General features: G+C 66.2%; 88 protein-coding genes (1 of these 88 only partly in view). 31 read left to right on the top strand and 57 right to left on the bottom strand.

The window, feature by feature from the left end; genetic code table 11:
- Nucleotides 1-243, top strand: the 3' portion of a protein-coding gene (locus tag EGT50_RS03920) for a lipase family protein (protein WP_127951397.1). The gene continues 912 nt to the left of window position 1, outside the view; the window shows 243 of its 1,155 coding nt (coding positions 913-1,155); its start codon lies beyond the left edge, outside the window; its stop codon occupies nucleotides 241-243.
- A gap of 20 nt (nucleotides 244-263) precedes the next feature.
- On the opposite strand, the gene EGT50_RS03915 is transcribed toward EGT50_RS03920, so the two are convergent.
- From EGT50_RS03915 to EGT50_RS03865, 10 genes are all read right to left on the bottom strand, one after another.
- Nucleotides 264-1,010, bottom strand: a complete 747-nt coding sequence (locus EGT50_RS03915; protein ID WP_127951223.1) for a Mut7-C RNAse domain-containing protein — start codon at nucleotides 1,008-1,010, stop codon at nucleotides 264-266.
- A gap of 83 nt (nucleotides 1,011-1,093) precedes the next feature.
- Nucleotides 1,094-1,462, bottom strand: coding sequence for a VOC family protein (locus tag EGT50_RS03910; RefSeq protein ID WP_127951222.1), 369 nt, complete (start codon nucleotides 1,460-1,462; stop codon nucleotides 1,094-1,096).
- Nucleotides 1,463-1,477: 15 nt separating this feature from the next.
- Nucleotides 1,478-13,375 (bottom strand): amino acid adenylation domain-containing protein, encoded by an 11,898-nt coding sequence (locus EGT50_RS03905; RefSeq protein ID WP_164873333.1) that lies wholly within the window; start codon nucleotides 13,373-13,375, stop codon nucleotides 1,478-1,480.
- 501 nt (nucleotides 13,376-13,876) lie between these two features.
- Entirely contained in the window at nucleotides 13,877-14,632 is a 756-nt protein-coding gene (locus EGT50_RS03895) for a succinate dehydrogenase/fumarate reductase iron-sulfur subunit (RefSeq protein WP_127951221.1), read from the bottom strand.
- A 1-nt stretch (nucleotide 14,633) separates the two neighbouring features.
- Complete coding sequence (locus EGT50_RS03890) at nucleotides 14,634-16,562, bottom strand: fumarate reductase/succinate dehydrogenase flavoprotein subunit (RefSeq protein ID WP_127951220.1); 1,929 nt, start codon at nucleotides 16,560-16,562, stop codon at nucleotides 14,634-14,636.
- A 51-nt stretch (nucleotides 16,563-16,613) separates the two neighbouring features.
- Nucleotides 16,614-17,417: a hypothetical protein gene (locus EGT50_RS03885; RefSeq protein ID WP_235870539.1), complete on the bottom strand. Its 804-nt coding sequence runs from the start codon at nucleotides 17,415-17,417 to the stop codon at nucleotides 16,614-16,616.
- Nucleotides 17,418-17,428: 11 nt separating this feature from the next.
- Nucleotides 17,429-17,713, bottom strand: a complete 285-nt coding sequence (locus tag EGT50_RS03880; RefSeq protein ID WP_127951218.1) for a hypothetical protein — start codon at nucleotides 17,711-17,713, stop codon at nucleotides 17,429-17,431.
- A 135-nt stretch (nucleotides 17,714-17,848) separates the two neighbouring features.
- Entirely contained in the window at nucleotides 17,849-18,538 is a 690-nt protein-coding gene (bioD, locus tag EGT50_RS03875; protein ID WP_127951217.1) for a dethiobiotin synthase, read from the bottom strand.
- Entirely contained in the window at nucleotides 18,535-19,707 is a 1,173-nt protein-coding gene (locus EGT50_RS03870; protein WP_127951216.1) for an 8-amino-7-oxononanoate synthase, read from the bottom strand. Before EGT50_RS03870 ends, bioD begins: the two co-directional genes overlap by 4 nt.
- 31 nt (nucleotides 19,708-19,738) lie before the next feature.
- Nucleotides 19,739-21,034 (bottom strand): adenosylmethionine--8-amino-7-oxononanoate transaminase, encoded by a 1,296-nt coding sequence (locus EGT50_RS03865; RefSeq protein ID WP_127951396.1) that lies wholly within the window; start codon nucleotides 21,032-21,034, stop codon nucleotides 19,739-19,741.
- A 146-nt stretch (nucleotides 21,035-21,180) separates the two neighbouring features.
- Here EGT50_RS03865 and EGT50_RS03860 point away from each other — a divergent pair, with 146 nt between their 5' ends.
- Nucleotides 21,181-23,265, top strand: coding sequence for an acyltransferase family protein (locus EGT50_RS03860; RefSeq protein WP_127951215.1), 2,085 nt, complete (start codon nucleotides 21,181-21,183; stop codon nucleotides 23,263-23,265).
- 31 nt (nucleotides 23,266-23,296) lie between these two features.
- Here the strand turns inward: EGT50_RS03860 and EGT50_RS03855 are convergent, their stop codons facing one another.
- The 4 genes from EGT50_RS03855 to EGT50_RS03840 are packed head-to-tail and all read right to left on the bottom strand — an operon-like array spanning nucleotide 23,297 to nucleotide 28,783.
- Nucleotides 23,297-24,601: an MFS transporter gene (locus EGT50_RS03855; protein ID WP_127951214.1), complete on the bottom strand. Its 1,305-nt coding sequence runs from the start codon at nucleotides 24,599-24,601 to the stop codon at nucleotides 23,297-23,299.
- Nucleotides 24,602-24,646: 45 nt separating this feature from the next.
- A complete protein-coding gene (locus EGT50_RS03850) occupies nucleotides 24,647-25,864 on the bottom strand; it encodes a CaiB/BaiF CoA transferase family protein (RefSeq protein WP_127951213.1) in 1,218 nt (405 codons plus the stop codon).
- Between the two features lie 11 nt (nucleotides 25,865-25,875).
- Nucleotides 25,876-27,336, bottom strand: a complete 1,461-nt coding sequence (locus EGT50_RS03845) for a dihydroorotase (protein ID WP_127951212.1) — start codon at nucleotides 27,334-27,336, stop codon at nucleotides 25,876-25,878.
- A gap of 37 nt (nucleotides 27,337-27,373) precedes the next feature.
- Nucleotides 27,374-28,783, bottom strand: coding sequence for an FAD-dependent oxidoreductase (locus tag EGT50_RS03840; RefSeq protein WP_206615716.1), 1,410 nt, complete (start codon nucleotides 28,781-28,783; stop codon nucleotides 27,374-27,376).
- A 263-nt stretch (nucleotides 28,784-29,046) separates the two neighbouring features.
- Between EGT50_RS03840 and EGT50_RS03835 the strand changes: the two genes are divergently transcribed.
- The 5 genes from EGT50_RS03835 (at nucleotide 29,047) to EGT50_RS03815 (ending at nucleotide 34,478) form a co-directional block, all read left to right on the top strand.
- Nucleotides 29,047-29,841, top strand: a complete 795-nt coding sequence (locus EGT50_RS03835; RefSeq protein WP_127951210.1) for an IclR family transcriptional regulator — start codon at nucleotides 29,047-29,049, stop codon at nucleotides 29,839-29,841.
- The gene (locus EGT50_RS03830) at nucleotides 29,838-30,677 is read left to right on the top strand and encodes an HpcH/HpaI aldolase/citrate lyase family protein (protein WP_127951209.1); all 840 of its coding nucleotides are present in this window, start codon (nucleotides 29,838-29,840) and stop codon (nucleotides 30,675-30,677) included. Before EGT50_RS03835 ends, EGT50_RS03830 begins: the two co-directional genes overlap by 4 nt.
- The gene (locus tag EGT50_RS03825; protein ID WP_127951208.1) at nucleotides 30,674-31,516 is read left to right on the top strand and encodes a cyclase family protein; all 843 of its coding nucleotides are present in this window, start codon (nucleotides 30,674-30,676) and stop codon (nucleotides 31,514-31,516) included. Before EGT50_RS03830 ends, EGT50_RS03825 begins: the two co-directional genes overlap by 4 nt.
- Entirely contained in the window at nucleotides 31,513-32,943 is a 1,431-nt protein-coding gene (locus tag EGT50_RS03820) for an MmgE/PrpD family protein (RefSeq protein WP_127951207.1), read from the top strand. The genes EGT50_RS03825 and EGT50_RS03820 overlap by 4 nt, the downstream gene beginning before the upstream one ends.
- A 173-nt stretch (nucleotides 32,944-33,116) precedes the next feature.
- A complete protein-coding gene (locus EGT50_RS03815) occupies nucleotides 33,117-34,478 on the top strand; it encodes a beta-1,3-glucanase family protein (RefSeq protein WP_206615715.1) in 1,362 nt (453 codons plus the stop codon).
- 95 nt (nucleotides 34,479-34,573) lie between these two features.
- Here EGT50_RS03815 and EGT50_RS03810 read toward each other — a convergent pair whose 3' ends face one another.
- Nucleotides 34,574-35,317 (bottom strand): MBL fold metallo-hydrolase, encoded by a 744-nt coding sequence (locus EGT50_RS03810; protein WP_127951206.1) that lies wholly within the window; start codon nucleotides 35,315-35,317, stop codon nucleotides 34,574-34,576.
- A gap of 169 nt (nucleotides 35,318-35,486) precedes the next feature.
- Here EGT50_RS03810 and zapE point away from each other — a divergent pair, with 169 nt between their 5' ends.
- The gene (gene zapE, locus EGT50_RS03800) at nucleotides 35,487-36,539 is read left to right on the top strand and encodes a cell division protein ZapE (protein ID WP_127951205.1); all 1,053 of its coding nucleotides are present in this window, start codon (nucleotides 35,487-35,489) and stop codon (nucleotides 36,537-36,539) included.
- 95 nt (nucleotides 36,540-36,634) lie between these two features.
- On the opposite strand, the gene EGT50_RS03795 is transcribed toward zapE, so the two are convergent.
- A complete protein-coding gene (locus EGT50_RS03795) occupies nucleotides 36,635-37,873 on the bottom strand; it encodes a dienelactone hydrolase family protein (RefSeq protein ID WP_127951204.1) in 1,239 nt (412 codons plus the stop codon).
- Between the two features lie 376 nt (nucleotides 37,874-38,249).
- Complete coding sequence (locus tag EGT50_RS03790) at nucleotides 38,250-39,050, bottom strand: helix-turn-helix domain-containing protein (RefSeq protein ID WP_127951203.1); 801 nt, start codon at nucleotides 39,048-39,050, stop codon at nucleotides 38,250-38,252.
- 86 nt (nucleotides 39,051-39,136) lie between these two features.
- Between EGT50_RS03790 and EGT50_RS03785 the strand changes: the two genes are divergently transcribed.
- The 3 genes from EGT50_RS03785 to EGT50_RS03775 all read left to right on the top strand — a co-directional run bounded on the left by EGT50_RS03785 (nucleotide 39,137) and on the right by EGT50_RS03775 (nucleotide 41,596).
- A complete protein-coding gene (locus EGT50_RS03785) occupies nucleotides 39,137-39,676 on the top strand; it encodes an SRPBCC family protein (protein ID WP_164873332.1) in 540 nt (179 codons plus the stop codon).
- Between the two features lie 188 nt (nucleotides 39,677-39,864).
- Entirely contained in the window at nucleotides 39,865-40,518 is a 654-nt protein-coding gene (locus EGT50_RS03780) for a MerR family transcriptional regulator (RefSeq protein WP_235870536.1), read from the top strand.
- Nucleotides 40,519-40,672: 154 nt separating this feature from the next.
- Complete coding sequence (locus EGT50_RS03775) at nucleotides 40,673-41,596, top strand: hypothetical protein (RefSeq protein ID WP_206615714.1); 924 nt, start codon at nucleotides 40,673-40,675, stop codon at nucleotides 41,594-41,596.
- Between the two features lie 948 nt (nucleotides 41,597-42,544).
- Here the strand turns inward: EGT50_RS03775 and EGT50_RS03765 are convergent.
- Together EGT50_RS03765 and EGT50_RS03760 are read right to left on the bottom strand one after the other, a co-directional pair.
- Entirely contained in the window at nucleotides 42,545-45,466 is a 2,922-nt protein-coding gene (locus tag EGT50_RS03765; protein ID WP_127951395.1) for a UPF0182 family protein, read from the bottom strand.
- Between the two features lie 248 nt (nucleotides 45,467-45,714).
- Complete coding sequence (locus tag EGT50_RS03760) at nucleotides 45,715-45,978, bottom strand: PepSY domain-containing protein (RefSeq protein WP_127951201.1); 264 nt, start codon at nucleotides 45,976-45,978, stop codon at nucleotides 45,715-45,717.
- A 115-nt stretch (nucleotides 45,979-46,093) separates the two neighbouring features.
- Between EGT50_RS03760 and glgX the strand changes: the two genes are divergently transcribed.
- Together glgX and treY are read left to right on the top strand one after the other, a co-directional pair.
- A complete protein-coding gene (gene glgX, locus EGT50_RS03755) occupies nucleotides 46,094-48,211 on the top strand; it encodes a glycogen debranching protein GlgX (RefSeq protein WP_127951200.1) in 2,118 nt (705 codons plus the stop codon).
- The gene (gene treY / locus EGT50_RS03750; RefSeq protein WP_127951199.1) at nucleotides 48,208-50,589 is read left to right on the top strand and encodes a malto-oligosyltrehalose synthase; all 2,382 of its coding nucleotides are present in this window, start codon (nucleotides 48,208-48,210) and stop codon (nucleotides 50,587-50,589) included. Before glgX ends, treY begins: the two co-directional genes overlap by 4 nt.
- Before the next feature lie 36 nt (nucleotides 50,590-50,625).
- Here the strand turns inward: treY and EGT50_RS03745 are convergent, their stop codons facing one another.
- Nucleotides 50,626-51,477, bottom strand: coding sequence for an SAM-dependent methyltransferase (locus tag EGT50_RS03745; protein WP_127951198.1), 852 nt, complete (start codon nucleotides 51,475-51,477; stop codon nucleotides 50,626-50,628).
- A gap of 176 nt (nucleotides 51,478-51,653) precedes the next feature.
- On the opposite strand from EGT50_RS03745, the gene treZ reads away from it, so the two are divergent.
- On the top strand, nucleotides 51,654-53,411 hold the full coding sequence (treZ, locus tag EGT50_RS03740) for a malto-oligosyltrehalose trehalohydrolase (protein ID WP_127951197.1): 1,758 nt from the start codon (nucleotides 51,654-51,656) through the stop codon (nucleotides 53,409-53,411).
- 100 nt (nucleotides 53,412-53,511) lie between these two features.
- On the opposite strand, the gene EGT50_RS03735 is transcribed toward treZ, so the two are convergent.
- On the bottom strand, nucleotides 53,512-55,026 hold the full coding sequence (locus EGT50_RS03735; RefSeq protein WP_127951196.1) for an MFS transporter: 1,515 nt from the start codon (nucleotides 55,024-55,026) through the stop codon (nucleotides 53,512-53,514).
- 117 nt (nucleotides 55,027-55,143) lie between these two features.
- On the opposite strand from EGT50_RS03735, the gene EGT50_RS03730 reads away from it, so the two are divergent.
- On the top strand, nucleotides 55,144-55,698 hold the full coding sequence (locus EGT50_RS03730) for a TetR/AcrR family transcriptional regulator (protein ID WP_127951195.1): 555 nt from the start codon (nucleotides 55,144-55,146) through the stop codon (nucleotides 55,696-55,698).
- On the opposite strand, the gene ilvA is transcribed toward EGT50_RS03730, so the two are convergent.
- Both ilvA and EGT50_RS03720 read right to left on the bottom strand, forming a co-directional pair.
- Nucleotides 55,691-57,055: a threonine ammonia-lyase IlvA gene (gene ilvA, locus EGT50_RS03725; RefSeq protein ID WP_127951194.1), complete on the bottom strand. Its 1,365-nt coding sequence runs from the start codon at nucleotides 57,053-57,055 to the stop codon at nucleotides 55,691-55,693. The two genes, EGT50_RS03730 and ilvA, sit on opposite strands and share 8 nt — an antisense overlap.
- A 71-nt stretch (nucleotides 57,056-57,126) precedes the next feature.
- The gene (locus EGT50_RS03720; RefSeq protein ID WP_127951193.1) at nucleotides 57,127-57,564 is read right to left on the bottom strand and encodes a nitroreductase family deazaflavin-dependent oxidoreductase; all 438 of its coding nucleotides are present in this window, start codon (nucleotides 57,562-57,564) and stop codon (nucleotides 57,127-57,129) included.
- A 164-nt stretch (nucleotides 57,565-57,728) separates the two neighbouring features.
- On the opposite strand from EGT50_RS03720, the gene EGT50_RS03715 reads away from it, so the two are divergent.
- Genes EGT50_RS03715 through EGT50_RS03700 form a run of 4 tightly spaced genes read left to right on the top strand, consistent with a single transcriptional unit; the run spans nucleotide 57,729 to nucleotide 60,877 of the window.
- A complete protein-coding gene (locus EGT50_RS03715) occupies nucleotides 57,729-57,983 on the top strand; it encodes a hypothetical protein (protein WP_127951192.1) in 255 nt (84 codons plus the stop codon).
- A 28-nt stretch (nucleotides 57,984-58,011) separates the two neighbouring features.
- The gene (locus EGT50_RS03710; RefSeq protein ID WP_235870535.1) at nucleotides 58,012-58,950 is read left to right on the top strand and encodes an ABC transporter ATP-binding protein; all 939 of its coding nucleotides are present in this window, start codon (nucleotides 58,012-58,014) and stop codon (nucleotides 58,948-58,950) included.
- Nucleotides 58,947-59,975, top strand: coding sequence for an ABC transporter permease (locus EGT50_RS03705; RefSeq protein ID WP_127951191.1), 1,029 nt, complete (start codon nucleotides 58,947-58,949; stop codon nucleotides 59,973-59,975). Before EGT50_RS03710 ends, EGT50_RS03705 begins: the two co-directional genes overlap by 4 nt.
- The gene (locus EGT50_RS03700; RefSeq protein WP_235870534.1) at nucleotides 59,972-60,877 is read left to right on the top strand and encodes a DUF5995 family protein; all 906 of its coding nucleotides are present in this window, start codon (nucleotides 59,972-59,974) and stop codon (nucleotides 60,875-60,877) included. Before EGT50_RS03705 ends, EGT50_RS03700 begins: the two co-directional genes overlap by 4 nt.
- Before the next feature lie 15 nt (nucleotides 60,878-60,892).
- Here EGT50_RS03700 and dnaE read toward each other — a convergent pair whose 3' ends face one another.
- The 5 genes from dnaE to lspA form a co-directional block, all read right to left on the bottom strand.
- Complete coding sequence (dnaE, locus tag EGT50_RS03695; protein ID WP_127951190.1) at nucleotides 60,893-64,426, bottom strand: DNA polymerase III subunit alpha; 3,534 nt, start codon at nucleotides 64,424-64,426, stop codon at nucleotides 60,893-60,895.
- 74 nt (nucleotides 64,427-64,500) lie between these two features.
- On the bottom strand, nucleotides 64,501-65,397 hold the full coding sequence (gene rarD, locus EGT50_RS03690) for an EamA family transporter RarD (protein WP_127951189.1): 897 nt from the start codon (nucleotides 65,395-65,397) through the stop codon (nucleotides 64,501-64,503).
- A gap of 108 nt (nucleotides 65,398-65,505) precedes the next feature.
- On the bottom strand, nucleotides 65,506-66,174 hold the full coding sequence (locus EGT50_RS03685; RefSeq protein WP_127951188.1) for a hypothetical protein: 669 nt from the start codon (nucleotides 66,172-66,174) through the stop codon (nucleotides 65,506-65,508).
- Nucleotide 66,175: 1 nt separating this feature from the next.
- Nucleotides 66,176-67,102 (bottom strand): RluA family pseudouridine synthase, encoded by a 927-nt coding sequence (locus EGT50_RS03680; RefSeq protein WP_127951187.1) that lies wholly within the window; start codon nucleotides 67,100-67,102, stop codon nucleotides 66,176-66,178.
- Nucleotides 67,099-67,608, bottom strand: coding sequence for a signal peptidase II (lspA, locus tag EGT50_RS03675; RefSeq protein WP_235870576.1), 510 nt, complete (start codon nucleotides 67,606-67,608; stop codon nucleotides 67,099-67,101). Before lspA ends, EGT50_RS03680 begins: the two co-directional genes overlap by 4 nt.
- Nucleotides 67,609-67,818: 210 nt before the next feature.
- On the opposite strand from lspA, the gene EGT50_RS03670 reads away from it, so the two are divergent.
- On the top strand, nucleotides 67,819-68,763 hold the full coding sequence (locus EGT50_RS03670) for a hypothetical protein (RefSeq protein WP_127951186.1): 945 nt from the start codon (nucleotides 67,819-67,821) through the stop codon (nucleotides 68,761-68,763).
- Nucleotides 68,764-68,933: 170 nt separating this feature from the next.
- Here EGT50_RS03670 and EGT50_RS03665 read toward each other — a convergent pair whose 3' ends face one another.
- From EGT50_RS03665 to EGT50_RS16955, 24 genes are all read right to left on the bottom strand, one after another.
- A complete protein-coding gene (locus EGT50_RS03665) occupies nucleotides 68,934-69,494 on the bottom strand; it encodes a hypothetical protein (RefSeq protein ID WP_408014587.1) in 561 nt (186 codons plus the stop codon).
- A gap of 50 nt (nucleotides 69,495-69,544) precedes the next feature.
- Entirely contained in the window at nucleotides 69,545-70,897 is a 1,353-nt protein-coding gene (locus tag EGT50_RS03660; protein WP_268960651.1) for a DNA polymerase IV, read from the bottom strand.
- 66 nt (nucleotides 70,898-70,963) lie between these two features.
- Nucleotides 70,964-74,239, bottom strand: a complete 3,276-nt coding sequence (gene ileS / locus EGT50_RS03655) for an isoleucine--tRNA ligase (protein ID WP_206615713.1) — start codon at nucleotides 74,237-74,239, stop codon at nucleotides 70,964-70,966.
- Between the two features lie 278 nt (nucleotides 74,240-74,517).
- The gene (locus tag EGT50_RS03650) at nucleotides 74,518-74,736 is read right to left on the bottom strand and encodes a hypothetical protein (protein WP_127951184.1); all 219 of its coding nucleotides are present in this window, start codon (nucleotides 74,734-74,736) and stop codon (nucleotides 74,518-74,520) included.
- A 39-nt stretch (nucleotides 74,737-74,775) separates the two neighbouring features.
- On the bottom strand, nucleotides 74,776-75,597 hold the full coding sequence (gene wag31 / locus EGT50_RS03645; RefSeq protein WP_127951183.1) for a DivIVA-like cell division protein Wag31: 822 nt from the start codon (nucleotides 75,595-75,597) through the stop codon (nucleotides 74,776-74,778).
- A 116-nt stretch (nucleotides 75,598-75,713) separates the two neighbouring features.
- The gene (locus tag EGT50_RS03640) at nucleotides 75,714-76,016 is read right to left on the bottom strand and encodes a YggT family protein (RefSeq protein ID WP_127951182.1); all 303 of its coding nucleotides are present in this window, start codon (nucleotides 76,014-76,016) and stop codon (nucleotides 75,714-75,716) included.
- A 104-nt stretch (nucleotides 76,017-76,120) separates the two neighbouring features.
- On the bottom strand, nucleotides 76,121-76,726 hold the full coding sequence (locus tag EGT50_RS03635; RefSeq protein WP_127951181.1) for a cell division protein SepF: 606 nt from the start codon (nucleotides 76,724-76,726) through the stop codon (nucleotides 76,121-76,123).
- A gap of 160 nt (nucleotides 76,727-76,886) precedes the next feature.
- The gene (locus EGT50_RS03630) at nucleotides 76,887-77,633 is read right to left on the bottom strand and encodes a YggS family pyridoxal phosphate-dependent enzyme (protein ID WP_127951389.1); all 747 of its coding nucleotides are present in this window, start codon (nucleotides 77,631-77,633) and stop codon (nucleotides 76,887-76,889) included.
- 22 nt (nucleotides 77,634-77,655) lie between these two features.
- On the bottom strand, nucleotides 77,656-78,405 hold the full coding sequence (pgeF, locus tag EGT50_RS03625; protein ID WP_408014586.1) for a peptidoglycan editing factor PgeF: 750 nt from the start codon (nucleotides 78,403-78,405) through the stop codon (nucleotides 77,656-77,658).
- Complete coding sequence (gene ftsZ, locus EGT50_RS03620) at nucleotides 78,402-79,619, bottom strand: cell division protein FtsZ (protein ID WP_127951179.1); 1,218 nt, start codon at nucleotides 79,617-79,619, stop codon at nucleotides 78,402-78,404. The genes pgeF and ftsZ overlap by 4 nt, the downstream gene beginning before the upstream one ends.
- A 216-nt stretch (nucleotides 79,620-79,835) precedes the next feature.
- Nucleotides 79,836-80,495, bottom strand: coding sequence for a cell division protein FtsQ/DivIB (locus tag EGT50_RS03615; RefSeq protein ID WP_235870533.1), 660 nt, complete (start codon nucleotides 80,493-80,495; stop codon nucleotides 79,836-79,838).
- A gap of 146 nt (nucleotides 80,496-80,641) precedes the next feature.
- Entirely contained in the window at nucleotides 80,642-82,138 is a 1,497-nt protein-coding gene (murC, locus tag EGT50_RS03610) for a UDP-N-acetylmuramate--L-alanine ligase (RefSeq protein WP_127951177.1), read from the bottom strand.
- Nucleotides 82,135-83,283, bottom strand: a complete 1,149-nt coding sequence (murG, locus tag EGT50_RS03605) for an undecaprenyldiphospho-muramoylpentapeptide beta-N-acetylglucosaminyltransferase (RefSeq protein WP_408014585.1) — start codon at nucleotides 83,281-83,283, stop codon at nucleotides 82,135-82,137. The genes murC and murG overlap by 4 nt, the downstream gene beginning before the upstream one ends.
- Nucleotides 83,280-84,776, bottom strand: coding sequence for a putative lipid II flippase FtsW (ftsW, locus tag EGT50_RS03600; RefSeq protein ID WP_127951176.1), 1,497 nt, complete (start codon nucleotides 84,774-84,776; stop codon nucleotides 83,280-83,282). Before ftsW ends, murG begins: the two co-directional genes overlap by 4 nt.
- Nucleotides 84,776-86,344: a UDP-N-acetylmuramoyl-L-alanine--D-glutamate ligase gene (gene murD / locus EGT50_RS03595; RefSeq protein WP_127951175.1), complete on the bottom strand. Its 1,569-nt coding sequence runs from the start codon at nucleotides 86,342-86,344 to the stop codon at nucleotides 84,776-84,778. Before murD ends, ftsW begins: the two co-directional genes overlap by 1 nt.
- Before the next feature lie 4 nt (nucleotides 86,345-86,348).
- On the bottom strand, nucleotides 86,349-87,443 hold the full coding sequence (mraY, locus tag EGT50_RS03590) for a phospho-N-acetylmuramoyl-pentapeptide-transferase (protein ID WP_127951174.1): 1,095 nt from the start codon (nucleotides 87,441-87,443) through the stop codon (nucleotides 86,349-86,351).
- Entirely contained in the window at nucleotides 87,440-88,978 is a 1,539-nt protein-coding gene (locus tag EGT50_RS03585) for a UDP-N-acetylmuramoyl-tripeptide--D-alanyl-D-alanine ligase (RefSeq protein WP_127951173.1), read from the bottom strand. Before EGT50_RS03585 ends, mraY begins: the two co-directional genes overlap by 4 nt.
- Nucleotides 88,975-90,660: a UDP-N-acetylmuramoyl-L-alanyl-D-glutamate--2,6-diaminopimelate ligase gene (locus tag EGT50_RS03580; RefSeq protein ID WP_235870573.1), complete on the bottom strand. Its 1,686-nt coding sequence runs from the start codon at nucleotides 90,658-90,660 to the stop codon at nucleotides 88,975-88,977. Before EGT50_RS03580 ends, EGT50_RS03585 begins: the two co-directional genes overlap by 4 nt.
- 205 nt (nucleotides 90,661-90,865) lie before the next feature.
- On the bottom strand, nucleotides 90,866-92,677 hold the full coding sequence (locus tag EGT50_RS03575) for a peptidoglycan D,D-transpeptidase FtsI family protein (protein ID WP_235870532.1): 1,812 nt from the start codon (nucleotides 92,675-92,677) through the stop codon (nucleotides 90,866-90,868).
- Between the two features lie 86 nt (nucleotides 92,678-92,763).
- Complete coding sequence (locus EGT50_RS03570) at nucleotides 92,764-93,417, bottom strand: hypothetical protein (protein WP_127951171.1); 654 nt, start codon at nucleotides 93,415-93,417, stop codon at nucleotides 92,764-92,766.
- Nucleotides 93,414-94,430, bottom strand: a complete 1,017-nt coding sequence (gene rsmH / locus EGT50_RS03565; protein ID WP_127951170.1) for a 16S rRNA (cytosine(1402)-N(4))-methyltransferase RsmH — start codon at nucleotides 94,428-94,430, stop codon at nucleotides 93,414-93,416. Before rsmH ends, EGT50_RS03570 begins: the two co-directional genes overlap by 4 nt.
- A 199-nt stretch (nucleotides 94,431-94,629) precedes the next feature.
- Nucleotides 94,630-95,061, bottom strand: coding sequence for a division/cell wall cluster transcriptional repressor MraZ (gene mraZ, locus EGT50_RS03560; protein ID WP_127951169.1), 432 nt, complete (start codon nucleotides 95,059-95,061; stop codon nucleotides 94,630-94,632).
- Nucleotides 95,062-95,589: 528 nt separating this feature from the next.
- Entirely contained in the window at nucleotides 95,590-96,015 is a 426-nt protein-coding gene (locus EGT50_RS03555) for a DUF3040 domain-containing protein (RefSeq protein ID WP_127951168.1), read from the bottom strand.
- A 140-nt stretch (nucleotides 96,016-96,155) separates the two neighbouring features.
- Nucleotides 96,156-96,635, bottom strand: a complete 480-nt coding sequence (locus EGT50_RS16955) for an SAV_6107 family HEPN domain-containing protein (protein ID WP_235870531.1) — start codon at nucleotides 96,633-96,635, stop codon at nucleotides 96,156-96,158.
- Nucleotides 96,636-96,894: 259 nt separating this feature from the next.
- Between EGT50_RS16955 and EGT50_RS03545 the strand changes: the two genes are divergently transcribed.
- From EGT50_RS03545 to EGT50_RS03525, 5 genes are read left to right on the top strand one after another with little or no spacing between them, the layout of a single operon-like run.
- Complete coding sequence (locus EGT50_RS03545; protein ID WP_127951167.1) at nucleotides 96,895-97,533, top strand: GNAT family N-acetyltransferase; 639 nt, start codon at nucleotides 96,895-96,897, stop codon at nucleotides 97,531-97,533.
- A complete protein-coding gene (locus tag EGT50_RS03540; protein ID WP_127951166.1) occupies nucleotides 97,530-99,134 on the top strand; it encodes a phytoene desaturase family protein in 1,605 nt (534 codons plus the stop codon). The genes EGT50_RS03545 and EGT50_RS03540 overlap by 4 nt, the downstream gene beginning before the upstream one ends.
- A complete protein-coding gene (locus tag EGT50_RS03535; RefSeq protein WP_127951165.1) occupies nucleotides 99,131-99,958 on the top strand; it encodes a carotenoid biosynthesis protein in 828 nt (275 codons plus the stop codon). Before EGT50_RS03540 ends, EGT50_RS03535 begins: the two co-directional genes overlap by 4 nt.
- Before the next feature lie 23 nt (nucleotides 99,959-99,981).
- Nucleotides 99,982-100,716, top strand: a complete 735-nt coding sequence (locus EGT50_RS03530; protein WP_206615712.1) for an LppM family (lipo)protein — start codon at nucleotides 99,982-99,984, stop codon at nucleotides 100,714-100,716.
- Between the two features lie 11 nt (nucleotides 100,717-100,727).
- On the top strand, nucleotides 100,728-101,930 hold the full coding sequence (locus EGT50_RS03525; protein ID WP_206615711.1) for a glycosyltransferase: 1,203 nt from the start codon (nucleotides 100,728-100,730) through the stop codon (nucleotides 101,928-101,930).
- Nucleotides 101,931-101,935: 5 nt separating this feature from the next.
- On the opposite strand, the gene metF is transcribed toward EGT50_RS03525, so the two are convergent.
- The gene (metF, locus tag EGT50_RS03520; protein ID WP_206615710.1) at nucleotides 101,936-102,907 is read right to left on the bottom strand and encodes a methylenetetrahydrofolate reductase [NAD(P)H]; all 972 of its coding nucleotides are present in this window, start codon (nucleotides 102,905-102,907) and stop codon (nucleotides 101,936-101,938) included.
- Between the two features lie 168 nt (nucleotides 102,908-103,075).
- On the opposite strand from metF, the gene EGT50_RS03515 reads away from it, so the two are divergent.
- From EGT50_RS03515 to EGT50_RS03500, 4 genes are all read left to right on the top strand, one after another.
- A complete protein-coding gene (locus EGT50_RS03515; protein ID WP_127951164.1) occupies nucleotides 103,076-104,197 on the top strand; it encodes a polyprenyl synthetase family protein in 1,122 nt (373 codons plus the stop codon).
- 5 nt (nucleotides 104,198-104,202) lie between these two features.
- Entirely contained in the window at nucleotides 104,203-105,768 is a 1,566-nt protein-coding gene (crtI, locus tag EGT50_RS03510) for a phytoene desaturase family protein (RefSeq protein WP_164873330.1), read from the top strand.
- Nucleotides 105,769-105,853: 85 nt separating this feature from the next.
- A complete protein-coding gene (locus EGT50_RS03505) occupies nucleotides 105,854-107,464 on the top strand; it encodes an alpha-(1->6)-mannopyranosyltransferase A (RefSeq protein WP_127951162.1) in 1,611 nt (536 codons plus the stop codon).
- 10 nt (nucleotides 107,465-107,474) lie between these two features.
- Nucleotides 107,475-108,410 (top strand): phytoene/squalene synthase family protein, encoded by a 936-nt coding sequence (locus EGT50_RS03500; RefSeq protein ID WP_127951161.1) that lies wholly within the window; start codon nucleotides 107,475-107,477, stop codon nucleotides 108,408-108,410.
- 17 nt (nucleotides 108,411-108,427) lie between these two features.
- On the opposite strand, the gene EGT50_RS03495 is transcribed toward EGT50_RS03500, so the two are convergent.
- Nucleotides 108,428-108,796 carry an Rv2175c family DNA-binding protein gene (locus EGT50_RS03495; RefSeq protein ID WP_127951160.1) on the bottom strand — a complete coding sequence of 123 codons (369 nt, stop codon included), beginning with the start codon at nucleotides 108,794-108,796 and terminating at the stop codon, nucleotides 108,428-108,430.
- A 121-nt stretch (nucleotides 108,797-108,917) separates the two neighbouring features.
- On the opposite strand from EGT50_RS03495, the gene pknB reads away from it, so the two are divergent.
- On the top strand, nucleotides 108,918-110,948 hold the full coding sequence (gene pknB / locus EGT50_RS03490; protein ID WP_127951383.1) for a Stk1 family PASTA domain-containing Ser/Thr kinase: 2,031 nt from the start codon (nucleotides 108,918-108,920) through the stop codon (nucleotides 110,946-110,948).
- Between the two features lie 17 nt (nucleotides 110,949-110,965).
- On the opposite strand, the gene EGT50_RS03485 is transcribed toward pknB, so the two are convergent.
- Nucleotides 110,966-112,351 carry a class II 3-deoxy-7-phosphoheptulonate synthase gene (locus EGT50_RS03485; RefSeq protein WP_127951159.1) on the bottom strand — a complete coding sequence of 462 codons (1,386 nt, stop codon included), beginning with the start codon at nucleotides 112,349-112,351 and terminating at the stop codon, nucleotides 110,966-110,968.
- An 89-nt stretch (nucleotides 112,352-112,440) separates the two neighbouring features.
- Nucleotides 112,441-112,932, bottom strand: a complete 492-nt coding sequence (locus EGT50_RS03480; protein WP_127951158.1) for a polyadenylate-specific 3'-exoribonuclease AS — start codon at nucleotides 112,930-112,932, stop codon at nucleotides 112,441-112,443.
- A 107-nt stretch (nucleotides 112,933-113,039) separates the two neighbouring features.
- On the opposite strand from EGT50_RS03480, the gene EGT50_RS03475 reads away from it, so the two are divergent.
- Nucleotides 113,040-114,344 (top strand): glycosyltransferase 87 family protein, encoded by a 1,305-nt coding sequence (locus EGT50_RS03475; protein WP_127951157.1) that lies wholly within the window; start codon nucleotides 113,040-113,042, stop codon nucleotides 114,342-114,344.
- Nucleotides 114,345-114,571: 227 nt separating this feature from the next.
- Here EGT50_RS03475 and EGT50_RS03470 read toward each other — a convergent pair whose 3' ends face one another.
- Nucleotides 114,572-115,303, bottom strand: coding sequence for a lysophospholipid acyltransferase family protein (locus EGT50_RS03470; RefSeq protein ID WP_127951156.1), 732 nt, complete (start codon nucleotides 115,301-115,303; stop codon nucleotides 114,572-114,574).
- Nucleotides 115,304-115,343: the final 40 nt, after the last annotated feature.

Genomic DNA, 115,343 nt, shown 5'->3' with positions numbered 1-115,343 from the left:
AGCGGATACGACCGCCCCGTGTTCCTCGGCCACGGCATGACGGACTTTATGGTGCCGGCACCACTGGCCCTGATACTGGCAGCGGACCTGGCAATCAACCGGCAACCGGTCACGTTCTGGAGGTATCCGGGCGGCCATCTCGAGACGCAGCTCGCCGCGCTACCGGATGCCGCAGCCTTCGTGCGTGGCCTTTTCGACTGTCCACCCGGCGAATACACCTGCCTGCCGTCCCCACAGTCATAGCAACGGCTGAACGAGCGAGATCAGAACCAGATGCCGATCTCGGCCAGGCGCGCCCGGAGGCGCTTCAGGTGTCCACCCGGCCAATACACCTGCCCGCAGTCATTGCAACGACTGAACAGCCGGTGCTCGCGTAGAACACTGCTCGGTACGCGGGCGCGTGCCAGCACGGGCGTCGCGGGACCAATGATCCCGTTGCAGCGCGCACATCGGGTGAGCGGTGCGATGCGCCCCAGCAGCCGGAACCGGTCGAGGACCTCGCGTAGTTGGAGCCGTGGGTCGGTCTCGTGCAGGAAGGCGCCATGGACGAGCGCCGCGCGTTCGAGCAGGCCGACGTCGCGCGTGAGAAGAGTTCGATCCTCGTCGCGCGACAACGCGAGAAGCTCGTCGTCGGAACAGTCGTTGGTATAGGCACTGTCGAAGCCCAGCAGCCGCAGATAGCGGGCGAGCCGGCCGAGATGAACGTCCAGCACGAACCGCGGATCCGGCAACGGTGGACGCAGCGGGGCGATGTCCCCCAGCTCCAGCGAGCGGAAGGTGGGGTAGACCGCGACTCGTTCTCCACCCGAGAGTCGACGGTCGAACCCGACTGGTTCACCGTCGACGATGATCAGATCGACCTCGGTATGGGGAACGCCGAGCGATTCGATCCGATCCTTGACCGACGGTGAACCGTCGAACTCGTGCAGGATGCTCCGTCGCCGCAGCCGAGGCTGCAGGAAGTCGTTCAGCTCCCCGTAGACACGGAACTCGCATCGCCGGCGATCCATATTCCGGTCACCGCTTGTCGCGAGGCGAAGGAGCCGGGGGCCTGCCTGCCTGACCGACGCCCGCGCCGCGAAGCCCCAGACCCCTACGGGCGAGTGAGGATCTCGAGGTTGTGGCCGGCCGGATCACGAAAATAGACCCCACGACCGCCATTGTTCCTGTTGATCTCGCCCGGTCGGGTGTTGTGAGGATCCGCCCAGTGCTCCAACCCCCGCTCGAGAATGCGCCCGTAGATCGCGTCGAATTCCTCCTCGGTCACCTGGAAGGCGTAGTGCTGCGGCAGCACCTCGACCGGTGGATCGGCGAAGTCCAGCGTCACGTCGTTGTGGAGTCGGACTGCAAGGAACGGACCGACAGGAACGGCGTCGGGCAGGTCGAACAGTGTCGTGAGGAAAGACGCGGACACCTGCTTGTCTCGCGCGAGAACGATGGTGTGGTTCAACGAAATGGCCATAAGAACCCCTTCGGCTCATCCGACACGTCCATCCAGGTATCGGCCGACGATCGGGCCGATCACCTCGAGCGCGTCCGGCGTCGTCAGCCGGTTGTGTGTCTGGTCCACCGGATGGACCCGAACCCCACCGGAAACGTATGGGTCCCAAGGTGTTCGGTCCGACGTCCGCGTATTGTCCACAGCCGCGAAGTACACGAGGTCGCCGTCGAACATCTCCGGCCGATACTCCTGACCGAGGTGGACCGTATGGACGTAGTCGTCGTACAGGCGCCGCACTTCAGCGGCCGTCATGGTTGCGTAGGGGCCGCCGGCGTCGCGCAGCAACTGAGCCGCACGCTCCGGCGTCAGATCGCCGCCGCCCTCGAATCGGTCGACGCCGGCGAACTCGGCGAAGAGCGTCCCCAGGCTCGGAGTGTAGGGCGCGCCCGCATCCGGAATCGACTCGGTCGTCTGGGTGTCGAGCATTATCAGCGTGCCGACCTCCTCGCCGAAGTTCCTCAGACGCACGGCCATTGCGTGGGCGATTGCTCCGCCGACCGAATATCCGAGCAGGTGGTACGGCCCGTGAGGTTGCACCCGTCTGATCAGGTCGACGTACCGCCGAGCGAGATCAGTCAACGTGGAGGCAGCCTCTACTCCATTGGTCATTCCCGGTGACTGGATCCCGTACACCGCTCTGCCGTCGGGGACGTACGGGATCAGCCCTGCGTAACATCCCGTCAGTCCGATCGCCGGGTGCACACAGATCAGCGGCGGCACGCCGTTTCCGGAGCGCATGCACACCAACTCGCTGTCCGGCTGCCCAGTACTGTCACCGAGACGCACGACCATGGCGAGCCGCTCGATGGTCGGATGGTCGAACACGTCCTGCGGTTCGAGCACGATTCCTGCCTCGCGGGCTCGGGAGACGAGCTGGATGACCGTGATCGAGTCTCCGCCCAGCGCGAAGAACGAATCGTCGGCTGCGACCGCGGGCACGTCGAGGACTGCGGCGAACAACTCGGCGAGGTGCTCCTCCATCGGTCCGGCCGGGCTCCGCCCATGTCCCGCGAACGCCGCGAAGTCTGGCTCGGGAAGCGCCCGACGATCGATCTTTCCGTTCGCGGTGACCGGCAGCTGGTCGAGCACCACGACAGCAGCGGGCACCATGTACGGCGGCAGCATCAGGTCGACCTCGTCGCGAGTCCGGAGGGGATCGAGCGCGCATCCGACTTCAGGGACGACGTACCCAATCAACCGGTCGTCCGCGCCGAGCTCGAAACGACGAGACGTGACGACGGCTTGCGCAACCCCGCCGCACCGCATCAGCGCAGATTCGATCTCCCCGAGCTCGACGCGGAAGCCATGCACCTGAACCTGGAAGTCGCTGCGGCCCAGGAATTCGAGTCGGCCATCGGTAGCGCGACGTCCGAGATCCCCCGTGCGGTACATGCGTCGGCCGGCACCTCCCGGTGCCGCGATGAAGCGCGACGCCGTCAGCCCCGGACGGCCGACGTACCCACGTGCGACCTCGTCACCGGACACGTAGATCTCGCCGACCACCCCGGCCGGCACGGGGTGCAGGCGCGGATCCAGAACATCGACCCGGACGCCGGGTAGAGGTGCGCCGATCACGGACGCCGACGTTTGCGAGAGCATCGCACGGTCGAGGACGAAGTCGGTGTCGATCACGGTGGCCTCGGTGACCCCGTACATCTCGACCACCTGGTCCGCGTCCGGTGGTCTGCGCGAATACCAGTCCTCGACCCGTTCGAGAGCGAGTTCCTCACCACCGACGAACACGTATCTCAGTGGAAGATCCTCGCTCGTCGCGTGGTCGACCAGCTGGTAGAACGACGCAGGAGTCTGGTTGAGCACGGTCACCGACTCGCGGCGCAACAGATCGACGAAATGATCGGGCGACCGAGCGACCATCGGATCCACTATCACCGTGGAGGCACCGGTGGACAACGGGCCCCACACCTCCCACACCGACACGTCGAACGCGAACGAGTGGAACAAGGTCCAGGTGTCGGAGGGCCGGAGATCGAACTCGGCGTGCGCGTTCGCCAGCAGCGCTACCGCGCTGCGGTGCGACACCAGCACCCCCTTGGGTCTGCCAGTGGAGCCGGACGTGTAGATGACATAGGCCGCGCTGTCCGGCCGCGGTGCCACGAGGAAGTCGGCCGCGGTCGACGCCTCGGACTGCATGGCGAGCTCGACACGGAACTCCGGGTCGTCGAGCGCGAGTAGCGGCGACGAAATCGTGCGGATCATCCCCCGTGCAGCGGTGGTTGTCAGCACACAGGCGGGCGCGGCCTCGTCGAGCACGAACGCAATGCGCTCAGTCGGCGAGCCGAGATCGATCGGCAGATAGGCCGCGCCGACGAGAGTGGTTGCCACGATCGCAACGATCATGTCGACGGATCGCGGCAAGGCGAGAGCGACAATGGATTCGGCGCCAACACCGCGGCCGGCCAACAGCGACGCGAGCCGTCTCGCGTCGCTGTCGAGTTGTGCGTACGTCACCCGGGTCTGCCCGTCCACGACCGCCACCGAATCGGGGCACTCGGCGACTGCACGGCGGAACAAGGTCGCGAGGGTCGCGCCCGATGCGTCCTCCCCGACTGCACTCTCGGTGTCGAGCGCCAACAGTTCGGAGGGGGTGAGCAGTCCGATGTCGCCGACCGGACATCGTGGGTCGGCTACAGCAGCGTCGAGAATCCGGCGTAGCCGGTCGGCAAAACCTTCGACCGTCGCCTGGTCCCACAGATCTGTCGCGTAAGTGAGATCGAAACGCATCCCAGCGGGTTCACCGTCTGGTGTGAAGGACTCCGACACGCTCAACTGCAGATCGAACTTCGAAACGCCGAGGTCGTGGCTGATCGGTTCGACCTCCAACCCGGGCAGGCGCAGGTACTCGGACATGTCGGCGCGGTATTCGACGAGCACCTGGAACAACGGCGCGTGCGACGTCGACCGGGTCGGCGCCAGTTCATCGACCAGGCGCTCGAAGGGAAGATCCGTCCGGGAGAACGCGGCCAGATCGACCTCGCGGACAGTGCTGAGCAGTTCCTCGAATCCCGAGGCAGGGTCGATCGGCGTCCGCAGCACGAGGGTACCGACGAACATGCCGACAACGTCGTCGAGCCCGGCCTCCCCGCGCCCCGACACCGGAGTCCCGATCACGATGTCGCCACTGCTCGACAACCGTGCGACGAGAATCGCCAGCGCCGCGTGCGCAACCATGAACATGGTCGAATTGGCGCGCCGCGCAAGCCCTACCAGTTGCGCGTGGGTTCGGGCGTCGACGTCGAACCCGACGATGGCCCCCCGAAAGGATTGCCGGGCCGGACGCGGATGGTCGGTAGGCAGCGGGACGATCTCGGGTATCCCGTCGAGGTTGGCACGCCAGTACTCGAGCTGCCGGCTGTACATCGAATCGGGATCATCGGGATCGCCCAGCAGGTCACGTTTCCAAAGAGTGAAGTCGACATATTGGACCGCCGGCGGCGCCCACTGCGGTGCCCGACCCTGGCGACGGCATTCGTAGGCGCGCACGACGTCCCGAGCGAGCGTCGTCATCGAGAAGCCGTCCGCGGTGATGTGGTGAGCGACGACCACCAGGACGTGGTCCGTCCCGGAGAACCGCACCAGTTGTGCCCGCAGCGGTACCTCTCGGCTCACGTCGAATCCCGCCGACGCGAACTGCTCGAGATGTCCGGGAAGGTCGGCGTCGGGCAGCGTCACCAGCTCGGTGCGAGGGATGTCTTCGGCGTCGACGATCAGCTGGGTAGGGCTCCCGCCGACCACCGGGTACATCGTGCGCAGGGTCGAATGGCGAACGACGACGTCGCCGACCGAGGCGACCAGTGCCCGCTCGTCGAGATCACCGCGCAGCCGCACGGCCATGACGATGTTGTAGGCCGGCGACGCGGTGTCGAGCTGGTTGATCGACCACATCCGCAGCTGCGCCGACGACACCGGCAACACCTCGGGCCAATCGTAGGGCCGCAGCACCGGACGGTGCACGTCCCCGGTACCGAGACGTATCCGTGCGGCGAGGGTTCGGACGGTGGGCGCTTCGAAGATCGCGCGGACGTCCAGGTCGGTGTCGAGCGCCGCGTCGAGTCGCCGCGTGACTCGGGTGGCCATGAGCGAGTTCCCGCCCAGATCGAAGAAGCTGTCGTCCGGTCCTATCCGATCGATACCGAGAACAGCGCGCAGGTGCTCCGCAACGATCTCCTCGACCGGCGTGAACACCGCAATGCCGTTGACGTCGGCGAGGCTCGGAAAGTCGGGCGCCGGCAAAGCATTCCGGTCAAGCTTGCCCGACGGCATCAACGGCACCTCGCGGATCGGCACGATCAATGCCGGGACCATGTACGAGGGCAGCCGACCCGCGAGATGGCGGAGCAATTCGCCGGGATCGACGGCCGGATCGTCTCCGCGGACATAAGAGACGAGCACGGTCTCTCCCGACGGCGCCGTTCGGCCGACGGTGACCGCGAACTCCACACTCGGATGGTCCGACAAGGCCGCATCGATCTCGCCCAGCTCGATCCGGAAGCCACGCACCTTGACCTGGTAGTCGTTGCGACCGAGGTACTCGAGAGTCAGGTCGTCGCGCCACCGGACGATATCGCCAGTGCGGTAGAGCCGGTTGCCGGGAATGGTTCGCTCGTCTGCGTCGGTCGCGTGCTCGGTCGAGGCGACGAACGGGTTCGCGACGAAACGCGCCGCAGTCAGCCCCGGGCGACGGTGGTATCCGCGGGCGAGGGCCGGTCCACCGAGGTACAACTCCCCCGGCATCCCGACCGGCACAGGTTGCAGGCGGGCATCGAGGACCACCTGGATGAATCCTGGCGCCGGCCCGCCGATCGTGACAACGTCGTCGGGCGCGAGAGGACTGCTGATACTGGACATCACCGTGCTCTCGGTGGGTCCGTACCCATTGACCAGCCTGCGCCCACGGCCCCATCGCCCCACCAGTTCCGGGGGACAAGCCTCGCCCGCGACCACGACCGACCGCAATCCGTCGAGGCCCTCGGAGCGTAGCGACCCGAGGAGGCTGGGGGTCAAGAACGCGTGGGTTACCCCTTGGTCGGCGAGGACCCGCGCCAGATCCTCGCCTCCGTAGACGTCCGGGGGCACGATCACCAGATGGGCGCCCGATCCGAATGCCATGATCATCTCGAACATCGATGCGTCGAAGCTCGGCGAGGCGAGCTGTGAGACGACCGCGTCCGAGGTCACGGCGAGGAGCTCACGTTCCGCCGCGGCAAGATTCGCAAGACCACCATGCGTGACCACGACACCCTTGGGAACGCCGGTCGAACCCGATGTGTAGATCAGGTAGACCGGGTTGTCGATCCGCACCGGCGCGCGACGATCCGCATCGGTGATCGGCCGCGCCGGGTACCTCGACGACTCGGCCCGGTAGGAGTCGAGGTCGACTGCGTGCCAAGAGACGCCGGAGGCACTGCCGGACAGTTGTTCTCGCCACCGCTGGACAGTCAGGCCCACCCGTGCGCCGGAATCCCGCAGCATGTGGTCGATCCGCTCGAGCGGATACGTCGGATCCACAGGAACGAACGCGGCGCCCGTCTTCGCGACCGCCGCGACCGCTTCGACGAACTCGATCGAGCGGGTCAGGCCCAGAGCCACGACCCCTTCGGGACCAACGCCCTCATCGATCAGTTGTCGTGCCATCCGGTTGGAACGCTCGTCGAGTTCGCGGTACGTGAGCGTTCGGATCGAACCCGCCTCGCACGACAATGCCACCGCATCCGGATCGATCCTTGCCGCGTCCTCCAGGATGCCGGGCAAGGTCCGGTGGCGTCGTCCGGGCTTCCCGCGGACCGGGGCCAGACGTCGGTAGTCGGCGTCCGGCAACAGCACCAGCTCCGCCAGCGTCCGATCCGTATCCGCCGCGATCGCATGCAGCACGCGCTCGAGGCGGTCGGCGACAGCGTCGACCTCCTGCGCGTCGAAGAGTGCGGGCGCATAGTCGATGCGGATCTGCAGTCCCCCGTCGACCATGGCGGCGAGCGCGAACGGGTAGTGCGTGGCGTCGTGGACCGCGATGTCCGCAACCTGCAGGCCGGCGATGTCTGTGTCAGGGGTCAGTCCGCCGCGGTCGATCGGGTACGACTCGAACACGGTGATGGTGTCGAACAGTCCCGTGGCCCGCGTCGCGCTCTCGATGTCCGCGAGACCTAGGTGCTCGTGATCGAGAAGCGCCGCCTGGGCAGCGTGGACCCGGTCGAGCAACTCCCCCAGGGTCTCGGCCGGGCGGAGGGCCACCCGGACCGGGATCGTGTTGATGAACAGCCCGACCATGTCCTCGATGCCGTCGATCTGAGGAGGCCGGCCCGAGACGATCGCGCCGAATACCACGTCGTCCCGTCTCGTCCATGCCCCCAACACGATTGCCCATGCCGCCCGCACGATCGTGCTGAGCGTGACGCCACGCTCGCGGGCGACGGTGTCGAGTCGGGCCGTCTCCGTCTCGGTGAGGAGCAGTCGATCGGCCCGTGGCACCGTGGGCAACAGTCGGCCGCGTCCGGGGGGCCCGAGCAGGGTCGGTTCGTCGATGCCGGCCAACGCATCCACCCAGTGTCTGGTCGACGTCTCACGATCGATCGTTCCCAGCCAGGCCAGATAGTTCGCGAACGACGCCGAGACCGGAACAGTCCGGAAGTCCTCCGAGGCGTACAGCTCCAACAGTTCACGCACCAGCAGCGGCACCGACCATCCGTCCAGCAGGATGTGATGGTAGGTGAGCACGAGTCGGTATTGATCGTCCCCGATGCGCGTCAACAGCGCCCGGAACAGCGGAGCCGTTCCCATCTCGAAACAGCGAGTTCGGTCCTCCGCCAGGACCCGGTCGGCCTCGGCCTGATCACGGAGATCCGCCACCGCCCAGGGCAGTTCGGCACGGTGCGGGACCAGCTGCAACGGGTCACCGTCCGGTCCGGTCGTGAACGCAACCCGCAAGATCTCGTGACGATCCAACAGTTCCTGCAGGGTTCGCCGCATTCTCTCCGCGTCGACGTGGCCACGCAGGTCCATCGTCAACTGGACCACGTACGGGTCGTCGCCGTCGCCCGCCAGCTCGTTCTGGAACAGCAGCCCGGCCTGCAGCGGCGACAGAGGCCACACCTCGACCAGCCCCGGACACGTCCCCTCGAGGCGTTCGATGGCCTTCTGGTCGAGCCGGACCAGCGGGATGTCCGACGGCGTCAGCCCACCCGCACCTGGTTTCGCGGCCGCGGTTGCAAGGGCATGACACGCCGACTGCCACAGATCCGTGAGTTCCCGAACGTCTGCGGCATCGAGGATTCCGGTGGGGTACGCGAAGTTCGCACGCACCATCGGGCCCGACGGGGTATCGACCGTGATGAGGTTGATGTCGAGCACTGCGTCCACGGGCATTTCGGGGTCGACGGACGAGCCCAGGTCGCCGAGTTCGTCGACCGGAAGCCAATCGCCGGCCCCTCCCTGCGCCACAGCCATCCGGCCGAGGTAGTTGATGCTGACCTGCGGCTGGGGCAGATCGTCGAGGGGACCGCCCGAGCCCGTATCGCGCAGGTACCGCAGTGCGCCGTAGCCGATGCCGTGGTCGGACACCTCCCGCAACTGCTCCTTGACGATCTTGAGTGCCTCCTCCGCGGCGGGCTCGCCGCCGAACGCGGCGTCGAGGTCGACGCCCGAGAGGTCGAGCCGGACCGGATGGGTGGCGGTGAACCAGCCGACGGTGCGGGACAGGTCCGCGCCGGGCACCACCTGTTCCTCGCGACCGTGCCCCTCGAGCATCACCGGGAAGCTTGTCGCGGCGGTTCCACGGCGACGACGCCACTGCGTCAGACCCATTGCCAGCCCGGTCACGATCGCGTCGTCGATGCTGCCGTGAACGGACTCGGGCACCATGGTCGACATCGCCGCGGTCACGCTCGGGGGTAGATCCACCGACACGGACGCGACGGTGCGGGCGGCGTCCAGCGCCGGGTCGAGGGTGCGGGGGCCGAGAGGCGGATCCGGCTGCTCGAGTATTTCGCGCCAGTATCGGATCTCGGCGGTGTGCTCGGGGGTGTCCGCCCGAGCCCATTCGGTGAGTGCGTGCGCCCACGTCCGCATCGACGTGCCGACCGCCGGCAGGCGTGTCGTGTCGCCTCCACGCAACTGCTGCCACGCGGACGCCAAGTCCGGAAGCAGGATCCGCCACGAGACCCCGTCGACGACGAGGTGATGGATCACCAGCAGGAGTCGACCGGGCCGGTCGGTGCCACCGTCGCACCACACGGCCTGCACCATGCGTCCGGACTCGGGATCCAGCCTGCCTGCGGCCTCGTCCCGTGCCGCGGTCAGGACCGCGGCCAGATCGGTCTGTCCTGTCACTGCGATTCGTCGGACCAGGTCGGACGCCATACTCGACCCCGGCGGCGGAACATCGAATTCGGCTGTTTCCGAATCGAATCGGGCCCGAAGCATGTCGTGACGGTCGAGCACCGCTTGGAGCGCGCTGTGCAGGTCGCGCTGGGCAAGCCCGGCCGGAACAGTCACGCAGACCGACTGTGACAGTCTCGACCACGGACCACCGCGGCCGACGAGCCACCGCACGATCGGAGTCGTCGTCACCCTGCCGATACCACCACCGGGAAGTTCCTCGACTGCCGTGCCGGATTCGTCAACTGTGGCGGCCACGGCCGCCAAGCCCGCCACCGAGAGGCGTTCGAACACGTCGTGAGGTGTGAACGACAAACCGGCCTCCCTGGCCCGCGACACCAATTGGATCGCCATGATCGAGTCGCCGCCCAGCGTGAAGAACGAATCCTCCGCCGAGACCGAGCCAGCGCCGAGTACCTGTGTGAACAGGCCGGCGATGGTCTCCTCGAGTGGCCCGGCTGGTGGGCGACCCGAACCGGCCGACGTGCCGAAGTCCGGTTCCGGCAAGGCTTTGCGGTCGACCTTGCCGTTCACGGTGAGCGGGAGGCGATCGAGCACCATGACGGCCGCAGGAATCATGTACGGCGCCAGGATCCCCGCGACTTGCTTCCGCACCGATTGTGGATCGAGGATCACTCCCGGGTCCGGGACCACGTACGCGAGCAGCCTCGCGGGCTCACCTTCCGCCCGCCGCGCCACCACGACGGCCTGCGCGACGCCGGGACACGCTACGAGCGCCGATTCGATCTCCCCGGGCTCGACCCGGAATCCGCGTACCTGGACCTGAAAGTCGCTGCGGCCGAGGAACGCGAGTCGACCGTCGCGGTCCCACCGGGCGAGATCTCCCGACCGGTACATACGGGTGCCATCTGCCGCGAAGGGATCGGCGATGAACCGTTCGGCGGTCAGTCCCGACCTCCCGCCGTAGCCGCGGGCCACCTGTGGACCACCGGCGTAGATCTCCCCGACCACCCCCACCGGGACCGGCCGGAGCCGACGATCCAAGAGATACAGCCGGACCCCCGGGAGGCCACGGCCGACCAGGTTGCCCGGGGCCGCAGCGAGCGCCACATCGATCGGGAGGCCCGTGAGGAACACGGTGGTCTCGGTGATGCCGTAGACACTGACAAGGACCGAACTGTCGCCCTCGTGCCGCTCGAGCCACGGCACCATCCGGTGCTGGTCGTAGTCGTCCCCTCCGACGAGCAGCCGCTGCAACTCGGTCAGTGGACGGCCTCCGGCACGCTCGGCGTCGGCGAACTGGAAGAAGGCGGCTGGGGTCTGGCCCAGCACGTTCACGTGTTCGCCCCGCAACAGCTCGACGAACGCGTCAGGCGTGCGAACGGTGTCCTGGTCGACCACGACGAGGGTCCCACCGGAGGTGAGTGCACCCCAGATCTCCCATACCGAGAAGTCGAACGCGAACGAGTGGAACACCGTCCAGACGGCACCGTCCGCGGTTCCGAACGCCGCCTTGGAACTTTCGAGCAGCACCGTCGCGGAGCGGTGGTTCACTTGAACACCCTTGGGACGCCCGGTCGACCCGGAGGTATAGATCGTGTACGCAAGGTGCTCGCCGCCAAGAGGACGCGCCCGCTCCGCGTCGGTAACCGCGGCGGAGGACAGCGATTCGAGAATGTCGCCGGTCGCGGAATCGTCGAGTACCACCAGCGGCCAAGCGTGGCCGTCCATTTCCGCTGCCGAGTTCGCCGCGGTCACTACACAAGACACCTTGGCGTCAGCGAGCACGTAATCGCGCCGCGATGTCGGCATGGCCGCCGCGATCGGCACGTACCCTCCGCCGGCGGTAACGGTCGCCAGTAGCGCGACGATCAGGTCGGCGGATCGGTCGAGGACGACCCCGACCGATGTCTCAGGACCGACTCCGAGCGCGATGAGATGCCGCGCAAGCCGATTCGCTCGAGCTGTCAGTTCGCCGTACGTCAACCTCTGCTCATTGGACACGACAGCGACTCGGTCCGGGGTGCCCCGGGCCCAGCGATCGACGAGTGCCGGCAGTGTCCCGCTTGCCTCGTCGACCGGCCTGGCGGGCACGTACCAGTCCGCCAACTGCGCCGTCAGCGCGGCGTCGTCGACGATCGGCAGTTCCCAGACCGGTGTGCCGGGATCGGCGGTAAGTAGCCCGTGTAGGAGCCTGCTGAATCGCTCGTAGTGCATGTGCAGGGTCGCGTCGTCGTAGAGTTGCGGATTGGCCTTGAAGTCCAGGCGGATAGGCCCCTCAGGGCCGTAGCGATAGACGTTGACGAGCAGGTCTTCGATCGGCCCGGACGTGACCACCTCGAGCGAGGTCTGTGTCTTGCCCAGCCGCAACTCGGTCGGAAACATCATCAGGTTCAACAGTGGGCCCGCGAATCCACGACCGGCTCCGCGATCACCGCGGTCCCGTCTCAGCTCTTCGTGCCGATACCGTTGGTGTCGTAAGGCGCCCGACAACGCGCCCATCACATCCGCGACCAGATCCGAGACGGTCGTGCCCCCACCGATCGACACCCGCAGTGGCACAACGTTCGCGAGCGTTCCGCCGGATCTGCGCAAGACGGCTGTGGTGCGCGTGGACACGGGCAGGCTCAGGACGATGTCCTCGGCGCCGGTGTGGCGGGCGGTATACGCGGCAATGGCTGACGCGACCAGTGCCGCGACGCTCGCGCCGTGCCGCTCCTGGGCATCCTCCAGGGCCACCGCAGTCTCCGGCGCGAGAGGTTCGCCGACCTCACGGCCGAGCGCGCGCGCCGAAGCCGATCGCTCCGCCAGGCTGCACCGTTCGGGCATGCCCGACATCTGTTCGAGCCAATAGTCGCGGTCGGACTGCCACCGCTTCGATCCGGTGTAGGCGGCTTCGGCGGCATAGACGGTGTCGAGGTCGGAGGCGGGGTTCGGTCCCGGCTCGCGTCCCTCGACGGCGGCGTTGTAGAGGTCGGCGGCCCGGTAGAGCATCGACGCGGCCCCGACGCCGTCGAGCGCGACGTGGTGCACACGTGAGTACCAGAAGTACCGGTCATCCGCGATCCGGAGGAGCACGGACACACCGAGACGGTCCCGCACCAGATCGAGCGACGCCGCCACATCGCATCGCATCCACTCTCGGGCCGCCGACTCGGGATCCGGCTCGTCACGCAGATCGACGACCCGCGTATCGGTAACGATTCTCGGGTCGATGATCTGGTGGGGCTGGGAATCCACCAGAACAAGGCGAACCAGGCCCGCGCCGAATTCACGGGCCGCCTGAGAGGTAGCCCGGGATAGCTGGCGGACGTCGAGTCGCGCTTCCGTCTCCCGTATATCCACGTACTGTGCGACCAGCATCGGAACGCTCGGGTCGAGTTGCTGGGCGAACCACTGCCCCATCTGGGCGGGCGTGAGCGGGATCGGCCGGGAGTATCCGGCGGTCGGATCGTTCAGTTCGGGCAGACTGTCCCCGGCGTCCGTTATTCCGGACGCCGCATCGACTCGAAATGGCAGTTCCATGAGCGATGGGAGTTTCCTGAGCGGGAACGCGGCATTTGCGGCCGCTCGGTCGGACACTTCGGGCGTTCACCCGATACCGACAACTCAGCGGGACTGTGTTAGCCGATCCTCCGTACGCGAACGCTCGAGGCGCTCGGCGACACGGGAATTGGGTCGATAGTTGTCATTGCACCAACAATACGACGAATCGCTGGGGTGCGGCGAGTGACGATTTTGTGTCGATCACTGCCGTCGCCTCCAGGACGCAACGACGAGGAGGAAGAGCGGGCCCGTGAGCACACCCCGACCCGCGGGAAGGGCCGTGCCGGCATGGCGGTCATCCGAGTGCGACGACCCGGGATCATCACGGCCAGGACATCGTTTTCGTAAGTGGCAGAGATATTCTCGGCATCCGCGCCGTCACCCAGGGACGGCTGCCGACGGTAGGTTCCGTCCGGTGTTCAATGTGGATGGGCGTGCACCAATCCGACTGGCGCACAGGATCACCGGGACGTTCATGGGTCAGCGGTCACCTCGCCGGAACAGCCTGTTGCCCAGCCACACGATCGGGTCGTATCGCTTGCCAACCACCCGCTCCTTCATCGGGATCAGTGCGTTGTCGGTAATGTGGATATCCTCCGGGCACACGTCGGTGCAGCACTTGGTGATGTTGCACAGGCCGAGTCCGAACTCGTCCTGGGCCGCGTCGCGGCGATCAGCGGTGTCAAGTGGATGCATCTCGAGCTCGGCGATCCGCATGAGATAGCGCGGGCCGGCGAACGCTTCCTCGTTCTCCTCGTGATCACGAATCACATGACATGTGTTCTGACACAGGAAGCACTCGATGCACTTGCGAAACTCCTGTGAGCGCTCTACGTCGGCCTGCTTCATCCGATACTCACCGGGCGCCAGCCCGGGCGGCGGGGTGAAGGAGGGGATCTCGCGGGCCTTGGTGTAGTTGAACGAGACGTCGGTGACCAGGTCACGGATGACCGGGAAGGTGCGCAGCGGCGCCACCGTCACCGTCTCGTCCTCGGCGAACGTCGACATCCGCGTCATACACATCAAGCGGGGGTGGCCGTTGATCTCGGCCGAGCACGAGCCGCACTTGCCGGCCTTGCAGTTCCACCGCACGGCCAGGTCTGCAGCCAAGGTGGCCTGGATGCGGTGGATGATGTCGAGGACGACTTCGCCCTCGTTGACCTCCACCGTGTAGTCCCGCAGGTCACCGGCGGAGGCATCGCCGCGCCACACCCGGAACTTCGCCTGGTAACCCATGTCACGTCGCCCTTCCCGGGTGCCCCTCCAACTCGGCATCCGTGTAGTACTTCTCCAGCTCGTCGATATCGAACAGTCCCAGCAGATCCGGACGCATGGGTGGCTGCTGCTCGCGGGTGACGATCACATCCGGGACGGCGGCGTCCCCCCACGTCCGGTCGCCGGACACGGTGCTGCACACCAACAGCGTCGATCGCCACTGCGCGTCCATGTCCGGGTAGTCGTCGCGGGTGTGTCCGCCGCGGCTCTCCGTGCGCATCAGTGCCGCGCGCGCCACACACTCGCTGACCAACACCATGTTCGCCAGGTCGAGCGCGAGGTGCCAACCCGGATTGAACTGCCGGTGTCCTTCGACCCTCACACCCGAGAGACGCGACTTGATCGCGTCCAGTTTGGCGATGGCTCGCTCGATCTCCTCCTCGTTGCGGATGATGCCGACGAGGTCGTTCATCGTCTGCTGCAGCTCGGTGTGCAACGTGTACGGGTTCTCGCCCACGCCGGAGTCCGCCGGATCGAAGGGTGCGACCGCTGCGCCGGCGGCAGTCGTGACGTCGTCCTCGGCGACGGTCGGGCGCGTCTCGAGCGACTGAACGTAGTCGGCCGCGCCGAGTCCCGCGCGCCGACCGAACACGAGGAGGTCCGAGAGCGAGTTCCCTCCCAGCCGATTCGATCCGTGCATGCCGCCCGAACACTCACCCGCCGCGAAAAGGCCTGCCACCGTGGACGATCCGGTGTCCGGATCGACCTCGATACCGCCCATGACGTAGTGACAGGTGGGACCGACCTCCATCTGCTCCTTGGTGATGTCGACGTCGGCGAGCTCCTTGAACTGGTGATGCATGGACGGCAGTCGTCGCACGATCTCGTCCGTGGGCATTCGGGACGCGATGTCGAGGTAGACGCCCCCGTGCGGGGTGGACCGGCCGGCCTTGACCTCGGAGTTGATGGCACGGGCTACCTCGTCGCGCGGCAACAGGTCCGGGGTACGCCGATTGTTGTCCGGGTCGGCGTACCAACGGTCGGCCTCTTCCTCGGTCTCCGCGTACTGGCCTTTGAACACCGTGGGGATGTAGGAGAACATGAACCGCTCACCGTCGGAGTTCTTGAGCACCCCGCCGTCGCCGCGGACGCCTTCGGTGACGAGGATGCCCTTGACGCTCGGTGGCCAGACCATGCCGGTCGGATGGAACTGGACGAACTCCATGTTGATCAGGTTCGCTCCGGCGCGAAGCGCGAGCGCATGCCCGTCCCCGGTGTACTCCCACGAGTTGGAGGTCACCTTGAACGACTTGCCGATGCCACCGGTCGCCAAGACTATGGCGGGCGCCTCGAACAGCACGAAGCGACCCGACTCGCGCCAGTAGCCGAACGCGCCGGCGATCCGGTCGCCATCCTTGAGTAGTTCGGTGATCGTGCACTCGGCGAACACCTTCACCCGAGCCTCGTAGTCCCCGGTCGCGGCGAAATCCTCCTGCTGCAAAGAGACGACCTTCTGCTGCATGGTACGGATCAGCTCGAGCCCGGTGCGGTCGCCGACGTGGGCAAGACGCGGGTAGGTGTGCCCACCGAAATTCCGCTGACTGATGCGGCCGTCTTCGGTGCGGTCGAACAAGGCGCCGTACGTCTCGAGTTCCCAGACGCGGTCGGGCGCCTCGCGTGCGTGCAACTCCGCCATTCGCCAGTTGTTGAGAAACTTGCCGCCGCGCATTGTGTCCCGGAAGTGAACCTTCCAGTTGTCCTTAGGGTTCGCGTTTCCCATCGCGGCCGCGCACCCACCCTCGGCCATGACGGTGTGCGCCTTGCCGAACAGCGACTTGCACACCACCGCCACCGACAGCCCCCGCTCGCGCGCCTCGATGACCGCGCGCAGCCCCGCGCCACCGGCGCCGATGACCACCACGTCGTAGCGGTGCCGTTCGACTTCGGCCATGCACACTGCCCCTCTCGATGATTCGTTCGGTGACGCCGGGATGGTGGGAACTCAGTTGATCAGTCGCAGGTCCGAGATGGTGCCGCTCGCGACCAACATGATGTAGAAGTCGGTGAGGATGAGCGTCCCGAGCGTGATCCACGCAAATTGCATGTGCCGGGTGTTGAGCCTGCTCACCCACGTCCACAGCCGGTAACGGACCGGGTGCGCCGAGAAGTGTTTGAGGCGGCCGCCCGTCACGTGGCGGCACGAGTGACATGAGACCGTGTAGGCCCACAGCAGGATCACATTGGCTGTGATGATCAGGGTGCCGAGACCGAGACCGAAACTGCCGTTCGGCCCCTGGTAGGCGCGGACCGCGTCGTACGTGTTGATCGACGAGATGACGACCGCGAAGTAGAAGAAGTAACGGTGCGAGTTCTGGATGATCAGCGGTAGTCGCGTCTCACCGGTGTAGCGAGCGTGCGGTTCGGCGACGGCGCACGCGGGCGGCGCCAACCAGATCGAACGGTAGTAGGCCCTGCGGTAGTAGTAGCAGGTCAGCCGGAAACCCAGCAGGAACGGCAGCGAGAGGAAGGCGAGCGGGATCCACATCGGCAACTCGCCCACCCACACGCCGAGGTGACTCGCGCCGGGAACACAAGACTCGCTGATGCACGGCGAGTAGAACGGCGTCAGGTAGTGGTACTCGTCCACCCAGTACGCGGTGCGCACGAACGAACGAATCGTCGCGTACACAACGAATACCGACAGCCCGAGGGTTGTGAGCAGCGGGGCAAGCCACCACCGGTCGGTGCGCAGTGTTCGCGCAGCGATTGCCGCCCGAGCCGGCGGCGGTGCGCCGATCTCGGTCACGCGCGGCGCCCTCACGCGTTCTCGTGCGGGTTGCCGCCGAGACCTTCGTCGTCCGCGCCCTGCCACAGTGAGCGGTCGTACGGGGTGTCCGGCACCTGCACACGCTCGGTAGTGGCGCCGGCGGTCGGGCGCGGCGGCGATTCCTGCAGATCGCTGGCGTCGATGTCGAGACGATCGACGTCGTTGGCGAGTCGGCGCACGACAGTCGCATCGCCGTAGATGTTTCGCAGCGACCCCACGCACTGGCGGAGATGGCCGATGGTGCGCTGCAACTCCATCACCTCGGTGGTGGTCATCCGTACCTCCGAAAAGCACTGGTCGAGTACTCAGTCGGATCGGTGCGGCAGCTCGCTGTCGGTCCGCCACCCGGTCCGCCTACCTGATGTGATGGCACTCACAGTACGTGAAGCACCGCCTCGATGTGCGGATTGTCAGGTTGCCAGCGTTTCGAGCCAGTCGGGATCGAACCACTCGGCAGCAGCAGCGGCGAACCCGGCCACGTCCGGTCCCGCGATCCCTTCCGGAACACGTCCGACCAGTGGCGAACCGGTGACGACCGGGAGGTCGTCGAGATTGCACCGAGCCGCAAGGTCTGGATTTCGCGGCCATGAGCCGATGACGAATCCACTGCACTTCACACGCGCCGAGGCGAGCGCTTCAGCCGTCAGCGCACAGTGATTGAGGGTGCCCAAGCCCGCCGCCGCCACCACGACAACGGGAGCGTCCAGGTCGACGGCGAGATCGCGGACCGTGAACCCGCCGGCGCCGAGGCGTACCAACAACCCCCCGGCGCCTTCCACGAGCGTGACGTCGTGCCGGGCGTCGAGCTCGCGTACCGCCGACAAGACCTGGGCACGGCGCACGAGCGGCATGCCACTGCGCCGCGCAGCGGTGTCCGGAGCGAGAGGCTCGGGAAAGCGGGCCAATTCGACCGTCGAGGTGACACCGCTCAGGCGCGTCACCTCTGCGATGTCACCCGGTTCATCCGGACCGACACCGGTCTGCGCGGGCTTGCACACCGCGACCGAACGGCCCGCCGCGCTCAGTCCTGCCGCGAGCGCGGCGGTGACGACGGTCTTGCCTACATCGGTCGACGTCCCCGCGACGATCAGCACGCTCATGCCGGAGCCGCCACCATCCGATCCGAAAGCACTTCGGAGAGAATGGATTCGATGCGCGACATCTCGTCCGCGTCGATCGTCGCACGCGCCGTCAGACGCAGACGCGATGTGCCGTACGGCACGGACGGCGGACGGAAACAGCCCACGTGCAGCCCACGCTCGCGACACGCCGTAGCCGCCGCCAACGCGACGTCGGGGTCACCGAGGATGACCGGGACAACGGCCGACGAGGGCTCGTCGCTCCCGGTGATCCGGGCGAGTTTGCGCGCCCGGTCCAGTACGGCAGTCACGCGCTCGGGTTCCCGGATCAAAACAGACAGCGCCGCCCGGGCGGCACCCACCGCGGCCGGGGCGAGACCGGTGTCGAAGATGAACGTGCGGGCGGCATCGACGAGATGGGCACGTACCTTGGCCGATCCCAACACCACGCCACCCTGGCTGGCCAGTGACTTCGACAGGGTTGCGGTGACGACGATGTCCGGCGCGCCGGCCAGACCGACCTCCTCCACGAGCCCTCGGCCACCGCGACCGCGGACGCCGATAGCGTGCGCCTCGTCGACGAGCAGGACGGCTCGATGCTCCCGGCACACGCGGTGCAGTTCGAGCAGCGGGGCGAGGTCGCCGTCGGCGCTGAAGACCGAATCCGTGAGCACGAGTGCGCGCTCCTCGGTTCGCTCGGAGAGTGCCCGCGCGACGGACTCGACATCGGTATGGGGAGCGACGACGACCCGCGCTCTGGAGAGGCGGCACGCGTCGACCAGGGACGCATGGCAACCGGCGTCGGAGACGATCAGTGAGCCCCTGCCCGAGAGCGCGGTCACCGCGCCGAGATTGGCCGCGTAACCGCTCGCGAACACCAGGCCGGACTCGGCACCGACGAACTCAGCGAGCTCACGTTCGAGCATTTCGTGATCGGACGTCGTGCCGGTGACCAGACGGGAACCGGTCGCTCCGCTGCCCCACCGATTGAGGGCATCCATGGCTCCCGCCAACACCCGCGGATGACGAACGAGTCCGAGGTAGTCGTTGGAGGCAAGGTCGATCAGAGGGTCGGCAACACCGCGCGGACGCAACTCACGCCGGAGACCGGCCGCCTGCCGCTCCCTCTCGACGTCGTCCAGCCAGGACAGTGCATCGCATGCAGCGCCTCCGGCGCGTTCGGTACCCATCGAAGCATGATACAAGCAAATTGAACGCCGTTCAATTCGGAGGCAGTGCGGACAGGCGCACTTGACTGTGTGCAGTGGCGACCATGCCGGCGGCGATACGGTCGATCTCGTCGGCGGTACACACGTACGGGGGCATCGCGTAGATGAGGTTCCGGAACGGGCGAAGCCACACGCCGGCCGCGACCGCTGCATCCGTCGCGGATTGCATGTCGACGGGATCAGAGAGTTCGATCACGCCGACTCCGCCGAGCACCCGCACGTCCGCGACGCCCGGCAGATCGCGTGCCGGAGCCAGGCCGCGTTCGAGACCCTCGTTCAACGCCGATACCTCGGCCCGCCAGTCCCGCGTGAGCAGTAACTCCACCGCCGTGGCCGCGACGGCACACGCCATCGGGTTCGCCATGAACGTCGGGCCGTGCATGATGCCCCCACCCGGGCCGGCACTGATCGTCTCCGCTATCGACCCCGTGCAAAGGGTCGCAGCGAGAGTGAGGTAGCCGCCTGTGAGCGCCTTGCCGACACACATCACATCCGGTGCGACTCCGGCATGGTCTGCGGCGAAGAGTTCGCCCGTGCGGCCGAATCCGGTCGCGATTTCGTCGAACACCAGGAGCAGGTCGTGCTCGTCACAAATTCTGCGCAGTTCCCGCAGATAGTTCGGGTGGTGGAAGCGCATGCCGCCCGCTCCCTGAACGACGGGTTCGACGATGATCGCGGCTAGTTCGTCGCGATGCTCGAACGCGAGCCGCTCGAACTCGGCCACGTAGACGGCGTCGAAGTCTCGCGGAGGCACGGGTGCGAACACCTGCTGAACGAGGACGTCGGTCCACATCGAGTGCATGCCGCCGTCCGGATCACAGACACTCATGGTTGCGAATGTGTCGCCGTGATAACCACCTCGCCAGGTCAGCAGGCGATGTTTCTCGGGTCGGCCCCTGCTCCGCCAGAACTGGAGGCACATCTTGATGGCTACTTCGACCGAGACAGAACCGGAATCCGCGAGGAACACCTTGTCGAGACCGTCCGGTGTGATCTCGACCAACAGTTCCGCGAGGCGGGCGGCGGGCGCATGGGTGAGCCCGCCGAACATGACATGGCTCATGCGGCCGAGCTGATCGGTGACGGCGGCGTCGAGCACCGGATTGCGGTAGCCGTGGATGGCCGACCACCACGAACTCATTCCGTCGACCAGCTCGGTGCCGTCTGCCAAGGTCAGCCGAGTGCCCTCTGCGGATTCGACGACGAGTGGGGCGGTCGAGGCCGGGAGCGCTCCATAGGGGTGCCACAAGTGGGTGGTGTCGACTTCGACGATCCGATCGAAGGGCATGCGCACGGGGTTCACGCTGCCCGACTGTAGGCGCTCAGATAGTCGATCGGTGCAACAGGTAACGTGGAGGCGGCGCTGCCGACCGCCGGTCCGCGGCGCGCGCCGACTCGAGCCCAGCCCACGCCCAGCAGACCGGAGAGGATTGCGTGTTCCTCCAACCCGCCGATAGATCCACCGGGCAGCTGGGCTCGGAGAACCGCGTCCGCACAGTTCGCAGGGGTGACCTCGACGGCGTTCGCGGTCTGGCAATCGCCCTCGTCGTCGTCTACCACGTGTGGTTCGGTCGGGTCTCCGGCGGCGTCGACATCTTTCTCACTTTGTCGGGATTCTTCTTCGTAGGCTCTCTGCTACGGACCGCCGAGTCGTTGAAGCCGTTGGATCCGGTCCCGGTCGTGCGGCGCGTTACCCGCCGTCTCGCACCTGCGCTGGTACTGATCCTCGCGGTGGTCGCGGCGTTCACGATCCTCCACTACCCCGCGACGGCCTGGTACGACACTGCGAGGCAGACGACGGCATCGCTGCTGTTTCTGCAGAATTGGCACCTTGCGGACACGGCGAGCGACTACCTGGCTGCGGATCCGTCCGTCAGTCCGCTGCAGCACCTGTGGTCCATCTCGGTCCAAGGGCAGTTCTACCTGGCCGCGCTCGCCGTGGTGTTCGGCGCCGCGTGGTTGTTGCGGTCGCGCGGCTATGCGGTTCGGTTGCCGCTCACTGTCCTGCTCGCAGTGTTCACGGCAGCGTCGTTCATCTACGCGGCAACCAGCTCGATGCCGCAGACCTGGCTGTACTACGACACCGGCGCCCGCATGTGGGAGTTGCTGGCGGGCGGTCTCCTGGCATGCGTCGCGCCGTGGTTGCGCTTCCCCCGATCGACGCGGATCCTGCTGTCCTTCGCGGGCCTTGCGATCCTTATCGGGTGCGGGGTGTTTCTCGACGGCCGCAACCAATTCCCGGGACCGTGGGCTCTGGTTCCGGTGGGCGCGGCCCTGGCCCTGATCATGGCCGGATATTCCGGGTCCGATTCGAACAGTTCCGATACCGGGACCGACAACCCGGTCACGCGTCTGCTCACGACTCGCCCACTGCATCGTCTCGGGGATATGGCCTACGCGCTGTACCTGTGGCACTGGCCGATCCTGATCGGGTATCTCGTGTTGTTCGACAAGCCCGACGCCGGATTCACGGGCGGTCTCGTCGTCATCGTGCTGTCCCTGGTGCTCGCGGAAGCGACCACCCGACTGATCGAAACACCGATTCGTCGACCTTCTGGGTCGGGCCGTACCCGGACGGTGCTGATCGCCTCCGTATCCGTGGTCGCGGTCGCGATCGCCGGGGGGTCGGTGTCGTTGACCACGTTCATCGACCGCAGGGCGGACGAGTCGGCACAGCAGACCGAACTCGATCCGCTGATCTATCCGGGCGCCGCGGCACTGACAGAGGGCGCCGACGCACCTCAGGAGCGAGAACAACCGTCGCGGTTCGTCGCTCACGCGGACCTCCCAGACTCCACGACCGATGGCTGCCTGGCTCAGGATGGTGAGACGTTCGCGCGCACCTGCACGTACGGTGACCCCAACAGTGCCCGCACACTCGCACTCATCGGAGGCTCACACGCCGAGAACTGGCAACCGGCCATCGACATCCTCGGCCGAGAACACAACTTTCGAGTGCAGACCTACCTGAAGGTGGGATGCCCGGCGGTGCTGCCACCCGGACCCGACTCAGAAATCGGCGAATGCGAGCAGTGGACGTTCAGCGTGATCGACGCGCTCGATGCAAACCCCCCTGACGTCGTGTTCAGCACCTCGACGCGCCCGCGGCCCGACGGTCCCGGCGACTACACCCCCGCCGCCTACGTCACGTTGTGGCAGGCACTCGCCGATCGACAACTCCCGGTCGTCGCGATACGCGACACGCCCTGGCTCGAGCATGAGGGCGTCGAGTACCGGGCCTCGGACTGCCTCGCCGGACGCGGCGGCAACGCCGAATCGTGCGGCATCGACCGCGAGATGGTTCTGTCGGCAGTCGACCCGGCGCCGGGCGCCGCCGCCCAACTGCCGAACGTTCGGCTGCTCGATCTGTCCGACGCTGTTTGCCGCACTGATCGCTGCCGGGTCATCGAGGGAAACATCCTGATCTACCGCGACTCGAACCACCTCACCGCGTCCTACTCCCGGACTCTGGCGCCCCCACTCGGGCTCGCCCTCGGTCCAGCGACCGGGTGGTGGTGACCGGTCAACCTAGGACCGGTCAATCTCCGTCCTATCGAACACTTCCCACGTCTGCGGACTCACCGGGAGGATTCGCGGCGTCGCTGGGGTGCCGCTCCTGCTCCTCGGTGAAGAACAGCATCGCGGTAGCGCCGACGAGACACAGAACCGACATCACGACGAATCCGCCGTCGTAGCTTCCGCTCTGGCTGACGATGAAGCCGACGACGGTCGGTGCGACGATTCCCGCCAACGCGAAGCACGCGTCGGCGAAGCCTGCGGCGGTACCCGGCTGTGTCGGAGCCGCATCGATCGACGCCACCCACCAGATGCCCCCGGTGATGAAGCCGAAGCCGACGCCCGCCGAAATGCAGATCAGCGCAACCGTCAAGTTTCCAGGCACGAACAGGATCGGTGCCACTGACGCCCCGGCGAGCAGCAGGGCGACACCGATGATGACGAACCGTGATCGAATGCTCTCGGTGCGCTTGTAGACACGGTCGACGATGATCCCGCCGGCGAGCGCGCCGACGACACCGGCAGCCCACGGCGCAACGGAGAACGCGCCGATAGCTTGGATGGAGAGCCCGAACGAGTGCTCGAGGTACTGCGGGAGCCAGTACATGAACACCCAGAACATGAACCCCCAAGCGAAGTAGCCCAGACCGACGACCCACAGGTTGCGGTTGCGGATGACCTTCCCCCAGTCAGCCTTCGACTCGTGGCCGGTCTCCTCGCCCTCAACCTGACCCTCACGGATGTAGCGAAGCTCGTCGTCGGAGACGAAGGACGCCTCACTCGGTGAGTTCTTCAGCCAAGGCAGCGCAACGAACACCCACGCGACTCCGGCGATCCCCAAGATCACGAACATGCCTTTCCAGCCGGTGAACGCGATCAGCTGGGTAAGGATGGGTCCGCCCACCAATAGGCTGCCGGACACCGCGACACCACCGATCAGGGCGAGCGCCTTTCCTCGCTCTTGGATCGGAAGCCAACGACTGGCGATGCGGGTCGCAGCCGGGAAGCACGGCGCTTCTCCGGCACCGAGGAAGATGCGCAGCAGAACCAGTCCGATGAAGCCGCCGGCAAGCGGTGTGAGGACTGTGGCTGCCGCCCAGATGAACATGCCCACGATGAGCACTCGGCGTGGGCCGAAGCGGTCGACGAGTGGGCCGGACAGCAGTGCGAACAGCATGTATCCGATGGAGAAGGCCGAACTGATGACGCCGTATTGCCCTGCACTGATCCCGAATTCGTCTCGTAGATCGCTCGCCGCGTAGGAGATCGCGCTGCGATCGATGTAGTTCACCACCACCAGGCCGAGGACGATGCCGATCGTCAACCAACGCGATTTCAAGGCTAGCTCCCTTGGATGAGGTGACCCTGGTCCGGCTGACCCTGGTCAGATGACGCCGCGCGCACGCAGGTCGTCGAGGTCGTGGGGTGTTCGGCCCAGTGCGGCGAGCACGCGATCCGTGTCGGCTCCCGCTGCCCGGCCGGTGTGACGGATCGAGCCCGGGGAGCCACCCATCCGCCACATCACGTTCTGCATGCGCACCGGACCGAGTTCCTCGTCGTCCACCGCGATGATCATGTCGGTGTCGACCACCTGTGGATCACGCAGCAGGTCGCTCGGGCGATACACCGGAGCTACCGCGGCACCGGCCTCCTCGAAGACCTCGGTCACCTCGTCGCGTGTCCGCTCGGCGATCCAGTCGCCGACATAGGTGTCGAGCAGATCGGCATGCTGAGCCCGTTGCCGCCCTGTCGCGAACCAGTCCTCGTCCATCACCTCTGGGTGGCCGACGATGCGCATGACCCTCTCGGCGATCGCGTGCGCGCTCGTCGAGATGGCGACCCACTGGTCGTCCTTGGTCCGGTACAGGTTCCGAGGCGAATTGTTCTGCGACCGATTCCCGGTGCGTTCCTGATCGATTCCGAGTTGATCGGCATACATCACGCCCGGGCCGACGGCGGTCATGATGGGGGTGAGCAGATCGAGATCGACCTGCTGGCCGATGCCCCCATTGCGCTCGCGTTCGAGCAGAGCCATCGACACCGCCGACGATCCGGCGATACCCGCAATCGAATCGGCCAGGCCGAATGCGGGAAGCGTCGGCGGGCCGTCGGGCGGACCGGTCAGGTGCGCGAACCCGCTCATCGACTCGACCAGAGTGCCGAACGCGGGCCGCTTGGAGTACGGACCCTTCTGCCCGAAACCCGTCACGCGCAGCAGGATCAGACCGGGATTGACCGCCGAGAGTACGTCGTAGGACAAACCCCATCGCTCGAACGTGCCGGGCCGAAAGTTCTCGATCACCACGTCGGCCGTGGCCGCGAGATCACGGAAGATGCCCTGGCCATCCGTGGTGTTCAGGTCGAGGGTGATCGTTTGCTTGTTGCGGCCGATCATCTTCCACCACAGCGGCACACCGTCCTTGTCGAGACCGTGGCCACGCATGCCGTCGGATTTGCGGGGATGCTCGATCTTGATCACCTCGGCACCGAAGTCGCCGAGGATCTGGGCTGCGAGCGGCCCCGCAAGGATGGTCGAGGCGTCGACTACACGGAAGCCCCGAAGTGGCCCCGTGGCGCGCTCGTAATCTGTTGTACTGGCCACGAATCCGCTCCTCAGTACGGGCGCGACAGGTAACGGCCGGTGGGGTCGCCTGCCACGACACCGTCTGCGAGAACGCGATTGCCCCGCACGAACGTGTCCGTCACCACGGCGGTGAGTTCGAAGCCCTCGAACGGCGTGTACTCCTGGGTGGATTCCGAATCCTCGGCCCGCACCGTCCACGTCCGATTCGGATCGACGATCGCGATGTCGGCGTCGAGGCCCTGCGCGATCCGGCCCTTACCGGGCAGCCCGTAGCGGTCGGCCGGGTTGGTGGCGGTCAGTTGCGCTATGCGACGCAACGAGAGTCCGCGTTTGCGACCCTCGGTGACCAACCCGGCGAGCAAGTACTCCGTGCCCCCGAATCCCGACTTCGCAGCGAAGACGTCGTCCCGGTTGTCGCCGAACTTCATTTCCTCCTTGCAGCACGCGTGATCGGAGACCACCCAGTCGACGTTGCCGGCAAGCATGTGCTCCCACAAGGCTTCGACGTCTTCCCGCGGTCGGATCGGGGGATTGACCTTCGCCCCGAGCCCATTTGCGGTGTCGATGTCGGTGAGGAGGTGGCCAATGGTCACCTCACGTCGAAAGTCGACGTGAGGGAAGGCCTGCGCCATCTTCATCGCCGCCTTCATCGCCTTCGCGGAACTCAGATGGAGCAGATTGATATTCGGCAACCCGGTCTCGTCGGCGAGGAACGACGCGATGGTCACCGCGAGCCCCTCCGAATGCTGGGGCCGTGACGCGCTGTATGCGGCTAGTCCAGTGAGCTGCCCCTCCTCTTCGACGAGCTTGGTGTACGCGCTCATGATCTCCGCGGTTTCACAGTGCAGCGACAACGAGATGTGCGGCGCCAGTTCGGGCATCTGCTCGCGGGCCTTCTGGATTCCTCGCATGACGAACTCGAAGTGAGCGAGGTCGTACCGCTCGTCCTCGGGAATCATCAGGAAGTCGCTCTGCGAGGTCGAACGCCCGTGCAACCCGTGGCTGCCGTAGAACATGAAGATCTTGAACGACGTCACGCCCTGGTCGGCGGCGAGCGCGGGAATCTCGTCGATGTGCTGCTTCGACATCGGCGCCAGATGAAACGCGTAGTCGACGTACGACCGCCCGTTCGAGGCATCGAGCACCGCGGGGAAGAAGTCGGAATACGCGCCGCCCTTGTTGAGGTAGTACTGACCGGTGCGCATATAGGTCAGTGCGGTGGTGACGCCACCTTGTGCGCTCGCTCGCGATTCGGTGAGGGTGTCCTCGGCCAGCGGGTTGTAGATACCCCAGTGCTGGTGCGCGTCCACCACGCCCGGGAAGACGAGCTTGTCTGTCGCGTCGACGATTTCGACGTTGTCGGAACGCAGGCCCGGCCCGATGGCGGAGATCTTCCCGTCCTCGATGAGCACGTCGGTGTGCTCGCCTTCCTCGGGACCCGAACTGTCGCCGCGGACAACGGTGCCGTTCTTGATCAGGTAGCTGCTCATTGCCTTTCTCCTGTCTGGGCCTTATCTCCTGTCTGGGTCAACCGATGGCGTGAAACTCAGACGCCGACCCGGGCGCCCACGCTTTCTGCTGCCCGACGTCTTCCGCTGCAAGGAAGGCGAGCCCGAGCGCGGTGATGAGACCGTTTCCTGCGAGGTATCCGCCGGCTCCGTTGCCGGAGATCCCGGTGGCGGCGCCACCCGAGGCGTACAACCCCTCGATCGGTGCGCGGTCACGTTCGTCCAGAACGCGGGCCGAGCCGTCGACCACCAGGCCGCCCTGTGTGTGGAACAGGGCGGGAGTGATGCCGATCCCGATGTAGTTCGGGGTGAGTGCATGTCGATCGTCGATGCGCCCCTGCCGGTCGGGCTCGAGCCCGGCGGCGGCCCGATGCGACGCCGAGATCTCGTCTTCGAGAACGTCTGCGGGCAGTCGCAGCCGTTCCGCGAGTTCACGTGCACTCGCTGCCTCGACCAGTCCACCGTTCTCCGCGACCGTGCGGAAGTCGTCGAAGGTGCTGCACAGGTCGGCGATGCGCTCGTCGATGATGATCCAGCCGGCGCTTTCCGGCTGTGCGGCCAGCAGGGCGGCGAACTCCGAGTAGCCGGTAGTTTCCGGTGCGAACCGCCGGCCCTCGCGGTTGACGATGATCCCGCCGTGCAGGACCGTCGCCCATCCCACCAGTGTCTTGCAACGCGACGACAAGGCCGCGTGCCCCTGGTAGGCGTCCAGGAAAGCAGTGTCCGCGCCGAGGGCTCGCCCTATGCGGAGCGCGTCCCCCCGGCTGTACTGACCGCCGTGATAGTGGCAGTCGGCGATCTCGGGTATCCATTGCCGCACCAGTTCGGCGTCGGCGCCGAATCCGTTGGTGGCGAGGAGCACTGCTCCGGCCGTGACCTGCTCACTGGCACCGTCGGGGCTGGCAATCTCGACGCCCGTGACCCTCCCGTTCGTAGTGGATACGTTCTGCAGACTCATCGGTGCGATCAATTCGATCCCCGGGTGCCGGCGAGTCCGATCCACGAGGTGTCCGAGCAGCTGTGACCCGTGGCGCCCGGCGATGGTGTGACACCTGTCCGCGCTGTGCCCCGGATAGCGAAAATCGGTGACCAGGTGCAGATCCAATTCGAGGGAGTCCGCGAGCCAGGTGACCATGGGGGCGCTCACATCGGCGAGCGCCCGTGCCAGCAGCAAGTCCGCCGTGCCGTGCGTCTTGCGAGCGATGTCGGCCACGAACCTGTCGGGACTGTCGTCGATGTTCGCCTCCCTCTGCCAGCGGGTTCCTGCCGCAGGGATCATCGCCGTGCACATCGAGGTGTTGTTGCCGCGTCGAAAGTCTCCGTCCGCATCCACGACGAGAACACTCGCGCCCAGTTCGGCAGCGCGCAGCGCGGCGACCAATCCGCCGCCTGCACCGGCGACGACCAAGTCGACATCTGGACCGTTCAAGGTTCCTCCTCGTGCCCCACGCCAGCGCATCGGACCAAAGTCGCACCAGACCGAACGTTGCACTAGACCAGTCGTTCCGCTTAGCGGACCATTTTGGTGTGGTCTACTGCACTATGCACAACTAAGCTTGGCGACACAAGGCCTGTTCTACGGATTGATAGCGTAAAGACGCCCAGAACACGGTAAGAACCCCCTAGACATTTGTTCCGCCACGCGGTACACACAATGAGTGTGTTCCCGGACGATTGGAGAACGGAGACAGCATGGAGCCCTCCACCGGAGGAACCGTCGCGACGGCGCGAGCAGCGGAGGTTCTGCTGGAATTCGGTCGTCGCACCAGGGCCCTCGGAGTGTCGGAGATCGCCCGTTCGACCGGCCTGTCCAAAGCCGTCACGCACCGCATCCTCACGACGTTCGTCGAGTGCGGCCTGCTTCTGTACGACACCGCAACGCGCCGTTACCTTCTGGGTCCTGCTGCGGCGACGTTGGGCGCGCGGGCAATCGACGTTTCGCCGCTGCGCCGCGCCGCGCACGATGCACTCCTGGACCTACAGAGGGTCACCGGCGAAACCGCCACCGTCTCCGCTCGAGTCCCCGGAGGGCGGGTCTACCTCGACCAAGTCGAAAGTGACCAGGAGATCAAGATGACCGTCGAACTCGGTCGTCGCTTCGACCTGCACAGCGGTTCGTCCGGCCGAATCATCTTGGCGTTCCTCCCGGAACACGAACAGGAGGACGTCCTCACCCAACCGCTCACAAGACTGACCTCGACGACGATCGTCGAGCCGGGCGTTCTCCGTGACACGCTCCGGGAAGCGCGCGAGCGCGGTGTGTGCCGATCCGTCGGTGAGCGGCAAGAGGGGGCCGGGTCGATCGCGGCCCCGGTCTTCGGGGCAGACGGGACGATCGCCGGGTCGGTGTCGGTCTGCGGCCCCGCCTACCGGATGACGCCCGAGGCGTGCACCGCGTACGAGGGCGCAGCAAAGGACGCCGCGTCACGCATCTCGCGCAACCTCGGGTATCCCGTCGACGTCCCCACCACGGCGGCGGCGGAATGACTCCCCGCAGCTGGCTCTACGTGCCGGGGCACCGCGGGGACCGGATCGAGAAGGCGGTTGCCGGCCCCGCCGACGCCGTGGTCATCGACCTCGAGGACGCCGTTCCCGCGCACGCGAAGACACACGCCCTCGCGAACACGCTCGACGCTCTCGGGACCCACCCGAATCGAACGATCTGGGTTCGGATCAACGGCGGAAGCGGAGGATGCGCCGAGGAGGAGGTCGACGCGCTGATGCACACCGACACCCGGCCCGCGGGGATTCGGGTGCCAAAGGCGGAGGTGCCCGCGGCACTCGCCTCGATCGCAGAACGGGTGTCCTTCGAGGTTCACGCACTCGTGGAATCCGCGGCCGGTCTGCTGAACGCCCCCGAGCTTGCTCGGTGCCACCCTCGCGTCACAGGAATCGCACTTGGCGAGGCCGACCTGGCCGCCGACCTGCGAGTCGGGCCCGACGGGCTCGTGTGGGCTCGCGGCTGGACAGTAGCCGCCGCGCGCGCTGCCCAACTCGCCTCGCCGGTGCAGAGCGTGTGGACCAACATCGCCGACCTCGACGGGTTGGCCGAGTCGTCTCGCCAGGGACTCACTCATGGATTCTTCGGACGATCGGTGGTGCACCCCAGCCAGATCGCGCCGGTCCACGCCGCCTACACCCCCGATATCGACGAAGTCGAAGCGGCTCAGCGCGTGGTCGGCAGTGCAACGCGGTCCGAATGCAATGGCGAATCCGCCGTGCTGGACACCGACGGCCGGTTCATCGACCCGGCCGTCATCGCCAACGCGCGCGTCGTCCTCGAGCGCGCCGAACGATACGAATACCCGAGGAGAAATGCATGACCGAGAACGCTGCCTTGACAGGGCGCGTCGACCCCCTCCTCGACGCCGTCACGTCGAGTCGACTCGACGTCGTCGAACTCGGCCACCCCCACGCGACCGGCATGCCCTGCTCACCGAATCACCCCGGCTTCCGCATGACCCTGATCCGCCGGCACGGGGACATGGTGCGGTCGGACGGCGGCTCCGCATCGAACGAGATCATCATCACCGGCGGTCACGTCGGCACCCACGTGGACGCGTTGTCCCACGTCAGCCACGAGGGCAAGCTGCACGGCGGTATCGACGCACAGGAAGCACAGCGTGGTGGGCGCTTCGCGGAGCTGGGCGCCGAATCGATCCCGTTCCTCATCCGTCGCGGAGTCCTGCTGGACGTGGCTCGGGTACACGGTGTGGACGTGCTCGACGCCGGGCAGCCAGTGACCGAGGGCGACCTACGCGACGCTGCCGACCTCGCCGGTGTGGTACCCGAGCAGGGCGACGTCGCGCTGATTCGCACGGGATGGGCACGCCACTTCGACACGCCCGAGCGCTACCTCGGCCAGACCGACGGCGTCCCCGGTGCCGACGTCGGCGCGGCGAAGTGGCTCGCCGCCACCGGAATCGTCGCCGCAGGCGCCGACACGACAGCGTTCGAACACATTCCGCCCGGCAAAGGTCACAGCGTACTGCCCGTGCACCGGGTACTGCTCGTGGACAACGGAATTCACATCATCGAGCACCTGAACCTCGAGGACGCGTCGCGGCGCGGACTCTCCGACTTCACGTTCGTAATGGCACCACTGCGCATCATGGGCGGAACCGGTTCACCGGTGCGCCCGGTGGCGTTGGTCGGCCGATGAACCGCCGCGACACGCACCAGACCGTCGTCGACAGGCTTGCCGATCTGGCCGCGACGACGCGGGACCACGGGCTGCCACCGGAGCTGAGGAAGGACGTCGCCCGGCGAATCCTCGACGTCCTCGGGAACTCCATTGCCGCGCTGGGACAGCCGTCCGCCACGGCAGCCGCGGGTGTCGCCCGTGAGTGGTCCGGCACGGAGGAGGCCACTGCGATCGGAACCGGCGCCAGGTTCCCCGCTGCAACGGCCGCACTCGTCAACGGCACCCTCGCGCACTCGATGGATTCCGACGACACCCATCTGCCGTCGGTGCTGCATCCGTCCGCATCCGTCATCCCCGCCGCACTCGCAGTCGCCGAGGCTGTTGGCGCTGATGGCCCGAGCCTCCTGGATGCCGCCGGCGTCGGAATCGAGATCACGGTGCGGCTCGGGATGGGTGGCTACGACAAGGATCTCGGCAACTCGGAGTTCTTCGAGCGCGGACTGCACGCGACCTCGATCTGCGGCGCGGTCGGATCCGCCGCGGCAGCTGCCTCGCTCTACGGACTGGGCAGCGGGGGTATCGCCGACGCGATGGGTATCGCCGCCAGCTTCGGTGCAGGTCTGCTCGAGGCCAACCGGACCGGAGGCACCGTCAAACGCGCTCACTGTGGGTGGGCAGCACATTCGGGTGTCGGCGCAGCACAACTGGCACGTCACGGCCTCACCGGGCCGCCCACGGTCATCGAGGGTCGATTCGGCTTCCTGCACGCTTACTGCGGTGACCGTGCCGACGTCGACAAGGTTGTCGATCGCCTCGGACAGCACTGGGAACTACCGGGGATCTTCTTCAAGCCCTACCCCTGCAACCACTTCACGCACGCCGGAATCGATGCGGCGCGAGACCTGCGTACCCGAGGGGTCGACCCCGACGAGATCCTCGAGATCGACGTCGGCGTTCCCACACCGGTACTGCGCACCATCGCAGAGCCACCGGGGGCCAAGTCGGCACCCGAATCGGGCTATCACGCAGCCTTCTCGGGGCCCTACACAGTCGCGCGTGCACTCCTCGGAGGCAGCGGGCTCGGTGTCGGCCACAGGGATTTCACCGACGAGGCGGCACGCGACCCGAAGACCCTCGCACTGGCCGCGCTGGCGACCTGCCACGACGACGACCGCTGCAACGAGCTGTACCCGCACCAGTTTCCGGCGGTGCTTCGGGTCAAGACGCGTGATGGACAATGGCACGAATCACGGGTCTGCCACAACCGTGGCGGCCCCGAGAATCCCCTGTCCGACGACGAGCTGACCACGAAGTTCGAACTCAACGCCTGTCGTGCTCTGTCCCGAACCGGCATCCTGCTCGTCGCGGACAAGACACTCGAGCTGATCAACGCCGGGAGCCTACCGGAGCTGATGTCCATCGTGCGCGACGCACATCCCGGGTGAGTCAACGCCGCGGCACGGAGGAACTCGATGCAGCGGCATGGAGGTGTTCCTCCGGAGACACGCATCGCGATCCGTAACAAGCATCCGCTCGGTTGCACTCCTCCGCGAGGCCTGTGAGACTCGCCTCCTCCGAGATAACAGCTCGGTAACATCTCGAAACCCGGAGTGCATTCATGTTGAGCAGAAGAGCCTTCCTCGGATCCGCAATCGGTGCGGCTGCCCTGGGGTCACCGGTCCTATCGTCCCTCGTCCCAGCCCTGACTCCCCGCGCGTTCGCGGCAACCACCCTCACCACAAAGGTGGTCAACGCCAGCGGCGCCTTTGGTAACAGCGCGATCACGATGTACATCCCGGGGGTGAACCCCTCCGGCCAGCAAGGATTCGTCAACTCGAGCGGGGGCTTCACACCGGTCCCCCAGGACGCTCCTGACGGAAGCGTCCTCGACATGGGGATTCCGCTGTCCAACAGCGGGGACACGAGCTTCACACTCCCCCAGATGTCAGGACGAATCTACTTCGCAATCGACGGCGAACTGGAGTTTCGAGCGGTCATCGACGGTGCCGGCAAGCGGGCATTGCAGTACCCGGCCGGCTGGGTTGAGAGCGACCCTGCCTTCACGGTGCTACACGACTTCGTCGAGTTCACCCTCAACGACCTCGGTATGTTCTGCAACACCTCCATGGTCGACCAGTTCAGCGTGCCGTTGGCAATCCAGTTGGAGGGAGAGCGCTCCCAGACCACAGGCACCCTGATCCCCGGCGGCCGAGAGAAGATCTTTGCCGAGCTCGCAAGGCGCCCCGAATTCGCGTCGCTCATCGTCGGCGACAACTTCCGGGTGATCGCGCCCGGTCACGGCATCGACTCCGGAATGTTCTCTCCCACCTACTACGACGAGTACGTCAACGAGGTGTGGCGCAAGTACGCCACCACCGACCTGAGAGTGACCAACCACCTCAGCGGCCGTACCTTCACCGGTCGGGTCCAGGGCGACCAACTTGTCTTCGACGGTGGGGTCGCACCGGTCAGGAAGCCGAGCACCCGAGACGTCTTCTACTGTGACGGCGCCCTGATTGCCCCGAACGACGGCCTCTCCGGGCCGGTTGCCGCCATCCTGGGCTCCGCCCTCAACCGGTCGACGCTTCTCGACCACGCCGATCAGCCCATCCTGGACCCCTCGCTCTTCTACAAGAACGAGATCACCAGCCACTACTCCCGGGTGATGCACGAGAACACCGTCGACGGCAAGGCATACGGGTTTGCTTTCGACGACGTCAGCGACTTCGCTGCGTTCATCCAGGACCACGGCCCGACCTCGTGGACGATCACACTGACGGAGTTTGCGGCGAACCCAGGTGATGGGGGTGGGGAAGAGCCCGGCGCCCCGGAGCCCACCCCGAACCCGGAGCCCACCCCGACCCCGGAACCGACCCCGACCCCGACCCCGACCCCGCAGCCGAACCCCACCCCCACCCCGCAGCCGAACCCCGGCAATCCAGCGCCTGATACTGGCGGCGCATCGTTCTTCGGGTCGTAGCCCACTAGATGAGGGTCGCCAGTTCCCGAGGAGGTGTCAGGGAGCTGGCGACCCCCCAGCGGGCGGGGGCGCAGGAGATTCGTCCGCTGCGGCACTCACCGGCTTCGCTCACGCGCTTGCTCGACGGCCACCGCGATGGGCATGAACACCGCCGGACCGTGGCCCGGCACAACTGTTTCGGCGTCAAGAACGGCTAGGTGGTCGAGAGCCGATACGGTGTCCTGCTTACCGTGGTCGAAGACCTTCGGGAGTAGTTGCGGACCACGGACTTTCGACAGGGGATGTGCCGTGACCAGTGCATCGCCGGTGATGACCACGCCGTGCTGGGGAAGGTGATATGCGCTATGCCCGGACGTGTGCCCGTGTGTAGCCACCGGGACCGGAGCGCCAGGCAGATCGAGAGGACCGCTCGACGCGAACGCCTGCGCGTCGCCGACCGAGAGCGAACGGGTTGCTCCGACGCGGGCGATGCGGAGCAGCCACGGCAGCACGCCGTACTTGTGCAGCATCGGGATGAAGTCCTTGCCAGTTGCCTGCTCGAGGTAATCCCTTCGCGCATGGGCGACTTCGGTCGGGTCCGTGAACACTGGAATTCCGTAGCGTTCATGGAAGGCGGCGATCGCGCCCATGTGATCGATGTGCGCGTGAGTGAGCAACATGCCCTGCATATCTTCTGGAGCTCGCCCGAGCGAGCGGATTGCACCTTCTACGGCGCCGACGTCCCCGGGATAGCCGCCGTCGATCAGGGTCAGGGCGTCACCGTCCCGCAGGATCACTACGTTCACGTCTGTCCCGGCGGCAAGGAACACGTCGGGTGCTACTTCTTCCACGGTTGTCACGGTTCAACCCTATGCGGCAATCGAATCAGAGTTGTGGAACTGTCGCGTGAGCGCGCGGTTGCCCCCCTCGGCAGCAAGATCCAACGCGGCGTCGCAGATGCGGTCACGACGTGAACGACGGTGAGACATGTCTCAATCCCCGCAGCCGCTACCATAGTAGGGTTTCGCCATGCGGAGTCGTCGAGCTTCACAATCAAGCCGCTTCTTGCAGCTGGATCCCGCTGTATTCGTCATGGCAGCAGAGGAATTGGGATTCACGCTCGATGATGCGCAACGACGAGCCGTAGACGCCCTCGCGAGTGCCGATCGGAACCTGTACCTCTGGGGGCCCGCGGGTCGGGGAAAGAGTTGGCTGATGGCGACATACTTCGAAGCGCTGCCGACGGACCGTAAGAGGCGAATCCACTTCCACGAGTTCTTCCACGACCTGCACCTGGCTATCCGGAGGAACCGCAACGATCTCACGGCGGCTCTCGGTGATCTCCTCGGCACGCTCGACGTTGTGTGCTTCGACGAGTTCCACGTTCACGATCCCGCGGACGGGAAATTCATCGCGCGACTGCTACCCGCGCTGCTCGACCGGAAAATCCGGGTCATCTTGACCTCGAACTACCCGCCACAATCCTTACTGCCCAATCCGCTCTTCCACGACGACTTCGTGCCCACCATCGAACTGATCGAACGGACCTTGACCATCGTCGCCGTCGACGGCCCCGTCGACTACCGCACCACCTCCAGTCACGAGGCCGGGTTCGCAGCCGGACTATGGGTCAGCCCCGGATCCCCGAAACAGGTCGAACAACTCGGTCTCAATCCACCGAATCCACATGAACACATGACGCTCGCGCCGGCAGGACACCCCGTGTACGTCCGTCGCGCAGCCGATGGATGGCTATGGATCGAATTCGCCGACCTTTGTGGGCGGACCACGGCCCCGGCCGACTACCTCGCGCTGGCCCGAGACTTCCAGAAGTGGGTGATCAGCAACGTACCTGACCTTGCCACGGCAGGCCGCGAACCAGCACAGCGATTCGCCAACGTCATCGACGTGCTCTACGACCGCGATGTCAGCCCCGTGTTTCTCGCAACCACTCCCCTCGACCTCCTCGCCACCGGCGCCCATCTCCCTGTCGACATCGAACGACTCAGGAGCCGACTCGGTCAACTCGAACGACTCGGCCCCAACACAGCCGAACTCGAGACAGGAAGGGCCCTTCTGTAAAGGGGCACCACGCACCAACTCCCCACGCCTGCAGCCACCAAAGTGATTCAGGGAATCGCTTGGCTCTGGCAAACGTTGAGGCGTGGGCGTCCGCTCTATGCGACGGGCTTTCCTTTGCTATCGGGCCAACTCGGCATGAGCTCGTTCGATGGCAGTGATTTGTCCACCAACTTGTGAGCCTGCTCGATTCCCGTGACCGGAAGGTGCTCGGGATCGAGTACGCCGACCTGCACCAGAAGGCTGGCCTGATCCCAGTAGATGTGTTCGTTGTACAACTTGTTGCCGCGCAAGGTCACTACGGCAACCAGCGGGATCTCGACGTAGCGTCCAGTGGCCGCAACTCCGGGCAGCATCCACTCGATCTCGCGGTCGTGGGTGAAGCAGAAGAGCATCTCGTCGACGACCCGGTCCGCACCGACCGTGCGAGATATCGGGATCATCTTCGTGTCCTCGGGAATGCCGGGAATGAAGTGATGTGCATAGAAGCGGGCGACGTCTTTTTGCCCTACCCCACCGGTCATCGTCGGAATGTGGTTGACATAGGGTTTGTCGACCATCGTTGACATGGTCGCGGGCACGTCACGCGCCTCGAACTCGTAGTACGTGTGGCTGTCCCACAGCGCCGAGAGGTCGTAGCGCGGACCTATCGTCTCCCGGAGCACCAAGAGCGTCCGCGAATAGGCCAACCCCGCCGCGGCCGGGTCGTACACGTCCCGGCCGTGAGTAGCGAAGGCATGATCAACTCCGGCGTAGTCGTAGATTCGGACCAATTCGTTGCCCTCGAATGCCGTCCTGATCGCATTCCGTGCAGCCTCCGGGCAGTACTTGTCGAGTTCTGCGAGATGGAAGACCATGGGCGCTTTCAGCAAACCCGCCTCGTCGAGGGCATCTTGGACGCCCACGCCGTAGTAGCTGACCGCACAATCGATGTCCAGACGCAGGGCGGACAGGTACGCGAAGAGTCCGCCGAGGCAGTAGCCGATCGCTCCCACGCCGCCCGCGTGATCAGCCCGGGCGCGGAGGGCACGTACCGTGTCGCCGATGTCCTCGACGACGAGATCCTCCACTAGCTCGTTCCGGAGCGCCAGGCCACGCTTGAATCCCTCCTCGTCATAACCAAGCTCCTGTCGAGGCCCGGAACGCCAGAACAGGTCGGGCACCATTACCACGTAGCCTTCTTCGGCATACCGATCAGCCATGCCGCGCATGTACTCGTTGATCCCGAAGATCTCCTGGAGCAGAACCAGCCCCGGCCCTGACCCCTGTGCGGGCACAGACAGGTAGGCAGCGAACGACTCTCCGGACTGCTTGGTGACATCTACGTACTGACCCACAACAATCACACCATTCTCTGTTCTCGCTAGTCGACTTTGTTGTGCCGCTGAGCATTAGAAGTACGAACAGGTCGACAGCAGGTGATGCGGCGCATTCTTTGATCACGGAACCCCAACGATACTCTCGGCAACCTCTTATCGGATCGGCGCGCAGGCACCGCTGTGATCTCGTTTTCGCTGGCGTCGAGACCCGATCGTCGATTCCGCCAGTGTCTTGCCGAGTGGCTTCCGTTCGACCTACCTTGCTCCGTTGTCACGCAACGGTTTTAATGTTCGCTACTTCTCCAAGCTCGGCGTCCGATTCGCCACCCCCGACATCCGGTGCAAACATCGCGAACACACCTCTGTAGGCGATGCCGGACGCCCCCGGTTCGTGTCAGTGGTTCGCCGGCTTTGTCGTCCCCGCCTCGCGAAAGAAGCGCTCTGCGTCGCTATCGAGGGGATACAACAGCTCGACCCGAAGCTCTTCCAACGTCACCGCGACCGTGATATCGAACCGGGCTGCCATCCCGATCATCCGAATGACCTGCCCGTCGACCCGAAACCACGGGCACACGACCAATCCCTCTGTCGGCGGAGACGGACGAGGCAGACCCACGGTGGCCTGCTCAGCGAGCATCGCAAGCTCACGCAGTTTGTCATCGAACGGTCTCAGTGCAAGCTGATGGCGCAATCGGTCCATTCCAGCCCAAGCAACCTGCGGCCAGTTGACGATCGCCTCGGCGGCGGCTGGGTCGGCGAAGTAGCGATGCGCAAGGTTGCTACCGACCAGCGCGTCGCCGAAGAACGTAGCGCTCGCCCGATTGGCGAGCAGCACGTTCCAGTGTTCATCCACGACGACGGCCGGATAGGGCATGTGCGCTGTCAGCAGCTGATCGATCGCGGCGCGAAACGGCGCCAGATCGGCATCCTCCAGCGCCACCTCAGGATAGGCGGTGGGCAGGCCGGCGGCCTCGAGCAGCCGATTCTGTTCGCGCAAAGGAATTCCGAGCGCTTCACCGAGCCGCAGCACCATCTGTTCGCTCGGACGGGACCTACCTGTCTCCAGGAAAGACATATGGCGCGACGTGGAGCCGACCGCTGCCGCCAACGCTAGCTGGCTAAGTCCGCGATTGCCTCGCCAGCGCCGCAGCAGAGCACCGAAAGGGCTGGTGGTCCCGGGCTGCCGATGAGTCATTGCGTCAGTGTTTCCGGTGAACGCCGAAGCGCCGATTCCCTGTTGGGGAATCGACTTGCCAGCGAGGCGAGAGCATGCTCAATGGCATGAAGCTGTCCAACGATGTTGAGATCGTAGCGCCTGCAGAGGCTGTCTGGGATGTCATCGGCCGCCGGTTCGACAAGATCGGTGAGTGGGCCACCGCTGTCCCCGCCTCCGCCGCCATCCCGGGTTCCCCGACCGTGGACGAGGCGCCGGTTGCGGGCCGAGTCTGCCAAACCGGCATCCGGGTAGCCCCAAACGTGACTGAAGCGATCGTCGCCTACGACGACTCCACGCGAAGCTTGACCTATGAGGCGGAACAAAAGCCGCGTTTCCTGTCGGTGGCACGCAACACCTGGACCGTCACGCCCGTGGACCAGCAACGCAGCGTGGTCAGCTACGACGCCGTCGTCACCACCCGTGGAGTGCTTGGCCTGCTGGCTGGATGGTGGATGCTGATCATGCTTCGACGCGCCGGTCGGCAAGTGCTGGCCGATCTGGCGCACTACGTGGAGAACGGCGTGCCGTCGCGACGCAAGCAGGCCCAACTCGACCGAGCTGCCCGGCGAGGGAGCACCCGACGATTCAGGCTGGCCCGACCATGACTGGGTAGACCGATCACTGATCCACTCGTCCAAGACAGATCTTCTCGGTGTTCCTCGAGTGGCCGTCGACAGCTTTCCGTCACGGCGCCGCACTCGAGATCCGTCACTTCGGTTCCGCGGAACGGTTTGTCGACGCGCCGCGGACGTGAGCTTGACCTTGACGCTAGGTCATGGTCGAGACTTGGCCCATGAGAATAGGGCAGCTCGCTACGGTTGCTGGCACCACGACAAGGACGGTGCGTCATTACCACCGCCTCGGTCTGCTCGAAGAGCCGCGACGTCGGCCCAACGGCTACCGCGAGTACACCGTGAGTGACGCTGTTCGACTGATGCGAATCCGTTGGCTGGCAACCAGTGGAGTTCCTCTCGGTTCGGTCGCCGACATCCTTGCCGACGAGAAGTCGGATGAAGACGTTCGCGACATGGTGGCGGATCTACGGGCCTTGGTAATCGCTATCGAGGACCAACAGGCCGAACTCGCCCGCCGCGGCGCACAGCTCACCTCCGTGCTCGCCGAAGCCGAAAGGGGCAACCCCATCTCGGTGCTGCCGGCGGGGCTTGGAGCAGCATTTACTGACGCCATCAACGATGCTCCCTCTTCCGCGGTCGCTTCAGCCCTTCGGCGCGACCGAGACCTCGTCGAGGCCCTGGTGATGTCGGGGAAGGCGTCGGAGGGATTTCTCAGTGGCTACGAGGGGACGATGGCAGATGACGGCCAGCACGAACAGTACCTGGCCGTGCTCGCCGAGTGGTCGAATCTCGAGGGCGCAGTCCGGACACCGCGGACGCGGAGATCGCGGCGGTCACGGGCCGGCTTCTCGAGTTCTTCCCTCAGCACCTGATGATCGAGCTATCGCGAGAGATGGCCACGGTCAACGAAGCCCCTGATGGAGCACTCTTCCTCGACCAGGTGATCCCCGACGAAGCGCAACGCGAAGTGGTTCGACGGGTCCACCGAGAGCTACTCGCCCGGTCATCGGGGCCTACGGATTTCCGATGAAGCTCCAGCGGATTCGACGATTCCAGCAGGCTGCGCAGTTGGTGACAGTGATCGTCCTCGCCGTCAACGTCGTCTTGCTGGTCGGCGGAACCATCACTGCTCGCCAAGCGATGTGGCTGTTCGTCGCGGTAGAAGTTCCCCTCGTCTGCGCGGTGACACTCATGCTGGGCATCGCAATCGTGGCGCAACTTCGCCGAGGCGACCGGCTTCGGGACGCAGCAGCGGGCGCGCTCGGCCACTCCCCGCTCCGGCCGCTTGTCCGGGCCGAGATCCGGGCCTATCGGGCGTTGTGGTTGTGGATCAGTGGACGCCACTCGGGAATCCAACCCGGTGCGATCATGCTCACCGCGAGTCACGGCACACTCGCGCTACCGACGGCGTTCGCCGTCGCGACCGTTATCGAGATCGTGGTGCTGCATCTGGTTCTGCCCTGGATGTGGCTCCGAGTGAGCCTGGCGGTCGTCTCAGTGTGGTCCTTGGTCGCGCTGTTCGGCTTCCTGGCGGTTCACCGTACTAACCCGCACTATCTGACCGACACGTCGCTAGTTCTACGCCAGTCCGGTGCGATCGTGGCCGACGTCGAACTTGCCAACATCGAGTCGCTCGCACTCCGGCCCCGCTTCACGAAAACAGCGCCGGCCATCACAAGCGGGCGGCTATTCCTGCCTAACGCCGACGGAACCACTCTCGACCTTGCACTGAAATCTCCTGTCAGTGCTCAACTTCCCGCATTGATACCCTCTCGCAGGAAGGCTGAGGAGATCAACCACATATCGGTGTACCTCGACGACCCATCGCGGCTGTTCGCTGTATCGAATGGCCATGATCGGCCCCGTTCCACGCTCGAACCCCCGAGCCTCACCAATCACGTGCGAAGCGCTGCTTCAGCGACTCGTCGGCGACGACCTGTCGAGAACTGATCGTTGAAGTCGCCCCTCGTAACTACCCGACCGCACTGGCGCAGTTCAGGTCAGTTCACAGTCAGATCCTTGAAGTATCGAGCGACCGGCCAAGGCTTGAATCCAGCCGACCTGTATGTAGCCCGCGAAGGCGCATGCTCGGGATCGTCTCCCGTTTCGACCATGATCATCGACATCCCAGCTCTTCTCACGAGATCGAATGTTGCGACGTGCACCGTGTCGGATTCGTGGTCGAGGACCTCCCCGAGATCTTCGGTCTGTCGCCTTTCCCAGCCTTGTGGGTAGAAGGCAGCGAAAACGAAGGGTGGGACCGCCCGCGAAAGTTCAGCGAAATCGACAAGTCGAGTATCGAGTCACGCATGGATCCGTCGTACGGCCCAATCTCCAACGGTCCCCCTTCGCAATCGACGAGAAGTTGATCTGCAGATGCCCCATGAGTACCGGATTCTGTGGGAGCAGCACAACCGAATATGTGGGCGATGTACACAGCGATGTGGGTCTTCACCGTCATGAACCAGCATCGTCGAACAGGCCAGCCCTCTACAGGGTCAGTCGAAGCGAGTGAGAGGTGTCCCGCCGTCGTTGCCAGTGGCGTTCTGCAATCTCCAGCCTTGTTCGGTCACATCCGCCGGCAGCGAAGATGACGGTGTCCCGGGATGCGGGGTGAGGTATCCGTGGCCGCGGGCAACTACAACTGGGTAGGCGAATCGGTCTACGAAGGGCGTAGCGAACCACTTTCGCAGCCACCACGGGGCGCACGGCAGATCGAAGTACGCTCCGTACCCCTTCGGGATGCTGTTCCAGCCTTCAAGTCTCACTCCTAGATTGTCCTGACTCCGAAGTCTGACCGCGAATCGCCGTCCGAGGTTCCAAGAACCTTCCGTTCGGTGAGAAGTCGTCGGCGGACCTCGCTGGTCGGGCCGGGTGGCAGTGCTCCGACTTCCTGGCCTATCCGCTGGGCTGTTCCAACTGGTCGATCGCTCGTTGCAGGCGCTCGAGTTCCGCCTGGATCGCGGCGAGCCCGGAGTTCAACTGTTCCAGCGTCCCCGGCGCCACGGCGGGCGATGGAGGACCAGCCGGCGGCGCGACCGGTTCGGTGACCTCCGGTGCAGACAGGGGGGTGCCGGGACCTCCGCCCGGCGGAGTGGCCAGGTTGCCGGTCTCGGGACCGAAGACCTGGGTGAGCGCCTCTGCGAGGGTCGGCGCGTAACCCACTCGGACGCCGCCGGTTCCGGGTTCTCGATAGCTGACGAGCACTCGTGCGAGCTGCGGGAACGTCGACCCGTTCGGCGTTGTCTGGATCCTCTCCGTGAAGAGAGGTTCGACGTACAGAACCCCGCCCTCAGCAATCGGGAGAGTCAGCAGGTTTCCGTACTGGATCCGGTTCGATCGCTCGAGAAGCGTGCGTTCGGAAGCCACGCGCGTATCGGAGATCATCGAGTTCTGGATCTGTTGAGGCCCCTGGGTGAGCGTGTCCGTGGGCAACTGCAGAATGGTTATTCGGCCGTAGTTCTCGGGATCGGCGTTGGCTGAGATGTAGGCGGATAGGAACTCACGGTTGAATCCGACCATCGCGCCCGACAGCCGGAACGAGGGCTGGGGGCTATCTCCCTCGCCGAGGAGGACGTAGAACGGCGGCTGGTGGAGGTTCGTGTCGTCGGTCGGGTCACTGGGTACGGACCAGAACGCGTTGGTGGTGAAGAACTCTCGAGGCTCTTCGACATGGTACTTAGCGAGGATCTCGCGCTGTACGGCGAAGAGGTCCTCCGGATACCGGAAGTGCGAACGCAGCTCGTCGCTGATGCTCTCGTCCGGTTCGACCGAACCTGGGAAGACCTTCATCCAGGCGTCGAGCACCGGATCGTTGTCGTCGATCTGGAAGAGTTTGACAGTGCCGTCGTAGGCGTCGACGGTGGCCTTGATCGAGTTGCGGACGTAAGAGATCTCGTTGGGTGGGGTCAGGTTCTGCTGCTCGTCGATCGCACGCAGATCGAGCGTGCTGCGCTTGGCGTAGGGGTAGCCGTCGATGCTGGTGTAGGCATCGACGATCCAGACGATTCTTCCGTTGACGACGGCCGGGTACGGGTTGCCGTCGGTGGTCAGCCACGGTGCGACGAGTTCGACGCGTTCACGCGGATCACGGTGGAAGAGAATCTTCGAATCGGATCCGATCGCTCTGGAGAACAGGATGTTTCGTTCGAAGTAGTTCAGGGCGAAGGCGAGCCGGTTCGGCCATGGGCCGATGGCCACTCCGCCTGCGCCCGAATAGGTGTACTTCGAGGTGTCTGTGTCGTATTCGCGGGGTTGGTCACCACCACCGACGATGGCGTAGTCCGGGTCCGCTGCGGCGATGACCTCGCCGTAGTAGATGCGCGGCTGGTCGACCGGGATCAGCTGCTGCCCCGACGCCTGCGTTGCGATGTCGCTCACCGCGTAGATGGGGTAGCCACTGTTGCTACTGGCTGTATCGCCCCCTGTGTCACGAACCGCCGCGTTGACCCGGTTCGCCGGGGCGGCCACGAACCCGTTGCCGTGGGTGTACACGGTGTGACGATTGACCCAGTGCCGCTGGTTGTCGCTGAGCGCATCCGGCGTCAGCTCGCGCACGGCGACTACGTAGTCACGGCGTTGTCCGTCGATCTCGTACCGGTCGATGTCGAGCGTCTCCGGAAAGCTGTAGAAGTTCTTCAGTTGTTGTTGCTGCGTGAAGGTACGGGAGAGGATGTTGGGGTCGAGTAGCCGGGTGTTGGCGATCGTGACCACGTCGGCCGGCACCTCCGGTGGGGGTTCGGTGCCCACGCCCGGATAGTCGCGATACTCGACGCGGTCAGGTCCCACCGCGTAGGCATCTCGAGTCGCAGCGATGTTCCGCTCGATGTACGGACGCTCCATATCGGCGGCGTTGGGTCGCACCGATAGCTGTTCGATCGCGAAGGGCCACAGCCCACCGACGAGGACCGACGAGAACACCAGGAGCGCGACGGCCATCGCCGGTATCCGCAGGTCCCGGACGACGACGGCAGTGAAGACGACTCCGGCACAGATCACCGCGATTGCGAACAGGATCAACCGAGAGGGAAGAACGGCGTTGATGTCGGTGTACCCCGCGCCCGCGAACGTCGGCTCCTTGCTTCGACTCGACAGCAAGGAGTACCGGTCGAGCCAGTACGCGAGGGCCTTGACGAGGATGAAGCTCCCCACCAGGATCGCGAGTTGAACCCGCGCGGCTGAGGTCAGGCCGGTCTCTCTACCGGAGAATCGGATCCCACCCAACACGTAGTGAGCCGCGAGCGAGGCGAGGAAGGCGAGCACGAGCGCAACGAAAAGCCAGTTGACCACCATTCGGTAGAACGGCAGGTCGAAGACGTAGAACCCGACATCATGGCCGAACTGGGGGTCGGTCACCCCGAACGACCCCCCACGCAGGAACAGTTGCAGGGTCGACCAACTGGACTGGGCGACGAGGCCACAGATGACGCCGATCGCACCCGCCACCGCGAGTCCTGTCAGCAGGGGCCGGCGGGCGATCGTCGAGCGCAGGGGTTGCACCGGATCGTGATCCGACGTCCTGGAGGCGGCGAACAGCGGTGGCCGGAACCGGTAGGCCAGCCACATCGCGCAGAAGACGATCCCTCCGACGAGGAGGCCGAACCCGACGAACAGCAACAGGCGCGACGCGAGAACCGTCAGCCACACCTGGCGAAATCCGACTTCACCGAACCAGAGCCAATCGATGTACACACCGACGGCCAACCGGAGCACGATCGTCGCTGCCACGACGACCAGGAACGCGACCAGCACCCACCGGGCAGGCCTGGGTAGCCGGGGAACACCTATGACCTCGCGCTCACTCACGTCCCACGCTCCCATCGGCGCGCGTCCGGGAACCACGATGACGCTTCCGCCGGGTCATCGCGCCGACGCGTCGTGCGAACGATTTTACCGGAGTGGGCCTGCTGTGGTTGCAGGCTTGCGCACCGCCGTTCGGCGCGGCGCGAGTGCCCAGAATGGCTCGCGCCTGCACGGTTACCGGCGGCTCGCTGATCCTCGAGTTCGACGAGACCGAACGTCCCTTGATCGCAGAACTGATCGCGGAACTTCCTCCGGCTGAGTGGAACTCAACCGTCCTCGGCTTCTTCCTCGACGATTTGACCGGTCTGGAGGTCGACGTGGATCTCGCGCTCTGTGCCCTCCAGGTCTACGAACTCGACTTCGGCGGTGGGTCGTCCGTCCGCAAAGTCGAGTTCGATCTCCAGGATCCCGGGGGCTGCAGGGCTTTCCTCGGCGTTCGCCATACCTGCACCGCCGACCACAGTCGCGATACCGATCGCGGCCGGTCCGAGCACCGCAGCGACCCTCCGTACGTTGCCGATCGAAGGCATCGTCCCCACCTCTCGGGTCTGTATGTGTACGTTCTCCCACGGTAACGCTACGACGGGATTCCGCCGATCTCGTCCCGCAAGAGAAGGGGTCACCGAACGGCTAAGGTTTCCCAGCATGGAGCGCAACGATCCGTCGGGAAGCCCGCGGGTCGAGGTGTGGCCGGGCAGCGCGTACCCCCTCGGCGGCACCTACGACGGCGGCGGCACGAACTTCTCGCTGTTCTCCGAGGTGGCCGACGCGGTCGAATTGTGCCTGATTGCGAAGGACGGTGCGGAGACACGACTCCCACTCGACGAGGTGGACGGATACGTCTGGCATGCGTACCTTCCGTCGGTCGGCCCCGGGCAGCGCTATGGGTTCCGGGTGTACGGGCGGTACGATCCGTCGGCCGGCCTGCGCTGCGATCCGTCGAAGTTGCTGCTCGACCCGTACGGAAAGGCGTTCGACGGCGCCTTCGACGGCCATCCGTCGCTCTACACATACGGTGAGGACTCCCTGCACCACACCATGACGACGGTGGTCATCAACCCCTTCTTCGAATGGGGTGCAGATCGGCCGCCCCGCACGCCGTACCACGAGACTCTCCTCTACGAGGCGCACGTGAAGGGCATGACCGCGACACATCCAGACCTGCCGAAAGAGCTCCGCGGCACCTACGCGGGACTTGCCCACCACGAGGTAATCAGGCATCTGCGGTCCCTGGGCGTCACCGCGATCGAGTTGATGCCGGTACACCAATTCATGCACGACAAGGTCCTGCTCGACCAAGGGTTGCGGAACTTCTGGGGCTACAACACCGTCGGATTCCTGGCGCCGCACACTGAATACTCCTCGGCGTCGAAGCCCAGTGGCGTGGTCACCGAATTCAAGACTATGGTCCGCACGTTCCACGAGGCCGGGATCGAGGTGATCCTCGACGTCGTCTACAACCACACCGCTGAGGGCGATCACCTCGGCCCGACGGTCGTCTTCCGTGGTATCGACAACGCTGCCTACTACCGACTCGACGACGAGGATCCGGCCCTGTACAAGGACTACACCGGCACCGGGAACAGCCTGAACGTCCGTCACCCGCACACGCTCCAACTCATCATGGACTCGCTGCGCTACTGGGTCACCGAGATGCACGTAGACGGGTTCCGCTTCGATCTCGCCTCGACATTGGCACGCGAATTGCATGACGTGGACCGGCTTTCCGCGTTCTTCGACTTGGTTCAACAAGACCCGGTAGTCAGTCAGGTCAAGTTGATCGCCGAGCCGTGGGACGTCGGCGAGGGCGGCTACCAGGTCGGCAACTTCCCTGGTCTGTGGACCGAGTGGAACGGCAAGTACCGCGATACCGTTCGTGACTACTGGCGTGGTGAAGCGTCCACCCTCGGTGAGTTCGCATCCCGGCTGACCGGATCGTCGGACCTGTACGAGGCCACCGGACGCCGCCCCGGCGCCAGCATCAACTTCGTCACCGCCCACGACGGGTTCACGCTCACCGACCTGGTGTCTTACGACAAGAAGCACAACGAGGACAACGGCGAGGGCAACCGCGACGGCGAGAGCTACAACCGGTCGTGGAACTGCGGTGTCGAGGGCCCCACCGACGATCCGGCGATCCTGGCCCTGCGGGCCCGCCAGAGGCGGAACATCCTGGCGACGTTGCTGCTCAGCCAGGGCACCCCGATGCTCGCGCATGGTGACGAGATGGGCCGCACCCAGTACGGCAACAACAACGCCTACTGTCAGGATTCGCCGTTGTCGTGGATGGACTGGTCGCTCCGCGAGTCGAATGAAGATCTGCTCGCCTTCACCCGACGGGCTACCGCGCTGCGAGCCGCGCACCCGGTGTTCCGGCGACGCCGGTTCTTCGCGGGCCGCCCGATCCGTGGCGAGCACCGTCGCGACATCGCGTGGCTCACCCCGTCGGGCAAGGAGATGACCACCGAGGATTGGGACGGCGGGTTCGGTAGGGGCCTCGTCGTGTACCTGGGTGGTGACGCGATCCCCGAGCCGGACCGGCGTGGCAATCGAGTGGTGGACGACTCGTTCTTGCTGCTCTTCAACGCCCACGACGAGGACCTCGACTTCACCGTGCCCCTCGACGACACCGACACCCGATGGGTGGGCGTGCTGGATACCGACTCCCCCACCGGGGCAACAGATCTCGCGACCGTATCCGACGAGACGGTTTCCGTCCCGTCCCGGTCGCTGCTGGTACTGTGTCGGGACAGAGCGACATGAAGCCGATCACCGCTACCTACCGACTCCAGCTGCGGGGTGATTCGTTCACGCTCGACGACGCTCGACGGCTCGCCGACTATCTCGACCGCCTCGGCGTCTCGCATCTGTACCTGTCACCGATCCTCACCGCCACATCCGGATCGACGCACGGCTACGACGTCACCGACCCGACCACGGTGTCGACGGAACTCGGGGGCCGGGCCGCGCTGGTGGCCCTGTCGGCGGAACTGCGTGAGAGGAACATGGGGCTGATCGTCGACCTGGTGCCCAACCACATGGGTATCTCGCGACCGAGCGAGAACCGCTGGTGGTGGGACGTGCTGACGAACGGCCAACGTTCACCCTTCGCCCGCTTCTTCGACGTCGACTGGCGCGAGGACAACGGCGCGGACGGTCGAATCGCGCTGCCGGTGCTTGCGGACACATCCGAGCTGAACACGCTCCGGATCGACCGGTCCAACGGCACCCCATTGCTCGCCGTCGGCGACCTGCGGTTCCCGATCGCTCCGGGGACCGAGGATGCGGACCCACGCGAGGTGCACGACCGTCAGTCGTATCGGCTGGTCGGGTGGCGCGACGGGCAGGTCGGCTACCGGAGATTCTTCGCGATCAACGACCTGGCCGCGGTTCGCCAGGAAGATCCACGCGTCTTCGACACGACGCATCACCAGTTCTCATCGTGGGTCCGGGACGGACTTGTCGACGGTGTCCGCGTCGATCACCCCGACGGGCTGAGCAGCCCCGCTGAATACCTGGCGAAGCTGCGCGAGCTGATCGGACCCGACCGCCTACTGGTGATCGAGAAGATACTCGCCGCGGACGAACCCCTGGATCCGAGGTTGCCGGTGGATGGAACCACCGGCTACGACGCACTCGCCGAGTACGACGGCGTCTTCCTCGATCGGTCCGGCGCCGCGACACTCACCGAACTCGCCGCCCGCGGGGGTGCACCCGGAAATCGGGAGTGGCTGCACAGCAACGAAACCGACCTGAGGAGGCTGACGGCCCGCGCCGACCTAGCGCCCGAAGTGCGGAGACTGTCACGCGCGATCCTGCGGGACTCACCGGCCTTCTGCAGCCCGGACGCGCTGCGCGACGCGCTCGCGGAACTCCTGGCGTCCGCGCCGGCATACCGCACCGACTACTCACCGCTCGCGGTCGCCCTCCCCCGCATGATCGCCGACGTCCTCGACGCTCACCCCGAGTGGGAGGCCGCGATGACGACACTTGCCGGAGCACTCGTCGTGGGTACCGAATCACGAACGCGTTTCGAGCAGGTGTGCGGCGCCGTGACCGCGAAGGCCGTCGAAGACTGCCTTTTCTACCGCACGGCCAGACTCGTGTCGCTCCAAGAAGTGGGTGGCGACCCGGGTCGGTTCGGCATCTCGCCCGCTGAGTTCCACGTACGGGCCGCCGAGCGGGCCCGCCGGTGGCCGCGAACCATGACGACCCTGTCGACGCATGACACCAAGCGCGGCGAGGATGTCCGGGCCCGAATCGGTGTGCTCTCCCAGGTGCCGGAACTGTGGGTGCGCTGCGTCGCCGACTGGGAGATGTCGACTCCCAGCCCCGATGGCGTGGCCGGATTGTTTTTGTGGCAGAACATGTTCGGCATCTGGCCGGTTGACGACGCAGGTGAGGCCCCGTCGCACGAGTTCCGTGACCGGCTGCACCGGTTCGCCGAGAAGTCCGTTCGTGAAGCCGGGACCCGTACGTCGTGGACAGAGATCGACCGGCATTTCGAACACGATGTACACGGATGGGTGGACCGGGTGCTCGACGGTCCGGTCGGTCGCAGCATCGGGCTCGTGGCGCGGCAACTCGCGCCGCACGGCTGGTCGGACGCGATGGGCCGGAAACTCCTGCAACTGTGCGGGCCGGGCATCCCGGACGTCTATCAGGGCACCGAGCTGTGGGAAGACTCGCTGGTCGATCCCGATAATCGTCGACCCGTCGACTACGAACTCCGCCGCACTCTGCTCAAGTCGATGGATACCCCCGGCGTCGAGGTGCCGCCGATCGACGATTCCGGGGCCACGAAGATGCACGTGACACGCGTGGCGCTCCGACTGCGCCGGGAACGCCCGGACAGCTTCGTCGGCGGCCACTACCGACCGGTGTTCGGCGTCGGATCAGCGCGGGACCACCTGCTCGGATTCGCCAGGGGCCCCGCCGGCGAGGTCTCCGACGTCATCGCGTTGGCGACCCGGCACAGCGTCCGCCTGCACGAGACCGGATGGGGCAGTTCGAGCGTGGCGCTTCCCACCGGTAGCTGGTTCGACCGCCTCACCGGCGAGCTGTACGCCGGATCCACCCCACTGTCGAAGGTGTTCGATCGGTTGCCGGTCGCTCTGCTGGTCCGGCTGGATTGTCCCTGAGCGCAGCACTTCGACGCAACGGCACGGAGGATCCTCCTAGTCTTGCTTCCTCACGGCCGAGATCAAGAAACGCATCCCGGCCCGCACCTGCGTCAGCAGGGACTCTTCAGGCATTGTCCGCCCGTACCGCTGCGCGATTTCGTCGGTTTGCACCGCGGTTGCACGCCAACCGTGGGAGTCGAACCAGGCCACCGGGTCCTCAGTACTGCTCCAATGCAACATGGACAGCCATCCCTCCCGACTGATCAGAGTGTCACGGAGCACGCGCGCGTCGTTCATCGTGGCGGCAACGTCGATGTTGGTTATCGTCGCACCAATCGCGCTCCCGGGAGCCGACAACTCACCAATGCCGTCCATCAGCGTCTCGACCGCATCATCGGGCAGATACAGCAGCAACCCTTCCAGGATCCATGCCGTCGGGACATCCGACCGGAATCCTGCCTCGCGGAGCGCCGCCGGCCAGTCCTCACGCAGATCGACCGGCACGACTGCCCTGGCTGCCACGTCAGGCGTGGTGTCACCGAGCACCGCTGCCTTGAAATCCACCATCTCGGGCGTGTCGAGTTCGTAGACGGTGACCTGCCGAAGCCACGGCAGTCGAAAAGCCCGTGTGTCGAGTCCAGCTCCGAGCAGAACCACCTGCCCGCAGCCGTTGTCGACGGAATCCAGCGCGAAGTCATCGAGGAACTTCGTGCGCACGGCCACCCAGGTGGCCAACTCGTCACGGCTGGCGTCGTCAATCTCGTCGATCGGTGGATTCCAACCCGAATGGCGAACGAACTCGCCCGCCCAAGGGTCATTGAACAATCGATCGTCTCGCGCGCTCTCGAGGGCGCGCGCCGCGGCGACGAAGACCGCCGTCACGCCCACTCCGCGAGGTTGGTTCATTGCAGCATCTCCTCAACCTTGTCGAACCTTGTCGGCTCAGGAACGTCGTCGACTCAGGTTCGGTCCATCGTCGATTGTCCTCCCAATGACCGAAACCGCACCTGACCTGTGACCGAAACCGCACCTGCCTCGCTCGCACCAGTGCGGTACGGATGCACTCGGTGCATGCTGATCACGTGCACACATTCGAGGTCTGGGCCCCGATTCCCCAATCAGTCCGCGTCCATGTCGATGGGACCGAACACGACATGAGCCGCTCACCCGACGGGTGGTGGCACGCTGACGTCGACGCCGAATCGGGGGCTCGGTACGGATTCGTACTCGACGACTCTCCGACAGTGCTCCCCGATCCGCGGTCGCCGCGCCAGCCCGACGGCGTGCACCTCCCCTCGCAACTGCACGACCTCGATCCCGCCGGGTGGACCGACACCATGTGGACGGGACGCCAACTCGCCGGCAGCGTCGTCTATGAACTCCACGTCGGGACGTTCACCCAGGATGGAACGTTCGACGCCGCGATCGAGAAACTTGATCACCTCGTCGAACTCGGCGTGGGTTTCGTCGAATTGATGCCGGTGGCCGCGTTCAACGGCGCCCACAACTGGGGATACGACGGCGTGCTCTGGTACGCCGTACACGAGGAATACGGCGGGCCCGACGGCCTACAGCGGTTCGTCGACGCGTGCCACGGCCGTGGCCTCGCGGTTGTGTTGGACGTTGTCTACAACCATCTCGGGCCCTCCGGCAACTACCTGGACCGGTTCGGGCCGTACCTCGCCGACGGCGCGAACTCGTGGGGCCGCGTCATCAATCTGTCCGACAAGGACAGCGGTGAGGTCCGCCGGTTCATCATCGAGAACGCGCTGCGCTGGTTCCGCGAGTTCCACATCGACGCACTGCGCCTGGACGCAGTGCACGCGCTCGTCGACAACAGCACCACCCACCTGCTCGAAGAGCTGTCGATCGAGGTCCACTCCCTGGCGACACACCTACGCCGACCGCTCACGCTCATCGCCGAGAGCGATCTCAACGACCCGAAGATCATCACGGCCCGAGCAGCCGGCGGGTACGGTCTGAGCGCGCAGTGGGACGACGACGTCCATCACGCGATCCACGCCGCCGTGTCCAGCGAGCGGCAAGGCTATTACGGCGACTTCGGCTCTCTGCAGGCCCTGGCGCACACCCTTACCCACGGCTACTTCCACGGCGGGACATACTCCACGTTTCGTGGTCGAAATCATGGTCGTCCCATGGACATTCGACGGATTCCTGCTGACACGATGCTCGCCTACACGTGCACCCACGACCAGGTCGGCAACCGCGCGACCGGCGATCGGCCGAGCGAGTATCTCACCCCAGGACAGCTCGCGGTCAAGGCGGCGTTGGTGCTGTGCTCGCCATACACGCCGATGCTGTTCATGGGTGAGGAATGGGGTGCACGAACCCCGTTCCAGTACTTCACATCCCACCCCGAACCCGAACTCGGAGAGGCCACGGCACAGGGGCGCCGACGAGAGTTCGCCGAGCACGGCTGGGACACCGACGACATCCCCGACCCGCAGGACCCCGCGACGTTTCTGCGGTCGAAGCTCGACTGGACCGAGCCGCAGCAACCGGCCCACGCGCGACTGCTCGACTGCTATCGACGGCTGATCACGCTGCGGCACAGTCGCGCCGATCTCACCGACCCGTGGCTCGAACATCTCAAGGTGGAGTACGACGAGGACAAGCGGTGGATCGCGCTGATCCGGGGGGACCTACGGATCGTGTTCAATCTGGGTCCGAGCCGGGTGACGGTCCCGGTCGGCGGCGTGCCGCTGCTGTGGTGGGAGGAGCCGGAGGTCGACGAGACGGCGTCGGCGATCACGCTGCCTGGCCACTCGTTCGCCGTGCTCGACGCCGAACCTATCCGGGTGTGCACAAGTCGCCGGTGACGACGTGCTCGAGAGCGCTCGGTTGGCCGGTCCAACAGCCCGTGCAAGACACTGAGCGGAACTGTCCGCGGCGGTTCACCGTCATTCCGGCACCACCCGCTCAGCGTTGTCGAAGCAGCCGAACCACCAGGACTCCCGTAACGAGGAGCACCATAGCCGTGGACCCGGCCGCGAGATGCAGACCGTCCACGAAGGACGCCTGTGCCGACTCCACGAGGGCGGTGGCCTGGTCCGGCGGAAGCGAGTGTGACAGCCCAACCGTGCCGCCGAGGGTGTCCTGGGCGACGTGCGCCTGGTCGGGCGTCAGCCCCGAGATGTCGATGCCGCGCCGGAAGATGGCCAGCACGACGCTGCCGAGTACTGCGGTACCGAGAGCGATGCCGAGTTCGTAGGCCGTCTCCGAGACCGCGGATGCCGCGCCGGCCCGCGCCGGCTCGACCGAGCTGACCACCAGGTCATTCGTCAGGGTGAGCGCGATGCCGACCCCCGCACCAGCCAGCACGAACCCCACGACGAACGCCTGCGGTCCGCCGTCGGGACGCAGCATCATCATGGCGGCCGCACCGAACGCGGCAACCACCAGGCCGGCCCCCAGCACGCGCCCCGGCGCCCACCATCGCACCAGCCACGCCGCAACCAGCGAGGCGAATGCGCTGACCACCATGCCCGGGAGCATCAGCAATCCGGCTTCGAGAGGGCGATACCCCAGCACCAGCTGGAGATACTGCGAGCCGAAGAACAGGATGCCGGCGAGAGCGAAGACCGACAGAAGATTCGTCAAGACCGCCGTGGAGAAGGCCGGTCGGGCGAACAACGACAGGTCGATCATCGGATGGTCGAGCGTCCGCTGGCGTCGGACGAAGATCCAGCCCGCGATCGCGCCCATGACCCCGATCCCGGTCAGTCCCCAGTCTGGGCCGTGCACCGCCGTTTCCTTGACCGCGTACACGATCGGCACGGTCGCGAGCATCGCGAGTCCCGCACTGGTCAGGTCGAATCGACCCGGCCTCGGATCCTTGGACTCCGGGATCACCAGCGGGCCGAGAACCACGAGGCCGATCATCACGGGGATGTTGATCAGGAACACCGCACCCCACCAGTAGTGCTCGAGCAGCCAGCCGCCGATCAGCGGCCCGGCCGCTGCCCCGCCGCCGGCCATGGCAGCCCACACACCGATGGCGGTTGTGCGCTGGCGCGGATTGACGAAGATCGCCCGGATCAGACCGAGCGTGGCAGGCATGAGCGTCGCGCCCGAGACGCCTTGCAGCACACGGGCGCCGATCAGCATCGCCGGTCCCGACGCCCACGCTGCGATCAGGGACGCCAGGCCGAACCCGGCAGCACCGATGAGCAGCAGTTTCCGACGACCGATGCGGTCGCCGAGGGTACCCATCGTGACGAGCAGACCGGCGAGGACGAAGGAGTAGACGTCGATGATCCAGAGCAACTGGGTGCTACTCGGCGTCAGGTCCTCGCTGATGAACGGCAACGCGAGGTCGAGCACCGTGGCATCCACCGCGATGAGCAGGACCGCGAAGGCGAGCACGACCAGCCCCAGCCAGTCCTTCCGGCTCGCCGTTACTTCGTGCGGATCCCGCACCATGCTCACTGACATGCCTCAATTCCCCATTGCTGATTGATAGACGACGACCCACCAGAATGTTCACCGTCCAGCCGGTACAGTTTGGCGATCAGCTTAGCAGCCGACCGTCCAGCCGGTACAGTGAACGATATGGTTTCCGACACACGCGATCGCATCCTCGACGCCCTCGAACGACTCCTGCTCGACGTCGGTGTCGCGCAGGTCACCCTCGAGGGCGTGGCGGCAGCGGCAGGGGTTTCCAAAGGCGGACTGCTGTACCACTTCCCCACCAAGGAATCCCTGCTCGCTTCGATGGTGCGTCGACTTGGCGAACGCGCCGACCGACAACTGGCCGACGCCGTCGCGAAGGGCGGCACCGTGTCCGAGATCTATCTCCAGTGCCCCGAGACCGAGTCGGCCGAGGAGATCGCGTTGTTCCGCTCGATGCTCGCCGCGATGCGCAGCGCCGACGGCAGACACGACGAGGTCCAGCAGGCCGTCGCGGACGTGATGCACTCCTGGGATGCGGGGCTTGCCGCCGAAATCGACGACCCGGTCCAGGCCGAGATCGTCCGGCTCGTCGGAGACGGCATCTACCTCGCCGCTCTGCTCGGACTGCCCGAGCCGGACCGGGACCTGCACCGCCAGGTGGTGAACCGTCTGCTCGGGACCAACCAGCCGGAGGGCGAGGTCTCCGCTACGTGAGGTAGCGGTACGCGGGTGACCCTGGATCGAGTTGCTCTACCTGGATGCGCGAGTTACTCATCCGATCGAGCAGGGCCGGCAGGCCGTCGGCCGAGCCGAGCTCGACACCGACCAGTGCCGCGCCCGTCTCACGGTTGTTGCGCTTGACGTACTCGAACAAGGTGATGTCGTCATCCGGCCCGAGCACCTCGTCGAGGAACCGGCGCAACGCTCCCGGCTCCTGCGGGAAGTCCACCAGGAAGTAGTGCTTGAGCCCCAGGTGCACGAGCGACCGCTCGAGGATCTCGCCGTAGCGGGAGACGTCATTGTTGCCGCCCGAGATCAGGCACACGACGGTGCTGCCCGGTTCCAGGTCGAGCTGGCCGAGCGCCGTGACCGAGAGGGCGCCCGCCGGCTCGGCGATGATGCCCTCGTTCTGGTACAGCTCGAGCATCGCGGTGCAGATCGCCCCTTCGTCGACCTGCGTCATCACGAAGTTCTCCGAACCCTTTCCGGGCAGGCGGCCCGCACGCGTACCCGCCACCAGCGGCAGCGAGGCATGTGAGACGACGCTCGCGCCCAGGTCCGATACCACCGCGTACGGCAGATCCCCAACCCTTCTGACGGCGGCACCGTCCACGAACGGATCGACCTCCGGTAGCGTGACCGGACCCCCGGCCACCAGAGCCGCGGTCATGGACGCCGCGCCAACCGGCTCGACACCGACGATCGCGCTCCGGGGTGCGCGCTCGCGCAGGTACGTGGCGATGCCTGCGATGCACCCACCGCCACCGACCGGGACGACGACACTGTCGGGCGCCTGCCCCAACTGCTCGAGGATCTCGGCTGCGATGGTGCCTTGACCGGCGGCGGTGCGGGCGTCGTCGAACGGCGGGACCATCGTCGCCCCGGTCCGCTCGACGTCGGCGGCGGCCGCGGCTGCCGCGGCGTCGTATGTCTCCCCGGTCGGGATGAGCTGAACAAACTCGCCACCGTGCACCATGATCCGGTCGCGCTTCTGCTTCGGGGTGTTGGCCGGGACGTAGATCCGTCCTTGGATCTCCATCGTGCGGCACGCGAACGCAACGCCCTGAGCGTGGTTGCCCGCGCTGGCCGTGACGACTCCGGCAGTGCGCTCGGTGCTGCTGAGCTGCGTGATCAAGTTGTAGGCACCGCGCAGCTTGTAGGAGCGGACCACCTGCAGATCCTCGCGCTTGAGGTAGACCCGAGCTCCGGTCAGCGTCGACAGCCGCTCACTGAGCTGGAGGGGCGTCGCGTCGATAATGTGCGCAATTCGCTCGGCGGCGGCATCGATCTCGTCCGCGGTCAGGGCGGACGCGGTTACCTTCAGTTCTGCGAGTTCCGGCGAATTTGGCACCCACGCATTTTCCCACTACGTGCGCGCCCATGCGCAACCGACCCGCCGCGTCGCCGGCTGGCGTCGACAGTCTACTTCCGCGGCGTCAGCACGAAGACCGGGAGCTCTCGCGTGGTCTTCTGCTGGTATTTCGCATAGTCGGGCCACACCTCGACCGCGCGCGCCCACCACTCGGCCTTCTCGTCGCCGGTGACCTCGCGCGCCGTCATGTCCTGCTTTACAGGGCCGTCCTGCAGTTCGACGAGCGGGTTCGCCACGACGTTGTGATACCAAACCGGATGCTTGGGGGCACCGCCCAAGGACGCCACGACCGCGTACTGACCGTCGTGCTCAACGCGCATCAGCGGGGTCTTGCGGACCTTGCCGGACTTGGCGCCCTTGCTGGTCAGGATGATCACGGGCTTGCCCTCCAGCGTCGTTCCCTCGGTACCACCGGAACGTTCGTAGAGATCAACCTGGTTCGCGGCCCACGACGACGGGCTGGGTTCGTATTCACCGGTAATTGGCATGACATCGAGTCAACACCCTGCAAGTCGTACTGACCACCCGTTCTCCCAAACCAGAGTTTTGCCGGGGTCGCATCCGGGTATTCGGTGGACCGAACTTGTCAGTACCGCTACTCTGAACAGATCGACCGGACGAACCGAAACAATGCGCGAGAGGGGTGCAGGATATGACGACCACGGCACTCTCCCAGCGCACCAGCCGCCACACGTTCGCCACCGTCGACATTGCCGGCACCGCATGGCCGCTCTACAAGCTCGAGGCGATTGCCGCCGGGTTCCTGGTGTTTGTCCTGGTCCTGGCCGCGACCCAGGTGCTTCAGACCGCCGTGCTGGCAGCGACCGGCGCAACCGTCGTGGTGTGGTGGGTGCGTCGCGCCGTGCTTGCGGATCGAAAGCCCGAATCCGCGTCGCAATCGTCCTGACTGCCTGAGAGGCAGTAGTGTTCGGTCGGTGATCGCATCGACCACCGACACAGGCATCCGTGCCAGTGGATTGGCCCGCGCCTTCGGCAACGTCCATGCCGTCCGCGAGATGGATTTTGTCGCAGAGCCCGGTGAGGTCACCGCGCTCATCGGACCCAACGGATCCGGCAAGACCACCCTCTTGCTGATGTTCGCCTCACTCCTGCGCCCCGACCGGGGCACGATCGAGATTTGTGGTCTCGACCCAATCACTGATACCTCGGCCGTACGAGCCGTCCTGGGCTGGATGCCCGACACACTCGGGACGTGGGAGTCATTGACTGCCCGCGAGATCGTCACAGCCATGGGCCGTCTCTACGGAATCGCGCCCGCAGGGGCACGGAGGCGGGCGGAAGATCTACTTCGCACCGTCAACCTCGAAGACCTCGCCGACGCCCCGGCCCGCACCCTCTCGCGCGGGCAGCAGCAGCGACTCTCCCTGGCCCGCGCGCTGGTCCACCACCCCCGAGTGCTCTTACTCGACGAACCCGCGTCGGGCCTCGACCCGGGCGGCCGCATCGAACTGCGGATACTGCTGCGCCGGTTGGCAGCCGCGGGACTCACCGTCGTCGTCAGTTCGCACGTCCTCGCCGACCTCGACGAAACCGCAGACCGTGCTGTGTTCGTGGCCGAGGGACGCACGGTGCGCACCCAGACGATCGCCGAAGCTGGCGCCCAGGCCCGACGCTTCACCGTCAGGGCCCTGGACCCGGAAGCACTCGACGCGGTACTAGAGCGGAAGGGACGCAAGCTCGACACCTCCGTCGAGAAGCGCCCCGGAGACCGCGTGATCGTTGTCGAGAACGAGTCCGACGCAGCCGGGGTGCTGCACGACCTGGTGTCCGCAGGTGTCTCGGTTAGCTCTTTTGGCCCCTCGACCGGCGCCTGGGAGCAGACGTACCTGAGCATGCAGGAGGAAAGCCTGTGACGAGGACGCGATCCTCCCTGGACTACCTCGACGGTGTCCTCACAGTGTTCGGGCTCGAGTTCCGGCAGCGCCTGCGCACCCGCGGATGGTACGTGCTCCTCGTCGCTTGGTTCGTACTGATCTCAGCCGTCGCAGCCCTCGCGGACGCGACTACGGCTGCCAATGACATGGCGGGCCAGTTCGTCTTCGAACTCGTCGTCGGGTTCGTACTGCTCTTCGCCCTCCTCGTCGTTCCGGCATTCTCGGCCAACTCGATCAGTGGTGACCGGGCAGCTGGAACGCTCGCGATTCTGCAGAACACCCTCCTGCGCCCCGGACAACTGTTGTGGGGCAAGTGGATCGCGGCATGGGCCGTATCCCTGGCGTTCCTCGCGGCCGCCCTTCCCGCGCTCGTATGGGCGGTGGCTCGGGGTGGCGTCCACGTCGCAAGCCTTCCTGTGTTCGTGCTGATGGTGGCCGTCGAGTTGGGCCTGATGTGCGCGATCGGGGTTGGGATTTCGGCTCGCTCGCACCGCCCGCTGTTCGCGGTGACGGCGACGTACCTGCTGGTGGCGGGGTTCACCTTGGGCACACCGATCGCATTCGGCTTGAGTTCAGCCCTGTCGGCAGACGAGATTCGCGCTCCGCAGGTAGAAGGATGGTCCCCAGGACCCGACGGAGGTCAGTACGTGTGCAGTCAGACCGAGACGATGTCGCACACCTTTATGCACACGGAACGAACCGCCTGGATGCTGGCGGCGAATCCGTTCGTCGTCGTCTCCGACGCCGTTCCACGCCCACCGGGCGTCGCCGATGATTTCGGCGTAATGGGCAGGATCAGCTCGGGTGTTCGCGATGCGCAGCGCGGTGGCCTCGAAGACGTGCCATGCCTGACCCAGTCGAGCGACACCGAGGCGCAACGGGGACCGATCTGGCCGCTGGGCTTGGGAATCCAAGGCGCCGTGGCTGCCGTCGCGATCGCGGCCGGTCGACGTCGGGTACGCACCCCGATGGGCCGGCTCCCAGCGGGTATGCGCGTCGCATGAGGGCCCGCCTGTTCGGTGACGCAACGATCATCGCATCCATCACTGCCCTCGTACTCCTCTCGCCCGGCCACGTCTCCCCCGGCCACGCCTCGACCGACTCCACAATCTCGGTAGCATGCGGAACACCACTGACTGCCAACGAGATCGACGACGTCGTCGAGCTGAGCGATACGTCCACTCTGACCGATTCCGGCCTGCCGCGGCTCGAGGCTGCCGTCGACCGACATCGGCAGATCACGGAGATCCTTGTCGCGCACCGAGACTGGCGTGGACTGTTCTCGATCGGCCTGAACGCGGTCGAGTACGAGGCGGTACTACCGCTGCAGCGCGACCCGGCTGCCCTCCCGGACCGCACCTGGTCGCCTGAGGTCAGCTACGACCTGCTCGCGCGATACCTCCGCAACGTCCACGCGGAGTTCACAGGCACGCCGACCGACCCCGCGTGGGCGAACTATTTCGCCCTGACCAAGCAGTGCTCATCGAGCCCGGCACGTGTCGCGATGGCCGGCTACAACGCCCACCTGACTGTCGATCTCGCGCACGCCGTCGACTCCTCCGGCACCAACCCCGAGAACATTCCCGACTTCTACCGGATCGTCGATTCGATTGCCGTCAAGGGTGACTCGATCGTGACGCTCACCAAGTCGCTCTACAACGGCGACCTCGGACCACTGTGGCGGTTCTACTTCGTAGGTGAGGGACTCGACCTTCTGGTGGGCAACGATCAACCGTCCCGGACGCTCCTGCGCGCGGCCGACAGCGGCTACAACACCATCACGCTCGCACACGGATTCGCGCTGCAGAACCCGCAGGTGCGAGGAGCGACCGAGCAGCAGATCGACGGTTTGTGGCGGGTCACCGACAGTGCGCTGCAGGTTCTGTCCGATCTCGGCGGACTCTGAAAAGGCGTTCAGCCGTCAGCCGGCCAGGCAACTCGGCCCGAACAGCGCCTTGAGATCACCCATCAGTGCCGACGACGGTTCCACGCGCAACACCTCGTCGACCTTCCACACGGACGTGCCACGTGATCCGATCAGCCTTACGTGGACGTCCGCGGTTCCGGGGTGACGTGAGAGGACCTGCTTGAGCGCGCCGAGCTTCTCCTTGGTGCACTGCCGGACCGGGAGGCTGACGGCAACGGGCTTGGCAACGCCGATTGCCGAAAGATCAGGTACGGCTAGGTCGTTCGCAATCAGAGACACTCGGTCGTCGCGAACCGACACCCGCGCTTTGACCAGGACCACGGAGTCCTCGACGACATCCATGCCGTAGACCGAGTACGCCTGCGGGAAGAACAACACCTCGATGCCACCAGAGAGGTCCTCGAGCTGTGCAGATGCCCAAGTCAGGCCGTTCTTGTTGATCCGCCGGTTGACCGACGCGAGAATGCCACCGACAGTCACCTGGGTACCGTCCTTGATCTCGCCCTCCAGGATGGTCGGGATCGAGGTATCGGACTGCGCGGTGAGTACGTGCTCGACGCCATTGAGGGGATGCCCGGACACGTACAGGCCCAGCATCTCTCGTTCCAGGGCGAGCTTGTGTTTACTGTCCCATTCCTCTTCGGGAACCTTGACGTCGAACACGGAAGCAATCGACTCGTCGGTATCGCCACCGAACAGGTCGAACTGGCCCATCGCCTCGGCCTTCTTGGTACCCATCACGGCATCGATCGCGTCGGCGTGCACCAGTGTGAGGCCCTTGCGTGGATGGTCAAGCGAATCGAATCCGCCTGCCTTGATGAGCGATTCGGTGACCTTCTTCGAACACGCCAGTGCCTCGATCTTGTTCAGGTAGTCGGAGAAGTCGGTGAAATGTCCCTTCTCCTCACGGGCCGCAATGATCGACGACACCACGTTGGCGCCGACATTGCGCACCGCCCCGAGCCCGAACCGAATGTCCTGGCCTACCGACGCGAAGTCGACCCGTGACTCGTTGACGTCCGGCGGGAGCACCGTGATGCCCATCTTCCGGCAGTCCGACAGATAGACCGCGGCCTTGTCCTTGTCGTCACCGACTGAGGTGAGCAGACCGGCCATGTACTCGGCGGGGTAGTTCGCCTTGAGGTACGCGGTCCAGAACGAGACCAGGCCGTAGCCCGCCGCGTGCGATTTGTTGAACGCGTACCCGGCGAACGGCAGCACGGTGTCCCACAGCGCGGTGACCGCTGGCTGCGAGAAGCCGTTCTCGAGCATGCCCTGCTGGAAGCCTTCATAGGCTTCCTCGAGAATCTCCTTCTTCTTCTTGCCCATCGCGCGGCGCAGGAGGTCGGCCTCTCCGAGCGAGTATCCGGCCACCCGCTGAGCGATCTGCATGATCTGCTCCTGGTAGACGATCAGGCCGAAGGTGTCCTCGAGGATGTCCTTCAGGGGCTCCTCGAGTTCCGGATGGATCGGCTTGACCTCCTGCCGGCCGTTCTTGCGGTCGGCGTAGTCGTTGTGCGCGTTCATGCCCATCGGACCCGGCCGGTACAGCGCGAGGACGGCGACGATGTCCTCGAAGCCGGTGGGCTGCATGCGCCGCAGCAGGTCACGCATGGCGCTGCCGTCGAGCTGAAACACGCCAAGCGTGTCGCCGCGCGCGAGCAGTTCATACGTTGCCGGATCGTCGATGGGGAGGGTGTCGAGGTCCAAGTCGATACCGCGGTTGGCCCGGATGTTCTCGATCGCGTCACCGATGACCGTGAGATTGCGCAGACCGAGGAAGTCCATCTTGAGCAGGCCGATGGCCTCACACGACGGGTAGTCCCAGCCGGTGATGATCGCCCCGTCCTGGGGACGCTTCCAGACCGGGATCGCGTCCGTGAGCGGCTCGGACGACATGATGACCGCGCACGCGTGGACACCGGCGTTGCGGATCAGGCCCTCGAGTCCCTTGGCGGTCTCGTAGATCTTCGCGATGTCGGGATTGGACTCGATGAGCGCGCGGACCTCCGCGGCCTCCTTGTACCGCTCGTGCTCGGGGTCGGTGATGCCCGACACCGAGATGTCCTTGGCCATGATCGGCGGTGGCAGCGCCTTCGTGATCTGATCGGCGATCGCAAACCCAGGCTGGCCGAACTGCACTCGCGCCGAATCCTTGATGGCGGCCTTGGTCTTGATGGTGCCGAAAGTGATCACCTGGGCAACCTTGTCACTGCCCCACTTCTCGGTGGCATAGCGCACCATCTCACCTCGGCGGCGATCGTCGAAGTCGATGTCGATATCGGGCATCGACACCCGCTCCGGGTTGAGGAACCGCTCGAACAGCAGGCCGTGCGGGATCGGGTCGATGTTGGTGATGCCCATTGCGTACGCGACGAGCGAACCCGCGGCCGAGCCGCGGCCGGGGCCGACCCGGATGCCGACCTCGCGGGCATGGTTGATCAGGTCGCCGACGACCAGGAAGTAGGCCGGGAAGCCCATCTGGTTGATGACCCCGATCTCGTACTGGGCCCGTTCGATGTACTCGGGCGACGGCCCGCCCGGGAAGCGCCGATCGAGTCCCCTCATGACCTCCTTGTGCAGCCAGCTGGCCTGCGTTTCACCCTCTGGCACCGGAAAGATCGGCATGCGGTCGCGGTGCTGCCAAACGTCCTCGTACGGCTGCACCCGCTCGCCGATCAGGATCGTGTTGTCGCACGCGCCGGGAACCTCCGAGTCCCAGATCGCTCGCATCTCCTCGGCCGACTTCAGGTAGTAGCCGTCACCATCGAACTTGAATCGCGTTGGGTCCGAGAGGGTCTTGCCGGTCTGGATGCACAGCAGCGCCTCATGGTTCTCGGCCGCGTCCTTGGTGACGTAGTGACAGTCGTTGGTCGCCAGCGGCGGGATCCCCAGCTTGTTGCCGATCTCGAGCAGACCCTCACGCACCCGACGCTCGATCGACAGGCCGTGATCCATCAGCTCGAGGAAGAAGTTGTCCCGGCCCCAGATCTCCTGCCACTTCGCGGCGGCCTCGAGCGCCTCACGCTCGTGACCGAGCCGTAGACGCGTCTGGATCTCACCCGACGGGCACCCGGTGGTCGCGATGATGCCCTCGGCGTGGGCGGCGATGAGTTCCTCGTCCATACGCGGCCACTTGCCGAGCTGCCCCTCGATCGAGGCGAGCGACGACAGCTTGAACAGGTTCCGAAGACCCGTCGAGTTCTCAGCGACCATCGTCATATGGGTGTAGGCGCCGCTACCTGAGACGTCGTCCGACTTCTGGCTCGGATCACCCCACAGCACCCTCTTGGTGTTGAACCGGGACTCGGGCGCGACGTACGCCTCGATACCGATGATCGGCTTGATGCCGTGCTTCTTGGCTATGTTGTAGAACTCGCTGGCGCCGTACATGTTGCCGTGGTCGGTCATGCCGACCGCGGTCATGCCGAGCCGTTCGGCTTCCTTGAACAACGGGCCGACCTTTGCCGCACCGTCGAGCATCGAGTACTCGGTGTGGTTGTGCAGGTGAACGAACGAGTCAGCCACGCGTGCCTCTCTGTACATGGGCCCCCTGTTCATGAGCACGGCGGGAGCACCGGCGGATCCGGCAGTGCCTGAGTCTATGCCCTCGCACCGACGGTCTTGGCGTGCCGCGGTCGGTCACTGTGTTCCCGCCGTGCCCGAACCACCGCGTCGGTGGTGAACACGACGAGTGCCACCCAGATCAAGATGAACCCGACCCACCGAGACGGCGGCACCACCTCGTGCATCACGACCACGCCCCACACCATCTGCATCGCCGGGTTCAGGTACTGAAGGACGCCGAGTGTCGTCAACGGAATCCGCTGCGCCGCTATCCCGAACAGCAGCATCGGCAAGGCCGTGAACGGGCCGGCGGCGAGAAGCAACAAGCTGTGCCCGACGCCGGTGCCGAAGAACGAGCCGGTGCCCGCGACCGCGAGCACGATCAGGTAGGCGATCGCGAACGGTGCTGCGACGACCCCCTCTGCCGTCAGGCTGGTCCGCGGATCGAGCGGTATCACCTTCTTGATCGCTCCGTACGACGCGAACGAGAGCGCCAACACCAGCGAGAGGTAAGGCGGATGTCCGTAGTCGATGGTGATGACGGCCACCGCAACCGCGGCCAGTACCAGCGGGACGATCTGCACCGGACGCAGCCGCTCCCGGAACAGCACGACTCCCAGCAGGACGCTGACGAGCGGGTTGATGAAGTACCCGAGTGCGGCCTCGACCACTTGACCGGAGGCGATCGCATAGATGTAAACGCCCCAGTTGAGCGCGATCGCGAACGTCGCGACCGCCACCAGGCCCCACGTGCGCGCACCCATTCCCCTCAGTGAGCCGAGCCTTCCCAGCACCATGAGCAGAGCGAGCATCAGGACCACCGTCCACAGCATCCGGTGGGCCAGTACTTCGAGCGAGCCAGCGCGATCGAGGAGACCGAAGAAGATCGGGCCGATTCCCCAGATCAGGTAGGCGCCCACTCCGGAGAGCATTCCGGTGGACTCATCCGAGCGGGACCGAGGTCCCGAGCTCCGCGAGGGTCTCACGTTCCGCCAGGATAGTCCCGGCACCGAACCACGCGGCTCGCGCTGACGTCCCGCTCAGCCCACGTCCGGCACCGGCCCATCGTCCGGCCCCGGCAGGACCGACGTCGTCTGGGTAGGCAGCAACGGGGTGACCGAGAACGCACCGGCCACTGCGTCGGCGGGGAGTGCCTCCACCGCCCGCACGCCGGGGCGGTCGGACAGCTGCCGCAATTGCTCCAGCGAACCCCGGGCCGTGGCCGCGACGACACAGGCACAGCTCTCGGCAAGTTGTGCCGCCGAATAGTCCACGACTCGCGACTGCCGATCATGACCGACGGCCGATGCTTGCAGACGCGCCGCCGCCACCGTCGGCGCCCGCAACACCGCCGTCGGATTCGCCGCGACGGGGACGGCCACCAGTGGCGTCTGCACGCGATCCAACGGCACGCCGAACAGCACCTGCGAGATCCTGAGGTCGTGCGCGACCTCCACGAGCTGCGTCGGCGTGATCGGTGTGTCCAGGGACACCAGTGCCCAGTGCTCGGCCTCCCGGTCGGCGTCCGGATCGGTCTCGAGGGTCGTACGAGCGCGATCGAGATATGCGGCCACTGCCTCACCGGAGTCCGGTCCGAGTCGGTCTGTCGAAATCCTCGAGGGTGAAACCGGGTTCGCCAACCCCAGCCCCACCACGATGCCGGCCAGGACGACCGTCGCGGGGACGGCCAACCACCGACGCGACGTCATCTCACGTGCCCCGCAGGACTGCCAGGGCGTGCTGCAGGTCCTTCGGGTACTCGCTCGTGATCTCCACCCAGCGCCCATCGGCTGGGTGCGCGAACCCCAGTGAACGCGCGTGCAACCACTGGCGCTCGAGGCCCAGCCTCTCGGCCAGGCGCGGATCGGCGCCATACGTCAGGTCCCCGCAGCACGGATGCCGCAAGGCCGAGAAGTGGACGCGGATCTGATGGGTCCGCCCGGTCTCGAGATGGATGTCGAGCAGGCTCGCCGCCCGGAAGGCCTCAATGGTGTCGTAGTGGGTGATGCTCGGCTTGCCGTCGGCTGTCACGGCGAACTTCCAGTCGCTGCTGCGGTGCCTGCCGATCGGCGCGTCGATCGTGCCACTGCTCGGATCCGGATGCCCCTGGACCAGAGCGTGGTAGCGCTTGTCAACGGTGCGCTGCTTGAACGCCCGCTTCAGCGCGGTGTACGCCCGCTCCGAGGTCGCCACGACCATCACGCCGGACGTACCGACGTCGAGTCGGTGCACGATGCCCTGCCGCTCATGCGCCCCGGAAGTCGAGATGCGAAACCCGGCCGCCGCCAGGCCGCCGATCACGGTGGGTCCTGTCCAACCGACACTCGCGTGGGCCGCGACGCCGACCGGCTTGTCGACCGCGACGACGTCGTCATCCGCATAGAGGATCTCCATGCCCTCGACGGGTTCGGGGTTGATGGTCAGCGGGCGAGGAGGCTCGGGCAGTTCGACCTCCAGCCACGTACCGCCAGCCAGGCGATCGGACTTACCGACCGGCGTGCCGTCCACTCGGACGGCGCCTTCCTCGGTGAGGGCCGCCACCGCGGTACGCGACAGCCCGAGCAGACGCGCCAGCCCGGCGTCGACCCGCATGCCGTCGAGCCCGTCGGGGACGGGCATCGAACGCGTTTCCCTCATCCCACGTCCCCCTTCCGTGGAGTCTTGGAAGCCTTCGAAGTCCTGGAGCCACTCGGCTCGACACCGAACAACGTAAGCGCTACCAACAGGATCGCACCGCAGACGATCGCCGAGTCGGCCACGTTGAACACTGGCCACCAGCCCACGGAGACGAAGTCCACGACGTGGCCCTGAAACGGGCCTGGTGAGCGGAAGATCCGGTCGACCAGATTGCCGAGCGCGCCACCGAGAACCAGTCCCAGGCCCAACGCCCACCATGGTGAGCCGAGACTACGGCCGATCCGGATCACGCCGATCACGACACCGACCGCTACAAGCGTCAGCAGCCAGGTCATGCCGGTGGCCATCGAGAACGCTGCACCCGGATTGCGAACGAGGGTCAGCGTGACCGTGTCCCCGATGATCCGCACGGGATCGGCGGGGTCGATGAATGCAACCACCAGGACTTTGGTCACCAGATCGAACGCGAGGATTACCACAGCGATACCGACGAGCATCCGCATCATCCGTCGCGGCACGGATGACGGGGGGCCCGACTGAGACCCAGCAGGATCTGACCCAGCGGACTCTTCGGGTTCGGGTACGACTGGTTCGGAAATCGGTTCACCTCTCACGGCACGGTCGCCACGGTCGTCACGGTCGTCACTCACCCCGCCATCATCCCCTACTCGGCGGACAGACCGGTTACCCCACCCGAGCCGACTAACCTGTTCGTCGTGCCACTGTCGTCGAAGCTCCTTCACTCCGGAACCGCGCTCGCCGCGGTGACACTCTCCCTCTCGGTGCTCGCCACCGGCTGTAGTTCGAGCGGTCAAGCCGGTCTCGACTCGGTCGCGGCCATGACGAACGAGGTCACCGTGCCGGTGACGGCCGCCACGACCGAGATCGTCGAAGCGGGCGCGCAACCAAGGGTCGTGGTGCGACTCCAGCCCGCAGAGGGCACCCGCCAGGACGCGCAGCTGGTGACGACCGCAACCGTGTACCAGCAGATCGACCAGCAGGAACCGCAGGACCACTCCGACCCACCGTTGACGATGCCGCTCGCCGCGGTGGTTACGCAGGGCGCGACCGAGGCGTCACCCGCGACGACGATCGAGCTCACCCTGGGCACCCTAACCACGCCGGACGACGCGACCAACGAACTCCTCGAACCGGCGACGGATTCGCACGCCGGTTTCACCATGAACCGCTCGGGGGCGATGACGGCCCTGCGGCTACGACCGGATCCCGACGCTCAGAACAAGGCCCGGGCGATGATCGAGCAGGCCTTCTACCAGGCCGTATACCGAGCCGTCGCGTTCCCCGAAGAGCCGATCGGAGTGGGCGCGGTGTGGAAGATCCACCAGCAGGTCACAAGTGCGATCGCCCTCGATCAGGTGACGACCGCGACGCTTGTCGAACGCGACGGTGACCGCCTCACGGTCGACGTCCAAGTAGAACAGTTCCCCCAGACACCGGTCTTCGAACTACCCAATGGCGCCGGCACGTTGGACATCGATTCGTACACCATGCACGGCTCGGGAACCGTCACCATCGATCTGCGCGCCCCCCTCCCGGTCGAGGGCTCGATCACGATCGAAGGCTCCCAGTCCTTCAGCGATGCCACTGACACAATCCACCTGCGCCAGACCACCAGTGAGCAGGTTCAGTGGACACGGTGAGTCGCGGCGCGCTGCCGCCCATCGCGACAGCCACCACGCCGTCTACTTCCCGCCATCAGGGGTAGCGCCCGCGGACCGCCCCAACGCAGCAGCCCGCCCGAAGTAGCCCGGAAACGGCCGATGCCGGCGCCCCCGTTCGGGTGGCGCCGGCATCGTCGTGAAGATCCGAACTATGCAGCGGGGCAGGCCGGCGAGGTGAGCTCGGCGAGCTGGACCAGCTGGCAGGCGTACTGCTGCGACATCTTCCACTCACCGTCCTCGGCGACGAAGTCCACGGTCGCCGGATTCACCTGACCGTTGATGATCAGGTTCACGCCGGCCGTCACGGTGTCGGGCCCGGTGGGCGTGACGTCGAGCACCTCGATGGTCGCGTTGTTCTGCATCGCTGCCGCGACCACCTGGTTGATGAGCTCGGGGTCGGCCGCGGCGCCCTGGACCAGCGCCACCTTCTGGTCGAGCGGGATGCTCTCGTCGAAGACCTTCGCGAGGTTCGCGTTCAGGTCCGCCGGCGTCGGCGGGGCCATCGTCGGCGCAGCCACGGTCGTCGTCTGGGTCGGCGTCGTGCGCTCGGGGCTCTCGTCACCATTCGAACAGGCGGACATGGTGAGGGCGGCTGCGAGCGCCACACCGGCGATGGTCATCTTCCGGAGCTTCAAGTGCTTGTCCTTTTCCTTCTCGTTGTCGTTCACGGTCGAACATCGTGCGGGACCCGGCTGAGACGGAGTCCACATCCCGGGCGTGGCGCAGGTTCACGGCAAGGGTACCGGTGGTGAGGCTGCCCTCACATCAGGCTGTCGACGACATCAGCGGCGACCAGGTCACAGTTGGTGTCGTCGAATGTACGTGACGGCCCCGGTCCCGTGCTGCGTGTCTCGAATCGCACCGTCACCACACCGTGCCCAGCACCCTGCACCCATCCATGGCCGTACTCAGGGTGCGACACGTCCAGCCCCGGCACCCATCGCGTCTCACCGCCCGCGGCCGGGAGGTAGGACCGGTCCTCAGCCGTCCCATCGTCTTCCATCTCTGGAACACCCTGGTCGAGTTCCGGAAACAACGAGCCCTGGCTCGCCACGGTCAGACTGCCGAAACTCACGCCGACCAAGCGGACCGGACCGAGTTCGAGCGGATCGATCGCCTGGCGCAGCGCGGTCGCGGTGAGGATCTGCAGGTCCGTCGTGGCGTACTGCAACGTGAGCGAGCGTGTGACAATGCTCATATCCGCTTTGCGTAGTTTAAGCACGACGGTACGCGCCGCTCTACCGTCGCGATCCAGACGTCGGTGCGCTGCCGCGGCGCTGGCCTCGATCGCGCGCCGCAACTCCCCCATCGTGACGATGTCCTGCGCGTAGGTGCTCTCCGCGCTCACCTGCTTCGCGTCCGCTCGCTCCGCGACCGGGCGATCGTCGATTCCCCGGGCGAGCCTCTGCAGACCGGGGCCGACCGTCGCCCCGAGCACCGAGACCACGTCCGCATCGGGCAGGCTCGCGAGCGCCTCGATGGTCTCGATCCCAAGTCGTCTGAGCTTCTCCTCGGCCACCGGACCCACCCCCCACAACTTTCGGACCGGCAGTCGACCCATCAGTCCCTGCTGCGCGTCCGGCGAGACGACCGTGATTCCATTCGGTTTGGCGAGGCCCGAGGCGATCTTCGCCACCTGCTTACCCCCGCCTGCCCCGATCGATGCCACCAACCCGGTCTCGGCCATCACCAAGGCGCGCAGATCCTCGCAGTAGCGCTCGACCTCCGCCTTTCCTGCACCCGCGAGTTCAGCCGGTTCGCCGAAGGCTTCGTCTAGCGACAACTGTTCCAGCACAGGCACTTTCATACGTAGAGCGTCGAACACTTGGCCGCTCATGTGCCCGTACAGCGCCCCCCGCGGAGGCAGGACGACAGCGGCCGGACCCACCAATCGGCGGGCCTGGTGCATCGGCATCGCCGATCGTGCGCCGAAAGCCCGCGCCTCGTAGCTGGCACCGGCGACCACTCCGCGACCACCGAGTCCCCCGACGAGCACCGGGCGCCCCCGCAACGTCGGTCGGGTCAGCTGCTCGACCGACGCGAAGAACGCATCCATGTCGAGGTGCACGACCCACCGCCGACTGCGCGTGGGGTCGGGGACAGCAGTGTTCACGGATGCAAGATACGCCGGTCGGACGACACAACACCTGCACCGTCCGACCGGCGCGCGAGTTGTCGCTCAGGCCCTCGCGATCGTGGCGCGTACGCCCTCGCCGAGGTCGACGACGGCTTCTCCGCTCACATCGCCGATCTCGAGGGTGGTCGCCAGGATCTCGCCGGCGATCAGATCCCGGTGCCGCGTCGCCCACCCGATCCGTTCGGTCGGCACCTGCAGCCTGACCGAGATCCGGTCGGACACCTCGAGTCCTGCGTTGCGGCGCGCGTCCTGAAGCTCACGGATCCGGTCCTTCGCCCAGCCCTCGGCCTCGAGCTCATCGGTGACCCGCGAGTCGAGCACGACCAGACCTGCGCCGTCCGGCAGGGCCGCCGTCGACTCGGGTTCGGCCGCGACCAGTCGCTGCGTGTACTCCTCGGGGAGCAGCTCGATGCCCTCGGCGGGAGCGGAGCCAGCGGAGCGACCCGGCTGCACCGTGCCGGAGCCTGCGGAGCGACCCGGCTGCACCGTGTCGGAGCCAGCGGAGCGACCCGGCCATACCGTGACGACGCCGTGCTTCTCCGTCCAGTCGCCCGCCTTGACCGCCTTGATCACCGTCTGCACGTCCTTGCCCAAGCGTGGACCTGCGACACGCGCATTGACGACCAGTTCGAGTCTGCCGTGGACGTCGACGTTCTCGGTGAGATCGACCTTCTTGACGTTGACCTCGTCGGCAATCAACCCGACGTACGGCCGCATCTTCTCCGCGTCGGGTGCCGCGACGGTGACCTCCGGCAGCGGCAGCCGCACCCTCAAGTTCTGTGCCTTGCGCAGGCTCAGCACGGTCGAGCAGACCGTGCGGACGTCGTCCATCGCGGCGACCAGCTCCGTATCCGCCGGCAGCTCGCTCTCGGTCGGCCAGTCGGCTAGGTGCACCGAACGGCCGCCGGTGAGTCCACGCCAGATGACCTCCGTCGCCATCGGCAGCAACGGAGCTGCCAGGCGAGTGGCCACCTCGAGAACCGTGTGCAGCGTGTCGATCGCGTCGCGGTCCTCGTCCCAGAACCGGTTTCGTGAACGGCGCACGTACCAGTTGGTGAGCGCATCGCAGAAGGTGCGTAGCTCGTCGCACGCACCCGCGATGTCGGTGACTTCGAGCGCATCGGTGATCGCGTTCCGCGTGGCGGCGAGCTTCGCCAGGATGTACCGGTCCAGCACGTTGGGCGAATCGGTCCGCCACTGCCCCGGCTTCGACGCGTACAGCTGCAGGAAACTCCACGCGTTCCACAGCGGCAGCAGTGCCTGGCGCACTCCTTCCCGGATGCCCTGCTCGGTGACGATCAGGTTGCCGCCACGCAGGATCGGTGACGACATCAGGAACCACCGCATAGCGTCCGAGCCGTCGCGGTCGAACACCTCCTTGACGTCCGGGTAGTTGCCCTTGGACTTGCTCATCTTCAGGCCGTCGTCGCCCAGTACGATGCCGTGCGCCGCAACACATTTGAACGCCGGACGATCGAACAGTGCCGTCGCCAGGACGTGCAGCGTGTAGAACCAACCACGAGTCTGCCCGTTGTACTCGACGATGAAGTCGCCCGGGTAGTGCGAGTTGAACCAGTCCTTGTTCTCGAACGGGTAGTGCACCTGCGCGTAGGGCATCGACCCCGACTCGAACCAGCAGTCCAGCACCTCCGGAACCCGGCGCATCATCGACTTCCCGGTGGGGTCGTCCGGGTTCGGGCGGACCAACTCGTCGATCATCGGCCGGTGCAGGTCCGTCGGACGTACCCCGAAGTCACGCTCGAGTTCGTCGAGCGAGCCGTAGACGTCGACGCGTGGGTACGCCGGATCGTCCGACACCCACGCCGGGATCGGACTGCCCCAGTAGCGATTACGGCTGATATTCCAGTCACGCGCACCCTCGAGCCACTTGCCGAACTGGCCGTCGCGGATGTGCTCCGGTACCCAGGTGATCTCCTGGTTCAGCTCGACCATGCGATCGCGGAACTTGGTCACCGCGACGAACCACGACGGCACGGCCATGTAGATCAGCGGCTGCCCGGACCGCCAGCTGTGCGGGTACGAGTGCTCGATCGTCTCGTGGCGCAGGAGCTTGCCGGCCGCCTTGAGGTCCTTGATGATCGCCGGGTTGGCATCGAAGACTTGAAGGCCCTGATAGTCCGGCACCATCGAGGTGAACTTGCCACCCGCATCCAGTGGCTGGACGATCTCGATGCCGTTGGCCGCCGCGCACTCCATGTCCTCCTCGCCGAAGGCCGGGGCCAGGTGAACAACGCCGGTGCCGGAGTCGGTGGTGACATAGTCCGCTGCCAGCACCCGGTGCGCGTTCTCATGGCCCTTACCCGGCCCGTGGAAGAAGTCGAACGGCGGCAGGTACGACAGTCCGACGAGGTCTCTGCCCTTGTATTCACCGAGCACCTCGGGAGACTCACCGAGCTCGCGTGCATAGTGTCCGACCCGTTCCGCCGCGAAGACGTACCGCTTGTCGTCGGCGCCGCGAACGAGCACGTAGTCGACGTCGGGGTGTACCGCGATCGCGAGGTTGGATGGCAGCGTCCACGGCGTCGTGGTCCAGATCAACGCATTGGCGCCGTCGAGTTCGCTCCCCGGCGCGTGCAGCACCATGTCGACCGTGACTGCCGGGTCCTGCCGCATCTTGTAAGCATCGTCGAGGCGGGTTTCCTGGTTCGACAGCGGCGTCTGCTCGTACCAGCTGTACGGCAGCACCCGGAAGCCCTGGTAGATCAGACCCTTGTCGTAGAGCTCCTTGAACGCCCACATGACGGACTCCATGAAGTCCAGATCCAGGGTCTTGTAGTCGTTGTCGAAGTCCACCCAGCGCGCCTGCCGCGTCACGTAGTTGCGCCATTCGTCGGTATACCGCAGCACCGACGATTCGCAGTACGCGTTGAACGAGGCAAGGCCCATCGCGTCGATCTGTGACTTGTCCACGATGCCGAGCTGCTTCTCCGCCTCGAGTTCCGCGGGCAGCCCGTGACAGTCCCAGCCGAACCGGCGATCGACCCTCTTCCCGCGCATGGTCTGGAACCGCGGGACCACGTCCTTGACGTACCCGGTGAGAAGGTGGCCGTAGTGCGGCAGGCCATTCGCGAACGGCGGACCATCGTAGAAGACGAACTCCTCGGCGCCCTCGCGGTTCGCGACACTGGCGCGGAAGGTGTCATCCGCCTCCCACGCCGTGAGCACCTTCTGCTCGAGGTCCGGGAAGGAGACGGCACCGGTTGCCCGGCCGCCGACGAGATCAACGCGCGGGTACGCGTCGTTCGCCTGGGGAGAGGTGGATTCGTTACTGGTCAACGCGTGGCTCCTCGTGCCCATCTACCGGCACGGGGACGATGGCGACGCCCTGTGCGCCGCTACCGCGGTACCACCCCGCTTGCCCGTCACGCATGCGCAACGGGCCACTCGATCGAGGCTGTGACGGGCCCCACCCGTTCGGTTCTAGTAGGTCCGATACGCCTCCCGTGAAGTGCGCGCATCGAACCGTTCTTCCGAAGGCTCCCCGGTGATTGCCGGATCGTCGCCATATGTGCGTTTCAGTCTAGCCCTGAGTCGAACTCCAGCCGGTATCAGCCAGGTCGTCCGCGACATCCCGGTCAGGTGTCCCGGTGCCTCGATCCGGCCGAGTTGTTCGAATCACCGGAGTTGTCGACGGGCGTGCCTTTCCTATCCGCCAACGCACTGACCAGCAGGACGACGGCACCCACGATGCAGACCGCGATGCATCCCCACGCCCAGATGACGGAACCCGTCGTCAGCGCGATCACCAGCATCGCGAATCCAACTGCTGCGAGAAGCAGCGTCGTGACCAGCACTACTCACCCTCTGTTCGAGAGCCGCCGGCGTCGGCTCGGTCAGTTGTTTCCCTTGGCGAAAGACTGCCTGAGACCGGACTGTGAACCGGACTGCCCGAAGGCGTCCTGGCCACCGTCGACCGGCACCGCCGAGCCGCGCTGCTCCAACTCCTCGAGTTGCGACTCCAGGTATGACTTCAGGCGCACGCGGTACTCGCGCTCGAAGGTCTTCAACTGCTCGATCCGACCCTCGAGAACCGACCGCTGCTGGTTGATCGTCGCCATGATCTCGGTGTGCTTCTTCTCGGCGTCCGCTTGCAGTGCGTCAGCCTTCTCCTTGGCCTGGCGCAGCTGGGTTTCCGAGCGGGCCTGAGCGTCGGACAGGAGCGACTCGGACTTTTGCTTGGCCTCGCCGACCATCGCCTCCGACTTGGTGCGACCCTCGGTTACCAGACGCTCCGAGTTCACACGAGCATCACTGAGCAATTGCTCGGCCTCGATCTTGGCCTCGCCAGTGAGCCGGTCCGCCATCTCCTGTGCAAGACCGAGGACCTTGGCCGCCTGCATGTTGGCGTCATCGGTCGGGTGGGGCAACCCGCCCTTCGGGGGCTCGACGACCCGGACCGGTTCCGGCTCCGGCTTGGGAACGGCCGCCGGGGCCGGAGCTGCACCGGGCGGACGCGGCGCCTTCTTCGCCTCGGCCAGTTCCTGGTCGAGCTCCCCTACGCGTTGACGCAGATCGGTATTGTCCTCGATGAGTCGCGCTAGCTCCTGCTCGACCAGATCGAGGAAGGCGTCGACCTCGTCCTCGTTGTAGCCACGCTTCCCGATCGGGGGCTTGCTGAACGCGACGTTGTGCACATCGGCTGGAGTTAACGGCATGGAAGGATCCCTTCACGCGTCAATTGGCGGTCTAGCACGCATTGTGTTCTAGCGCGTCGCGCGTACTTCTTAACCATTTCGTTACCCTGTCACACACTAACTGCCAGCCCATTCTGTCACACCAAACCGGGAGGTGACGCCAGCCCGGATACGACCTGCATGAGGATGAACAGCAGAAACAACAGCACCATGATCGAAAGATCCAGCCGAACCCCGCCGAGGGATATCGGCGGAATGAGTCGACGAAGGAGCTTCACTGGCGGGTCAGTGACCGTGAAGATCACCTCGAGCACGACCACGACGAAACCCGATGGTCGCCAGTCTCTGGCGAAGACCCGGATGAACTCGACGATGATCCGTCCGATGAGCAACAACCAGAATACGAACAAGATCACGTAGATCACCGAGAACACGGCCACACCTTCACTCTGCCTCACAACAACCGGTCGATCAAAACCATCGGCCAAGCCGAGGCGCGCGTCACACCCACGGGGTCGCGTGGCGCGCTCCTCGACCGCAGCGGTTACTTCTGGTTGTAGTAGCCGGTCTCCGCGATCCGTCGACGCTCCTCGGCGGAGACGTCGACGCCGGCGGGCGAAAGCAGGAACACCTTCGTCGCAACCTTGTCGAAGGATCCCCGAAGGGCGAACGCGAGGCCTGCCGCGAAGTCCACCAGCCGCTTGGCATCGGCGTTGCTCAGCTCCACGAGATTGATGATCACCGGATTACCATCACGGAACTGCTCGCCGATGGTACGGGCCTCGCCGTAGTCACGAGGCCAAAGCGTCGTGATCTTCGACAGCGGGCCGCCTTCGTCGACGAGCGAACGCCGGCCCTGGACTCGGTCCATCCGCGGGTCGACGGCCAGCGCGCCGCGGGTGGTTCCCCGTGGGCCGCCAGCGTTGGGCACCGGACGAGTCGGGCGTGTCGGCATCGGCTCCACATGCGGCGGCTGACGTGACGCGGAGCCGTAGCGATCGAAATCGTCAACCTCGTCGCGACGAGTGGAGGAGTATCCCGGCTCGGCGTAGTCACGGCGCGGCGGCTCGGGCTCATCGATGTAGTCGTCCTCGAAGTCCTCGAGGGGAACCATGCCGAAGTATGCCTTGAACTTGTGCAGAGTGCTCATTGATCGACCTTCCTGGGCGCGGCGATCGGTTACTTTGCGAAGGCTGCGGCCGACCGTATAGATCAGCATAGAGCTAAATAGGATGAGCGGTCTCAGAGCCACCGCTCGTGGCGGACTGACGATCTTTGGGTGTGGCAGCTGTTCACGATGTGACTGGTGATTATTCCGAGATTATCGGACGTCGGCCGAGGATCGCGGTTCCGACACGCACACAGGTCGACCCATGGCGGATCGCCGCCTCCAGATCGCCAGTCATCCCTGCGGACAACACCGTTGCGTCCGGGTGGTCGCGCAGCACACCGGCTTGGACAACCGCGAGCCGGCCGAAGGCCTCGTCCGGATCGGAATCGAGCGGCGGCACCGACATCAGTCCACGGAGAACCAGATTCGGCGACGCTGCCACGTGCGCCGCGAGGGCATCCACTCCCGCGACCGCGACACCACCCCGCGCCGGATCGGTGTCCAGGCTCACCTGAAGCAGCACTTCGAGCGGACCGGAACGGGTCCCGGCGTCACGTGCGGCACCGACGGAGGCATCGAGCGCGTCGGCCAATCGGACACTGTCCAGCGAGTGGACCATGTCGGCCCACCGCACCACGGACTTGACCTTGTTCCGCTGAAGTCTGCCGATCATGTGCCACAGCACGGCATCGACGACACCGGAATCGGCCCGGAACTCCGCGATCTTGGTACTCGCCTCCGGTTCACGCGACTCGCCGAACCCGCGGCAGCCGAGATCGTAGAGGATCCGCACGTCCGAAGCCGGGAAGAACTTCGTCACCGGCAGCAACGTGACTTCAGCAGGATCGCGCCCCGCGTCCCGGCACGCCGCCTCGAGCCTGGCACGGACCGCAGTGAGTGCCGATGCTATTTCGTCGCGCCTAGCTGTGTCGTCGCGCCTACCCATCCCGACCGTCAACTCTTCTCCGTCATCCTTGTCCCGACGAATCCATCCAGATCACCGAGGCGAATCTGCCGGTTGGAGCCCCCCTGCGGTGGCTGAACAACGTCGAGTCCTCGATCGTGCACCGCGGATCCTCTGCGACACTCGATACGCCCATTGCCAGCAGTTGCCGCCGCAGCCCCGCACGCAGATCCAGACCCGGAGTGCCGTTCACGGTGCGGGTCGCGCTGCCGGGGAGGAACTTCTCGACGTCGGCCTGCATTGCGGCCGGAACCTCGTACCTGCGCCCGCTGGCGGCCGGGCCCAGAAAAGCCCCGATCTGCTCCGGACGGGCGCCCAGATTGATCATCACGCCGACGACCTCTGGAACGATGCCGATCCGGGCTCCGATGCGACCGGCGTGCACTGCTGCGATCACACCCGCCTCATCATCCGAGAGCAGGATCGGTACACAGTCCGCGGTCAGCGTCACCAAAGCAAGGTCGGGTTCCTTGGTCACCAGTGCGTCGGTTACCGGCACCGGACCGTCAGAGGGCGAGCGGGGACCGTTGACCACGGTCACGTTTCGGCCGTGGATTTGCTCCATCCACACCAGACGCTCGAGCGGCAACCCAATACCCTCGGCAAGCCGCCGACGATTGACCTCGACGGCGGCCCGGTCGTCACCGACGTGGTCACCTAGGTTGAACGAGTCGTACGGTGCCTCTGACACACCTCCGGCCCGGGTCGTGACGACCCGCCGGACCCTTACCCCACTTGCCAATGCCCTCTTCAACGTTTCATGAAAATGGGAACGTCGACATCGTCATCATCGCCTTCGTCATCGCCGGCTGCCACAGCGCGGGAAGCAGCGTTCCCGCCGATCGGCGGCAGGCTCGAACCCGCGGTTGGCGCCCCGACTTCACGCGAAGCCACCGGTACAGGGGCGGCACCGGACGGCGTGGACCCGGAGCGCTCCGGTCGACCGACCTCGCCGGCTCGTCCGGCTCCGATGTTCCCGCGTCCGAGCGCGGACTGAACATCGATCGGGCGCCTGGTCGGGGCACCACCTTCGAAGCCGGCGGCGATCACGGTCACACGGACCTCGTCGCCGAGAGAGTCGTCGATGACGGTTCCGAAGATGATGTTGGCGTCGACGTGTGCGGCCTCCTGAACGAGCGAGGCCGCCTCGTTGATCTCGAACAGACCCAGGTCCGAGCCGCCGGCGATCGACAGCAAGACGCCGCGCGCACCGTCCATCGACGCCTCGAGCAGCGGCGAGTTGATTGCCGTCCCGGCGGCCTTGATAGCCCGGCCCTCACCCTGCGCCGACCCGATGCCCATCAGCGCGCTGCCGGCTCCGGACATGACGCTCTTGACGTCGGCGAAATCGACGTTGATCAGGCCTGGAGTGGTGATCAGATCGGTGATGCCCTGAACGCCATTGAGGAGCACCTCGTCGGCGCTGTGGAACGCTTCCATCAGCTTCATATTCTCGTCGCTGAGCTGGAGCAGCCGGTCATTCGGGATCACGATCAGAGTGTCGCAGGATTCACGCAGCGCGGCGATGCCCGATTCAGCCTGCGAGGCGCGACGCTTGCCCTCGAATGTGAACGGGCGCGTGACAACGCCAATGGTGAGAGCACCAAGTTTGCGGGCGATGCTCGCGACCACGGGCGCGCCGCCAGTGCCTGTGCCACCGCCCTCACCCGCAGTGACGAAGACCATGTCGGCGCCTTTGAGGACCTCTTCGATCTCGTTCTTGTCGTCCTCGGCGGCCCTGCGGCCCACCTCCGGGTCAGCACCGGCGCCGAGTCCGTGGGTCAACTCACGCCCGACGTCGAGCTTGACATGGGCCTCGGACAGCAGAAGTGCCTGCGCATCCGTGTTGACCGCAATGAACTCGACTCCCTTGAGTCCCTGCTCGATCATGCGGTTGACCGCATTGACGCCGCCTCCGCCGACACCGACGACCTTGATGACGGCGAGGTAGTTGTGCGGGGGCGTCATAGGCTCTCGCCTTCCGTGAGTGGATTTCTCGCTAGTACTAGTGAGGGAAAACCCTCAACCTCAACCATAGGGTTAAGGTTATGTCAAGTGGCCTGCTGCTGCGAAACGCTATGCAGTGTCACAGCGATCCGCCAGCAGGCGCGCCGACACCCGCCAAAGTTTTTGCGGGACCTTCGAACCCGACGACTTCTTGGCGCCACACGCCCGATTTGCCCATCACTTCACGGTGGGCAGTTCGGGACTCGACACGTCGAAGACCTGACCGGGCTGTGTCAACAGCACGGAGACCACCGCCGACTTCCTCTCGGAATCTTCGGCGCTGCCCCACACCAAGACGCGGCCGTCGTCCAGCGTAACCGAAATGTTCGAAATCGTTGGCGCCGCAACCTCGGACACCTGGAAGCGAACCTCCTCCGGCAGCTGCTCGAGCACCGCCAACGCGACCTGCGTCACGTGATCGTCGTGACCCGGAGTCGGCGTAACCAGCCGAGCGAGCCCGGGCGGTGGTGGCTCGATCGCGTAGTCGACACCGCCCGCGTCCATCAGGTGCTGCCCCTGTGGAGAGTCGAAGAACACCACGGGAACCCGTTCCATGACGGTAACCCTCACCGTCGACGGGTACTCACGCTGCACCCGAACCTCGGCGACCCGTGGAATACCGGCGACCCGACGCGCCGCGGCGCCGGTGTCGACCCGAAGCAGCGGCGTCCCCTCCGCAACGTCGAGGACACGCAACACTTCCTCCTCGGTCACCCGTCCATCGCCGACATACGCGATCTGCCGCACCGACATCAACGGGCTGAACCACAACACCCCGACCAACGCCGCGATCACGGTCACACACACTGCGGTGACAAGGAATACCTTGCGCCGCAAGGAACGGGCACGTTCACGGTCAGCCGACCCGCGTCCCACACGGTTCTCGGCCGACCCTGAGTGCTCCCGGTCACTCCCCGCTCGCGAACTCCGGCCCCGCCGCATGTCCCGGCGCCTACCGCGAGGCCGGCCCCGGCCGTCGACCGTCACTGCGACTCCGGACCCAGTCCTACTGCACCCGAACGGCGGCCCCGATTCGGTCGCGCACGCAATGCATCGAGGATCGGCCCACCGAGCATCGTCACATCGCCCGCACCCATCGTGATAACGATGTCACCGGGCTCGGCTATCTCCGCAACCTGACGAGGCACCTGGGACCGATCTGGCTGGTAGTGAACGGGTTTCGTGACTCCTTGCGCCACGAGCGCACCACTGACCCCTGGTATCGGCTCCTCACGAGCACCGTAAACGTCGAGGAGGACCACCTCGTCGGCAACGTCCAGCGCCTCACCGAAATCCTGCGCGAACGTCGCTGTTCTCGAGTAGAGGTGCGGCTGGAACACCACGATCACCCGGCCGCGCCTCGGGTTACCGACAAGTTCCCGCGCCGCGCCGAGCACCGTTCGAACCTCGGTGGGATGGTGAGCGTAGTCATCGAACAGTCGAACCTCGCGCTCGCGCCCGGTCAGCTGGAACCGGCGGTGGACGCCGCCGAACCCGGCCAGACCCTCGAGCAGCTCATCGATCTGCGCGCCGGAATCCAAACCTGCGAGCAGCGCTGCAAGCGCGTTGAGGGCCATGTGCTTTCCGGGCACACCCAAACGCAGAGCACGCACGTCAGGCTCCCCGGAGAGCCGAATGTTCGCCACACCGCCGATGTCGGACACCTCCCACGACACCAACTCCACACCGACCGGAATGCCCTCCGCCGCACCGACGGCTTCTGTGGTGCCGTAGCCGACCACCCGCACATCCGTAAGACCGGACTCGACGGTGCGGCGCGCGAGTGCCGCCGAACCCGGGTCGTCGAGACACGCCACCAAGAGGCCCCCGGGCGCGATGCGCGCGACGAAGTCGTCGAAGACCTGGACGTATGCCTCACTACTACCGAAGAAATCGAGATGGTCGGCCTCGATGTTGGTGACCACCACGAGATCCGGGTCGTACTGCAGCAGTGAGCCGTCGCTCTCATCGGCCTCGGCCACGAAGACCTCACCTGAACCGTGGTGCGCGTTGGTTCCAGCCTCGTTGAGCTCACCGCCGACGGCGAAGGAAGGGTCGAATCCGCAATGCTGCAACGCAACGACGAGCATCGAGGTGGTCGAGGTCTTGCCGTGAGTACCCGACACGAGCAACGTCCGGTGTCCACGCATCAGCGAAGCCAGGACGGCGGGGCGCATGATCACGGGAACCCCGCGCCGCCGCGCCTCGACGAGCTCTGGGTTGTCCCTCGGGATCGCCGCAAAGCTTGTCACGACCGACGTCGGGCCGCCGGGCAGCAGATCCAGAGCGCTCGCGTCGTGCCCGATCCGGACGTCCGCACCCCGGGCACGCAACGCAAGCACCCCACGACTCTCCTTGGCATCGGAGCCGGACACCAGCCCACCACGCGCGAGGAGTATCCGCGCAATGCCGGACATTCCCGCACCCCCGATGCCGACCATGTGTACCCGCTCGAGACCCGCGGGCAGCTGCTCGCTCATCGCCTTCCCCTTGCTACCTCGACAACGATCTGCGCCACCAAGGCTGCTGCATCGCGGTGCCCCGCCCCAGCGGCGCTTCGGCTCATCTCTTCGATACGCGCCGGATCACGGAGTAACGGGACCACGGTGTCGGCCACGTACTTCGGCGTCAGGTCGCCGTCCGCAACCATCATCCCGCCGCCCGCGGCCACGACCGGTCGCGCATTGAGTTCCTGCTCACCGTTTCCGTGTGGCAACGGCACGTAGATGGCGGGCAATCCGACGGCCGACACCTCGGCAACCGTCATCGCGCCCGACCGGCAAATCACCACATCCGCCGCCGAATAGGCCAGATCCATCCGCGACAGGTAAGGCACCGCGACGTACGGTGCGGCCGGACGGGATTCGACATCAACCGCATTCTTGGGGCCGTACGCATGCAACACCGAGATCCCCGCGTCCGCCAACTCCGCCGCCGCGCCCGCAACCGCCTCGTTGAGCGAACGAGCACCTTGCGAGCCTCCGAAGACCAACAGGACCGGCCCCTCCGCAGGCAAGCCGAAGTGCTCACGGGCCTTCGCCCGCAGCGACTCTCGATCGAGTCCGGTGATCGACGAACGTACGGGGACGCCGACGATTTCCGCGTCCTCACGCCCCCGCGCCGCAACACCCGAACCCGCGACGGCAGCCAGCACCCGGCGGGCGCGGCGCGCGCCGATCTTGTTGGCGATTCCGGCGCTCGCATTCGCCTCGTGCACAAGGACGGGAATCCGCCGCCGCCGACCGAACAGACCCGAGCCCGCCGCCAGGTACGCCGGCAGCGCCACGTAGCCACCGAATCCGACGATCACGTCCGCGTTCTTTCGGTCCAGGATCGCACGGGTCGCGGCGATCGAACGCCTGATCCGCCCGGGCAACCGGAGCAGGTCCATCGTCGGCTTCCTTGGCAGCGGAACGGGAGGGATCAATTCGAGCTCATATCCCCGCTTCGGCACCAGCGCCGTCTCGAGACCACGCTCGGTGCCCAGTGCCGTCACCACCGCGGACGGATCGAGGACGCGGATCGCGTCCGCGACGGCCATCGCCGGCTCAATGTGACCGGCGGTTCCGCCACCGGCCACCACCACGGACAGGACCGCGTCATTCTCGCGGTTGTCGCCGTTCACTTACGCATTCCTCGCTCTCCTGGACGGGGACCACGTGATCGTGTTTCCCGCCGACGTTCAGAAGCAGGGTCGTGTCCCCGCCGTCCTCGATTGTCGCCTCCCCGCCTGCCGGTGCCTGCTTTCGGTGACCGTTTGCGGGGCTCGTCGTGCACAGCTCGAGGGTCCCGCCGCGGAGTCCGCTCGCGGCGACCGGGCGGCACCCTGGTCGACTGCGCCTTCCGGACCACCGCAGCACCCCTCCGACGCGGCGGGATGTACGGAGCCGGCTTCGGCAGGCGAAGCAGACGTGAGAGGCGCCCGTCCTGGCCGCCGTGCAACGCCGCGACCGCTTCCGGTTCGTGCCGAGCCGCGCTCGCGACGAGCCCGAACATCAGAAGTGTCGTCGCCGCCGACGTACCACCCGCAGACACCAGCGGCAACTGAAGACCTGTCACCGGCAGCACACCGACCACATAACCGATATTGATGAAGGCCTGTCCGGTGATCCAAGCGGTCGCAGTCGCCGTGAGCAACTGCAGGAAAGGATCCACCGAGCGTCGCGCGATCCGCAGGCCGGTGTATACGAACAGACCGAACAGGCCGATCACCGCGCCCGCACCAATGAACCCGAGTTCCTCGCCGATGATCGCGAAGATGAAGTCGTTGTGGGCATTGGGCAGATAGCTCCACTTCGCACGACTCTGCCCGAGTCCCTCACCGAACAAACTGCCGTCCGCAAGGGCGTACTTTGCCTGTCGGGCCTGGTAGCCGCTTCCTTGCGGATCCGCTTCGGGATCGAAGAACGCCCGGACGCGCGCGGATCGGTAGCCGGCAGTCATGGCTAGGGTGACCGCCGCGACCGCGCCCGCACCGAGGATGGCGAAGAAGATCTTGAGCGGCAGTCCCGCGAACCACAGCAGCGCAAGCAAGATGATCGCGAGGGAGAAGGCGGTGCCATAGTCCGGCTGGAGCACAATGAGCGCCAAGACGATCATCGCCGCCGGAACCAGCGGAGTCAGCATCTCCTTCAGCGACGGATTGTCCCGCCGCCGTGTTGCCAGCAGATGTGCACCCCAGACCGAGAACGCGATCTTCGCGAGTTCCGATGGCTGCAGCGAGAACGGGCCGATCACGAACCATCCGCGCGTACCCTGCGACCTCGTGCCGATGCCCGGGATGAGCACCAATACGAGCATCACGACGGTGACCGCGAAGGCCGGTAGCGACCACTCCCGAACCACCCGGATCGGGATCATCAACGCGACGTAGAAGATCACGAGCCCGCCGGCCAAGAAGATCAGTTGCGAGACGAAGGTCCCGTAGGCGGACCCGTCCTGTGCCACCGATGCGACACTCGATGACGACAGAACCATCACCAGTCCGAGCACCGTCAGCAACATCGCGATGGTGACGACCAGGTGAAAGGACGTCAGCGGGCGCGCCAGCCACGCGCCGATCCGGGTCCGGGGCCCACGGTCGGCCCGGCCGGTGCGGCGCTCGGTCTCGATTCTCATCAGCTTGGCCCGGACTCCCCGGCCAAATCTGTCGGCTCGGCCGTCGGCGCATCTGCCGGCTCGGCCGTAGACGGCCCGATCTCCTCGTCCGACAGTCCACCCGCGGCCGCGGCGAAGCTACGTCCCCGATGCCCGTACGAGTCGAACATGTCCAGCGACGCGGCCGCGGGCGCAAGCAGAACAGTATCGCCCGGAGCGGCCAAAGCCGCCCCGGAGCGCACGGCAGCCACCATCACCGAGTCGGCGTCGGCTTCGGGGAGATCGAGTAGCACTGTATCGGGGTTTCGTGCACCCATGGATGCATCGTCTCCCGATCGGATGTGCACCACCGGGACCTCCGGGGCGTGTCGCGCCAGCGCGTCCGCGATCTGGTCCGCGTCCTGCCCGATCAGGACCGCGCCGACCAACCGGCCGGCGACTTCCGCCACGAGATCGTCCACCCGCGCGCCCTTGAGTTGGCCGCCGGCGATCCACACGACTGAGTCACGCCCGATGATCGACGATCGCGCCGCATGCGGATTGGTCGCCTTCGAATCATCCACGAAGGCGACACCCTTCACCTCGCGCACCGTTTGTGCGCGGTGCGGCCCGACGCGGTGGGCTCGGAGTCCAGCGCTAACCGCGTCCGCTGACACACCGATCGCGCGGGACAGCGCGGCGGCGGCCAGGGCATCGCAGACGCCGGCTGGCCCCGGTGGGCTGATCTGGCCGGCTGGGAGCAGAGTCGCCGAGTCCGCGAACGCGCGATCGACCAGCACACCATCGACCACGCCCAGCTCGCCACGACCCGGCACGCCCAGCCTGAAGCCCACTGTGCGCCCGACCCGCGGCCGCTCCGCCAGCGCGGCCGCCGGGGCGTTGTCCAGACCCACGATCGCGATGTCGCCAGTCAGGGCCCGCGCCTTGGCGTCGATGTATCCCTGCATGCCCCCGTGCCAGTCCAGATGATCCTCAGCGATGTTGAGGACGACGCCGGCCGCGGGCCGCACCGAGGGCGCCCAGTACAGCTGGAAAGACGACAACTCGACAGCGAGCGCGTCCGCGCGAGGCTGCTGTTCCCGCAGCGCGTCGAGCACCGGCAGCCCTATGTTCCCGCAGGCCAACGACGGAATACCCGCGGCCTCGAGGATCGAGTCCAGCATCGAGGTGGTGGTGGTCTTGCCGTTGGTGCCGGTCACGACCAGCCAGCGGCGCGGCGGTCCGTACATCCGGGCCTGATCGACCCGCCACGAGAACTCGATGTCGCCCCAGATGGGAACGCTCATCCCGGCAGCCGCCGACATGATCGGTGCGTCGGGCCGGAACCCCGGGCTCGCGATTACCAGGGCGAAGTCGGCGACCCGCCCGGGGAAGGCCACAAGCTCGTCTATCCCGATCGTCGCCGCGCCCAGGTCCGCGCAGTGTGCCAGGGCGTCCGCGTTGGCGTCGGTAACCGTGACCCTCGCACCGAGGTCCCGCAAAGGCGCGACGACCGCCCGACCGGAAACACCCGCACCGGCCACCAGGACGTCGGCGTCGCGTAGCCGACTCAAACCCGACTCGTCGAGGTACTGCTCCTCGAAACGCATTGCGTCAATCCCCGATCGCGGCGAGATACTCGCTGTAGAAGAGGGCCAGACCGACCGCGGACGCGATCGCGGCCAACAACCAGAATCTGATGATCACCTGGGTCTCCGCCCACCCGCCGAGTTCGAAGTGGTGGTGGAATGGCGCCATCCGGAACACGCGTCGTCGACTTGACCGGAAAACGGCGACCTGGATGACCACCGATGCGGCCTCCGCCACGAACAGCGCGCCGATGACGACCATCAGCAGCTCGGTGCGAGTGGTGATGGACAGACCCGCGAGCATGCCGCCGAGTGCCAGTGACCCGGTGTCACCCATGAAGATCTTTGCCGGGGCCGCATTCCACCACAGGAAGCCGATGCATGCAGCGGCACCGGCCGCACACAACAAGGCCAGGTCCAGCGGGTCGCGGACGTCATAGCATCCCTTGGCCGGACCGAGGCTTCCCGGACCCGTACTGCACGCGTTGCGGTACTGCCAGAACGTGATTATCACGTACGCACCGAGGACGAGGCTCATCGACCCTGCCGCCAAGCCATCGAGTCCATCGGTGAGGTTCACCGCGTTCGACCAAGCGCTGACCAGCAGGTAGACGAAGAGGATGAATACGATCGAGCCCAGGCTCACCGTGGCGATGTCACGTACGTACGACAGATGCACGCTGCCGGGGGTCAACCCGTTCTCATCCCGGAACTGCAGCGCCAAGATTCCGAACGCGACCGCGGCCACCAACTGACCCACGAGCTTGGCGGTCTTGTTCAGGCCCAGATTGCGCTGCTTGCGAATCTTGATGAAGTCATCGAGAAAGCCGACAACGCCGAGCGCAGTGGTCAAACCGAGCACGAGTAGACCTGACGCTGACGGACCCTCCGCCTCATAGCCGATGCCGATCAGGTGTGAACCCCAGTAGCCTGCCCACAGGCCCACGAGGATCGCAACGCCACCCATAGTCGGAGTACCACGCTTGGCCTGGTGGCTTTCGGGACCCTCGACGCGGATTTCCTGTCCGAAGCCCTGTCGGGAGAAGATCTTGATCAGAACGGGCGTCAACAGGATGGACACCGCGAGAGCGATGCCCGCAGCGAAGAGAATCTGCCTCACTGAGACGCCCCCTTGCCCGTCGTCTCGTTGCCCGCGGTAACCGAACCTGTCGCCGGCGTGGCGAGCACAGCTTCCGCAACCTCCCACAGACCGATCGAACTCGACGCCTTCACCAGCACCAGGTCGCCGGCTTGAAGTTCCTGTTCGAGCAGTGCGATCGCGCTCGCGCGGTCGGGTACGTGGACCGCCTCCTCACCCCACGAACCTTCCATCACCGCTCCCTGGTACATAGCGCGGACGGGACGGCCCGGTCCGACGAGAATCAATTTGGACACGTCCAAGCGCACTGCGAACCGTCCGATGGCGTCGTGTTCGACCACTGATTCTGGTCCCAGTTCGGCCATTTCTCCGAGGACTGCCCAACTCCGGCGCGCCGGACCGCTGCCAGAACGCGCCATCGATACCAGCGCCTTGAGCGCGGCGCGCATCGAGTCGGGATTGGCGTTGTACGAGTCGTTGACGACAGTCACGCCGTCGGAGCGGTCCCGGACCTCCATGCGGCGCGCCGACACCGGCGTCGCCCCGCCCAGAGCAGCGGCGATCTGCTCGAGAGTTGCACCGCACTCGAGCGCGACAGCCGCAGCGGCGAGGGCGTTGCCGATGTGATGCTCACCGTGGACGGCGAGGGTGACCCGGACTCTGCCGACCTCGCACTCGAGCGTGAAACTCGCACGGGCTTGGTCGTCGAGGTGCACGTCGGTCGCACGGACATCGGCGTTGGCAGACAGCCCGACCAGCACGACCCGAGCCTTGGTGCGCTCGGCCATGGAGGCGACCAACGGATCATCTGCATTGAGCACCGCGACGCCCCCATCCAGCGCCGAAGGCAGCGACGCGGGGAGTTCGCCTTTGGTCTCGGCGATCGCCTCACGCGATCCGAACTCGCCGAGGTGGGCTGTGCCGACGTTGAGCACCACACCGATGCGCGGCGGTACGGTCTTCGCGAGATCTGCGATGTTCCCCCGCCTACGGGCGGACATCTCGAGCACCAGGAATCGGGTGTCGGCGTCAGCGCGCAGCGCAGTCCACGGGTGGCCGAGTTCGTTGTTGAACGAACCGGGTGGAGCGATGACCGAACCGAGCGGTGCCAGCACGGCCGCCAGCAGGTCCTTCGTGGAGGTCTTGCCTGACGAACCCGTGACACCGACGACCGTCATTCCCGTTCCCTCGACGATCGCGTCCGTGCTCACACGCGCGAGCTTCGCGAGGGCCCCGAGTACCGCGGCACCCGAGCCGTCGCTGTCGTGTTCGAGCGCCAGCGCCCCGCTTCCCGACGCGCCGAGCGGTTCGACGACGATCGCCGGGACGCCGACGGGCCGCGCCGCGAGGACGGCCACCGCGCCAGCCGCGACAGCGGCGGCAGCGTGGTCATGGCCATCGGTCCGGGCTCCGGGCAGCGCCAGAAACAACCCACCCGGAGTGACCTCGCGGGAATCGAACTCCACCGTTCCCGTGACGGTGGCCGACGGATCGTCGACATCGTGCAGCGTCCCGCCGACCGCTTGTGCGATCTTGGCGAGCGTCATCGGGATCATGCATCTCCTCCGTATGCAGGTCCGTCGCCGGAGGCGATCCGGTCGATCGCCTCTCTCAGAACCTCGCGGTCGTCGAATGGGTACTTCACCCCGTTGATCTCCTGGCCAGTCTCGTGTCCTTTGCCGGCGACCAGGACCACATCGCCCGGGCGCGCCCATAGGACCGCCACCCCTATAGCCTCGGCGCGGTCACCGATCTCGCGAACCTCACCACGCTCAGCGGATGGAACTGCCAGTGCTCCCGCGGCCAACGCGGCTCGAATAGCGGCCGGGTCCTCGGTGCGCGGGTTGTCGTCGGTGATTACGAGCAGGTCAGCGCCGCGGGCACCCATTTCCCCCATCAGCGTTCGCTTGCCGGTGTCGCGGTCTCCCCCGGCACCGACGACAACCGCGATCCGACCCGATGTCTGTCCACGTAGTGTGGCGATGACGGCCTCGAGCGCTGCCGGCTTGTGCGCGTAGTCCACAACAGCGAGGAAGTCCTGCCCCCGGTCGACACGCTGTACCCGGCCCGGAACATCCACCTCGGCGATCCCGGCCAGCGCGGTGTCGAGGTCGACGCCCGCAGCCACACACACCGCCGCCGCAAGTGCAGCGTTTGCGACGTTGTACTGGCCGGGCAGGCGCAGTGACACCTCGCGCGTGGCCCTGTCCGGTCCTTTGAGCGTGAAGACCTGACTGCCCAACGTCGTCGGCTGGCTCGGTCCGGCGGTCCAGTCGGGCTGGTATTCCCACTCCCCCTGGGCATCCACGCGGGTTCCGATCGTGACAACCGCGTCAGGCTGATCCGGGTTCGCGCGGCGTGCTATCTCCGCCATGCGCACGCCCCACTCGTCGTCGATGCAGACAACCGCACTATCTGCTCGGACGGTCGAGTCCGCCGCGAACAATCGACTCTTGGTCGCGAAGTAGTCGTCGAAGTCCTTGTGGAAGTCGAGGTGATCCTGCGAGAGGTTGGTGAATGCACCGATCGAGAAACGGACGCCGTCGACGCGGCCGAGGGCGAGCGCGTGGCTCGACACCTCCATGACTACGGTGTCGATGCCGCGTTCGTACATCGCCGCGAACAACGCGTGAAGTTGCGGAGCCTCCGGCGTGGTGAGGGCGCTTGGCACACAGCGACCCGCGACGCGCGTCTCGATGGTGCCCACCAATCCCATGCTGCGTCCTGCTGCGGCGAGACCGGCTTCGATCAGGTACGACGATGTCGTCTTGCCGGATGTCCCGGTGATACCGATCACCTGCATCCGCTCCGACGGGCTGCCATAGATCGTTGCCGAAGCCTCGCCGAGTACGCGGCGCGGATCGGGATGCACGAGGACCGGCAACGACATGGTCGAACCGGCGGCGACGAGACGCTCGCTGACCGAAGCCAGCCCCGTGTCGTCGGTGAACACTGCGACGGCGCCGGCCGCGAGAGCTGTCACGACGAATTGGGCGCCGTGTGTCTGCGCTCCCGGTAGGGCAGCGAACAGATCACCCGGCCGCACTGTCTGCGCGCGCAACTCGACCCCGGTAACGGTCATCCTCGCTGATCCGTGCGGGTGCTCCGGCCCCACCCACTCGAGACGAGCGCCGATCCTCACCGCGAGATCCGCGAGATCGGTCTCCGGCGGGTTGCTCGGGCGAAGACCGCTCTCCGGCGCCGCGCCTGGCGTGGAAGGCTGCGGAGTCGGAAGCACGGTCAACGGGTCCTCTCTGATCGGTCGGATGTCGGTGGGACGAACAAGTCGGTCGTGGTCGAGCGTGCGGGGACCACCACCGAATCGTGCGGCCAAGATCGACATGCCAGATTACCGGCGTCGGCGCCCGATTTACGAGTCGCCACCCCCTCGGGGAGGCACGCTTGCGGAGAACCTGGCGGGAAGGTGTTTCGCGGCACGCTTCTCAGTCGGGCTGTAGAACCAACCGCCGACCAGGGTCCGGTGAAAGCGGCACACTCTCGCGCTGGAGTAGCCACGACGCGATGTTGTGGAACAACGGCGCTGCCGACGTCCCCCCGCCGCCGTCGATGCCACGAACGGGCGCGTCCAGCATGATGCCAATGATGTAGCGCGGATCGTCCGCGGGTGCGATACCGGCGAATGTGATCCAGTACCTGGAGTTCGAGTAGCAACGACATGCTGGATCCACCTGTTGCGCAGTGCCCGTCTTGCCGCTGATCTGGAAGCCCTCGACAGCGGCTTGCGGACCGGTCCCCTGCTGATAGCCCATCGGGTCTCTCTGAGTAACTGCCCGGAACATGTCACGCACCGTGCGCGCGGTCTCCTCGCTGACGACCCGAACCGGTTCGGGCCGCTCCGTCTGCGTCCGGTTGCCGTCCGGGTCCACCGTCGCCTTGACGATCCGCGGCGGGACGCGCTCTCCGTCGTTCGCTATCGCCTGGTACATACCGGTCATCTGCAGCAGCGTCATCGACAGACCCTGGCCGATCGGCAGGTTCGCGAACGTTCCCGCGGTCCAGTCGTCGAGCTGTGGAACGCTGCCTGCGCTCTCGCCCGGGAGACCGACGCCGGTGGCCTGGCCGAGGCCGAAACGGTGCAGCATGTCCGCGAATCGTTCCTCGCCGACACGCTGGGCAAGCATCAGGGTGCCTACGTTCGACGACTTCCCGAAGACACCGGTGGAGGTGTAGGACACGAGCCCGTGCGCCCACGCGTCACTGACCGAGACCCCGGCCATACGGATCGAGCCGGGTACCTGCAGCACCTCTTCCGGAGTGGTCAGCCCGTATTCGATGGCGGCGGCCGCGGTGACGATCTTGTTGACGGATCCGGGTTCGAACGGCGAGCTGACCGGCAGATTGCCCAACTGCGCGGTTTCCGGGTTGTTCCCGACGCCGATCGCCGGGTTGAACGTGCCGTCGTTGGTCATCGCGAGTACTTCGGAGTTCTTCGCGTCGAGCACCACGACGGATGCGTTCTGCGCGCCCGACAGATCCTTCGCCTGCTGCACCTGCTGTTGCACGTAGTACTGCAAGTCGGAGTCGATCGTGAGCTCCACCGCCGAACCGTCGACCGCGGGTTGTTGATCGCGTCGGCTCCCGGGGATCACAGCGCCGTCGGAACCGCGGTCGTAGATCTCGGAACCGTCCACACCCGCGAGGGTCGAGTCCATCGACTCCTCGAGCCCGAGCAGCCCGTGTCCGTCCCAGCCGGTCGAGCCGAGGATGTTCGCTGCGAGGGAACCACCCGGGTACTCGCGGATGTCCTGCCGCTCGAGTCCGACCTCCGGGAACTCTTCGGCGATGTCGGCGGCCACCGCCGGGTCCACATTGCGGACCAAGTAGACGAACGTCTCGTCGCTTTGCAACTTCGTCAGGAGGTCCCTCTCGCTGGTGACATCACCGAGCCTGTCGTGGATGCCCTTCGCGATCGCCTTCAACCGAGTCTCGGGATCGGGGAGGGAATCGTCCTTGGCGCGCAGGTCGTCCATGTTCTTACGCACGACGACCGGCTGGAACGTGAGCGCCTTCGCGTCGAGCGTGTAGGCGAGCTTGTTGCCGTTGCGATCAAGGATCTCTCCCCGCACCGCGGGAAGGGTGAGCTTGGTGGCCCTTTGGTTGGCAGCCTCCGCCGACAGCCGCGGTGCATCGATACCCTGCACCCACAACAGCTGAAACGCCACGGCGCCGAGCGCGACGAACATCACCGCTCGCCCGTACCGGAGCCGGAACGCGAAGGAATCGGTCCGGCGCACCGACGACTTCCGCCCCCGCGCGGTTCGCGGGGGCGGTGCAGTCGGCCTACGCCGGCGCGAGGCAGGTTGGCGTCCACGCGGGGACGTCACTGTGGCGTACCTGCCAATGGTGCAGTGACGACCGCCAACGGCGTCAGTCGCTCACCATGAGCCTGGATCCTTCCGTCATTGCTCGGCCGCGGTGAAGGCTGCACGATCTCAGAGGGCTGTGCTGTCTGCACTTCCCGTGCCGGTTCCTCAGGTGCCTCTGGCGCCGGAGGTGGGGTCCGGTCGAGCGGCGCGACGGGCTCGCCCGCAGCGGGTTCGGGAGTACCGATCACGCGCACAGTGCCGTCTGCGTCCAAGACCAGCCGCGCCGGATCCTTCGCCGGAATGAGTCCCTGCTCCGCCGCTTTCGCAGCCAAGACCGGAGCCGAGTTACCCGCGATGACGTGACGCTGGAGTGTCGCTGCCTGCTCCCGCAAGCCCTGGTTGTGGGCCCGGGCGTCCGCAAGCTCGTACGAATCCTCGGCTGCGCGCGTCGTCAGCAGCAGTGTCGCAGCCAGTCCCAGGCACAGCAGACCGATAATCATGGCCACGAACGGGATTCGGGCGACGATCGTCCGGGGCGAGGTCCCCTGCGAGATCACTGCAGCAGCATGGCCGTCGACGGCCGAGGAGCGCTGGTCACGGCGCTTGTACGCCCGTTTCACCGCTTTGGACCGCCGGACCCCTTCGGTGGGAGCCGCCTGAACAGTCATGCTGTCGTCCTCCTCGCGATTCGTTCCGCTGCGCGCAGACGCACGGGCGCTGCCCTGGGGTTGTCCTCGATTTCCTGCTCGGACGCACGCTCCGCACCCCGGGTGAGGATCCGGAACTCCGGTCCCATGCCCGGCAGTTCCATGGGCAGACCCTCGGGCGTCTTGGACTTGGAACGCGGGGTCAGTTCCTGCTTGACGACGCGGTCCTCGAGTGACTGATAAGACATGAACACGGCGCGTCCACCGACCGCCAAGGCGTCGAGGGCTGCGGGGATCGCGGCCCGCAACGAATCCAACTCACCGTTGACCTCGATTCGCAGCGCCTGGAACGTCCGCTTCGCGGGATGCCCGCCAGTCCGGCGAGTCGCGGCCGGAATGGCGTCGTAGATGAGTTCGACCAGTGCCCCGCTGGTAGTGAACGGCTGCTTCTGACGGCGTCGCACGATCTCGGACGCGATGCGGCTCGCGAAGCGTTCCTCGCCATACGCGCTGAGGATGCGAGCCAACTCGCCGCGGCTGTAGGTGTTGAGCACCTCGGCAGCGGTGATGCCCGCCGTCGGATTCATCCGCATGTCCAGCGGAGCGTCGACCGAGTAGGCAAACCCGCGATCGGCCTCGTCGAGTTGCATCGAAGACACACCGAGGTCGAACAGGATGGCGTGGACGGTACCGATCGCGTCCAGCCCAGCCTGTTCGAGCGCATCAACGATGCCGTCGTAGCGGGTGTGTACATACGTGGTGCGGTCGGCGTATGACACCAGCCGATCGGATGCGATCCGGAGTGCCTCGGGGTCACGGTCGAGACCGATCAGGTGCAGACCCGGGTATGCGCGTAGGAAATGTTCGGAGTGTCCACCGAGGCCGAGCGTCGCATCGATCATCACTGCGCCGTCGCCTCGCGGGTTCTCGGCGGTGATTGCCGGGCCCAAGAGTTCATCCGCGCGGCGCAAGAGGACGGGGACATGACCGAATTCGCCCGGGGCGAACTCGGTGTCGTCCTCGCCGTCGACCATTTCTCCTCCGGCTCTTGCTCGATGCTCTGGTGCTTGCGCGTCGTCGGGTGTGGAGGGCGAATGCCTCGAGGTCCCTGTCCGATCAGGGAACCTGGCGCTGGGGAAGGGCGTCAGGGTCCCGGTGGTGAACCTGGCGCTGGGGAAGTGCGCCAGGGTCACGCTCGGGCAGAGGCCTCGCGGCACTCGCGGCGTCGGTGGGCTAGAAGATCCCCTCGAGCGCCTCGTCTCTGGCCTGTGAGTAACTTTCTTCGTGCTCCCCGAGGTAGTCCGTCCATGCCTGGGCGTCCCAGATCTCGAGGAAGTCGACCGATCCGACGACCACACAGTCCTTGGACAGCCCCGCGTAGCGGCGATGGTCCACGGACAACGTGATCCGACCTTGAGCGTCGGGGTGCTGCTCATCGGTGCCCGCCGCGAGCCCTCGCACGAAGGCGCGAGCCTGCGGATTGCTACGGGATGCCGCTGCGGCACGACGAGCCAGCGCAGTGAACTCCTCGCGTGGATACACCGCGAGGCTGTGGTCCTGTCCTTTCGTGACCATCAACCCTCCCGCCAACGCGTCCCGGAACTTCGCGGGCAGCGTGAGCCGCCCCTTGTCGTCCAACTTCGGCGTGTAGGTACCGAGGAACATCTCGACACCTCCCGCCGGGGCCTGTAGCGAACGTCGGGATCGATACCGGTCGGTACCCCCCACTTGCAGTGGATCACCTCCCCGATCCACTGCCCGCCACTTTACCCCACTCTCCCCCACATTCGACTCGATTTGATCTTCACTTCGGCGAGATTCGGCGAATAAGCGCAGTTCACAGCGGGTGCCGGAAGTGGTGGAACTACGCGCGTGATGGCGAACACATTTTGCCCAAAACGCGCATACCAAGATCAATCGGTCCGCCTGGAGACAAGGCAAGGCCTGTCCAGGACACCCATGCTCGATGCCTCAACCAGCCGCATCAGCACGTTCGATCCGTGGTCGGACTCCGGTGGGGAACGGTGGGGCGCCCGAGTGGGGAACCGTGGGGGTCCGGCGGACGCTGGGCACACGGCGGCTCAGGCGGCCGGCGCCCGCGGGCCGACACCGGCGCTCACGACGGCGAGCAGTCGAAAGCGGCGGTGGCGCGACCGTATCGGTCGGCGCCACCGCCGCTTCGAAACCTGCGAACTACTCCTGCTCGAACCTCCGCCGGAAGCGATCCTCCATACGAGAGGAGAATCCGCCGGACTTCTTGCCACCTTGGGACTTGCGCGGATTCGATCCGCCCGACTCGCTCGGAGTGCCGTCCCCGTCGGGAACCGCCGCCAGGTGACCCTTCGCTCCGCCGAGGAGGAAGAGAATACCGGCACCGAACATCACGACGAACCCGACCAGACTGATGATCGGAAACTCGCCCACCCGCACATCTAGAGCCACGCCCGCGACAAGGAGAACGAGACCCAATACGAAAAGGGCCACCGCCTGCAATCGACGCTTGGCGGAAGGGGCACGCATGCGCCCGCCCCGCACTGTGGACGCGAACTTGGGATCCTCAGCGTAGAGCGCGCTCTCGATCTGGTCGAGCATGCGCTGCTCGTGCTCGGAGAGTGGCACGGTACCTCCCCCGGCACTAAAGAATCGGCACCTCGCCCGCGGTACGGGAAGGTGGGTAACTCACTGGCGGCTACCTGAATTCAATAATACGAGGTGCACCCATTCCATACCACCTACTCCACCGACGAGTTCCCGACGAATCAGTGATTATCCCGGACATCTCCATTCACGGCAGCGCCAACGTGCCCGGAATCACCCCTTGGATGCCGGCCCGCCAGCCCGGGAAGGTCGCCCTTCCGAGCGCCGTCCGCGAGGAAATCCTCGACCGCCATCAGGAACCGCCCTACCTGCAAGTAGAAGTGGTCTGCATCTGCATCCGAAACCGTCTGCGCGACACCGGCCTCGATCGAGGCTCGCAGCGCGGAATGTTCCGCGAAATAGTTAGCCCATTCGACGAACTCGGGCACCGCCCGCGCCATGAGCACCCACGCACTTCGTGACCGTGGCCGCCGAGAACTTACCGAACCGACATTAATCTCCACCACTGCGAGCAGCGCCGCAGCACCCTTCAGAGCCCCGAGATAGGAGCAACGGAAACGTTCCCCGGCCTCCCCCGCCCCTACGGCCTCCGACAGCAAGCCATCCGCCCGGCGCAATAGCGTCGTCGCTCGAACCGGCATCGACCACGGTGAACTCACTGGAGTTGCGCACCCGACCGCAATCCTCGACAGACTGGATACAGACCGTGCACCAATCCCCCGAATGACTTCCGACATGACCCCGCGCACCTCCCACCGCTCCCGAGTGCAGACCCGGAGATCCGGTGATGATTCGCTTCCCTCGAACATCACCGGATCGCCGATGTCGAACACATGTTCGACATATTCAATATAGCTGGACCCACCGACACGTCGTCAAGAAAAGAGGGCGAGCGCGAGCATGGACAGCACCGGCGCGCACCCCGGCGCCAGCCCCGGCGAGGGCCGCACCGCGAACCAGGACGTTCCGGTGGTCGTGGACCTGTCGGAGGCCGAGATGCGCGCCCGACTGCCCGAGGCGCTGGGAATTTACATCGCGGCTATGGGCTACCCACGTGGTACCGAGTCCCACCGCGCCCCGATGTGGACCGAACACACGGGGCGCTCTGGGTGGCGTGCGGTCGGTGCCGTGCAACCTGACCCCACGCACACGGACCGCCACGCTCCCCTCGTTGCCATCGCGTACGGCTACCGCGGTGCGCCCGATCAGTGGTGGCACCAACAAGTCCGCCGCGGCATGCAGGCAACAGGGTGGGGCCGCGACCAGATCGAATACATCCTGGGTAACTACTTCGAACTGACCGAGTTGCACGTCCACCCGAGTGCACAGGGCCACGGGATCGGGGAACGACTGCTGCGCCGGCTCCTGAACGATCGCCCGGAGCGCGGAGTTCTGCTGTCCACTCCCGAAGTGGAGCAGGAGGACAACCGTGCATGGAGGCTGTACCGGAGATTGGGTTTCCGAGACGTCGTTCGGCACTTCGCGTTCGCCGGTGACCGGAGGCCGTTCGCGGTTCTGGGCCGGGGGTTGCCTCTGTGATCGGCGCACCTGCGAGCACCGATGTGGTCGTGGTCGGCTCCGGCCACAACGCCTTGGTGTCCGCGTGTTATCTCGCTCGCGCGGGCCGGTCGGTCGAGGTGCTCGAACGCGACACAGTGCTCGGCGGCGCCGTCTCGACGGTCGAGAGATTTCCCGGCCACAAGGTGGACCGGGGATCTTCGGCGCACATCATGATCCGACACACCGGGATCATCGAGGAACTCGACCTCGCCGCTCACGGGCTGCGCTACATCGACTGCGACCCATGGGCCTTCGCGCCCGCCCCGGCGGGTTCGGACCGGCCGGGAATCGTCTTTCATCGCAGCCTCGACGAGACATGTCGGTCGATCGAGGGGGCGTGCGGAGTCGCCGACGCGCACGCCTACCGGCGCTTCGTGCACACGTGGGGCCCACGCAGCGAGAGGGTGATGCGGGCGTTCTCGGCACCACCGACAGGCGCTCACCTCCTGCGTTCCTTCTGGGGCCTGGATGCCTCCGGCGGTGGCGCCGCCCTCTCCCGCGAGTTCCTCTCGACAGGCGACGCACTGCTCGACGGCTACTTCGACAGCGAACCGCTCAAGGCTGCACTCGCATGGTTCGGTGCCCAGTCGGGACCGCCGATGTCCGAGCCCGGCACCGCGCCGATGGTCGGCTTCGCAGCACTGATGCACACGCTTCCGCCGGGCCGCGCAGTCGGCGGCAGTGGCGCGCTGACCACCGCCCTGGCTTCGCGTCTCGAATCGGACGGCGGCACCGTCACCCTCGGTGACTGCGTCACCGAATTGCGGCGTGACAGCGGCGGATGGACGGTGGTCACCGAGTCCGGGCGCCGGGTCCAGACCCGCACCGTCATCGCCGGCTGTCACGTGCTGACCACGCTGGACCTCCTCGAGCGCGGCGGCTACGACCGGGACACGCTCGCCGGGTGGCGTCGACGGATCCGGGTGGGCCCCGGCATCGGCATGGTGCTGAGGCTGGGCACCGACGCCCTGCCCTCGTACCCGAGCGCGCCTGCCGACGTGATCACCACGTCGGGTCTGCAGTTGCTCGTCTCGGACCGCGCCCAGCTCAGGGCGGCGCACGGCGCCGCCCTCGCCGGGGAACTGCCAGCAGAGCCCGCCGTGCTCGCGATGAGCTTCAGTGGCATCGATCCCACGATCTCGCCCGCCGGCGAGCATCAAGTGACGTTGTGGTCGCAGTGGCACCCGTACGCACTGTCCCGCGGCCGAAACTGGGCCGACCTCGGCGAGCGGGAGGCCGACCGTGTCGTCGCGGGCGTCGACGCCCTCGCACCCGGCTTCGCCGACAGCATCCGTCACCGGTATGTGCAGACGCCCATCGACATCGAGCACGAGATGGGCCTGCTCGGCGGCAACGTGATGCACATCGAGATGTCGCTGGACCAGATGATGTTGTGGCGGCCGATCCCGGAATTGTCGGCGCACCGCGTCCCGGGCGCCGACAACCTGTACCTGACCGGTGCGTCGACGCATCCCGGCGGTGGAGTGTCGGGAGCGAGCGGGCGCAGCGCCGCCCGGATCGCACTCGCGGACGCCCACGGTGGACGCCTGCGTCAGGTCCTCCGCAAGACCCTGCGATGACGGCCTCGAAATCGCTCGTGCAGCTGTCCGCGGTGATCGCGGCCGTGGCAATCGCGACCCAGATCGTCTATCCGTTGGTAGAGGGCCGGGCCCGCGACGTCGTGACGGTCGCGGTGGTCACATCCCTGGCGGCCGCATCGATCGTGCACTCGCTCGCCACCCGCGGCGGCCGGTGGACGGCCGGCATGGTCTTGGTGACCGCCGGAATCGGCCTGATGTCCGAGGTCGTCGGTACCGCGACGGGAATCCCGTATGGCTGCTACCAGTACGCGACCGAGCGACTGGGGTGGTCGGTCGCAGATGTTCCGTTGGTGGTGCCGTTCGCTTGGACGGCCGGCTTCTACCCGGTGTGGTGCGCTGCGTCGCTGATCACATCCGGCAGACTGCCGCGTTTCGCGCTCGTGACGGTCGGCGTCGTCGGCTGGGACCTGTACCTCGATCCGCAAATGGTCGCCGACGGACAGTGGCGCTGGTGTGTCACCGACGCCGGACTTCCCGGGATCGCGCACATCCCGCTGACCAACTACGGGGGCTGGCTCCTCGTGGCGGCGGTCATGGCGATCCTTGTCGACCTGCTCGATCGCCGGGTCGGTCCGGCGCGGAGGTCCGCGCGAGGTGATGCGGTGCCGATCGCATTGTTCCTATGGACGTGGCTCGGCTCGGCCCTGGCGCACGCAGTCTTCCTGAACGCACCGGAACTGCGATACTCGGCTGTCTACGGGCTGGTCGTGATGGGCGCGGTCGGAGTTCCACTGCTGCTGCGGCTGGCCCGCCTGTACCGCGACGAAACCCGTGCCCGATTGGACGACACCCCCACTGCCTGACACGAATCGCGGTGCCTGGCACGATGTCCGCTGTGCAGCCGTCCACTCCTGACCTCGTTCTTCGCTCCCGCCGGCGCCGCCTGCTCGCGTCCTCAGCGCTCGCGCTGCTTGTAGTTCCGTTGCTGGCCGGATGTCTCCGGGTGCAGGTGTCGATGGGCATCTCCGCCGACGACAAGGTGTCAGGGCAGATCGTTGCGGCGACTGTCCCGACAGACGAGAACGATCGAGGACCGCAGCTGACGCCGCCCGGCGCCCTCACCAACCGGATTCGGGTTCAGGAGTACCGGCGGGACGGCTACGTCGGTACGGAGGCCTTCTTCAACGGGCTCTCCTTCGGCGAGGTCCAACAACTCGGTTCGATGTACAGCGAGACCGGCACCGACCTACAGCTGGCGTTGCGGCGGTCCGGCGACCTGGTGAGCCTCGACGGCCGCATCAACCTCGAGGACGTTCCCGCCCAGGGAGCCGACGTGCAGTTCACGGTCGCCTTCCCGGCCAGAGTCGCGACCACGAACGGCGTCCGCCAGGGCGACTCGACCGTCACGTGGAAGCTCCCGGCCGGTGAGGTCAGCACGCTGCGCGCCGAGGTCCGATATCCAGACCCCGACACACGCAGCTTTGCCGGTTGGGCCGGCATGGCGGCCGGTGTCGCGATCGCGGTCGCTGCGATCGTCGGTGTGATGGCGTGGTCCAACCGGAACCGTCCGACACCTCGGGGCCCGCGGCGGAAGACGCCGCTCTCATCGTCGACGCGGTAAACCCAGCAGCCGTGGTTCGACCGTTCCGCCTCCTCGCCGTCGCCACCCGCGTCGGCGCCGGATTCGCGGTCGGCGGCGCGGTGGTCGCAGCCGCGAACGCCATTGCACTGCCCGGCTTGACGCTGCCCCGCTCGCGATCGGAGCCGGTAGTCGACCCGGTGACGGTCGTCGTGCCGGCGCGCAACGAGGCCGATCGCATCTCCACGCTCATCGCAGACCTGAGGGCCCAACGTGGGCTGAGCACCCTTCGTGTTCTCGTCCTCGACGATGACTCCTCGGACGGGACAGCCGACGTCGCACGGCGTGCGTTCGCCGGCGACGGGCGATTCGCGTTGATCCGCAGCACCGACCCACCGCCGTCGGGCTGGCTCGGAAAGACGGCGGCGTGCCACCTAGCCGCCGAGCACGCGAGCCGTTTGATGGATCCACAACGCCCGGGCGTGCTGATGTTCCTCGACGCCGACGTCCGCGTGGCGCCCGACGCTCTCGCCGTCGCGGCGGCCGAGTTGCGTCGTTGCGGCGCCGCCCTCGTGTCGCCCTGGCCCCGACAGGAAGCCGGAGCGCTCGTCGAGCGCCTGCTCCAGCCGCTGCTGTGCTGGTCGTGGTTCGCGACCCTGCCCGTGAGTGCAGCCAACCGCAGCACCCGTCCGTCGATGGCGGTCGCGTGTGGGCAGTTTCTTGTGTTCGACGCGGCCTCGTACTACCGACTCGGTGGCCACGCTGCGGTCGCGGACAACGTCACCGAGGATCTCGGCATCGCCCGCGCTCTGCGACGTCGGGGGGAACGCACGATCGTTGCCGCCGCCCGGGACCTGGCGTCGTGCCGGATGTACACCGATCCGACCGAGCTGCGCGAGGGCTATACGCGATGGCTGTGGAGCGCCTTCGGCTCCCCCGTCGGATCCACGGTTGTATCGACCCTCGCCGCGGTCGCGTACGTGCTCCCACCGGCGGCCCTCCTGTTCGGGCGCGGCCACACCCGGGGATGGGGCGCGGCGGGGTACGCAGCCGCCGCGGCGTCGCGGCTCATCGCACGTGCGGCTGAGACCGGCGGTCGCCCACGTCTGCGGGACTTGGCGGACGCGGCCACCCACCCGGCTTCAGTCCTGGGGCTGATCCACCTGACCACGGCGTCCCACTTCCGCCGGCGACGCGGCAGGCTGCGGTGGAAGGGTCGCGACCTCAGCTGCGGCGGGATGCGCCCCGAAGCCTGAAGGCTTCAGACCCTGGCCGAGATCGACGTCCCCAGGTTCGCGAGTACCTCACTGGTAGCGCGCGCGAAGTTGAGGGTGATGAAGTGCAGGCACGGTGCACCTTCGGAGATGAGCCGCTCTGCCATCTCGGTCGCGACCTCGATCCCGACCTCGCGAACCGCCGCACGGTCCTCTTCGGGGCCGTCGCCGGCGGCACGGCGCAGACGCTCCTCCAACGCACGCGGCAGGTGTGAACCGGACAGTTCGAGGCTTCGCCGGGCCGACCGCAGCGATGTGATCGGCATGATCTCCGGAATGATCGGCTTCTCCGCCTGTTCGGGATCGTGCGCAGCGACCCGATCCCGGAGCCGCAGGTAGTCCTCGACGTCGAAGAACATCTGAGTGATCGAGTACTCGGCGCCCGCACGCAACTTCTGCACCAGGTACCTGGTGTCGTGCTCGAGGTCAGGGGCGCGGTAGTGCCCTTCCGGGAACGACGCGACACCGACGTGGAAGTCGCCCATATCGCGGACGAGGCGCACGAGTTCCTCGGCGTACTCGACACCCTCGGGGTGCTTGACCCACTCACCGAGAGGGTCGCCTGGCGGGTCGCCGCGCAACGCGAGGATGTTGCTGATTCCCCGGTCAGCGTAAGCACCGCACATGGCGCGCAGTTCGTCGATGCTGTGCCCGACCGCGGTCAGGTGCGCCACGGGCAACAGGGTGGTCTCCTCGGCGATCTGCCCGGTGACGCGCACGGTACGGTCCCGGGTCGAACCCCCGGCGCCGTAGGTCATGGACACGAATGCCGGATTCAACCGTTCGAACTCGCGGACGGCACGCCACAACCGCGCCTCGGCAGCGGCGTCGCGAGGCGGAGAGAACTCGACCGAGAAGGGGATCCGACCGCTCGCGGAGGAGCGGATCCGGTTCACGATCGAGGGGGTCTGACTGACCCGACCCGCGCTGTTGTGTGGCCGAACTGCTTCGAATGTCACCAGCCAAGCATAGGTTGACCCGCGCGACCGACCCGCAGCACGTCGAGCCCTGGCCTCGGGCGCCGTTTCCGTGGCGACCACCGGCGACCACTAAGGTGGGAACGAGGCATTTCGCGCGCGCCACGTCCGCCGTGCGGCAATCTGACCCGGCATCGAGTCCCACCCAACTTGGAGGCAGTCCTGTCCGCTGGAGCAGGTGAGTCCACTCGCCCAACCCAACCCACCCCGCCTCTCACCGCCCTCGTCGAGCAGGCGCTCCGGGACTTCTTCGCGTCGCGCTCCGACACGATCAAGACCGTCGGGAGCGGGTATGCCACTGCCGTCGCTGCGCTCGAGAACTTCGTCCTGCGCGGCGGCAAGAGGGTGCGGCCGGCGTTCGCCTGGACGGGTTGGCTCGGGGCCGGCGGCGATCCGCACGGTCCGCAGGCGCCCGCCGCTCTCCGCACCGCAGCGGCCCTCGAACTCGTCCAGGCGTGCGCCCTCGTCCACGACGACATCATCGACGCCTCCACCACTCGACGTGGGTTCCCCACCGTGCACGTCGAATTCGCCGAGCAACACGGCGCGCAGCGCTGGAGCGGTGGCTCGGCGGAGTTCGGCAACGCAGTCGCGATACTCCTCGGCGACCTTGCGCTGGCGTGGGCCGACGACATGATCCGCGACGCCGGCCTGGACCACGATGCGCTCGGCCGCATCTCGCCGGTCTGGTCGGCGATGCGGACCGAAGTGCTCGGCGGCCAGTTTCTCGACATCAGTAACGAGGTACGGGCGGACGAGTCCATAGAGTCCGCCCTGCGGGTCAACCGGTACAAGACGGCCGCGTACACCATCGAGCGGCCACTGCACCTCGGTGCGGTGATTGCCGCCGCCGATTCCTCCCTCGTGGATGCGTATCGACGCTTCGGCACCGACGTCGGGATCGCGTTCCAGTTGCGCGACGACCTGCTCGGCGTGTTCGGGGATCCAGACGTCACCGGCAAGCCGTCCGGGGACGACCTGCGTGCAGGCAAGCGAACCGTATTGTTTGCCGTCGCGCTCCGGCGGGCCGACGACACCGATCCGGCGGCCGCGACCCTGCTGCGCGAGTCGATCGGCACCGACCTCTCGGAGGCACAGGTCGCGCGACTGCGATCGGTCATCACCGACCTCGGCGCGGTCGATGACGCCGAGCGCCGCATCGCCGAACTCACCGACAGTGCCCTGACCGCACTGGATGCCAGCACCGCCACCGATGAGGGCAAGCGCCTGTTGCGGGAGATGGCGATAGCGGTCACTCGCCGGGACGCCTGATCACCGTGCGGACCGTCCGCGGTACGACCGACCGCGTCGTGGTCGTGGGCGCGGGACTCTCTGGACTTTCGGCGGCCCTGCATCTGCGTGGCAGCGGCCGTGACGTGACCTTGCTCGAGCGCGACGACCGACCGGGTGGCCGCGTCGGGACGTACGAGGGACCCGGGTACGTCATCGACAACGGCGCCACCGTACTCACGATGCCCGAACTGGTGCGCGACGCTCTCGGGGCCGTCGGCTCGGACCTCGACGCCACGACACCCCCTCTTCTGCTGCACCGCCTCGATCCGGCGTACCACGCCAGGTTCTCGGACGGTTCGACGATCAACGTGCACTCCGATCCGGAGCGGATGGTCGCCGAGATCACACGTGTGTGCGGTCCGGCCGAGGCGCGCCGATACCTCGACCTGCGCCACTGGCTGGCCCGGGTTTTCGACGCCGAGTTCGACTCGTTCATCGACGCCAACTTCGATTCACCGTTGGATCTGTTCGCGACCAGGAAGTCGGCGACCGGCCTGCTGCGGCTGATCGCGGCAGGCGGATTCGGCAGGCTGGGTCGGCAGGTGGCCCGCCGGGTCACCGATCCCCGGCTTCAACGGATCTTCACGTTCCAGGCGCTGTACGCGGGCGTGGCGCCGGCGAAAGCGCTCGCGGTATACGGCGCGATAGCCCACATGGACACCTCGCTCGGGGTGTCGTTTCCCAGCGGCGGGATGCACGCCATCGCCGAGGCGATGGCCGACGCGTTCACCTCGGCGGGCGGGCACCTGCACTTCGGGGCCGATGTCATTCGCATCGAACGATCGGGTGAACGGGCACGATCGGTGCACACCGCCGACGGCCGAGCCTTCCCGTGCGATGCGCTGGTACTCACCCCGGATCTGCCGGTCGTCGACGATCTTCTGCGTAGCAGACGGCGACGACGGCAACGCATCTCACCGTCGGCGGTCGTGCTGCACGGAACGATCCCTCGTGCGACCACGTCCCGCTGGGGTGAGGCACATCACCATACGATCGACTTCGGCGCCGAGTGGGAGCACACCTTCACCGAGATCGCCGCGGGTCGCGGCCGCGGTCGGCTGATGACCGACCCGTCGCTGCTGATCACCCGGCCAGCCGTCACCGATCCGGGACTCACCGTCAGCCGAGACGGCGTCGAACACGAACCCCTGTCGGTGCTCGCACCCTGCCCCAACCTCGAGAGTGCTCCGCTCGACTGGCGGCGGCTGACCAATGCTTACCAGCGCGAACTCCTGCAAACCCTGGAGAGCCGCGGCTACCGCGGAATCGCCTCCGACTATGTCGTTGACCACATCGATACCCCGTTGACATGGGCAGACCGCGGGATGGCGGCAGGCAGTCCCTTCGCGCCGGCACACATTTTCCGGCAGACCGGCCCTTTCCGACGCCGCAACTTGGCCTCGTCTGGCACGAACGTCGTTCTGGCCGGCTCGGGGACGACGCCGGGCGTGGGCGTACCGACGGTCTTGATCTCGGGCAAGCTGGCTGCGGAACGCATCTGCGGCCCCCTCGAGCCGGGGCTTGCCCAGCGATGGCCGGCGACCCGATAAACTAGCTAGCCGTCCTATGCTGCCGGCAGCCCACGACCCCTGCAGGCACCACCTAACGACCCTTCCGGGGGAGGAACCTGCACCGATGTCGGCCCGTTCCGGAACCCTCGATTCCCCTGTGGACCGACGGTCCCGGCTGCGCGCAAGCTCCGACTACCTGCGGACTCCCGAGGGGCACGCGACCGTCCTCGGCTTCGTCGGCGCGCTCATGCTCACGTTCGGAGGATTCGGCGCCGGCAGCGTTCGTCGCCACGATCCCCTCCTCGAGGAGATGCGGCTGTCTTGGCTGCGGTTCGGCCACGGCTATGCCCTCTCCACGCTGATCGTCTGGGGCGGCGTGCTCGCAATGATCATCGCGTGGGTGCGCCTGGGTCGCTCTGCCATCAACGGCCGCGTCGGCCTGCGGGCCCTGTCGTGGACCGTTCCGGTCTGGACAGCCCCGATGTTGTTGGCAGTCCCGATGTTCAGCCGGGACGCCTACTCGTACCTCGCGCAGGGCGCCCTGCTCCGAGACGGCTTCGACCCATATGCGGTGGGACCGGTGGCCAACCCCGGCCTCCTGCTCGACAACGTCAGCAACGTGTGGACCACGACCACGGCGCCGTACGGTCCGATCTCCTTGCTGCTCGGCGCGGGTATCACGACGATCACGGGCGACAACGTCGTCGCCGGCACAATGCTGCTACGCCTGACGATGCTGCCCGGGCTGGCGCTACTGGTGTGGGCACTGCCGCGGCTGGCCCGCCAACTCGGCGGCAAGCCGACCATCGCTGTGTGGCTCGCTGTCCTCAACCCGCTGGTGCTGATCCACCTGATCGGCGGTGTCCATAACGAACTCCTCATGGTCGGACTGATGGTCGCCGGCATCACCCTCGCTCTCGACCGCCGGCACGTCGCGGCCGTCGCAATCATCGCCGTCGGGGTGGCAGTCAAGGCGATGGCCGCGATCGCATTGCCGTTCGTCGTGTGGATCTGGATGATCCATGAGCGCGAACGTGCCTTGGCCGAGGACCGGGAGCCCGCGACACCGATTGCGTCGTTCGTCCGGACAGCGGGGGCCGGGGTCGCGGTGTTCGCTGCGATCTTCACGGGTGCGTCGGCGGTTGCCGGGGTCGGCCTCGGCTGGCTGACCGCGCTCTCCGGCTCAGCAAAGATCGTCAACTGGCTGTCGCTGCCGACGATCATGGCGCACATCGTGACGGTCGGCACCGGATGGTTTACGGGTTTGCGGCTCGAGCCCGTCCTCGACGTCACCCGCACGATCTGCGCGGTCGCGCTCGTGGGCCTGCTCGTCTGGATCTGGTGGCGGTCCCGAAAGACCGAACGAGACGCGGTCATGGGCATCCTGCTCGCTCTGGTCGCGATCGTGATCCTGTCCCCTGCCGCCCTGCCGTGGTATTACTCGTGGCCGCTCGCCATCGCCGCCGGTTTCGCGATGTCGACGCGGACGCTCCAGATCCTCGTCGGCCTGTCGACCTGGCTCATGTTGGTATTCCAGCCCGACGGATCGATCGGCCTGTACACGTTCTTCCACGTTGCCCTCGCCGTTGTCGCCGCAATCGTCGCGGCGATCTCGCTCAGGACGGTGGACCCGCTGCGGCTGCGATCGGTGTCGGAGAAGACTCACACTTCGACCGAACAGATCGCAGAAGAACCGGTTCAGACGACTTCCGAGCGCCAATCGTCGCCGCTGTGACCCTAGTGCTGTGACCCGACGAGTTCCGAGCGGCGACTTGGCCTCGGCGTACCGCCGGTGCCGGCGACTCGCGGCCGAACACGGCCGGACCTACTTCCTTGCCACCCGCCTTCTGCCCGCGCACCGGCGTCCCGCGGTGCACGCCCTGTACGGGTTCGCGCGCACCGTCGACGACGTCGTCGACGTCGACTGCTCTGGCCGGACCCCCATGGAGCGCGCCACCACGCTCGACGTTGTCGAGGCACAGTTGCATGACGCGCTCGCGGGCCGCCCGGTCGACGGTTCATGCGCCGGACCAGTGCTCCCCGCCCTCGCCGACACCATCGACCGGTACGCGATTCCGGTCGAGTACTTCTGCGCGTTCCTCGATTCGATGCGCATGGACATCCCGGGCACACCGACCTTCCATGCCGCCTACCCCGACATGGCTACGTTGCGGCGATACATGTACGGGTCCGCCGAGGTGATCGGGCTGCAGATGCTGCCGATCCTCGGCACCACCGTCCCTATCGACGAAGCCGAACCGTACGCGGCCGCGCTAGGTGAGGCCTTCCAGCTGACGAATTTCCTGCGCGACTTCGGTGAGGACCTCGATCGCGGACGCGTGTACCTACCCGCAGACGAGCTGGGCGCGTTCGGCGTCGACAGCGAATTAGTGCAGCACTGCCGTCGGACCGGGACCGTCGACCGGCGATTACACCGGGCACTCGCCCATTTCGTCGCCGTCACCCGCGCGGTCTACCGCCGCGCCGAGCCGGGACTCGACATGCTCGAACCCCGGGTCCGACCGGGTATCCGTGCCGCGAACGTCCTGTACGCCGAAATCCTCGACGAGATCGAGAAGAGCGGTTTCAGGGTGTTCGATCAACGTGCGACCGTGCCCCGGCACCGGCGTCTGACGGTGGCTCTACCCCTGCTCGCCTGGTCGCTCGTCGGATCGCGGTGAGAATCGACCAAGGCCGGTCAAAAAGCCATCGCCTGGGCGCGCCGGACGACCTCGCGCGCCTGATGACCGTGCATGGCGTTGATCGGGGATCCCGGCAACGTGTCGTCCTCGGTGAACAACCAGCGCAGAATCTCGACGTCCTCGTAGCCGCCGTCACGCAGTACGACGATCAGCCCGGACAGCAACCGGACGGGGTGCCCGTCCTCCCCGAAGAACGCTTCAGGGATACCGAGGACGCCATCGCGCTTGACAGCGATCAGATGGTGGTCACGCAGCAACTGATGCACGCGCGTAACCGCGAGACCCATCCCCTTCGACACGTCTGCCAGCTGCAGCAGCGGAATCGACGGGTCCAGCACGTCTTCGCAGTAGGGGATAGCGCTCATTCTCGATACGTTATCCGGTCACCGCTGGTACGACCACGGTCGGCGCTGCGGTGACGGAACTGCGGCTCGAGCTGACTACGATCGAGAAGAATCCATGCACGCCGAACGAGAGGGCGCGAGCTTGAATCCCGGAGGTCAAGGGTTGATCGGTGTCGTGCTGGACCGGCGCTATCGCATCGACGCACCCATCGCGCGCGGTGGAATGTCCATGGTCTACCGCGGCATGGACCTTAGGTTGGACCGTCCGGTCGCGATCAAGGTCATGGACCCGCAGTTCGCGGCCGACCCCCAGTTCCTCGCCCGCTTCGAGTTCGAGGCCCGCGCGGTGGCTCGGCTCAACCACCCAGGATTGGTCGGCGTTCACGATCAGGGCAGCGACGGCGCACACGCGTTTCTCGTCATGGAACTCGTCGAAGGCGGCACGCTGCGTGAGCTGCTCCGTGAACGGGGACCCATGCCGCCGCACGCGGTCGTGGCGGTCGCACGGCCCGTCCTCGAGGCGCTCGCCGTCGCCCACCGGGCCGGACTGGTCCATCGCGACATCAAGCCGGAGAACGTACTGATCTCCCACGCTGGGGATGTCAAGATCGCCGACTTCGGTCTGGTGCGGGCGATCGCCGCGTCGAACACGACATCACGCAGCGTGATTCTCGGCACAGCCCAGTACCTCTCCCCCGAGCAGGTCACCACCGGCACAGCCGATCCGCGCAGTGACGTCTACGCCGCGGGTGTGCTGCTGTTCGAGATGCTCACAGGCACCGCTCCGTTCACTGGCGACACATCGCTGTCGATCGCCTACCAGCGGATCGACAACGACGTTCCCGAGCCGAGCGGACTCATCGAGGGAGTGCCACCGGAGTTCGATGAACTCGTGGTCCGGGCGACCGAACGCGATCCCGACGAGCGCTTCGCCGACGCGGGCGTGATGGCAACGCAGCTTCGCTCGGTCAGTGCACAGTTGCAGCTGCCGACCTATCGGGTTCCGGCGCCTCGCCGTGTCCCCCAGCAACCACCCGCGTCGGCGGACACGACCTCACGGACACCGAACGAGCCCGTCGCCGCCCACCCGACGCGACCCGCCTCGGATCACAGCCCGGATCAAACCCCCGGCCACGATGCGACCACAGTGCTGGCGTCGCCGGCACCGGAATCGGGACTCCAACACACCAAGGTCGTCACGACCGTGACTGCACGTCTCCCCCAGGACGAGCCCCCACCCCCGGTCGATGACCCCGCCGCCGATCCGTTCGGAAATGTCGAGGCACGCCTGCGTCGCTCCCGGCGCACGGTTCTCGTGTGGCTCCTGGCCGTACTGCTGATCGCGGCCACCGTCGGATTCGGCGGCTGGTGGCTCGGTTCCGGCCGCTACGCCGCGGTTCCGGTGATCGACGGTCAGGACCGGGCTGCGGCCGCGGCGACCATCGAGGCTGCGGGTTTCACGACGAAGACCAGAGGGCAGTACTCCGACGCTGCCGCGGTGGATTCCGTCCTCGGGACCGACCCGAGTGCCGGGTCGAAAGTGCCGCGTGGCTCCTCGGTCACCATCCTCGTGTCGTTGGGGCGGCCAGCCGTCCCGGAGGTAACCGGTAACGGCGATCTCGCGGCGGTCGAGGCGGCCCTGCAAGAGCGCACGTTCGTGCCGGTCAAAGGTGGTGAGGCGTTCAGCGCCCGGGTCCCGGTCGGCGCGGTTGCAGCGCTGGAACCAGCGCCAGGGACGGTGCTCGACGTCGGCTCTCAGGTCCAGATGATCCTGAGCAAAGGCGCGCCGCCGGTGGACGTACCCGATGTCTCCGGGATGTCCGAGGACGCAGCACGAGAGGCGCTCGACGCGGTGGGGATCACGGTGCGCGAAGTGCAACAAGTCTTCGACGCCGACGTCGACGCCGGCGACGCGATCGGCACCGACCCGGCCGTGGGCGCGAACGTCGAGGCCGGGTCGAGCGTGGTCCTGACGGTGTCCAACGCGGTGAAGGTGCCGGTGCTGTTGGGACGCTCGGTCGAATCGGCGAAGAGTGAACTCGATCGGCTCGGACTGGGCTACCAGGTGCGCCAGCTCGTCAGCTCCGACCGGTCGCTCGTCATCGGCCAGAGCCCCAGCGCGGGCGATCGGGTCCCACCGGGCACCACGATCACCCTCACCTCGCTACTCTGATCTAACCGCACTCTGATCTAACCGCGCAGCATCTCCGCGACCAGGAACGCCAGCTCGAGAGACTGCTGGGTGTTCAGCCGCGGATCGCATGCGGTCTCGTAGCGACCGGACAAATCGACATCCGAGATATCTTGCGCGCCACCGAGACACTCGGTGACGTGTTCACCGGTGATCTCGACGTGGATGCCCCCCGGGTGGGTGCCCAGGCCGTTGTGAACCTCGAAGAAGCCCTGCACTTCGTCGACGATGCGGTCGAAGTGGCGGGTCTTGTAGCCGGTGGTGGCCTCGTGGGTGTTGCCGTGCATGGGGTCGCACTGCCAGATCACCTGGTGGCCGGTGGCCTGCACCTTCTCGATGATCGGCGGCAGCAGATCACGCACCTTCTGATTGCCCATCCGGGAAATCAGCGTCAGCCGGCCTGGCTTGTTGGTCGGGTCGAGGCGCTCGACGTACTCGATAGCCTGCTCAGGCGTCGTGGTCGGACCGATCTTGAGACCGATCGGGTTCGACACGAGTTCCGCGAAGGCAACGTGCGCGCCGTCGAGTTGGCGGGTGCGGTCACCGATCCAAAGGAAGTGCGCGGAAAGGTCGTACAGCTTGGGGTGGTCGTCGCTGTTGTCCAGGCGCAGCATCGCTCGCTCGTAGTCGAGCACGAGGGCCTCGTGGCTGGCGAAAATCTGCGCCGACTGCAGGTTGGGGTCGGTGACCCGGCATGCGTCCATGAATCGCAGGCCGCGGTCGATCTCGGCGGCGAGGGCCTCGTAGCGGGCTCCAGCGGGAGAGGAGGTGACGAACTCGCGGTTCCAGTCGTGAACTTTGTGCAGATCGGCCATCCCGGAACCCGTCAGCGCTCGGACGAGATTCATCGCGGCGCTGGCGTTCGCGTACGCGCGCACCAGACGCGAAGGATCATGGACACGGACCGCCTCGTCGGCGACGAGCGAGTTCACCATGTCCCCGCGGTAGGACGGCAGGCCGAGCGAGTCGGTGTTCGACGAACGCGGCTTGGCGTACTGACCGGCGATACGCGCGACCTTGACCACCGGGAGGCTCGCACCGTAGGTGAGCACGACGGCCATCTGAAGGAGCGTGCGGATGTTCCCCTTGATGTGCGGTTCGGTGTTGTCCGCGAAGGTCTCCGCGCAGTCACCCCCTTGCAGCAGGAAGGCTTCACCGCGGGCCACTTCAGCAAGCTTCCGCGACAGTGCCTCGACCTCGTTGGCCACCGTGATCGGCGGCACGCTCTCGAGGACGGTGCGCATGGCTGCGGCCTGGTCGGCGGGCCACTGCGGCTGCTGCGCGGCCGGCCTTGCGAGCGCGGCGTCGAGCTGCGCCCGCATGGCGGCGGGCAGTGGCGGCAGTTGGGGCAAGCGGTCGATCGGAACGTCGACAGTCCAGTTCACCACTTCAGGATATTCGCCTCGTCGAGCCCGAGGGAGCGAAGGCCCTCATTCATAGAGAATCGTTGCCCCGTCCCGGCGCGCGATTCCTGTCACCGAACTGTGCGGAAGGCTTCGATCGCCTCGAATTTCGCGAGGTTGTGCCGGGCGTCGGCGAGCGCGTCGTGCGCCTCGTCCGGAACCGGTGGCAGCGGCGGACACCCGTGGAACTCCCAGTGTTGACGCAGTTCACGGGTGTAGCGGGGCATGCACGACGGCAGTTCGGTCATCGCACCCCACAACTGACACAGCGCGACATGGTCGTATGCGGCGACCCAGGCCCATAACTCGGGCTCGATTCCGGGCCTCGGAACGAGAAACTTCATCAAATCGTCCCGAATTCGCGACCGGCTCTTCCAGAGCGGCGACGATGGCGGCGGCAGCTTCGGCAACACGTTGCGGCGTACCCATTTGCCGGCCCGCTCAGGAGCGAACTCGGTGGACACGGCGTAGAACTCTCGTCCGTCCTCGCAAACCACACCGATCGAGACGAGCTCGATTGTGCGACCATCCTCGATGAACTCGCAGTCGTAGAAGTAGCGCACGGTGGGGAGCCTATGCCCACGTGCCGGGGCTCTCGACACTGCCCCGGGTCGGGCCCGAGCGGCGGGTCACTGGACACTGCGCCCCCTGTTCGTAGAAAGATGGTCTGGTGCGCACCCGCTCCCCCGAGTCTGCCGACCCGATTCCTACCGACGGCGTAGGCCCCGCACCGGAGGTGTCCGCCCGGTTGTCGCCGCTGGGCATCCTCGCCCGTGTCGCGATCGTGCTCGCCGCCGCGGTCGGTGCGGCATACCACCTGATCGGGGTTCCCGGCCTGCGTGACATCGGCTTCTACTACCGCATCGACCTGGACGTCTATCGGTTGGGCGGTTCGGTGTTCGTCGATGGCGGACCGTTGTACGGCACGATGCCTCCAACACTCGCGGGCGTGGGCCTTCCGTTCACCTATCCCCCGCTCGCGGCCGTGGTGTTCAGCCCGATGTCACTGATCCCGCTCGAGGCGGCCGGGGTCGTGCTGACCACACTCTCGCTGCTGGCGCTGCTGGCGACCCTCGCCCTCACACTCGCATCGCTCGGGGTTTCGCCTCGCGCCACGCTGACCTGGACGGCACTCGCCGCAGCCGCCGCCGCTCTCACCCTCGAGCCCGTGCGCTCGACGCTCGACTACGGACAGGTGAACATCCTGCTGATGGCGTTCGTGGCGGCCGACTGCTTGTTGAAGAAGACTCCGTGGCCACGCGGCATGTTGATCGGCTTCGTAGCCGCACTCAAGTTGACGCCCGCGGCGTTCGTTCTGTTCTTTCTGGTGCGCAAGGACTTCCGCGCTGCGGTGACGTCAGGACTGAGCTTCCTCGCGGCAGGAGCGGTCGGATTCGTCCTCACTCGGGCAGATTCCTGGCAGTACTGGACCCACACGCTGTTCGACTCCGGACGAATCGGCCGTGCGGCGTACCCGCCGAATCAAAGCATCACCGGAGTCCTTGCGCGCCTGGGCGTGGACCCGTCGCTGCGCAGCCTGTTGTGGCTGGGGCTCAGCGCCGCCGTCCTCATGCTCGCGGCGGTCGCGATGCACCGCGCGCTCGCCGCTGGGGCGACAGCGTTGGCCCTGTGCGTCAACGCCCTGCTTGCCCTGCTCGTCTCGCCCGTCTCGTGGTCGCACCACTGGGTCTGGGTGGCTCCGCTGCTGCTATTGGTCGGGGTCGAGGCGTACCGGCGTCGCAGTGCACTCCTCGCCGCGGGAGGGCTGGCAAGCTGGGCAATGTTCGTGATCGCGCCCCACTGGCGCCTGGGGCAGGGTCGCTGGGAGGGCACCGACTGGCCCCTGTGGGACCAGCTCCTCGCGTCAGCGTACGTATGGTGGGCTGTCGTCTTGTTGGCAATCGTAGTCGTGAGCCTCGGACGACGGGACGTCAGCTCGAGCGAGCACAGCGGACACCGAATTCGCCTACGGTGATACACCTTTCGGATTCCGCCGCCGCAAGCCATCCCGCACTGTCTCGGGGTAGACAGGGTACTCGCAGGCCGAGTTCACCGGCGTCGGCCGTCGCCCATCGGCCCGGCCAGCGTGGACACCGGAACTGTTGATTCCCCGCGCCGCGGGGCCAACGCTAGCTGGGGGTCAACGCTACTGTCCGGGGCCAACGGCGTCGTCGTCGAGGCCTCGCCCGCGGGGCCGGAACATCAGCCGGCTCGGGTGTCCGGGAGGCGGGTGACATCGTTGACTGACTGCCCGGTCTCCGGTGCCGGGTTCCTGAGCGTCGCTGCATAGATGTCGACGTACTCCTGACCCGACAGGCGCATCAGCTTGTACATGACCTCGTCCGTGACGGCACGTTCGACGAACCGGTTGCCGCCCATGCCCTCGAAGCGCGAGAAGTCGATCGGCTCACCGACTCGGATGGTCACCTTCGCCGGCCTCCACATCTTGGAGCCGATCGGGTTGACCTTCGCGGTACCGATCATCGCGACTGGGATGACCTTGACGCCGGATTCCAACGCGAGCCGTGCCATGCCCGTCTTGCCCTTGTACAGGCGGCCGTCGGGAGAGCGGGTGCCCTCGGGGTAGATGCCGAGAAGCTTGCCCTGGGACAGCACTCGCAAGCCCGCGTCGAGCGCATCCTTGGCGGCATCGGCTCCCGTCCGGTCGATCGGCACCTGGCCGACCACGGAGAAGAACCACCTCTGGAACGCGCCCTTGAGGCCCCTGCCGGTGAAGTACTCACTCTTCGCCAGGAACGTGATGCGGCGCCTGACTCGCAGGGGAAAGAAGAACGAGTCGAGCACAGCCTGATGGTTGCTGGCCAGAATCGCCGGACCGTCGCTCGGAATATGCTCGACGCCTTCGATTTTCGGGCGACCGAGCAGCCACAGCATTGGACCCAACAACACGTACTTAAACAGCCAGTACCACATGGCGCCCTTCCGTCCCAGCTCTTTTCCCCCGGGTCTACCC

Source organism: Rhodococcus xishaensis (genome assembly GCF_004011825.1).
Taxonomy (GTDB): domain Bacteria; phylum Actinomycetota; class Actinomycetes; order Mycobacteriales; family Mycobacteriaceae; genus Prescottella; species Prescottella xishaensis.
The sequence above is the reverse complement of the archived record's forward strand: the minus strand, read 5'-3'. Positions and strand labels throughout refer to the sequence as shown.

Bases quoted from the DNA above. Each gene is read 5' to 3' on its own strand.
- EGT50_RS03915 (WP_127951223.1), bottom strand. From the start codon at position 1,010: ATGGATCGCCGGCGATGCGAGTTCCGTGTCTACGGGGAGCTGAACGAC.
- EGT50_RS03910 (WP_127951222.1), bottom strand. From the start codon at position 1,462: ATGGCCATTTCGTTGAACCACACCATCGTTCTCGCGCGAGACAAGCAG.
- EGT50_RS03905 (WP_164873333.1), bottom strand. From the start codon at position 13,375: ATGGAACTGCCATTTCGAGTCGATGCGGCGTCCGGAATAACGGACGCC.
- EGT50_RS03895 (WP_127951221.1), bottom strand. From the start codon at position 14,632: ATGGGTTACCAGGCGAAGTTCCGGGTGTGGCGCGGCGATGCCTCCGCC.
- EGT50_RS03890 (WP_127951220.1), bottom strand. From the start codon at position 16,562: ATGGCCGAAGTCGAACGGCACCGCTACGACGTGGTGGTCATCGGCGCC.
- EGT50_RS03880 (WP_127951218.1), bottom strand. From the start codon at position 17,713: ATGACCACCACCGAGGTGATGGAGTTGCAGCGCACCATCGGCCATCTC.
- bioD (WP_127951217.1), bottom strand. From the start codon at position 18,538: ATGAGCGTGCTGATCGTCGCGGGGACGTCGACCGATGTAGGCAAGACC.
- EGT50_RS03870 (WP_127951216.1), bottom strand. From the start codon at position 19,707: ATGGGTACCGAACGCGCCGGAGGCGCTGCATGCGATGCACTGTCCTGG.
- EGT50_RS03865 (WP_127951396.1), bottom strand. From the start codon at position 21,034: ATGCCCTTCGATCGGATCGTCGAAGTCGACACCACCCACTTGTGGCAC.
- EGT50_RS03845 (WP_127951212.1), bottom strand. From the start codon at position 27,336: ATGAGCAGCTACCTGATCAAGAACGGCACCGTTGTCCGCGGCGACAGT.
- EGT50_RS03835 (WP_127951210.1), top strand. From the start codon at position 29,047: ATGGAGCCCTCCACCGGAGGAACCGTCGCGACGGCGCGAGCAGCGGAG.
- EGT50_RS03830 (WP_127951209.1), top strand. From the start codon at position 29,838: ATGACTCCCCGCAGCTGGCTCTACGTGCCGGGGCACCGCGGGGACCGG.
- EGT50_RS03825 (WP_127951208.1), top strand. From the start codon at position 30,674: ATGACCGAGAACGCTGCCTTGACAGGGCGCGTCGACCCCCTCCTCGAC.
- EGT50_RS03820 (WP_127951207.1), top strand. From the start codon at position 31,513: ATGAACCGCCGCGACACGCACCAGACCGTCGTCGACAGGCTTGCCGAT.
- EGT50_RS03815 (WP_206615715.1), top strand. From the start codon at position 33,117: ATGTTGAGCAGAAGAGCCTTCCTCGGATCCGCAATCGGTGCGGCTGCC.
- zapE (WP_127951205.1), top strand. From the start codon at position 35,487: ATGCGGAGTCGTCGAGCTTCACAATCAAGCCGCTTCTTGCAGCTGGAT.
- EGT50_RS03790 (WP_127951203.1), bottom strand. From the start codon at position 39,050: ATGACTCATCGGCAGCCCGGGACCACCAGCCCTTTCGGTGCTCTGCTG.
- EGT50_RS03785 (WP_164873332.1), top strand. From the start codon at position 39,137: ATGAAGCTGTCCAACGATGTTGAGATCGTAGCGCCTGCAGAGGCTGTC.
- EGT50_RS03780 (WP_235870536.1), top strand. From the start codon at position 39,865: ATGAGAATAGGGCAGCTCGCTACGGTTGCTGGCACCACGACAAGGACG.
- EGT50_RS03775 (WP_206615714.1), top strand. From the start codon at position 40,673: ATGAAGCTCCAGCGGATTCGACGATTCCAGCAGGCTGCGCAGTTGGTG.
- EGT50_RS03765 (WP_127951395.1), bottom strand. From the start codon at position 45,466: ATGGGAGCGTGGGACGTGAGTGAGCGCGAGGTCATAGGTGTTCCCCGG.
- EGT50_RS03760 (WP_127951201.1), bottom strand. From the start codon at position 45,978: ATGCCTTCGATCGGCAACGTACGGAGGGTCGCTGCGGTGCTCGGACCG.
- glgX (WP_127951200.1), top strand. From the start codon at position 46,094: ATGGAGCGCAACGATCCGTCGGGAAGCCCGCGGGTCGAGGTGTGGCCG.
- treY (WP_127951199.1), top strand. From the start codon at position 48,208: ATGAAGCCGATCACCGCTACCTACCGACTCCAGCTGCGGGGTGATTCG.
- EGT50_RS03745 (WP_127951198.1), bottom strand. From the start codon at position 51,477: ATGAACCAACCTCGCGGAGTGGGCGTGACGGCGGTCTTCGTCGCCGCG.
- EGT50_RS03735 (WP_127951196.1), bottom strand. From the start codon at position 55,026: ATGTCAGTGAGCATGGTGCGGGATCCGCACGAAGTAACGGCGAGCCGG.
- EGT50_RS03730 (WP_127951195.1), top strand. From the start codon at position 55,144: ATGGTTTCCGACACACGCGATCGCATCCTCGACGCCCTCGAACGACTC.
- EGT50_RS03720 (WP_127951193.1), bottom strand. From the start codon at position 57,564: ATGCCAATTACCGGTGAATACGAACCCAGCCCGTCGTCGTGGGCCGCG.
- EGT50_RS03715 (WP_127951192.1), top strand. From the start codon at position 57,729: ATGACGACCACGGCACTCTCCCAGCGCACCAGCCGCCACACGTTCGCC.
- EGT50_RS03700 (WP_235870534.1), top strand. From the start codon at position 59,972: ATGAGGGCCCGCCTGTTCGGTGACGCAACGATCATCGCATCCATCACT.
- rarD (WP_127951189.1), bottom strand. From the start codon at position 65,397: ATGCTCTCCGGAGTGGGCGCCTACCTGATCTGGGGAATCGGCCCGATC.
- EGT50_RS03685 (WP_127951188.1), bottom strand. From the start codon at position 66,174: ATGACGTCGCGTCGGTGGTTGGCCGTCCCCGCGACGGTCGTCCTGGCC.
- EGT50_RS03680 (WP_127951187.1), bottom strand. From the start codon at position 67,102: ATGAGGGAAACGCGTTCGATGCCCGTCCCCGACGGGCTCGACGGCATG.
- lspA (WP_235870576.1), bottom strand. From the start codon at position 67,608: ATGATGCGGATGCTCGTCGGTATCGCTGTGGTAATCCTCGCGTTCGAT.
- EGT50_RS03665 (WP_408014587.1), bottom strand. From the start codon at position 69,494: ATGTGGACTCCGTCTCAGCCGGGTCCCGCACGATGTTCGACCGTGAAC.
- ileS (WP_206615713.1), bottom strand. From the start codon at position 74,239: ATGGGCACGAGGAGCCACGCGTTGACCAGTAACGAATCCACCTCTCCC.
- wag31 (WP_127951183.1), bottom strand. From the start codon at position 75,597: ATGCCGTTAACTCCAGCCGATGTGCACAACGTCGCGTTCAGCAAGCCC.
- EGT50_RS03635 (WP_127951181.1), bottom strand. From the start codon at position 76,726: ATGAGCACTCTGCACAAGTTCAAGGCATACTTCGGCATGGTTCCCCTC.
- EGT50_RS03630 (WP_127951389.1), bottom strand. From the start codon at position 77,633: ATGGGTAGGCGCGACGACACAGCTAGGCGCGACGAAATAGCATCGGCA.
- ftsZ (WP_127951179.1), bottom strand. From the start codon at position 79,619: ATGACGCCCCCGCACAACTACCTCGCCGTCATCAAGGTCGTCGGTGTC.
- murC (WP_127951177.1), bottom strand. From the start codon at position 82,138: ATGAGCGAGCAGCTGCCCGCGGGTCTCGAGCGGGTACACATGGTCGGC.
- ftsW (WP_127951176.1), bottom strand. From the start codon at position 84,776: ATGAGAATCGAGACCGAGCGCCGCACCGGCCGGGCCGACCGTGGGCCC.
- murD (WP_127951175.1), bottom strand. From the start codon at position 86,344: ATGCGTTTCGAGGAGCAGTACCTCGACGAGTCGGGTTTGAGTCGGCTA.
- EGT50_RS03585 (WP_127951173.1), bottom strand. From the start codon at position 88,978: ATGATCCCGATGACGCTCGCCAAGATCGCACAAGCGGTCGGCGGGACG.
- EGT50_RS03570 (WP_127951171.1), bottom strand. From the start codon at position 93,417: ATGACTGTTCAGGCGGCTCCCACCGAAGGGGTCCGGCGGTCCAAAGCG.
- rsmH (WP_127951170.1), bottom strand. From the start codon at position 94,430: ATGGTCGACGGCGAGGACGACACCGAGTTCGCCCCGGGCGAATTCGGT.
- mraZ (WP_127951169.1), bottom strand. From the start codon at position 95,061: ATGTTCCTCGGTACCTACACGCCGAAGTTGGACGACAAGGGGCGGCTC.
- EGT50_RS16955 (WP_235870531.1), bottom strand. From the start codon at position 96,635: ATGCCGGTTCGAGCGACGACGCTATTGCGCCGGGCGGATGGCTTGCTG.
- EGT50_RS03545 (WP_127951167.1), top strand. From the start codon at position 96,895: ATGGACAGCACCGGCGCGCACCCCGGCGCCAGCCCCGGCGAGGGCCGC.
- EGT50_RS03535 (WP_127951165.1), top strand. From the start codon at position 99,131: ATGACGGCCTCGAAATCGCTCGTGCAGCTGTCCGCGGTGATCGCGGCC.
- EGT50_RS03530 (WP_206615712.1), top strand. From the start codon at position 99,982: ATGTCCGCTGTGCAGCCGTCCACTCCTGACCTCGTTCTTCGCTCCCGC.
- EGT50_RS03505 (WP_127951162.1), top strand. From the start codon at position 105,854: ATGTCGGCCCGTTCCGGAACCCTCGATTCCCCTGTGGACCGACGGTCC.
- EGT50_RS03495 (WP_127951160.1), bottom strand. From the start codon at position 108,796: ATGAGCGCTATCCCCTACTGCGAAGACGTGCTGGACCCGTCGATTCCG.
- EGT50_RS03470 (WP_127951156.1), bottom strand. From the start codon at position 115,303: ATGTGGTACTGGCTGTTTAAGTACGTGTTGTTGGGTCCAATGCTGTGG.